The sequence below is a fragment of the Exiguobacterium sp. s59 genome, from assembly GCF_018617475.1.
Lineage (GTDB): Bacteria > Bacillota > Bacilli > Exiguobacteriales > Exiguobacteriaceae > Exiguobacterium > Exiguobacterium aestuarii.
On record NZ_JACSKG010000002.1, the window covers coordinates 398,351 to 513,693 of the forward strand.

Consider the following 115,343-nt stretch of genomic DNA (forward strand, 5'->3'; position numbering starts at 1 on the left):
GTCACGTCATCCGTCGAACTTGACGGCATGTGGCAGACACTCGACGGGGAGCCGGTGACGGGCACGCTCGAACTTGAACCACTCGCGGTCGTCCTCCTCAAACGGGAGGTGGAAGCATGATCGTTCGTCACGATAATCGGTTCGCCCTCATCGGGACGAATCTCACGTACGTGTTTGATGTCGATGCACGCGGTCGTCTCGTCCATCAATATCTCGGTGGACGCCTCCATGAGTCGGACATCAAAGAACTACCGGACGCGCGCGTGTTGCACTCGTCGTTCGAGACACCGGAAGGGGTAGCCGCTTACGAGTTCACCTCGTTCGGCGACCTCGTCTATACGGAACCGACGTTGAAAAGTCATACCGAGACGGAACGGTTGCATGCGTTCGCACTCCGTGATGCACGGATCGATGGCGAGACGCTCGAAATCGATTTGTTCGACTCCATTCAGTCCCTTCACGTGACGCTTCAGTTCACGCTCTATCCAGCGTATGACATCATCGCCCGCCGTATGACCGTCAAAGCAGGCGAGACGGTCACGCTCGAGAGCGCGCAGTCGTTCAGTCTCGGACTGATCGAGCGCGACATGCGACTCCGTCATTTCAGCGGGGCGTGGACGAGCGAGTTCCAGCTTCAAGAAGGGCCGCTCCTTCCTGGCAAGAAGACGATCGAGAGCCGTCGCGGGTTGACGAGTCATCAAAGCAACCCGTGGTTCGCACTCGGCGACAATGCGACAGAGACACATGGGGAAGTCGTCTACGGCTTCCTCGGACATTCTGGCAACTGGGCGATCCATTTCGAGAAAGACCAGTTCGGCTTCACGCAAGTGACGGGCGGGATCAACTCGTTCGATTTCGCGAAGACGCTTCAAGCGGGTGAGTCATTTACGACACCAACAGGCTATATCGGTTATACACAACGCGGGTTCGACGGCATGAGCCAGAACGCCCACGATTTCGAGCGCGACGTCATCATGCCGGAAGCGACACGTGACGTATTGCGCCCGGTCCTCTACAACTCGTGGGAGGCGACCTATTTTGACGTCAGCGAGGACGGACAGAAACGTCTCGTCGATGAGGCGGCCGCCATCGGCTGTGAGTTGTTCGTCGTCGATGACGGCTGGTTCGGTGAGCGCCACTCGGACGCGGCCGGACTCGGGGATTGGCACGTCAACGAGATGAAGTTCCCGAACGGGCTCGACCCGCTCGTCCGCTACGTCGAGGAGAAAGGTCTCCAGTTCGGGCTATGGGTCGAACCGGAGATGGTCAACCCGGACTCCGACCTGTACCGGGCTCATCCGGAATGGATTTACTATACGGACGGACGCCCGTCGACGACGTCGCGAAACCAGTTCGTCTTGAACCTCGCCTTGCCTGAAGTCGAGGCGCACGTGACGAAATGGCTCGACGAGTTGCTCGGACGCCACGACATCCGCTACATCAAGTGGGACATGAACCGTGCCTTCTCCGAGCCGGACAGCCCACATCTACGTGACGCGAAGGAACTGTGGCTCCGTCACGCGGAAGCAGTGTATCGCATCCTCGACACGTTACGGGAAAGACATCCGAATGTCGCGTTCGAATCATGCGCCGGTGGCGGTGGGCGGATCGACCTCGGCGTCCTCTCTCGCGTCGAACAGGTTTGGACGAGCGATAACACGGACGCACTCGACCGTCTCACCATCCAGGAAGGCTTCTCATACGCCTATAACGCCAAGATGATGAGCTGCTGGGTGACGGATGCGCCGAACTGGTTGAACAATCGCTCGTTGCCGCTCGGATATCGGTTCGTCAGTGCCATGCAAGGGACGCTCGGCATCGGCGGCAATCTGCTCGAATGGACGAAAGAAGAATTGGCAGAAGCGAAAGAATGGATCGCGACGTACAAGACGATCCGCCCGCTCGTGCAGCACGGGACGAGCCATCGTCTTGCCTCGCTCAAACGGGACGGCTTCCACGCCGTCGGCTATACGGACGGAGAAGACTATGTCGTCCTCGTCAACGCCGACCGACGTCAATACGGGAAGAACCGCTTGCGCGTGAAGTTGCGTGGACTCGACCCGGAACGGACGTACGAACTAGAAGGGCGCCGCATGAGCGGACGCTATTTGATGGAACAAGGCATAAACCTCACACAACAAACAGACTATGACGCGTATTGCCTGGTCATCCACCCGGCATGAGCGATGGAAGGGATGAAGCCGTATGCTTTCATTTGATATGGAACAGCTGAAACAACAATTCGAGGAGGTGTTCGCCGGATCAGCGGACCGGGTGTTCTTCGCACCGGGTCGCATCAACTTGATTGGCGAGCACACCGACTATAACGGAGGGCACGTCTTCCCATGTGCGATCACGTTCGGGACGTATGGACTCGTGAAGAAGCGGGAGGACGATTTGATTCGTGTCTACTCACGTAACTTTGAGGACGTCGGCATCGTGTCGTTCCCTGTGACGGACGGGACGTATGAGGCGAGCCACGACTGGGCGAACTACGTGAAAGGTGTCGTCACGCTCCTTCGACAAGACGGGCACGATATTCACGGGTTCGACTTCCTCCTCGCGGGCAACATCCCGAACGGGGCAGGTCTCTCGTCATCGGCCTCCCTCGAACTCGTGACGGCGTTCATGTTGAATGAAGTGTACGGTCTCGGTCTCGAACGACTTGACCTCGTCCGACTCGGACAGAAGGTCGAGAACACGTTCATCGGCGTCAACAGCGGTATCATGGATCAGTTCGCCATCGGGATGGGCAAAGCCGGGCAGGCGATGCTCCTCGATTGTGAGACGCTCCATCACGACTACGCACCGATCGCACTCGACGGATACGACATCGTCATCATGAACACGAACAAACGACGCGAACTCGCCGACTCGAAATATAACGAGCGTCGACGTGAATGCGACACGGCGCTCGGCTTGATTCAACCAAAATTCGAAGTGGAGTCGCTCGGACAGCTGTCGATGGAGGCGTTCGAACAAGTCGCTCTCGACTTGCCGGCGACGCTCCGCAAACGGGCACGCCACGCCGTATCGGAGAATGAACGGACGAAACTTGCCTATACCGCTTTACAAGAAGGACGACTCGAGACGTTCGGTCAGTTGATGAACGCATCACACGCGTCGCTTCGGGACGATTATGAAGTGACGGGGCTTGAGCTCGATACGCTCGTCGCGGCTGCGCAAACGTGTGACGGTGTCATCGGTGCCCGCATGACGGGGGCCGGATTCGGTGGCTGTGCCATCGCCATCGTCCGACAAAATGATACGAGCGCGATGATCGAACAGACGTCTGCGAAGTACGAAGAGACGATCGGTTACGCGCCGATATGTTACGTCGCCTCGGTCGGGGACGGCGTCAGAGAACTCGTAGAGGAGGAAGTGAAATGAGTGTACTTGTCGTCGGCGGTGCCGGCTATATCGGATCGCACGCCGTCCGTGCCTTATTGAAAGACGGGGAAGACGTCGTCATCCTCGACAATCTCCAGACGGGACACGTCGAGTCGATCCCGCAAGACGTCCGTTTTTATGAAGGGGACTTACGTGACCGTATGTTCGTGAAAGAGGTATTCGCGAAAGAACGGATCACGGACGTTCTTCATTTCGCCGCGAACTCGCTCGTCGGTGAATCGATGACGGACCCGCTCGCCTACTATGACAACAACGTCTTCGGGACACAGGTGCTTCTCGAGACGATGCGGGACGCAGAGGTGAAACGGATCGTCTTCTCCTCGACGGCTGCGACATATGGCGACCAGACCGTCATGCCGATCGATGAGACGGCGTTGACGAATCCGACGAACACGTACGGGGCGACGAAGCTCGCGATGGAGTCGATGATTCGCTGGTGTGACCAAGCACACGGCATCCGCTCGGTCGCGCTCCGCTACTTTAACGTTGCTGGTGCAATCGCGACCGGTGAGATCGGGGAAGATCATGACCCGGAGACACACCTCATCCCGATTGTCCTTCAAGTGGCGAACGGGCAGCGAGACGCCATCACCGTCTTCGGTGACGACTATGCGACAGAGGACGGCACGTGTATCCGTGACTACATTCACGTCCAAGACCTCGTCGACGCGCATCTTCTGGCACTCCGTTATTTACGGGAAGACGGGGCGAGCGACGTGTTCAACCTCGGGACGGCGAACGGACTATCCGTGCTCGAAATCGTTGAAGCGGCACGCCGCGTGACGAGCCATGACATCCCGGTCCGACTCGGGGAGCGCCGCGCCGGTGACCCGGCGAAGTTGATCGCCTCGTCCGAGAAGGCACGACGGGTCCTCGGCTGGACACCGACCCGCTCAGATGTCGAGACGATTTTGACGGACGCGTGGAACTGGCACGCAAGCCATCCGTTCGGTTATCAGGCGAAAGAGGTGAGACGATGATCGATGTGACGATTGAGGCACTCGTCGAGGCGGCGATTCGTGCAGAGTTGATTGACGAGCAGGACCGAATCTATTCACGGAACCGTGTGCTCGCCACGCTTCATAAACTCGACATGGACGTCTCGACGTCTGTGCCGTCGATGGCAATCCCAGACGCATTAGAAGAGCTGGTCGCGTATGCGATCGAGCAGGAGTTGATCGAACCGATCCTTGAAGAGAAGGACCGCTTCATGGCCGAGGTGATGAACGTCTTCGTCTCGAAACCGTCTGAAGTGACACGTCGTTTCAATGAACTTCGCGCGACGGACGTGACAGCTGCGACGGACTATTTTTATCGCATGAGCCAGGCGTCGAACTACATTCAGACACGACGGATCGCGAACAACATCAAGTATCAGGCACCGACCCGCTACGGCACGCTCGACATCACGATCAACTTGTCTAAACCGGAGAAGGACCCGCGTGAGATCGCACTCGCCCGGACGCAGCCGATCCCGACATCGAACTATCCGAAAGGGTTACTCGCGATCGAGAACGAAGGCTACGGCGGACACTTGAAACACCCGGCGCGTGCGAACCATCGCATCATCCCGCTCACACTCGGCGGACAGTCATGGTCGTTCCAATATTCACCGTACCTCTACTACAACGAGCACTCGATCTTGTTGTCGAACGAGGTGCGCGACATGGTCATCGACCGGGGCGCGTTCGAGCGTCTGCTCGACTTCATCACACAGTTCCCGCACTATTTCGCCGGGTCGAACGCGGACTTGCCGATCGTCGGCGGTTCGATTTTGACGCACGACCATTATCAGGCCGGCCGCTACCGGTTTGCGATGGACGATGCGCGTGTCGTCTCAACGTATCGCTCGGAGCGCTATGACCAGGTCGAGATTGAGACGCTCTACTGGCCGCTCTCGGTCGTCCGTCTCCGTTCCCGTCAAAAAGAGCAACTCGTCATGTTGGCGAATCAGTTGCTAGGGTATTGGCGTGACTATGAGGACGAATCGAGCGAAATCATCCCCTATACGGATGGCGTCCCACATAACACGGTCACTCCGATCGCGAGACGACGGGACGGGCGCTATGAGCTCGACCTCGTCCTTCGCAACAACCGGACGAGCGACGCACATCCGGACGGAATCTTCCATCCACATGCTGACGTGCATCACATCAAGCGTGAGAATATCGGCTTGATCGAGGTGATGGGACTCGCCGTCTTACCGGCACGCCTGAAGACAGAACTCGAACAAGTCGTACGATATGTGGCAGCCGAAGATGTCGAAGTTGAAGCGATGCATCAGGAATGGGCGGACGCGTTACGGAAGAAGGCAGGCGACCCGAAAACCATCGTCGATCAGGCCGTCGTCGACAAGTTCGTGAAAGGACTCGAAGACGCCGGTGTCTTCAAACAGACGGAAACGGGGCAGGAACGGTTTGATGTGTTCGTCCGTTCACTCCTGAGTCATGTCGATAAAGTGGAGTACGGAACACCAAGGTCGGGAATGAGAGAGAAAACGAACTAAAGGTGGTTGTACGAGTGAAACAAGCGACGATTCAAAACACCAACGGCATGAAACTATCCGCCATCGACTATGGCTGTGCGATGACGGAACTGACGGCCCCGGACCGAGACGGTAATCTCGACTCGGTCATCTTGAAATATGGGGACGTCTCTCAATACTTAGAAAACCCGGTCTATCTCGGATCGGTCGTCGGGCGGATTGCCGGACGGATCCGCGATGCGGAAATCGATGGCGTCGCCTTGACCCCAAGCGAGGCGCCCCATCATATCCACGGAGGCGACAAAGGCATCACGGCCCGTTACTGGGAAATGGATGCCGACGAGCAGTGTATCCAGTTCACGTATGTGAGCCCGGACGGAGAGGAAGGCTATCCCGGAAATGTCTTCTTCAAAGTGCTGTATGAACTGACAGATGACAATGAACTGATTGTCACGATGACGGCAGAGACGGACCGACTGACATGGGTCAACCTGAACCATCACAACTACTTCAATCTCGGGGGACGCCCGACCATCCACGACCATGAGCTGACGCTACCAGCTGATTCGGTCGGGGTGCTCGATGCGGAATCACTGCCGACAGGGGAGTTGCGTGACGTGAGCGGTACCCCGTTTGATTTCCGAGACGGGAAAGTAGTCCGGGAGGCGCTCGGGTCAGGAGACGAAGCGATTATAAAAGCCGGCGGACTCGATCATCCGTTCATCTTGAAGGACGGGGAGACGAGGCTACATGATCCGGTGAGCGGACGGACGATGACGGTCGAGACGAATCAACCCGTCATGGTCGTTTATACGGGCAACTTCCTCAGTGAAGAGACGCCGGTGACACTCGACGACCGACAAAAACATAGCGCGATTTGTCTCGAGGCACAGGCGTTCCCGGACGCCCCGAACCATTCAGATATCGCGACCTCGATCGAACTGAAACCGGGTGAGTTGTATCACTCGCGGACAGTGTATCGGTTTGGGGTGGAATGACAAAAAGACCATTGAACTTGCTTATGACAAGTTCGATGGTCTTTCGTGTTAAGTGCGGACAGTATATAAATCTGCTAAGACTTTCGTCACGGTAGTATTGACCGAATGAAATGCCTTGGTGTTAAGGAGTGATGTCATAGCATTTGTGATGATGGTGGCATTCGTCCAATCGGAAACATCGATTGTGTCTGTATAGATCCGAGTAAACTTTTTCCCTTCCTGTTTCCCTGATTTCCAAAACGAGATGTTTTTCGCTTCGAGTGCTTCCAGGAGCGGAAGGCGTTCTGCATAATCAATCGGACCAACCTCGACGTAAAGTTTGAGACGTTTACTACCTTTCCGTTCAAACCAGATAATTAATCCATAATTGAGCCAATAGCGCTTCAATTGATCCATCTGTTCCAAGCCGGTTAGCCAATCGTTCATGACAAAGTGAGGAACACGGGAATGAGCCGAATATGTTGTTATCCCTTGTTCTTTCACAAATTCTAGAAATGCTTGGCGTACGAGGTCACTTCCGGTTTTGAAGATATAGTCGATTGTCTGATACTTTCGATTATAGATCAGATGTAAGTGATGTTTAATCTCATTGTCTAAAGTAGCGAGCGTTTTCACCGCTTGGCGAAGTTCGACTTGTTTTTGTTTCGACGGATTGGCATTGGCGTACAGTAAGTGAATGGCAGATGCATAGTCTTGATAAAGTTGAAGAGCTGTTTCCATCGTCTTTTCATCGTCGACGAGGCGTTCTTCGAGCAGGGCCACATAGTATGATAAGAAATCGTGAATATTATTAGCGATGGTCGCTTTATTCAATGTTAGTTCTTGTTTGATGATGTGGAGTACGTCTTCATATGTCAGCATCCAGTATGCATCGTGCGACGGTGTATCACCTGACAACGTCAAAAAGACAGGGAGAATGTTCCATTCAGGGTAATGTTTCTTGGCGCTCGTTAAATAACGAGCCAACTGACCTGTTGATTCAACTGAATGTACTTTATTTTCAATCAGTAAGACGATGTTCAGCGTTGGGATTTCAATAAGTAAATCGACTGCCCCATGCCCATTAGTAGACCATTCGCGGTAGACGACGATGTCAGATAGTGACGCGTGAGCGAATGACAAGTAAGGAAATGCATCGATTTTATCATCGTTATCGGCTCTCGTCACAAGATTCATGAGTACTTTTCGTAAGAAAAAGCTTCCTAGTCGATGATTTTCGTTCGGATCGAACAGCCAAGCGAGAACATTCGAATGGCGAATCTCGTATTTTGCGACGCGAAGCACTTTGAACGGATTGAACTCATTGAATTGTTGATCGAGCATGTTGAATTCTGGCGTATTTTCAAGTTGTAGGATGTTATCGAGTGAGTAATTCATGTATTCTCCTTAAAAATCAGTTTTCACCACTGAGTTTTTTCCATTCTTGATCAAGATGAGCATCGACCGCTTTCCAGTCGTAAACGTCTTCGCCGAGCACATGCTTCAACTCTTGCATCGAGGCGAACGCGAAGCGGCTCCATGCTACATAGTTCAAGCGTGTCGCAAATAAAATGGGTACGTTGCCACTTCGAATATATGCATCCATCCCGTCGGTCAAACATAAAGCGCCGTGCCCGACGAGTAGCATTTTCCGAAGTGTCGGCTTGTTGCCGACTGGAATCGAGGCGAGCCATCCGTTTTTATGATAGAACAGACTCTTTAATCCCCAAAGTAGACGGATGATGAGCTCATTAAAGATGACGGGTACCGCCATCGCGACACCGTGACGAGCATCGTACCCACTCTCGAACACTTTTGTTGAAAAGTCAGCGAAGGAGAGTGTCTGTCCGTTATGTGAAACTTGTCCGAAATCGGCGAATTGGAACAGTTCGAAAAATGGGAGCGGAATCCCGGCGCCACGACGACCATTATCGTGTCCGCGCACACCACTCGAACCGGATACGTCAGATAAGAGATGACCGAACCAGTTGGCAAACCCGGCAAACAGTTTAGCCAGTAAGTTACCACCTTGTAGCTTTTGCGTACCATCTTCTTTTGGCTCGAGTCGAAGCAGGCGACCATCTGATACGAAGCTTGCCTTCCCTGTGAACTGATCCAAAATCGAGAAGAACAAGCCGATGATGTCCGGTGCGTGGGCGAGCGACTTCAAATGATGGTCTGACGGACGCATATTGAGCGTCGCTTCACCCATCTTCAAATCTTTTGCGTAACGTGCGTCATAGTTCACTTTAAAGCGTCGTTCCAAAAAACCGATAGCACTCGCGATCGAATCGGGTTGCTTGCGGAGGTTTGCCCCGTTCTTCTTGTCTTGTTTCCAGACAAGATTCGCAAATTTGATGACGACGTTGTCGACCTTTTCATCCGACCAACTTCGGAGTTTACTATCGGTCGGAGAGCCGACAAAGAAGCTGTCGATTAGTCCCGCAACAAGACCGCTGAAAGACGCGATCATGTAATCAAAACGGTCGCATTCTGCTTCCTTCAGCAAGAACTCCTCTTTGAACGTTGTCGCCAAATCATGCCGCTGTCTTGCCGTCAAAAGATGGGCGAAGGGGTCGTCGAGTCCCGTCACGTCATGACGGGTCGCGTATGAATCGAGATTCGTTAAATAGAGATTCCATGAAACGTCCGAGACTTGAACTGATTCGAGATCCTCGAATGTCGGGACAGCTAGTGGCGTCAACTGAGGTGTGGCTGCTTGTGGCACCTGACCATTCATCAGTCGCATCATGTCCTCGAATAAGTGGTCGAGCGCTACCGTTTGAGCGTCCTGCGTGTCTTCAAGTTGATTCAAGTGTGAATGGATGTCGCCTAAGCGTTGCTCGGCCTGCGCCGCTTGATGTTGTTGAACGAGTAGAGCTTTTGCCTTATCAATTATTTCTTGATCGGATCGGTTCATTTGTCACCAAAGACGTTCTTCACAAGACGTTTTGCCCCACCTGTGACTTCTGCCAAACCACCACCAGACATCTCGAAGTAGCCAATCGCCTGGAACGATTCATGTAACTGTTCGAACTCTTCTAAAGTGAGAGTCTCTTTCAAGACAAATTCTTCCTCGTCGCTGAATGTCAGATCGTCGATTTGAATTGATTGTGGCGTGTAGCATGAGTAGACGTACTCGCGTAGCTTCTGATACGTTGGTTTCGAAGTCAACTCGTCCAATCGGATTGTGCTCAGTTTTGGAGGCAACTGCGTGATGATTTGTTCTTTTTGAGAGTGGACTTGTTTGTCAGCACTGAATTGGGCACTCTGACTTAGCATTTTCAACATATTTGATAACTCATTTATTTTTGCTGAGTTGGTGTTTCCTTGTTGAATCGCGACAACGAGTCGGTGCGAGATTTCATTAATGTCCTCTAGTAGGTAGTTGAGTGTTTGTTGCGTGTTGCGAATAATAGCTTGCAACATAAATTCGCGCTGTTTGTTATTCTCAATATCTTTCATGCCGGTGATTTTCTTTAATCCTTGATACGTACCGACACCAATGACGACCAATACGCCGATACCTGTGAACATGCTCGAGAAGCCGAGCAGTCCACCCATACCAAGCGAGGCAAGACCAGACGTCAATCCGGCGGCACTCAATCCGACGACCGACCCCGATAAATAAATAGCTGTAAGGGGAACGCCGACAGCAGCAGCTTTCGCCGCCAAGTCTTTCATCGATTTGGCGATTTCTGAGTCGTTTTTACGGAACGTCAAAATATCTTCGTCGCTTTGAATGGCACTTGAAATGAGTTCGATCTCTTCACGCGAAATGGATAGAACTTCCTTCAATTCTTCAAGAAATTTATTTTCAAACCAAGCCGAGAGTGGACGCTTTAATTTGAATAAGTAAAGTAAGTCTTTGAATAATGATTTTTCGACTATGGAGAAATCGATGGTCGTCGACAAATCGCGTAACTCATCAATTAACGTCATCGTCGGAGTGTGCTCGTCCGGGTTACTCAAATAACCTCGAAGCTGTAAACGATAGTCAGAACTGAGGTGGATGCGGGTGACGAGAGACATGAGTTCGCTATATTCTTGCGCATCAATTTGATTGTCGTCGACGAACGTGAAGTTGGCTAAGACCTTCAAATATGTAAGCTTATAAGTTTCCGGTAAGTCGGCGAGTGGCGTCACTTGAGAAACGTTGACGAGCTCATCTTCTTTATCTTTCAAAGCGGCGATGCCGTTCAATAGTTCGACGACGCCTTCGACGTTATACGTCGCGAGTTTATCCGATAGACTATAATCATATTCCTCAGTATGCATGACGATGTGTACTTTTTCTTTGAGCTTGTCGTTTTTATATGTCACTTCACGGTCCAAATCAACGCGCTGCAAATTTTTGTAGTAAACGCAAATCGGTTTTTCGAGCAACGGTTTGAAGTAGAGACGATCACCTAGAAACAGCATGCCTTCTTTACCACTCTTAAAAAGTGTCGAGTCGTACAAGGCAACGACATGTTCCGGGAGCGCATCCTCAGCGTAATTCTTAATAGCTCCATTCAACTTTTTATCAGGTATATTCGGTGCGATATGAGTGCCGTCACCGAGTAAAGTATGTGCGTAATCTTTCAAATATGTATTAATATTCATCAAGTATCACCTTCCATATTATGTTTATAAAGTTATTATATACTTATAGATGATTTAGAGTTGGGAAAATATTTTAATTGGTAAAACATATTGAATTTTTGTATAAATTCATATAATAGATGAACCTGTCATCATGATTTTTCAACCGAAAAAAATCGAACCAATCAACTGAATTGGTTCGATTTACGTATTTATATCGTTTTAACAGGAGGTGTCACATCTGCTCCATTTGTCGCAATCACTTGCTTATACCAATCGAAGCTCTTTTTCTTCGAACGGCTGAGTGTCCCGTTCCCATCGTTATCCTTATCGACATAGATGAAGCCATAGCGTTTTTTCATCTCACCAGTCGACGCACTCACTAAGTCAATCGGACCCCAGCTCGTGTAGCCGATGATGTCGACACCGTCCTTGATGGCCTCGTGCATCTGTTCGATATGCTTTGCCATATAGTCGATGCGATAATCGTCTTCAACATATCCGTTCGCATCCGGTGTGTCGACCGCACCGAGTCCGTTCTCGACAACAAACAATGGTTTTTGGTAACGGTCGTACAATTGGTTCGCCGTGATTCGGAAACCGGTTGGGTCGATCGTCCAGCCCCATTCTGACTTCTCGAGGAACGGGTTCTCAAGCGAGCTGAAAATGTTACCTTCGGTCGATGCGTTAATCTCTGGGTCTGTGCTCGTCGTCCGGCTCGCATAATAGCTGAAGCCGATGTAATCGACCGTGTGCTCTTTCAACAGTTCGAGGTCACCGTCTTCCATTTGAAGTGTGATCCCGTGTTCTTCTAGATAACGTTTCGCATATCCCGGATATTCCCCGCGCGATTGAACGTCGATGAAGAAAAACGATTCCCTGTCTTTGTCCATCGCATCTAACACATCATTCGGGTTACACGAATAGGCATACGTTTGACCGGCGGCAAGCATACAGCCGACCTGTAAATCTGGATTGATGGCATGGGCCGCTTTGACCGCTTTCGCACTTGCGACGAGCTGATGGTGTGCCGCCTGATATTTCACTTGTTCTTTGTCTTCTCCATCCTCGAATACGATTCCCGCACCGATAAATGGTAAGTGTAACAGCATATTAATCTCGTTGAACGTCATCCAATACTTTACTTTTCCGTTGTAGCGAGTGAAGAGGGTTGTCGCATACGTCTCGAAGAAATCGACGACCCGGCGATTGCGCCAGCTTCCATAGTTTTTGATGAGACTGACTGGGACGTCGAAGTGAGCAATCGTCACGACAGGCTCGATACCATGGTTCAATAGTTCATCGAAGACATCATCATAAAACTGTAGTCCTTCCTCGTTCGGTTCTGCATCATCTCCGTTTGGGAAGATACGTGACCACGCGATGGAAAGACGAAGTGCCTTGAATCCCATCTCGGCGAATAACGCAATATCTTCTTTATAACGATGATAAAAATCGATTGCCTCGTGCGATGGGTAGAACTCACCGGGCACCGGCTCTAAAGAAGGTAGCTCTCCGAACATGACGTCAAAGCGTTTCTTCCCCGTCGGCAATAAGTCAACCGTTGTCAGCCCTTTACCACCTTCTAAGTAAGCACCTTCCGCTTGGTTTGCGGCAATCGCGCCACCCCATAAAAATCCTTTTGGAAAACTCATCGAATCCATCCTTTCTATAATAGGGGAGGAAGATTCCTCCCGCTTGATTCATTAAATGCTGAAAATTGGATCGCCCGTCTGAACGTTGTTGGCATTATTCGGTGAAAGTGCTTTTCGATTCGTAACAATTACCGGTGTTGTTAATGCACGACCGGATTGTTCGATTGCCTCGATATCGAATTCGATCAACAGTTGTCCTTTTTCGACAAATTCACCTTGCGTGACGTGTGCCTTGAAATGCTTTCCTTCTAATTGAACGGTATCCATGCCGATATGGATGAGGATTTCAGCCCCTGACTCCGTCGTGATGCCAATGGCATGATGTGTCGGGAAGAGTGCGGACACGGTACCGGAGACCGGGGCGACGAGCTTGCCTTCCGTCGGTTCGATTGCGACGCCTTGACCGAGTGAACCGGATGAGAAGGCGACGTCTGAGATGTCTTTCAAACGGACGACCGTTCCTTTGAGCGGACTGACGATTTGTTCTTGACCGACAGTTGTCGCGGATACTTCTTTGGCGACCGGAGTGACTTCTGGTTGCGGTGTCGTAGCCGCTGCTTTATTGACACCACCGAAGAGGTACGTTAAGACGAATCCGACAATGAAGGCAACGGCTGTTCCAATTAGTGAACCGTAGAAGCCGGTCGTAATACCTTCAGGTGAGATGTTTGATGGATAACCGAAGACACCGAGACCCCCGATAATATAGACTTGTGTACCCATGATTCCCATGATTCCACCACCGACAGCACCACCGATACAGCTCATAATAAATGGTTTTTTAAGCGGAAGCGTCACCCCATAGATAGCCGGTTCGGTGACCCCAAAGATGCCTGAGATAAAGGCCGGGATACTAAGTGTTTTGATTTTCTGGTTCTTAATTTTCAAGAAGACGGCAAGTACGGCTCCGATTTGAGCGAATGATGCTGCAAAGACAAGTGCGAGTACAGGATCGGCTCCGAGTGATGTCAAGTTGTTGATGGCGACCGGAACAAGTCCCCAGTGAAGACCGAAGATGACGAACACTTGCCATAAACCACCGAGGAAGATACCGGCGACGAGCGGGCTCAAATTGTACACGGCGACCGTCGCACTACCGAGCAACATACCAGCCCATGTCGCAATCGGTCCAATCAAGATGAACGTGAGCGGCACGACGATGAGTAACGTAAGTAATGGGACGATGAACATTTTGATGACGTCTGGAATGATGGTCTTCAAGAACTTCTCGAGTTTCGCTGCGAAGAACGCCGAGATGATGATTGGGATGACCGATGTCGAGTACGTCATTAAAATGACCGGAACACCAAGGAACGTGATATGGATCGGAGACTCAAACATCGTTCCGGTAAAGACGGTATAGAGTGGGTCTCCCGCAGTGAGTGTGGACAATGTCGGATAGACGAGCGATGCCCCGATGGCCATACCGATGAACGGGCTTCCTCCGAATTTTTTAATGGCCGTATAGCCAAGGAAAATCGGGAAGAAGTAGAACAGCGAATCACCAATCGCATTCAACAATTGATACGTGCCGGAAGTGCTGTCGAGCCAACCGAGTGCTACAAACAAGGCGTTGAACCCTTTGATCATTCCGGTCGCGGCCAAGACGCCGAGGACAGGAGTGAAAATGCTAGAGATGATATCGATGAATCGACTGAACAAGGACCCTTGTGGTGCACTTCCTTCTTCGATCGGTGATTGATTTTGGAATCCGCCGACTTCGACGACCGCTTTATACACGTCTGGAACGTGGTTGCCGATGACGACTTGATACTGGCCGCCACTCTTCATGACAGTGACGACCCCATCCATATTTTTGATGGCTTCAGTATTGGCTTTTTGTTCATCCTTCAATTTGAAACGCAAACGGGTGATACAGTGGACGACGCTGTTGACGTTTTCTTTGCCGCCAACTTGCTGGATGATGTCACGTGCGAGCTGTTCATACTTCATGTCCGTTCCCTACCTTTTCAATGGATTTTTGGGTTTGCGTCAAATAAAAAACCTGACCCGTGCCAAATGAAGAACGTGAAGTCACGTCATTCATCTGACTCGAGCCAGGTTATGCCCACTAAAGGTAACATTCCTGCGCAGGAGACCGTTCAGTTGTTATTTGATACTTGAAATGTAGCATGAGTGAAATCGGAATGTCAACGCTTACATTATTTGTTTTTTGAAAGGTCTCCTACATAGATGGAGAAGGGTTTTTAAGCAATGCGACGCTCGAGAATGAGGATTCAATTGCGAAGGTAAAGAACCCGGAGATGTTGAGACAGCAAAAGGACCGATCTTTCAATCGGTCCCGTGGTCTTACACAGCATAATCCCCATTGTATTGAACAAGAGAAACATCTCGCACTTCCTCGATGTCATTCAATCGGTTCATAAAGGCCGTGTTGTCGATTTTCAAGCGGACTTCAGCCGTCAGTTCGACGACGTCTTTCCGTACAATTTTCGACTTGAGCGTGTAGTCGAGTTGCTGGAGCTCTCGTCGTACTTCATCGTTCCCGTCCTCATAGTAATGGATGACAAGAAGATAAAGCGTATCCGTATGTTTTTTACGAGCGAGGCTGACGATGACGGCTCCGATGACCGCTGCACCGAACAGGGTCAGGAAGTAGAGCCCGGCACCACTCGAAATACCGGCAGCGATCGCCCAAAACATGAACACGACGTCGAGCGGGTCTTTGATCGCCGTCCGGAAGCGGACGATACTGAGCGCCCCGACCATCCCGAGCGAGAGGACGACGTTCGTCGAAATCGTCATGATGACGAGCGACGTGATCATCGTCATAACGAGGAGGGTCGCGTTGAAGCTCGGGCTATACAGGACGCCGCGATAGGTAATTTTATAGATGAAGTAGATGAAGCTCCCCGCTAGGAAAGCCGTGAGCAGTCCGAGCATGACGTCGATGATTGACAAGTTGCCGAAGCTGAACTCGTTTAAAAAGCTATTTTTGATAATGTCATTAAAGTTTACGGTTGTGTCCATAGGCTCTCACTTTCTAGAATCCGTGATATTGAATGCTCGCCATCCGACAGTGCACATATTTCGAGATGGCAGAACGCTGATGGGTATGAAGTTGTAACACTTGCCGGATATAGTCCGGTAAAAACTCGTCATATTTCACTTCGAGAATCGTCTTCGGATAATCGAGCACTTCTTCAGAGACCGGGTTTGGTTCGAATAGGTCGACACTGTTCGTGACGAAACTCAGTTCTTTGTCAAACGTGACCCGAACGTTGCCGAGGCTACCAACGTATGCCTCGCGTACATAATCGACGATGACCCGAGGGCGCATAATCGTACCCGTGAGATACGAATAAAACTCATGGTAGAGCGGTTCGGTCTTCTCGAGTAAGAAATCATACTCCCAATCTAAAATCTGTTCGTATTCCTCGCGCGTGATGGCGACGGACGACTTGAGGATATATTCGCCTTGGCGGCTCTTCTTCTCAAGTCGAATGACAGTATCCGAATAGTTATACGTGCGGATGCGGAACTTTTTCCGACGGAAGATGCCGCTGTTTTTTTGAATCAGGTCGTGGTCATAGACGTTGTCGAAGTAGAGACTTCGGATCAAGTAGCCGTCACGAGAGACGGAATGCTCATCTTGTTTCAAAATCGTGGCGATACGCTCCCGAAGCGTATGATAGTCTTGCTCATTGATAAAATATTTTAATTCATGTCGGAATCGTTTCATGATGTTTCTCCTGGTATGACGATTTGTTGGACGCCCCAATGAAGCTTGCGGTCATTGTCACGGTAATAGTCGAACGGGATTTGCGTATTGCCCGACGCATCCTTGACGGTGACGCGCCAATAGTAGCGACCTGGTGCGAGAGCCGGCATCGAATAAGAGAATGTCGTCAAGTTCGCTTGTTCTTTGAGTAAGATCGTAAAGTCGGGCGAGGTGCTCAATTCGAAGTGATACGTCAACTCCTCGTTCTGAAGGTCGTATGACGCATCCCAGCGGAACACATCTTGTTTCCCGTCTCGACTGTACTGTAGGAAAATTGGCATCGGATTTTCGAGCGACCGTTCAAAGTCTGTCGCGTATTTCGCCGTGATGTCTTCTAATCTCCGATAATTCGCCTCATAAGAAGACGCCTCGATCTTCAAGAAACGTAAATCCGGTTCGCTCGTCACGAGTGGTGAGACGACGGGATAGAAGCCATCGATCAATTGTTTCGTTCTAGTCGGATTGATCACCTCTTGAAGTTCCGTCATCTTCGCTTGGAGCGACTTGACGTTCTCCGGGTCTTTTAAGTAGCGACGGTGGAGGAGCGTCCCCCAGTAGCGCTGAATCCCTTGTTGCCAACTCGGCATGGCGTCGGTACGTTCCGTGTCCCGACCGAGCGCCTTATCGAAGTCCCACGGCATGAAGTACCACTTCTCCGAGTTGAGCGGGCTATAGAGGTAATAGTTCGTCGACATCGTGTCATAGTTCCCGAACAAGATATTCGTCCCGAGCCATGTCAGGTAGTTGTCTTCATCAAAGTACTTGTCGAACACTTGATCGAACGGTTTCGACAAATCATTCAAGTCGTCGAGCATCGTCAACAGTTCGTCATGATTGTCAGAGCCGTTGATTTTCAACACCGATTCGAACGCTTTTTTGTCATAGTTCGGGTCATCGCTCGGCAAGAGTTTGTCGGGATAACGGAAGAACTCGAAGTTCTCGGCTTTATACAAATGACCATCCGGATTGAGTCCGCGTGCGGCGAGTGCTTCTTCGTTCAATTGTTCGACGTGGGTATAGAGTCCGTAATCTTCGAACGTATCGGCTTTGTCGGGATTGGTCATATCCCGGACGTGTAACTGGACAAAGTTCGTTCGTAGACTGGAGATATCGTCTAACTGTTCATAGTACGCGAACGCGAGTCGGTTCCGGACGCGGGTGCGGTCGTCGGCATGTTTGTTCAAGTTGAGGACGCTTTGACCGTACCAAAGACCTGCGTTATCTTGAAGGCGAATCTTGTAAGATTTTTGCGGTTCGAGACGGCTCGACCGGCCTCGCAGTTGGATCGTCGCATTCACTTCCTGTTCATCGAACAATTGGATGCCGTCCGGTCCTTTCGCATCTCCGGTCTCGAAATGGACATATAGCTTCGGACCGCTCTCGAGGTTGCTGTACTGTTTGTACGACTCGTTCAAGTCATACAACGTCAAGTCATTTTCGGGAACGGTACGTTGGTCGAAGATGGTGACATACACATGCTCGAGCTTGTTCCCGTCATGCTTGTCATAGACACGCTTATCTTCTTTGAATGTCGCATCGAGTGTGGCGACCTCGTTCGTCGTCTCTTCACGTTCCGTCGATGTAGCGCCTGATTCGGGTGCTTTTAATAAGGCTTGTATCCCTAACAAGAGGAAGAAGAGAATGATGAGGCCAATCATCACTCTGGGGTAAGGCAAACGCTTCATACATATAAACTCCTTCTAAGACAGACTTCCAATGCGTCGTAAAAATAGCTCCGTTTTTGTCGTCACTTCTTGATAGACGATTGGCTGCGAGCAGAACGTCGTATAGTCGATATCGTTCAAACTTCGGATGAGTAATCGTGCTCCCCACATGAAGGCGAGGATGGCAGAGAGGAACATGCCGACGCCGTATACATCGAACAACAGGACGAGGGCGAGCGTCACGAGGAAACTCGTGACCGCATAAAATCCTGTCAGCTGGATGGCGGCACGACGCTCGTCGAAGTACAGTAGAATCAAGAAAATCGTGATGACGAGACTCAAGAACCAGCTACCGAGTACGACGATGATAAAGATGTCGATCTGATTTTGCGTCATGCCTAGGAACGGCAATAAACGGACACCGAGGAACAAGAAGATGAACGTGACGAGCATCTGGACTTGGGCCATGAATAAGAGCTCTGAGCCGAGGACACGGAACATCTCACGCTTGGCGGTCTGGATGTCTTGGAACGGATACCCGTTTAAGATCCGACCGTAGTATTTCTTATAAGACGTATAAAACGTCGTCTCGAGCGTCACCATGAACAAGACGAGCGACGGAAGGACGCTCAAGTAGGCGTAGAAGACCGGCGTGTCGTAATACGGCGCCATCAAGTATGTCTCGCCGACGATAATCGCCCGGTCACTGAACCAGGTGGCGAGGTTATGGCCATACAATCCGAAGTAGTAGGCCGTTCCAATCAAGAAAAGGAGCGGATACTTCTCGAGATATACTAAAAAGTAGAAGTAGTTGCGGTTATTCACTTGGAAATAATGATGGATGTCGCGGAACAATCGGATCAAAATGACGAAGAAGCCGAGATTTAGTCCGATGAACACCGACGTCGCCGTCGGATGACCGAGCGGGGACGTCAACAACCAAATGAAGAACGCCGCGACCAACGTCCCGAGGACATAACTCGTGACGATTTTTTTATAGTCTTTTAAGGCAGACACGTACATCGATAAAATCCAGATGACAGATAGCTGCGTGAAATACAGATACGTCACGAGCTTATAGCTGAACGGGAGGGGCGACCCCATATAAAACAACACAGAGATGACCAGACCGATGACGACAATCAGACTGATGAGTCCGTAGAGCGAGGACAAGACGTTTTCTTCTTTTTCTAAGAAGGTCTGGTCCGCCACGAACCGTGAGATCGTAAATAAAAATCCACCCGTCAACAGTTGCGAGAAGATGAACGTGTACTGGACGGCCGCCATGTAGATGTTCACTTCGCTCGCTCCGACATTCAAGTAGAGCAACCATTCACGCGATGCGGTGATCAGCAAAATGGATAAGAACATAGGACCGACCGCCGTGATGGTCGAATAGCCGTACGCACGGAGCTGTCCAAAAAATCCTGATTTGTCATACAGTCGTTTCAATTGAAATCCGATTCCGGCCATGACGTTCTCCTTTCTCATAATAAGTGCGATACGCGTCGATCATCATCGGCAAGGTGTAAAGATTCGTGACGCGTGCCCGTCCATTCTCCCCATACGTCTGGCGTACGTCAGGCTGTTCGATCAATTTGATGATCTCATGCGCCAACAGATGAAAATGCATGACGGGGACGACGCTACCGGCTTTTCCGAAGCGGTCATTCGGGCCTTCGAGCAATTCACGGCAAGCCCCGACATCGGTCGAGACGAACGGGATTTCCATGGCGAGCCCTTCGAGGATGACGAGCGGTTGTCCCTCACTGATGCTCGAGAGGACGAGGATGTCTAAAAAGGATAAGTAGTCTTGGACGTTCGCTGGACCGGTGAAATGAACATGTTTGAGTCCGAGCATGTCGACGAGCTCGAGGCATTCCTCGTAATACTCCTCGTCTTCATCTAACGGTCCGATGAGATAAAATTGGGCTTCCGCGAACTTCTCTTGGACGATGGCGAATGCTTGAAGCATCGTCTTGACGTCTTTGATCGGGACGACCCGAAGGATGGCACCAATGTGTACACCAGGACGTATCGTACGGCTTTCAGGTGAGAAACGAGACACATCGATGCCGTTCGGGACGAGGAACGTCTTCTCCGGAGGACAACCGAGCTCCAGTTGAATCTCTCGGTTCCCTTCGAACAATGTGCTGACGTCATCGGCATAGCCGTAAGCGCAGTAGGAGAGACTATAGAAATAATCAATCCATACGTCTTTAAAGTAACCTTTGATCCAGGAGGCTTTGATGATCTCTTCTTCACGTTCCCGTGTGTAAATTCCGTGCTCCGTTAAGAGTAACGGCTTGCCGTACTGATATTTTGCGAGGGCGCCGAGTACGCCCGCATAGCCGGTCGAGACGCTATGATAGACGTCCGCTTCCGGTACTTTATGGTCAATACAGACGAACAACGGTAACAGCATCGAGCGGAGCGCCCAAAACATATCGGTGAACGGCACTTGGACGAACCGTTTCTCACAAAGCGTGCTGACGATATCGAAGAAATCTTTACTGCCAAGGAAGTTCATGACCGAATCGATGCGGCCGCTCGTAAAGAATTGGAACAACACGTCCCAGTCCGTCTGACGTTCCGACATGAGGGACAGGAAGGCGAGACGTTCCGCGTCCGTCAGATTGTATCGTTTTCCGCTGACGATCTTCTGGTCCACATAATCACCGAGGTGAATCTCATGCAGTTCGACCAAGTTCTCTGGAATGGGATATTTCGGTTTACTTCCTTTCACTTCTTTTGCCGAGATGGAGTAGACGATGAACTCATGCTCGGGCATCTCGGTGATGAGCGACTGAATCCAGCTCGATACACCACCCGTCACGTGAGGATACGCGCCTTCTGAAATCAAGCAAATCTTCATCATTTCGCCTCCAATCGGATTGAGAAGGATAATGCTTCGGTTTTGACGAGATATAGGTCAGGGCCGATTCGTTCGACTTCGCACTGGTCCACATCTTCAATCTCTTGTGAAGATTGAAGGTAAAAGTACGTTTCGCCAGCTGCTTCGTCCAACGTGTAGGTATACACGTTTTCTGACTGACTGACATACACGTGACCTTCAAAAAAGTGATGGTTTTGAGCAACGTCCGATGCTTTCATCGAGCGGAGCCACGGGACGTCGCGACGTTGTTCATCTAAGACAGATTGAAAGGCTGTGACCAACGTCTCGCCTTCTGCTTGTGACGTGATTTCTTGAGGAGAGAGCGTCATCGAAACACTCCCACTTGTCACGAGCTCGTTGAAGAGCGTCCAAGATGTCCAGTCCGGGTCTGAAAAGTCGAGCGGGGTCGATGGCAGTTGTACGACCGCTTCCGTTTTTATTGGAAAACTGCCCGTCCCGATCTCTGTCGTATGATCATCAAACACGCCTTGAGCTGTCTCTCCATCAGTCAGATAAGACGATTTAATGGTGAGACCTGGTAACGCGTAATCAAACTGTGTTTTCGTTGCGCGAATCTCTTCGGAAGAGGAACCTGAGACTGCTATTTCTCCGCCGGATCGTAGTGTCTCTCGTCCATAAAGCGCTAAGTCTTCCGAATATGCAGAGGTTGCCGGTGTCGGATTCAACGAAGGACTCGTCGTGGCGAGGACATAGTTCAACCCGTATTTGGCGCCGAGGCGTTGTACGTCAGCCCAAAGCACGTTCCGGAAGTAGTCACGGTCGGTCATCGACTTTGTCACGATGCGTTCGTTCGAAGCTAAAAATGGGAAACCTTGAAGCGTCGTGACTTCTGCATTCAAAATCGGTCGCAGCACAGGTTCGCCTTGTGCGAGACCGACAAATAGAAGTGCCTGTTGATTGAACTCGGAAAGCATCGTGCCATTGAATACGATGAATCGGCCTTCTCCATAGATTTTTGACCAGAGTAAAGGCAAGTCTTCTGAAGACGTGGCGAGTAAGTTGGCCTCCGGGTCAATCCGTAAGGCGAGTGACGAGTTCAATAGACGTTCTGACTCAAATGACTTTGCGGCATCCTCTTCGAAAAACGGAGAGGTCAACCGAACTCCAGTCGTCTCCACAAATGATCCGATTTCGATGATGCCGATCTGGCGATACATCTCCATCAGTCGATCACTTGGCGACGGGCGTGTGGCAAACAAGACAGTCCCGCCCTTTTCGACATAATCGAGAAGAATATCCCGGTCTTTTAAACGGTCGAGATGTTCTGTCGCGATGATGACCGTCTTCTCATCCGTCAAAGACGTCAGTTGTTCAATGTTCTTGAGGGAGCTTTGTTTACCAATCGAACGAAAACGTTCCTGAAGACGCTCAGCAAGCTGTTTATCATGGGTACTGCTCAATATTAAATAGGAGTCGAGCATCCCATCTGCACGAGAGACGGATTGTGATTGGATTGATGTCGGATTACTCTCTGAGAACAGTGGGAACTTTAAGACAACATCTGAACGAATCAGGATGAAGATGAAGCCGAAAAGCGCGATAAAGCCACCGATTAAATACATCCCTTTTTGAATCTTAAATGTATATTTCATAAAAAATCCCCTATATCCAAAATCGTAATTGTTGGAGTCCCTCTGGTGAGAGACGAATGTCGGATGCACGAAGCGCATCGACCATATGATGCACTTGTTTGACGTTCTTCATCACATAATGAACATGCATCGCCTCGAAGTAGGCTTGTTCACGACGTGGATATTGTCTTAAAAAGAGCTCGCTCGCTGCGAGCGCCTGGTCATACTCTTCTAGAGAAAGTGCAACCCGGATTCGTTCGACATGATAATCGGGATTGATCATCCCTCCCAGTTCAATCAAGGTGGTTAACGCATGTAAGTAGGAATACGTATATTTCACTTGTGTGCGTCGATCTAAAAATTCCATATCGATCATCTGTTTCAGAATATTTAAGTAGTTGATCATGACACTTAAGTCGTTCGGACGTTCTGCTAGCTCTCGCTCCACGTGTCGAAGTTGTTTGGACAACAATGATTTTGCTTGTTGTAGCGCGGTTGCCGCATAATGTGACGTCTCGTTGTCCTCACTCTTGAGCGCTGCTGCGAGAAGCGGGGCTTGTTGAAGAAAGTCATTTTTTAATACGTTCATCAGCGTCTTCCGCTTCACTTGGTTGGAGTTGAGGATGAGCGCATCCTGTAGGGAAATCATATTCGTCTCGTTCAACAAATCTGGTCGTTGAAGCGACACATCTTCATACGTCTCTTTTCGAAGTAACCAATCTGGAAGTTCGGCATCTCTATGCTTCGAGCGTTGCAAATAATAGAGGATTCCCCAACTGAAAAAGGGGAGTGCCAACAACAAGAAGAAGCTTGGCATGACGTCTTCGCGTCGCTTCACGAACAAAAGAAGCAAGGCTAGTAAAGACACGCCATAATGAAACAGCAAAAGATTAATCCACATAGGTGACGTCCTCCACGACTTCGGCACGAATCGCCTTACGTGCGAGACGTTCGATGACGATTTGTGACTCTTCTTTCGTCGCGTTCGACAGGATGGCATACAATCGATCATCTGTTCGGAAGCCTAAATAGTCGGTCGTCCGTAGCGTCGTATCCGTGCTCTGAATGACGGATTCACTGTTGTCTTCTGCGATGAGCAGGAGCGTATACGGGATATTTAATTCCTGTTGTGCCTGTTCTTTTTGAATGAGGATGCGCTCAAAGTACTCTTGTTTCAATGCGTTCGTGTTGCCGACATAGCGATCAGATTGAATCGCATGAATGTACCCGAGCGAGCGATCGAGTGAAGAGTTGATGAGGCGGATCATGACATCAATCAAATTGCGGTAAGACAAGGTCAAATTCTGGAATGGTACTTCGTAACATAGGACAACGGCCACTACTTCGCCTTGACGAATGAGCGGGGCACCGAATAAAGGCTCACCAGGCGTTAGCGATGTATTGAAAACAATATCGGAAGAAGTGACTACTTCATGAATCACCGTCTGTTCTACGATTTCTAACGAGTTACGTGGTGCGAAAGTAGAATCAGCCGATTTTGCCGCGAGTCGGGCGAAAGATGACTGATTGACCATGTAAATCGCAAAATGTTTAGCTTTTAGCGTCTTCTCCAAAACCGAAATCGATCCGACGAACAGCCCTTCTGGTTCCAAACTGTCGAGGGCACGCGTCGCTTCATACACACTTCCGATACTCTCTTCTGAGTGAAGAATCTGTTGCTGTAACTGATTTTTGATGGTGAGCGTTTCTTCGTAGATTTCGCTCAAGAACGTATGCCGTTCGGTCGTTGCGGCCAATTCGTCTTTTAAAAATTGAATTTCAATATTTCGACGTTCCATCACATAGCTGACGACGAGACCAATCAATAAGTACATCGTGAACGTGGCCAAAATCGAGTTGTCGACAAAGAGGGACAGGATATTTCGACCAATCGATGCACTCTCGTAGAGGTGGACCCCGACAGCAAGTAGAGAAGCAATGAGTGCTTGGGACTTACCGAACAACAGTGCTGCCAAGAGGACATAAATGAACCAATAGTCCGGCGTATCCACAATCGGTGTCAGTAAAAGAGACCCGATGAAGAACAGAAGGAACAAGGTGAGGTTCTCTAGCGTTCGTAGGATCGGATGGCTGAGTACGTTCTTAAATCGACGTTCTTTTGAAATTGGGTGGGGCGATGTGGATGACGATTGTTGTGCATAATAACTTTTCGTTATGTGCAGCCCTTCTTCCAAACCGAATCGAGGCACCCAGTCCAAATCTGTCTTCAATTTACGGTTGTCGAGGTTGGGCTGGAGTTTCGGTACATGTTGATTCGCAAGTGGTGGTTGGATCCCTAGGTGCGCGCAGACTGATTCAATCGAAGTCGATTCACCCGAAGATAGGTGATACAGTCCCGATAATTCACTGATTACGCCTCGATATACGGCTTCCACTACATCTCCGATAAAAATGAAATCAGTTTGACTGTCATGCGATAAAGGAAGTCGGAGGTGTTCCGGATCAGTCGTCGACATGAGGTCGTGAATCCATCGACTCTTGAGACTGACGTGTTGCTTCGGTCCATACACGGACGACAAACGGAAAACTAATGTAGAGAGTGTAGAGTGATTGCCCCAGTGCAGGGAGTACTCCTCGCCGTGTCGCTCATTTAACGCAGAAGGAGAGCGTGGAATGGGAGACGCTGTCTCAGGTATGTCTGTTTCGACATCGAATTCAAACCCATCACTTGATGAAAAGGAGACAAACTGTTTGACTCCATATTTTTCAGATAAAGACAACAGGTTGAATAAACCATCTGTCGTTGGATGTGAGTGCTCTTCGGTTGAACTGTTCGCGCAATGGATGACGACATCAAACGCATACGTTTTGAAAAATGTCTCACATTTACGGTCGGCCACGTCTGCCGATAAATGGCGATGTTTGAAGTCGATTGTATCTTTTGAGCCGGATATGAGATTGTCGAGAATATGTATACGATGCCCTTCTTTGAAGAACCGTTCGGCAATCGAACTGCCTAAAAAACCATAGCCTCCTGTAATGAGAATGTTCATGGGCAATCTCCTTCTTGAAATAATTTTATAAAAAAATAAAAATATGTATGAAATATTATAATATAAGGATATTTTAATTTACCTAAATTCGAACGATTTATCCTTTTATTTTGTCGCTTTTGGTCGAAAATTTTATGTTTTATAACAAATGTGACAAAACACGACAAAAGATATATGCGAATAATAAAAAGTCCCAACCGATTGATAGATGACGGTTGGAACTTTTTTCTATAAATATCTTTCTTGGGTGTCACGTTTCCGTGTCACTTTGGCTGGCGTACCGAACGCGATGACTTGGCTCGGTAGGTTGGAAACAACGGTCGCGCCGGCGCCGACAACGGTATCGGACCCGATGTGAATATTATGGATGACTGTCGCGCCCATCCCGATGAAAGAGCGTTCGCCGAGACGAACATTGCCACCAAGGTGAGCACCAGGTGCAACGGATGAAAATGGAGCGAGAAGACAATCATGGTCGACAGAAGACATCGTGTTGACGACGCTGTGTGCTTCGAGTCGCGTGTTCGGATTGACGACACTTCCCGCCATCACGGCGACACCTGGACCAATGGTTACATTTTTGCCGATGATGGCGCTAGGGTGAACGGCGGAGATGAATTCAAAGTCTGGCATTCGTTCTCGTATTCGATGTTCAATCAGTGCGCGTTGATCATTGTCCCCAATTCCGATGATTCCTTTTCGGATAGCCGTGTTTGAACCGATTCTCCCGAGGATTGGATATCCAAGAATGAATTTACCGATTAAATGTGGACTATCGTCATAAATGCCTGCAATTCGATACATTCCTGTCAGTTCCAACATATCAATCAATACTTGCGCGTGACCACCTGCACCAAAAATCACAATCCATTCCATCTGGAAGTCACCCCTTTTGTTTTGCCGAAAAATGTCGAAATGATTTGTCTGTAATGACACTATTGCCGAATCTCTTGATTTCAAACAAAACGGAAAAGAATTGACGAGCATGAATTTGGAATGCCATTTTTGAAGACGTATGTCGTTTCAAAAAGATGCTATTCTTTTCTGTTTCATTGTTTTTGGCGATGGCTAATTTCAAATCGTAGTGATTTTGTTAAAGGGGGTCAGGACGATGTCTTTGGCGTTCATGTACATTACGAATCAACCAGACGTTGCACAGTTAGCTGAACAAAACGGAGTCGATCTCATCTTTGTTGATTTAGAATTGAATGGGAAAGAGGAACGACAGGGACATCTCGACACGGTCATTTCAAGACATTCGATGCACGATGTCAGTCGCATCCGTTCCGTCTTGAAACATGCCGCGCTGCTCGTCCGCATCAATCCGATTCATGCAGGGTCACGTTTCGAAATAAACGAAGCGATTTTTCGTGGTGCGGACATGTTGATGTTGCCATATTATAAAACGGTAGCTGAAGTGGAGACATTTATCGACATGGTCGAGGGGCGCGTCAAAGTTTGTCTTCTCTGTGAGACGAAAGAAGCGGTCGCGTGCATGCCGGACGTATTACGTTTACAAGGAATCGATTCGATTCATATCGGACTGAACGATCTTCATTTGAGTTATGGTCAGGTATTTCTATTTGAACCGCTCACGAATGGACTCGTCGAAACGATTGTCACGCAAATCCGTGAAGCTGGTATTCCGTATGGCTTCGGTGGGATTGCCCGGATTGGGGAGGGGCGAGTGCCTGCCGAGCGAATCATTCCGGAACATGTCCGCCTCGGTTCGTCATGCGTCATTTTGTCTCGGAGTTTCTGTAATATCGGAAATGCGACAAAAGTGTCGTCACGGCAGGCTCAAACGTTCCGAGAAGGGGTATGGAGAATTAGGGCATACGAGCAACAACTCGAAACGATGCCTGTGGAATGGTTTGAACAAAATCGTCTACGGCTCGTCGACGAAGTTCAAGCCATCACATTAGAAATACAACAACAGAAAGGAATGTTGTCATGAACGTATGGGTGACAGGGATGCGTCTATCCCTCGACCAACAAGCACGACTTGAACAGTTAGGCCACAACGTCACCATTCTTGAAAAAGAGTCGGACATTCAAGAACGAGATGTATCTGAAGTGGAGGTGCTCGTCTGCCAAAACGTGTTTGCTGATCGGGCGCTTGAAGATTTTCCACGATTGAAGGTCGTTCAAGCAGTGAGTGCCGGCCTTGACCGTTTACCTGTTCAAGCCTTAAAAGAAAGAGGTATCCGCATCTATAACGCCGGCGATACATATGCCGTGCCGATGGCGGAATGGGTCGTTTGGCAATTGCTCGACTTTATGAAACATGGGGCTGCGTTTCGGGAGAAGCAACAAAACCGACAATGGGAAAAAGAACGGCGGTTACTTGAATTGACGGGCAAGACGGTCACACTACTCGGTGTCGGCAACGTCAGTGAGGCGATCGCCAAACGACTGCGCGCATTTGATATGCATCTGATTGGTGTCGGGCACCGTGAAAAAGACGTGCCGTTTGTCGATCGCTATGTGTTATTGGACGAACTCCATGATGTGTTGAAAGAGAGCGACGTCGTCATTTTGGCGTTACCGCTCAAGGACGAGACGTATCATCTGATCGATCGGGATGCGCTTGCGGCGATGAAAGAAGATGCGATCCTCATCAATGTGGCACGCGGGGCGATCATCGACGAGGATGCACTTGTCGAGACGCTCCAAGAAGGGAAATTCTTCGGCGTCGCGCTCGACGTGTTCGAAACGGAGCCGATTCAACCGAGTCATCCGTTGTATGAGTTTGCGTGGGTGAGTCTCACGCCACACAACTCCTATGTATCGGATCAGGTGAACAACCGACTCTTCCAGAACGTGCTCGCAAATCTACAGAATGAACAACCATCTACCACGTGACGAGGGACAGACCGAAATATTCGGTCTGTTTTTTTGTTGTGCCGCTTCAAAAGAGGCCCTTATGATAATTCACTAAAAAATTATTCGCTACTCATTTCAATTCGTATTTATTCAAAAAATCGAATGGGAACAACGAGTTATAGTAACTCACCGACACCATGACTCTGCACCGAAGAAGGAGTGAACGCACATGCAACGTCCTGACACGCTCGTCAGTATCATCGTGCCTATTTACAACACGAGCGCTTTTTTACGTCAATGTTTAAACAGTCTCGTCAATCAGACGTATCCCCACCTTGAAATCATTTGTATCAATGATGGCAGTACGGATCAAAGTCTCGACATCATGCTGGAATTTGATGATGACCCACGCGTCATTCTGATTGACCAGACGAATCGTGGTTGTTCATTCTGCCGCGACCGGGGTCTTCAAATGGCGACCGGTGAATACATGATGTTCATCGATAGCGATGATTGGTTAGATCTTGATGCGATTCGGCTTCTCGTCACACATGCAGAAGCGGAACGCGCCGATGCCGTCATGGGTACGTACGTCCGTGAGTATGAAGGACGGTCCTTGCCGAAGCGCATCTTTGAGGCAGATTTCTTATCGTACAACGCCGAAGAGACGAGACGTTTCGTCCATCGTCGTTTGTTCGGACTTGTCGGGGAAGAACTGGCACATCCGGAGACGGTCGATGCGCTGAATTCGAATTGTATCACTTTGTACCATCGGGATTTGATTCGTCATCTCTCGTTTCGTAGTCCGTACGGTTCATTTGTCGACCTCTATTTTCAAATTCAGGCACTCGAGCATTGCCAACGCTTTATTTACATCGATTATCCGATCTATCACTACCGTAAGACGAACGGACAGTCTGAGACGAGTGTTTATCAACGTAATCTCGTGAACTCACGACTTGAATTTTTCCACATGCTCATGACGTACATTGAAGAACATGATCTCGGAGAAGATTATACACGTGCCCTCTATAATCGGATCGCACTCAGCATGATCGGCATCGGATTAAACGAATTGAGTTCCAACAAACCGCTGTTCGCACAAGCTGAAGTGTTGCGACAAGTGCTCCAACAAAAAGAATACAAAGAGGCGTATTCCCAGATGGATATGCGTTACTTCGATTTGAAGTGGCGGACGTTCTTCCAATTATGTAAGCACGAACGGACCGTGCCACTCGTCCTGATGCTCCGCAGCGTGAACTATTTGCGGAAACGCGTGTGAGGGGGCGTCGAACATGAAACGAGTCCTCATGGTCGCATCGGTCGTATCGATGATTGAAAGTTTTAACCGTGACAACATCCGGACCCTTCAAAACATGGGATACGAGGTGCACGTCGCCACGAATTTTGAATGGGGCAGTATGTATAGCGAAGAAAAGGTCGAACGCGTCAAACAAAGTTTACGGGAGGAAGGGGTCACCCTCTTTCAAATTGACTTCGAGCGAGACATCAAAAAGATGAACGGGCATGTTCGGGCATTCCAACAATTGAAACGCGTCATGACGACACAGTCGTATGCGTTCATTCATTGTCACTCCCCGATCGGTGGCGTGATTGGTCGCCTCGTCGCAAGACAAACAGATACGCCATGCATGTACACGGCTCACGGGTTCCACTTCTTCAAAGGCAGTCCTTCTCTCAACTGGATGCTCTATTATCCGGTCGAACGGACACTTGCCCGATTGACCGATACCATCGTGACAATCAATCAGGAAGACTTTTCGAGAGCACAGACATTTAAAACGACGCACACGTTCCGCATTCCAGGGATCGGGGTCGACACGAAACGAATCGAACAGGTTCATATCAATCGCCCGTTGAAACGTCAGTCGCTCGGGGTGGACACCGATACCGATTTCGTCTTACTGTCCGTCGGAGAATTGAACGAGAACAAAAATCACGAGACCATCATTCGAGCGATTGCCGAACTCGGTGATCCGAGCATCCGTTACTGGATTGCCGGGACGGGGGACGCGAGACCTCAATTAGAACGAGTCATTCGAGAGACGAACCTCACGAATCAAGTACAGCTCCTAGGTTTCCGGGATGACGTGTTTGAAGTGATGAAAGCGGCAGACTGTTTCGTCTTTCCGTCTAAACGAGAAGGACTCGGGATGGCGGCGCTTGAGGCGATGGCGGCGGGGTTACCGATCATCACCTCGAACGTGCATGGGATCAACGATTATTCGGTCGACGGGGTAACCGGTTTCAAGTGTGCCCCGAATGATATTCAAGGATTCGCACGCGCCATTCGAACGATGCGGCTGGATTTCGAATTATCCCATCAGATGGGGGTGCATAATACACAATCAGCCAAGGCGTTTGATGTCGAGCGTTCCCATGAAGAGATGAAGCAGATTTACGATACATTCAGGAATCGACGTCCTTCCTGATAGTTTATAAAAAGATGGTCATCATTTCTTTTGATTTGTCAGAAGAGCGGGGGTAAGTAGTAAGCACACCAAGATTCTAGACACTAGGAAATGCAGCTGAATAGTTGAAGGAGGGTTCACCCGTGAATAGTCAGACGATGCTCCTATCGGATTTACTCGCTGTCTTTAAAAAGAGTAAACTGTTGATTCTTTTGACGGTCATGATCGTTGGAGGAGCGGCCTATTATGTCAGTCAATATGTGATCGAGCCGACGTATGAAGCATCGACCCAGGTGCTGATCGTACCGAAGCAAGAAGCCGGCTCAAACGTTGTCGACAGTACCCAGGTCTCGTCATCGCTCTCGTTGATTAATACGTATCGTGTCATCATGCGGAGTCCTGCCATCTTAAACGAGGTACAGGAGCAAGTGGCGAACGCCCCGGATGATATTAGCGAAGTGTTGTTGGTCGAGAGTGAGGAAGAATCCCAAGTCATCAATATCGTCGTCGAGTATAGCGACCCGGTCGTCGCCGCGAATATCGCGAACGTCATCACGGAAGTATTCGCCAATGAAATCCCGGATCTCATGAATATCGATAACGTCCGGATTTTATCGGTTGCTGACGTGCCGAGCGATCCCGTTGCACCGAGTACGGTCATGTATACAGGCATCGGTTTGATTGTCGGGTTTGTCATCGGAAGTGTGCTCGCACTCATCCGTTACACGTTCGACAAACGGATCCGTGATGAGAAGGAAGCAGAGAAGCTACTGGCGCTACCGGTCATCGGAAACATTCCTGTGATTGAAAAGCGAGACATGGCCGCGAAGCGGTCGAAACCGGAACCTGTAAAAGAAGACGTCAATCCAGTGGCGAAAGGAGACGAGACAAATGTTCCACCTACCAAAGACACAAGACAAAGTTCGTGAAACGAAACGAAGCTTGATCACCCTCGTGAATCCGCAGTCTCCCATCGCCGAACAATATCGGACGATTCGGACAAACTTACAATTCACCTCGCTTGGAGCCGACTTACAAACGATTGTGGTCACGTCCGCATCACCAGGAGAGGGGAAATCGACGACGGCTTCCAATCTGGCCATCGTGTATGCGCAGCTTGGAAAGCGTGTTTTACTCGTCGATTGTGATATGCGAAAACCGACAGCCCACTTCACTTTCCAACTTCCAGGGCAACTCGGGCTTTCGACCGTGCTCGCCAAACGGACGACGCTCGAGCGATCGATTCAGTCTACTCAAGTGCCTAAACTGTTTATGCTTCCGGCCGGACCGATTCCTCCGAACCCTTCGGAATTACTCGCTTCTCCGATGATGAAACGAGTGCTTGAAGAAATCAAGCAATCGTATGACATGATTATCTTGGATGCGCCACCGATCATGCAGGTGGCGGACAGTCGGATTGTCGCGAGTGAGGCGGACGGTACGATTCTTGTCATCGGCTGTGATAATTCGAACCGAGATTACGTGTTGAAAGCGAAAGAGCAACTTGAACTGTCAGGTGCGAACATCCTCGGTCTTGTGATGAATAAGCGAGACAAAGGAAAAGAACGTCATTATCACTACAAATACGATTGAGCCAGGAGAGGAGGCGAAGGACGATGCGCATCTTACACATTAACGCGATCAATGAGGAAAAGAGCACAGGGCGAATTTGTAAAGAGCTCTCGACCATCGCCGATCAGTCTGGTCATGAGAGTATCGTTGCCTATGCGACGGGACCGGATAGTGAGACAGGCATTCGAATCGGCTCGCCGTTCGATCAAAAGCGTCATGCTTTCTTGTCGAGACTTACCGGCAAGCAAGGGTATGCCTCGAAAGGAGCGACGGAAGACTTCATCAGTCGACTGGAAGCAAATCCACCAGACGTCGTCCATCTGCACAACCTTCACTCCAACTATATTCATTTGGAGACGCTGTTGACATGGTTAGCTAAAACAGACACGCCGACGGTCCTGACGTTGCATGACTGTTGGTTCTATACCGGTAAATGTACGCATTACACAAGTTCAGGATGTGACCGCTGGCAATCTGGGTGTGGAAACTGTCCACGACTCGCCCTCGATAATCCGAGTTGGGGACTCGATCGAACCGCCCGGATGTGGCAAGACAAGAAAACGTGGTTTCAAGCGATTCCTCGACTCGCTGTCATCGGTGTATCGGATTGGATCACGACGGAGGCTAGGTTTTCATTTCTCGGGCAATCTTCGATCATTCGTCGAATCTATAACTGGGTCGACACCGATATTTTCCGTCCACAGGATACGGCGTTGTTGCGTCGGAGACTCGGACTGACGAATCGATTTGTGCTCCTCGGGGTAGCGAGCTCTTGGGATGACTCGAAAGGATTGTTCAAATGGATGGACTTGGCCGAACGGCTACCGGACGTTACCATCCTACTCGTCGGCGCGATACCAGACATCGCATTGCCGAAATCGATTATCCACATCCCGTCAACGAACCGCCCGGAAGAGCTCGCGGAATACTATGCGCTCGCCGATGTCTTTTTGAACTTATCTGAAGAAGAGTCGTTCGGGAAAGTGACGGCAGAAGCGATGGCGTGTGGCACGCCAGCGATTGTCTTAGATGGGACGGCAAATCCAGAGCTAGTCCCGGCCTCGTGCGGATCTGTCGTATCCGGCAGTCATCCGGCACTTCTCGTCGATGCAATCGAGCGAATCAAACGAGATGGAAAAGGATTCTATACGGAAGCGTGTGTCACCCATGCCCATCAGGCGTTTCGGATGGAACATCGCGTCGCAGACTACTTGGACGTCTATCAGGAATTGATCAATCAGAAAGGAAGGGATTCACTATGGCACAGCCACTCGTCTCCATCGTCATCCCCGTCTACAATGGAGCGGACTATTTGAACGAGACGATCGAGAGTGCACTCGCTCAAACGTACGAACCGATTGAAGTGATTGTCGTGAACGATGGGTCGACGGATGGTGGGGCGACGGCAGCCATCGCCAAACAGTTCGGTGATCGCATTCGCTATTTTGAGAAGGAGAACGGTGGCGTATCGACCGCGTTGAACCTTGGGATTGAGAAGATGCGAGGGGAATGGTTCTCGTGGCTCAGTCACGACGATTTATATACCCCTGAGAAAATCGCACATCAAATCAAACTTCTCGACCGAATGGGTTCAACACAAAAGACGATTCTATCTTGTGGGACCGATTTGATCGATGAGGTGGGGCGGCCGATTCAGCGACTTCGGAAACGGACGAAAGGCCATTACACGAGTGACGAGATGTTTGATTATTTAATGTTAGAAGCGTGTCTGAGCGGATGTGCACTGCTCGTCCCGAAACGGGCGTTTGAAGAGGCAGGGATGTTCCCGACGAACTATCGCTATATCCAAGACTGGGTGCTCTGGGTCGATATGGCGCTTGCCGGATACGAATTTCTCGTGACGACGAACCCTTATGTCAAATCGCGCGTTCATCCGAAACAGCAGACGAAACGGATTTCGGACGTAGCCCCGATCGAGTCACGACGCTTCTTCGAACAGTTGTTGCAGCGACTTGAATCACCAACGCATCAGAAGACGGTCTTCCGAGCCATCTATCGCTCGGCCACACCCGATGTACGGGAAGAGTTGATGGCACGTTATGACGGACATCGTCTGTTATCTTACCGTGAGCAGAGGTGGCTACAAGGTAGATCCTATCTGTATCATCGTGCGTTGTCTGTCTATCGCGGTGTCATGGACTTACGTTATCGCTAACGAAAAGGAGGGGCAACATGCTCATCTATTTGATCAACCTCATTCTCCTCATCGCATGGGCGGCGTTGCTCCTTCGCGATGACGGCATTCGAAACGGAAAATTATTGTTTGTGATCATTGCGACCGTTCAATGGATCGTGTTGTCTGGCTTCCGGCATCTGAGTGTCGGGGCGGATACGATGCAGTATAAATGGATGTATGACCAGTCGAAGGTCATGTCGTGGGAGCAGATCGGAAACAACTTCATGAGCGGTTTATTCGAAAGTGGGGACGAGCGAGACCCAGGCTATTTCGTTCTTCAAAAAGCGACCCAGCTCGTGACGGATAATTATCAATGGTACTTGCTCATTGTTGCGATTCTATTCCTTGTGCCGTTCGGGATTTGGATCTATCGCAACTCCACGGAACCATTACTTAGCTTTATCATCTTTTCGACATTATTCTATGCGTTCTTCGCCATTACGGGAATCCGTCAGACGATTGCGACGGCCATCGCTGTCATGATCGGTTATGGGTTCGTGAAGGCGCGTCGGTTTTGGCCATTCCTACTCATCGTCCTTCTCGCAGCGACCATTCATAAATCAGCACTCGTCTTTATACCGTTTTATTTCTTGGCCAACAAGCAATTGACGAGCCGTTATCTTCTCTTCATGGGGGCACTCATCCCGTTCTTATTCGTCTTTAGAGGACAACTCTTTGAACTATTCCGTATCATCAGCGGGTATGACCAATACGATTACTATGCGGGAGCAGGGACGCTCAACTTTTCGTTACTCCTCCTCTTGATCACCATCGTCGCCGTCTGGCGAAAAGACGAGATGATTGCGAACAACCCGAATGCCGTCCATTACATCAACGCGTTGTTGCTCGCACTCTGCTTCTTACCGCTCACATTCATCAATCCATCGATGATGCGAGTCGTTCAATATTTCTCCGTCTTTATCATGCTTCTCATTCCAGAAATCTTACGATCGTTTGACCGAAGGGAGCGCTTGCTCGTCTACTACGTGGCCATCACAGCGCTACTCTTCCTATTCGTCAGGAACGAACCGATTTATCTATTCTTCTGGCAGCAAAAATAAAGGAGGGAAGTCGTAATGGCGACGAAAGTGGAATTCGATGAACAACGCAGCTCACGTCAAATTAAAATCGGTGCCCTCATGTCGTATACCGCCATCGGCTTCAACATTTTAGCAGGGTTGATCTATACGCCGTGGATGATTGCTGAAATCGGACAAGCCAGTTACGGACTTTATATGCTGTCCATCTCGCTCGTCAGCATGTTCGCCCTCGACTTCGGGCTTGAGGCGGCCGTATCGCGCTTCTTAGCCAATTATCACGCGCTCGGTGATGAAGAGGGGGCGTCTCGCTTTTTAGGTGTCGCCTTCAAACTGTTCACGGGAATCGCCATCTTGATCGGTCTCGTGCTCGTCGGTGTATACGTCATGATCGAGACGATTTATGCGAGCTTGTCCGCTAGCGAAATCGACACATTGAAGACGCTCTATATCATGGTCGGTTTTTATATCGTCGTCCTCTTTCCGACAAAACCGTTCAACGGCATCTTGATTGCGAATGAACGGTTCGTCGTCTTGAACTGGTTCAACTTATCTGAAAAAGTGCTCACGGTCGTCTTGATGATTGGTGCGCTCCTCCTCGGATATGGATTATATGCGCTCGTGTTCGTCAACGCGCTCGTCGGACTCTCGATTATCATCGGGAAAGGGCTCTACTTGATGCGACGGACGGATACCGTCGTCGAGTTCCTCTATTCGAGCCGCACGATGTACCGGGATATCTTCTCCTTCTCTTCTTGGACGACGTTGATTGCACTCGCGCAGCGATTCATCCTCAACATCACCCCGACCATTTTAGGTGCGGTCGCGGGGAGTGCTTCCATCGCACTCTTCTCCATCGGGATGGTCATCGAAGGATACGTTTGGACCATCTCATCTGCCATCGGCTCGCTCTTCCTTCCGAAAGTCACACGGATGACGACGAGTAACCGGCACGGGGATTTAGAAAACTTGCTCATCCGGGTCGGGCGGATTCAACTCTATATCGTCGGTTTGATCATCGTCGGCTTCATGACGATGGGACAAGAGTTTATTCGATTGTGGGTCGGCGAATCGTTCCATACGTCTTATTGGGTGGCGCTCTTCTTAATCGCCCCAGGTTTTATCACATTGACCCAAGAGATTGCCTACACGACATTGATTGCGACGAACCAAATTAAATATCGGGCGTTCGCCTCTTTGATTGTCGCACTCGTCAGCGTCATCTTATCTTCTATCTTATCGCCGCATTACGGGGCCATTGGGGCGGCCGTCGCTATTTTAATCGGGAATGTCTTTGGCACCATCTTGTTTATGAACTGGGTCTATCTTCGGGTTCTTCAGCTGAACATGTGGCGATTCTTTAAAGAGTGTCATCTCAAGATTATGCCGACTCTCATCGTCTTGGGTGTGGCAGGATGGATGATTCAGCAAACGTTCCCCGTCAATTCACTGTTTCTCTTCTTATTGAAAGCCGGGGTGCTTGGTGCCGCCTACATCCTCGTCTTGTGGCTCTTCACGTTTCGAGAGGATGAAAAACAACTCATCACCGGGTTATTACGCCGATCATCTTAAGCATCCCAATCAAGGATGCTTTTTCTAATTATGGGAACGCGCCATTAAGCCATCTTTCAAAAAAATGATACACATATCTTTCAGATTCTTGTAGGAGAAGGGTATCACGTTAATATCCACTCATTGCAATAGTTTTCCAATCACCGATAGAAGCCATTTACATCATGAAGGAGAGGATCTGCAATGTTTCAAGATAAGACGTTACTCATCACAGGAGGGACTGGGTCGTTCGGTCATGCGGTCATGCAACGCTTCCTCAAAACGGACATTAAAGAGATTCGTATCTTCTCGCGCGATGAGAAGAAACAAGACGATATGCGTAAGCTTTATCAGGACGATAAGCTCAAATTTTATATCGGTGACGTCCGTGACGTGAACAGCGTCCGTAACGCTATGTACGGAGTCGACTACGTCTTTCACGCAGCGGCATTGAAACAAGTACCGTCTTGTGAGTTCTTCCCGCTCGAGGCGGTCAAGACGAACGTACTTGGCACAGATAACGTCTTAACGGCTGCCGTCGAGCAACACGTGAAAAAAGTGATTTGTCTCTCGACGGACAAAGCCGCCTACCCGATCAATGCGATGGGCATCTCGAAGGCGATGATGGAAAAAGTGTTCGTGGCGAAAGCGAAAGCGGTTCGTCCCGACCAGACGCTCATTTGCGGGACACGCTACGGCAATGTCATGGCATCACGCGGTTCTGTCATCCCACTCTTCGTCGAACAAATCAAACGAGGCGAGCCGTTGACGGTGACGGATCCATTCATGACGCGGTTCTTGATGAGTTTAGAAGACGCCGTCGAACTCGTCGTCTTTGCCTTCAAAAACGCACATGCAGGAGACATCATGGTCCAAAAAGCACCTGCCTCCACGATTGGAACGTTGGCACAGGCGCTCATCGAACTGTTCGGTGTCGACAATCCGATCAAAGTCATCGGGACACGTCACGGGGAGAAACAGTACGAGACACTCTTAACGCGAGAAGAGAATGTGGTCGCTGAAGACATGGGCGGCTTTTACCGGGTACCTGCGGATACGCGAGACTTGAACTATGAAAAATACTTCAGCGAAGGTAGTCAAAAATTGACCGTCGAAGGCGAGTACAATTCGGCGAACACCGAGCAACTGAACGTCGAACAAGTGAAACAACTGCTCATGAAACTTCCTTATATCCAACAAGAGTTGAAAAGCTGGGTGAAAGTCTCATGAAGATTCTCATCACAGGAGCGAACGGGTTCGTCGGAAAAAATTTGAAGGTGACGCTCGAAGCGGCCGGGCATGAAGTATTTGCTCAAACACGTGATACGGAAGAGGAGACGTTCATAAACTTCTGTCGTGATGCCGACTTCATCTATCATCTGGCTGGGGTGAATCGACCGAAAGAGGAGCGCGAGTTTTTCGAGGGAAATGTCGGCTTGACGCGACATCTGCTCGATGTCCTCACACAAGTCGATAACTCGTCACCAATCGTGTACGCCTCTTCCGTTCAAGCCGAGCTCGACAACCCATATGGACAAAGCAAGCGCGAAGCCGAGCAGTTGCTACTAGATGAAGTGACCCGGACAGGACGTCAGGTGATGATCTATCGACTTCCGAACTTGTTCGGGAAATGGAGTCGACCGGATTATAACAGTGTCGTCGCCACATTTTGTGACCGGGTCGCCAAAGGAGAGGCAGTCGAGATTCATGATCCGAATCGCACCGTCACCCTTGCTTATATCGACGACGTCGTGGAAGCTTTCGTGAACGTGTTGGAACAACCGGTCAAGCCTGGCTATCAGATGGTTGACACACATGACCCCATCTCGCTGGAGCGTTTGGCAAACCTTCTCTATACGTTCCGCGAGAGTCGGAAGAATCTAGCCGTCCCTGCGCTCGATGATTGCTTCACGAAGCAGCTCTATAGCACGTATCTCAGCTACTTGCCCGTTGACGCATTCGGATATGACTTACGGAAGCATGAGGATCACCGGGGCTCGTTCACCGAATTCCTTCGGACACCTGACCGCGGTCAAGTTTCCGTCAATGTGGCCAAGCCCGGGATCACGAAAGGGAACCACTGGCATCATACGAAAAACGAAAAGTTTTTAGTGGTCAGCGGGGAAGCGAACATTCACTTTCGAAAACTCGGGGAGGACGTCGTCCATTCGTATTATGTGACGGGTGAGATGATGCGCGTCATTGATATTCCGGTCGGCTATACACACAGTATCGAAAACGTTGGAACGATAGACTTGGTGACGGTCATGTGGGTCAATGAAGCGTTTGATCCGAATCGTCCGGATACTTATTTCATGGAGGTGCAAGATGAAACAGCTCAAAGTGATGACCATCGTCGGGACGCGACCCGAGATCATTCGTCTGTCGGCCGTCCTTCATAAACTTGAACAATCTGAAGCCATCGAGCATATCCTCGTGCATACCGGACAAAACTATGACTACGAATTGAATGAGGTCTTCTTCGAAGACTTTGGACTAAGAAAACCAGACCATTTTTTAAATGCCGCGACCGGTAGTCCGATGGAGACAATCGGCAACATCTTGATTCACATCGATCCGATTTTAGAACAGGAGCGTCCGGATGCAGTCCTCATCCTTGGCGATACGAATTCTTGCTTGACTGCCATCGCCGCCAAACGACGGAAGATTCCAATTTTCCATATGGAGGCGGGCAATCGCTGCTTCGACCAGCGCGTCCCAGAAGAGACGAACCGTAAAATCGTGGATCATACGTCAGATATCAATTTGACGTATAGCGATATTGCCCGGGAATATCTGCTTCGTGAAGGGTTACCGCCAGAACGGGTGATCAAGACTGGGAGTCCGATGTATGAAGTGCTCAACTCAAAGCGCGAGGCCATCGAACAGTCGGACGTGCTCGACCGACTCGGCTTGATGCGGGAGGGCTATTTCCTCGTCTCTGCTCACCGAGAAGAGAATATCAATTCGGACAAGTTGTTTATCGCGCTCGTGGACAGCTTGAATACAGTAGCTGACGTGTACGACCTTCCCGTCATTGTGAGTACACACCCACGCACGATGAAGCGGATCCAAGAGTTGAACATCACGTTCCATCCGCACGTCCGGTTGCTCAAGCCGCTCGGTTTCATCGACTACAATCACTTACAGCTCCATGCGAAGGCGGTCCTCAGTGATAGCGGGACAATCAGTGAAGAGTCTTCGATTCTCGGGTTGCGAGGTCTCAATATCCGCGAGAGTCATGAACGTCCCGAAGCGATGGAGGAAGGGGCGGTCCTTATGGTCGGGCTCGAGAAAGAGCGCATCCTCCAAGGAATCTCTGTCGTCTTGTCACAACCACGCCCACGACTCGTCAGCGACTACAGTATGCCGAACGTCTCGGACAAGGTCGTACGCATCCTCTTGTCTTATACGGACTACGTTCGACGTGAAGTATGGAAAGGTAGCGTCGACCCGAGACAAGTCGTCAAGGAGGGATAAACGATGAAACAGAAGCTCGTCTTTATTAGTAATATCGCGTCTCCGTACCAAGTGAAGCTCTGTTACGCCTTAGAGGAATATTTCGATGCAGAGTTTTGGTTTTATGAACACTTGGATGCGAATCGACCGGACTGGTGGAAAATCCCGCTCGGAGACAAGTGTAAGATCTTAAAATACTCGAAACGGTTCCCGAAACTGAGCTATCTCTCACTCGGATTGATTCCTGAACTCATTCGTTTCAAGCCTGACATCATCTTGCTCGGAGGCTTCATGCCGATGCACGCATTGATCACAAAAGTGGCGAAACGGTTAGGGATCAAAACGGTCGTCATGAGTGAGCCGCTTCGTCCACTTCAAAACGACGATGACCCGTCAGACCGATTGATGAATCGGATCGATAACCCTCGAAAAACACAGCTATTGCATTGGATGTTCAAAGATGCAGATTTATATTTCGGCATGGGAACGGTCGCGGTCGATCAATTCAAACGGGAGCTACGGTTCGACCCGGATAAAGTCGTGCATGCCACCTATGCACAAGATATCGATGCCTATTTCGATCATGGTCTCCGTCATAAAAAAGAAGGGGACACGTTCAAGTTATTATTCGCGAATCGCCTGGTCGAACGGTATCAGCCACTGCTCGTCCTCGAGGCGTATCGCAATTTATCAAAACGATACAACCTAGAGCTTTACTTGAACCACTCGGGTCAACAACTCGAAGCCTGTAAATCATACATTGCGGAACACCATCTCGAGAACGTTCATTTCTTAGATGAGATTCGGGCGTGGGACGAGATGCCAATCGTGTACGAACAAGCCGATATCTTGATTCTCCCGGCGACTTACTCGAACGGGAACGGGACAATCATCGAGGCACGGGCTTCCGGGATGGGGGTCGTCATCAGCAATCAGATCAACAACGTATCGCATCATTCGGTAGATGGAGAGAATTGTTACATGTGTGATGTCACGGTGGAGTCGATCGAAGCGGGAATCGAACAATATTTGGCGCACCCCGAACGCTTGATCGAACACGGCAAACTCTCTCGTGAGCTCGTGAAGTTCCATCGAAATGATGTGACGGCAAAAGGATATTATGACACGTTGCGGGAGAAGCAAATCATTTCGTGAAGGAGTGTTCGTATGAAAGTCGCCATCATGCAGCCGTACTTTTTCCCCTACATCGGCTACTTCCAACTGATGCACGCCGTCGATACATTTGTCATCTTCGACGATGTCCAATTTATTAAAAAAGGATGGATTCATCGGAATCAGATTGTGATAGACGGTGAACCTCACCCATTCACCTTATCGATTCAAAAGATGAGCCAGAACAAGTTGATTTGTGAACACGAACGAGCGCTTGCGGAAGAAACGGTTGTGCGACAAATCAAACAGTTGCATCATGCGTATCAAAAAGCGCCCTATTTCAATGAGGCGATGCCGGTTCTCGAACGCGCGCTTTCGAATCCAGAACGAAACGTCGCGACCTATCTCGCTCAAAGTCTACAAGAAGTGGCGCGCTATCTTCAAATCGATACGTCCTTTCTCTTTACGTCAGATCTTAAAGGGAATCCCGCGCTGAAAGGGCAAGAACGGATTCTTGACTATTGTAAGCAACTTGATGCGACCCATTACATCAATGCCATCAACGGTAGGACACTTTATGATGAAGAATCGTTCCGAAAATCAGGGATGGCGTTATCCTTCTTACAGTCAGACCTCCCGGCTTACAGGCAGGGAACGGATACGTATCTGCCTTACATGTCCATCATCGACTGCATGATGAACTGCTCTGCTCAACACATTCATGAGATGCTTCATCGTTACGAACTTGTCGCCAATCATCAACCGACTTAGGAGGGAGCATATGTTGCACATCGTTGATCTTCAGTCGAGTACACCGCCGCTACCATCGCGTGAGCCCATCATCCCGGTCATTCAGTCGGCACTCCCTCCATTTGAAGAATATGTGGAAGAGATTCGATCGTTATGGGAGTCAAAATGGCTGACGAACAATGGGACGAAGCACCAACAACTCGAACAAGCGTTGAAAGACTATTTGGACGTCGAACAAGTGGCTCTCTTCACGAACGGTCACTTAGCGTTAGAAGCCGCAATCGAGGCGCTCGGATTGACAGGGGAAGTCATCACGACACCATTTACGTTCGCTTCGACGACACACGCATTGATTCGCAAAGGACTGACACCTGTCTTTGGAGACATTCGAGCAGACAACTATACGCTCGATGCTTCAAAAATCGAGCGATTGATTACATCAAAAACATCGGCCATTCTACCGGTGCACGTATATGGAAATGTATGTGATGTCGAAGCCATTGAGGAAATCGCAAAAAAATATAATTTGAAAGTGATTTATGATGCAGCCCATACGTTCGGTGTGACGGTGAACGGACGTGGCATTGGAACGTTCGGAGATGTCTCGATGTTCAGTTTTCATGCAACGAAAGTCTTCCATACGATCGAGGGCGGGGCACTCACATTCAATGACCCAGCTCTCAAACAACGTTTCGAACGACTAAAAAACTTCGGCATCACCGGTCCTGAAACCGTCAAAGAACCAGGTGGGAATGCCAAAATGAATGAATTTCAAGCAGCGATGGGGCTATGTAACCTTCGGCATATCGATGAGGTGATGGCGAAGCGGAAGCGGATTCGAGAATTGTATGACGCCTCTTTGAAAGGAATCCCGGGGATTCGTGTACTCGAATATCAACCAGGCGTCCATCCGAATCATTCCTACTATCCAATCGTTTTCACGGATGCGGTCAATTGTCGAGATGAGCTGGAGGCGGTACTGGCGGCAAAAGGTGTCTTGACGAGAAAGTACTTTTATCCACTCGTCACGGACTATGACTGGATGGAAAATCGATTTGCGAGTCGACGCACACCGGTCGCCCAACAAATCGCGAATCGCGTACTGACGTTGCCACTCTATCCTGATTTGACACCGACCGACGTCACGCGAATTTGTGACATCTTGAGAGAAAGGATGATGACACGATGAAAGGGATCATATTAGCAGGCGGGAACGGTACACGCCTCTATCCGATGACAAAAGCTGTATCCAAACAACTCTTACCGATTTACGACAAGCCGCTTATCTATTATCCGATGTCGGTCTTGATGCTCGCAGGTATCCGAGAAGTGCTCGTCATCTCTACTCTTCAAGACATTGGAGGGTATGAACGCCTCTTCGGTGACGGCCATCAGCTCGGGATTGATGTCTCGTATAAAGTCCAGACGAAACCCGTCGGCTTAGCCGATGCTTTCATGTTAGGAGAAGAGTTCATCGGTGATGATTCGGTCTGCCTCATTTTAGGCGACAACGTCTTCTACGGCCCCGACTTGACGCGATTCTTAAAAGACGCCCAAGCGAAGACGAAAGGCGCGACGGTGTTCGGGTATCCGGTGAAAGATCCTCGGGCGTTCGGTGTTGTCGAGTTTGACGAGAATCATCGCGTCGTGTCCATCGAAGAAAAACCGGCCGTTCCAAAATCGAACTATGCGGTGCCAGGCCTATACTTCTATGACAATCAAGTCGTCGAATTCGCGAAACAAGTCAAACCGTCACCACGGGGAGAACTTGAAATCACATCCATCAACAATATGTATCTCGAGCGGGGCGAGCTGAACGTCGTCTTATTCGGTCGGGGGATGGCATGGCTCGACACAGGGACGCCGGAAGGCATGATCAAAGCTTCGATCTTCGTTCAGACGGTGCAAGAACGACAAGGCTACTATATCGCTTGTCTCGAAGAAATTGCGTGGCGACGTGGTTTTATCACACGTGAACAGCTTCGGGACATCGGCTTGACGCTCAAGATGACCGACTACGGTCAATATTTAATCTCACTCGTAGAGGAAGGGGAACAGACCAATGCATACGATCCTAGTGACTGGCGGAGCCGGGTTCATCGGTTCAAATTTCATAAAACACTATCGGGCAAAACATCCGACGTCCCGCATTCTTAACGTCGACGCGTTGACGTATGCAGGCAACCTCAACAACATCCAGGAGTTTGAGACCGACCCGCTCTACGTCTTTCGAAAAGTGGACATTCGGGACCGTCCCGCGATCGACGAACTGTTCACACTATTTCAAGTGGACGAAGTCGTCCACTTTGCGGCAGAATCGCATGTCGACCGCAGCATCCTCGAGCCCGAGCTGTTTTTATCGACGAACGTACTCGGGACACAAGTGCTGTTAGATGTAGCGATGCGTCACTGGAAACTGCATCCGGATGACAAATACAGTCGGGAGTACCGAGAGGGTGTCTGTTTCGTTCACGTCTCGACAGATGAAGTGTATGGCTCACTCGGCGAGACCGGCTATTTTACGGAAGAATCACCGATTGCACCGAATAGCCCGTATTCAGCATCAAAAGCCAGTTCGGATTTACTTGTACGTTCGTATCATGAAACATACGGACTCCCCGTCAAAACGACACGTTGCAGCAACAACTATGGCCCGTATCAATTCCCGGAAAAACTGATTCCGCTCATGGTGCATCATTGCATGACCGGGAAACTGCTTCCCGTATATGGGGATGGCGGACATATTCGGGATTGGCTACACGTTCAAGACCATTGTGAAGCCATCGATCTCGTTCGGGAGAAAGGTCGCTTCGGAGAGGTGTATAACATCGGTGGAAACAACGAGAAGACGAATCTCGAACTCGTTCGTACGATTTTACAAGTGTTTCAACAATCGGACGACAAGATTCAGTTCGTCACCGACCGACCTGGTCATGACCGACGCTATGCAATCGATGCCTCTAAAATGCGGGAAGAGCTCGGTTGGGAACCTCGCTATCAGTTTGAACAAGGGATGGAAGAGACGATTGAATGGTATCGCACGCATCCAGAATGGGTGGAGGACGTCGTAACGGGTGCCTATCGCGATTACTACGAAAAAATGTACGCTTCTCTATAGAAAGGGGAAGGTTCAATATGTATGAACGGTATTTTAAACGAATGCAAGACATCACCTTAGCATCGCTCGCACTACTCGTATTGAGCCCAATCTTATTCATGTTCGGTGTGATGATTCGAATCAAGCTCGGGGGACCTATTTTCTTTCTCCAGGAACGCCCAGGCAAGGATGGTGTTGTATTCCATTTAATCAAATTTCGGACGATGACAGAGGAACGAGATGAACATGGAGAACTGCTTCCCGATGACAAGCGTTTGACCCCATTCGGTCAGAAGTTACGTTCCCTCAGCATCGATGAGTTACCAAGCCTAATTAACATTATCAAAGGGGACCTATCGATTGTCGGTCCACGGCCACTTCTTGTTGAATATTTACCACGTTACAATCCGCATCAAAAGCGACGACATGAAGTGAAGCCAGGATTGACCGGACTCGCCCAAGTGAATGGGCGTAACCGTTTGTCGTGGGAAGACCGTTTCGATTTAGACGTTCAATACGTTGATCACATCACGTTTGTAGGGGATTGGAACATTATCGTTCAAACTGTGTATAAAGTGTTCAAGCGAGACGGGATCTCCTCTGACACATCTGTGACGATGGAAGCGTTTATGGGAAATGAATCTATACATGATTGAAACACCTTTTTGCAAAAGCAGAAGGTGTTTTTTTGAGGTCAACATACATAAATAGAACATTTATGACATATTGAAAGTTTTAATTGTCTTATAATGGATATAATGTATGTAATATCTTGTTCCCGTCGTCTCTTAACATATGGAGGGGTCTATGGAAAAAAAGTACTTACTGTTCGCGATGCTGTTAATTGGGTTCATCTCGTTGAATCATCCGCTTGTGTATGAAGCAACGAACGATGCGACGTGCGTAGAATGTCAGGAGGAACCAGTACCAATTGAAGAAACGGAGGATCCCGATCCCCCACCGGAAGAGGTGATTCCACCAAATCCGTCGGAGTCATCTCCGCCATCAGAAGAACATCCCCCGCCACTTGACGCTGACGTAGACGAAAAGGAAATCCAAGAACCGGTTGAGATGATTCCGATACCGGATGATTCAGGTGCGACAGTGCCTGAACGAAACGAAGAGGGAGATTTCCCGACCACCCGACCTGTCACCGAATCCAGGGAACCAAATCAGGACATCCCGACTGAAGATATGCCTGCTGTAGACGTTCCTTCTACTCCTCCGTCATCGGACGAAGTGACAGAGGAAGAGGCAGAAACAGCGGAGGAAGTATCCGGGATTATCGGCATATCATTGCTTGATGACCTCACCTTGGACGGTTCATATTCAGACCGCGTGACATTGACAGCCACGGGGAGTGGGGTTCTCAATTTGAACCTGTTAAAAAACCGATACGTCATCTTTAAAATTCCGACTCGTTTGATTCCTTACATCAATCAAGCGAGTTTGACTGGAACCTACGATGTACCGTCTATTAGTGTTATTGGTGCGGAGGTTGGACGTAAAACTGGGACGTTCAATGCGTTGACAGTCGATCCTGAGAGCGGACAAGTCATTGTAAACGTCAATGACTTATTGAATGTCTCGCTACTCACGAGGTCCACGTATAAGTTCACGCTCAGTTTTACACTGTCATCGCTGCCACTAGGACACCCACAGCAATATACGTTCTTTAGCCATATGACGAACGAAATCGTGGACATTGAACTCCTTTCCGACGGGAGCGATTCATGGACACTTACGTTAGATGGTCCTCTGTTTTATTTAACTGTGCCCTCCACGATTGATTTTGGGATTGTGCCCCTCCACGAAGCGAGACGAACGGTGAATCGCCAGACGATGATGACATTGATTGTGTCGCATGAGCGTGCACTCGGTTATCCGTGGCGACTCCTGGCCAACGCCTCACCGTTACAGACGAGTGAAGGAGATGTTCTCGAGAACAGTGTTTATTTTCGGACGACGGATGGACAAATGCTGCCTCTTGAACAAGGGTCACAACTGATCACGTCCGGCGTGATGGATACGGAACCGACGACACTTTCTTATCCTTCTGATGAAGGGATTGTTCTCGATTTACAAACACAAACGCCACGTTCACAACCATATTACTCAACGATTACTTGGACACTCGTCAACGCACCTTAAAAAAGGAGATGACCGATGATGAAATGGAATAAAGTAACGGGTTGGATGATTGGATTATGGGTTGTTGGAAATGTAATGACAGTAAATGCTGCGACGACAGGGACGACAAACGCCATCATTGACTTTGTCGATCTCGAGCCGCCTGAGATTTTAGATCCAGAAAATCCGGATATCGTCTTGGACCCCCAACCGAATGAAGGAGACGGGGACGTGAACGATACAGCTGGTGATCTGACACTCGACTTCGTTCCCCATCTTTATTTCGGGTCAAACGAGATTGAAAATGATCTGGCGGCGCGATATGAAGCGGTGCTTCCTGCCAAAGGTGGTTCACTCACGAAAGGACCATTCCTTCAAGTGACCGATCGCCGCATCATCCCGGGACAATGGACGGTATCTGTCCAAGCTACAGCATTCGAAAGCAATGGAGTAGCGACCTTGACGGGAGCCTATTTGACATTCTCGAACGGCGTCGTGGATAGTCCGGCTACGAACAGTGGATTCGATGGACCAGATTTACGAGGCACCGAAATTCGGGTGGACGCGGGTGGTGGTGCAGTTCCGCTTTTGTCGGCTGATACAGGAGAGGCGCCATTTACATGGATTGCACATTGGATTGGACCAGGAAATATCGGTGTGTTTTTGGATATCCCAATCAATACGAAGCAAGTCGGGGAGCATACGTCCGAACTTACATGGACACTCAGTCCTGATTTGGCACCGTGAGAGGGTCAGGTATGAAAAGATGTTACGGATTACTCTCCATCTTATTCGTTTGTCTATTCGTCAGCTCCACGATGCCAGTAAGCGCGCAAACCGGAGAAGTGGGTTTTTCCGTTGAACGGATCCCACATGTTCAGCAAACGAATGACCGTGTCGGATATTTTGACTTGCTCGTGAAGCAAGATGAAGAAACGACGTTAGACGTGATCATCCACAACCATGCGTCTGAAGATAAAACGTTCGATGTAAAGACTGGGAATGGCTATACGAATGAAAACGGGGTGGTCATGTATGATCAGGAGAATGCGATTTCAGATCATGTATCCTTCACGGACCTTGTCACCGATTATGAACAGAGCGTAACGGTTGCGGCAGGTGAGTCGAAGCGGGTATCTTTCGTGTTGAACAGCGTGAACGGAGACGTGGACGGTGTCATTTTGGGAGGAATCCGTGTTTCAGAAACGACAGAGCGACAAGAAGATGCACAGGTCGGACTTCAAAATCGATATGAATATGTGATCGGCGTCGTCTTACGAACTTCGGTCAAACAAGTCCGGTTTCTTCCAGAATGGCAAGGCGTGAACGTCAATCAAGAGCATCATTATCCGCACATCGCGTTTCAAGTGATGAATGCATCCGGCTCCATCAGTCAAGACTTGGACGTTCAAATGACGATTCGGTCGGATGAGCAAGATGTGACGCTCGATCATGCGATGGAGGCGAAGTTGGTCCCTTACACATCGACGGGTTTTCGATTCCCATTGACGAAGCGATTGGACGCAGGGACATATCAAGTCGCCCTCACAATGACAGAGCGGGACACGGGAGCGACTTGGACTTGGGAAGACGAACTGGTCGTTTCTGAAGAAGAAGCGGAAACGATTCGCGAACGTGTCGAGCAACCGATTGTGGAAGAATCGAGCTTCTTTGGTGGCACGTGGACGATGTCTTTGCTTGCGCTTCTGTTGACGGCAGCATTCTTGTACATCGTCCATTTAAGAAGAAAACTAAAGACACAATAACGTCAAATCCTCGTCGATGGTACGAGGATTTTTATATGCATGCAGGAAAATCACAAGCTGTCTCGAATAGGACAAAAAGAAAAAGCGCCTGACCGAGGTCAAACACTTTTCTTCATTTGCCGTTTTCGGTCGCGTTGTACTTTCCAAACCACTGATACAATGACAATCAGGATTGGAGCGAATACCCATGGTCGAGCTTCTAAGATTGAAACGAGCTCAAAGATGGAGAGCCAACCACTCACCATGATCAAGACAAGTAAAAAGGTTTTCAGTCCCCCCCGGACTGGCAACCAAAAATAAATCAATAACGTCACTAAAAAGAAAGCGATTAAGCCCATACGGTTTGTCCTTTCACCCATCATTTTGACTCATTATAGCAAAGAACATTGAGAGAGTGTTAGAAGCTTCACTTCTTGAGCGTATTTGAGTACGCTTAGGAAAGATGATTGAAGGAGGAACTGATGTGAAATTTGGAATTATAGGCTTAGGATATGTTGGATTGGCGACACTATGCGGATTGGCCAAAGCTGGTCATGAGGTCATCGGGGTCGAGACGCACCAAGGGAAGTTAGGTCTCCTGAAGAGTGGTCACCCTCCATTCCACGAACCGGGCATGGCGGACGTGTTACAAGAGCACGCCGATCAAATCACGTTAACCGACGAAATCGCGGAGGCGGATCATGTCGACTATTTGGTTCTCGCGGTCGGCACACCGAGTAAGCCCGATGGAAGTTGTGACCTCTTTTATATCGAGACAGCTCTTTCTGAATTGAAGACGAAGCACAAGGTCATCATTCGTAGCTCGGTCCCACCTGGCACGACAGATTTGTTGAAAATCATGTATCCTTCTCATACGTTTGCGATCGTACCTGAGTTTTTACAAGAAGGGCGCGCCCTCGCCGATGTGATGAAACCACATCGTGTCGTCATCGGATGTGAGGACCTTGAGGTTTGCGAAGAGTTGGCAGGGATTTATGGCCGACTTGGCGTTCCGCTCATCTGTACGACGCCGATCAATGCCGAGCTCATCAAATACGCCTCGAACGCCTTTTTGGCGACAAAGATTAGCTTCATGAACGACTTGTCTCGTCTAGCTGATGAGGCAGGGGCGGACATCACGACGATTGCGGACGGAATGGGTCTTGACCCACGGATCGGACGTTCGTTCCTCAATGCCGGAATCGGATATGGGGGCTCTTGTTTCCCGAAAGATATGGATGCGCTTCTTCATGTCGCAAAAGAAAACGACGTCAATCTTCGCGTCATCAAGGCGGCAGCGAAAGTGAACGAAACACAAGCGCCGTACGTATTGTCGAAACTCCATCTAGAACCTAAGATGCGTGTCGCCATTCTCGGTTTGGCATTCAAACCAGGAACGGATGATATGCGAGATGCACCGTCGATTCTACTCGCACACCACATGGTCGCCCGAGATGTCGAGGTCATCGGCTATGACCCGATCGCAACATGGGAATACCCACAAGCGGCGTCTGTAGAAGAAGCCTTGAAGGATGCAGATTATGCGATTCTCGTCACGGAATGGGAAGAACTCGTCAACTTGGCACCGGAAGCCTTCTCCGGCATGCGTCAACGTCGGTTGATTGACGCGCGGAATGCGTGGAAGTTCGCACGTGACCCTGGTGACGTCTCGTATGAAGGGATCGGTCGGATGCAACGTCCGTCCAACACCCCGACATCAAACTAAATCTTCTGAGGGACCGCTCTATTCAGCGGTCCTGTTTTTGTGTGGGATGAATCTTTTGCGTGACGGATGACGTAAAGGAAGAAGAGGAGGTGAGGCACATGTGGATTCTTGTATTGGCCGCTGTCATTGTCATCGCACTCGGTTTTGCGGTAGACCGTCTCGGGTGGCACGATTTGATTTCAGGCTACAATACGATGTCGCGTGAGAAGCGGGAGCGGGTGAACATTCAAAAAGTAGCACGTCTTGTGGCTTGGATGTGTTATGGGATTGGTACCATCTTTATCCTCATCGCGCTCATCGAAGGATTTGAATTGGACATTCCGCTCGCTCCGTTCTTTATCGTGATGATTGTCTTCATTGTAGCCATGCTATGGCGTATGCAAAAGTATGACGGCAATATTTATGACGAATCGGGGCGCTTGAGACCGGGTGGTAAAAAACGTCTCATCCCGATTGTCATCGTCTCCGTCGTCTTACTCGTCGGAGTGCCGGCGCTCATGTTTTGGTTCAGTCAACCGACCGACGTGACGGTGACGGACTCAACGATTGTCATTGAAGGGAGCTATAGCCGTGAGATTTCGTTCGATGAACTCGAAGATGTGACATGGACGACGTTACCCGAAATTGCGCGACGGACGAACGGGGCGGAATCGGGATCCCGTCTGACGGGACATTTTCGGACGAAAGCAGGAGAGGATGTCCTTCTCTTTATCGATCGTGATGTCGAGCCGGTCATTCGACTCGATTGGTCGGAAGAACCGATTTATCTGAATCTGTCCTCGGCAGAATCAACGAGGCAGCTATATGAGGACATTCGCTCTCGCTGAAGAAAGGGACACTCAATTAGAGTGTCCCTTTGTGTTAACCCATGATTCAAATGAAACCGCATCGAGTGCAGGTGAGAAGTAGTAGCCTTGACCGAGTTCGACCCCTTCCCGAATCATACGGGACAGGTCGCTCTCGGTCTCAATTCCTTCAGCAAGAGCGGTCAACTGCTGTTCGTTCGCAAAGCGTGAGACGGCACGTAAGAAGGACGTGCTCTCTTTCGCTTTCCCACTCACGTACATTCGGTCGATTTTCACTTCCTGAATCGGTAAGTGCCAAATCGCTTCGAATGAGGCGTATCCCGTTCCGAAGTCATCAATCGAGAGACAATACCCGAGGTCGGCGATATCTTCTAACCGTTCGAGCTCGCTCGCATACGACATGATATCTGATGACTCGGTCAATTCGATTTTCAATCGGTCCGGCAGCCATGGGTACTTCTCAATCGAATCGCGAAGTTTCGTCACGATTGATGGGTCGACGGAGTGGGCCGACAAGTTGAACGACAGAGAGATGTCTTCAAACGAAGTTCCTTGCCAAGCGACGAGTTGTTCAATCGTCTGGTCGAGGATGTTGTGTGACAGCCACAGGATTTGATCAGACCGCTCCGCGATGCGAATGAATTCATTCGGTGGAATGATTCCAATCTCGGGATGTGTCCAACGGGTGAGTACTTCCGCACCGACGATGCGTCCGGTTTTCAGCTCGACTTGCGGCTGATAGGCGACCGTCAAGTCACCTTTTCGAATCGCATCAGGAAGTGCCTGCTCAATCAAGGCAGCGAGCTGCATCTGGGCCAAGATATCTGAGTCATACCAAACGAGTGGCGTACGTGTTTCTTTCGCGTGCTGCAAAGCTTTCATCGCCTCGAATAGGCAATCATTATACGCAGGTTTCGTCTCGGTCGCACCGATTTGGATGTGTACGTTTTGTCGCTTATGGTTGACGATCAATTCGCTTGGGAACAGTTCGATTAGTTCATGTTCATCCTCGGCAGTGAGGCCTTTCACGTATAGCATGAACATATCATCCCGATATCGACCAAAGAGATGATGCGCATATTTGGATAGACGGGTTTCGACAGCGCGGGCGAACTCCGTCATAAGTAGGTCCGCGTACGCCGGATCGTACCAGTCAACGAGATGATGGTAGTCGTGCAATCGAATCAGCAAGAACGTCCCATCAATCTCTTGACGCTCCCACTTCCTGATGAACCCATACTCGTTATAGAGATTGGTCGCTAAATCGAAGCGGACGAGGCGGTCGACTTTTCGTTCCCGTTCGACTCGGTCGGTCTCGTCTTCGACAATCAAATAATACGTCAGTTTTTCTTCCCGTTTGAGCGGGGTCAGCTTAATGTTCAAATAACGTGTGTGTTCACCTTTTAAATGAATGATGAACTGTGCGCTCGTACCTTGGTCGGTCACACCTTCAAGCGCTTGCTCAAACAGGCGTCGCCCCGTCTCGGTGAACAGCTGATTGATTTCATATAAATTTCGGTCCCCGAAAAATTGACGGAACATCTCGTTTCGTTCCATCAGATTATACGAGTCGTCCATCAAGGCGATGGCGAGACCCGTCTCAGAGAATAGCGATGACCAACGTTCGTGATAGCGGACGAGTTCTTGTGAGCGATTTTCGAGCTCATGAACGGTTGAATGAACACTCGCCGCAATCTCACGTAATTCGTCCTCGATGCCACGGAAGTCATGTGTTTTCGGGAACGTCGCTTCAACCGGATCTAAACTTGGGTCAATGGCTAGGGCACGTGCTTTCAGGTGTGCCAAATCGTGAGTGTACCGTTTTCGTGTGTAGTAGAGCAGAAAAATGAGTCCGAGCGATAAGAGAAGCGTCATGACAAAAGATGCCGTGGCAAGGATTTGAAAGTGTTTACTTTCCTCTTGCAACATCGTCTCAGACGTGGAACGAATCGAGCGAAGGGCAGCGTATGCCTCTTCGTAGACGTTTGTCGAATTGACGTAACGGGCTTCAAGTGACGCTTCACTGCTCGCCATATTCGCAAACGATTGACCGCTTTCCGCAACATCGATGACAGCTTTCGTTTGTAACGCTTCATTTTGGTCGATAATCTTTTGAATGATTGTCGCTTCATTGACGATCAAGTTAACAATGCTCGTCAATTGTTCCTCATCAATCGGTTCTTGGAACAGCGTGTCACTACTGCGCAAGAGCATCGACTGCATTCGCATCATCGCGTCCGTCAGCTCATACGTGGCGTTCGGTTGATTGGTTTGTTCGAGCGCCTGATAAAGCCAGCGCCGATTGATTGAACTGATGACATCAGACGGGACCGCTTCGAACTGCTCTGCGTCGAGAATGCCTTCTAATTCATTCGAAAATGTCTGAAGTGTCTCCCGTTCTCGTTCATTCATACCGGCCTCAAAGTCTTTCTGCAGTCGTTCATTGTATTGAAGTGCTCGCTCTTTATAGGGGATAGAAAGGAATGATGTCGTCTGATTCGATTGATCCTCATATCGAGTCGCCGCTTCAAACAAGGTGACATATGCTTCGACGCCAGCCAGGTTTGCTGCCTGATTCAAGTTCGTGATGGTCTCGTCAATCGCTTTTTGTTTTTCATGCCAGTAATAACTCGTCCCGAGTCCAAACATCAAAACACCGATGAGACAAGCGATTGCCAGTACCATCGTGTAGGTACGGTATGGAATTTTAGCAAAGCGGGGTTGACCCATCCGGCACCTCCTTTTTTTCCTTCATCATACTTCCCTTTTCGTTTCACTGGATGAAAATCCTGCAAAACGAAAGAAAAACCCGACTTTCGTCGGGTTTTATGGTGTGACCAAAGTCACGGTCGTTTGTAACCGATCAAGCGTGATTGCCAATACGGTTCTTTACTGATTTGGTTGTAGCCTAAGCCGAACGAGCCGGCATGAATGAATGTGTCGGCATTGATCATGATGCCCATATGCGAAGGTCCTGCGGTGTACGTATTCTCAAAGAAGACGAGATCACCCGCCTGAGGGACGAACGATGTCGGTAACTGTGGACCAAAGTAAGCACCAGCCCAGTAGTTGGCCACGTTTGTGCGTGGGATGCTGACGCCTGACTGATTGAATACATAATAGATGAGACCTGAACAATCAAAACCACCATTTGCCGGGCTAGAAGAGGCCCATACATATGGGGTGCCTACGTATTGTTTGGCCACCTGAATCGTTGCAAGTCGTGTCGCCTGCGCGTTCTGACCTTTGATTTCGGTGACGGCTGATTTTGCGATGAACCCTGAAGCGAGCTTGTAGTGGGTCGTCGTTTCACCGATCACGTTCAACAATTCCCCGCGCAGTGTCGAACCGACCGTACTGCTCGACTCGTTCGCCTGTGCCCGAATCGCCGTTGGGTAATACGTATAGTATGAATTCGCATCATACGAACCTTCCACCCACGTCGGTCCTTCGGTTCCGGTCGAGCCTTTTGAAACCGTCTTGACGTAGGCTGAAGCGACAAACCCGACCGTATTGCCATAGTAGATTTGAAGCCAGCCGTTTGATGCTTGAACGACACGTAATGTCTGTCCGGCCTTGACGCTTCCGATGATCGTCGCGTTCGTTGACGCGCTCGACCGAACGTTCAAGGATGGCGTGTTCACGACATAATTGACTTCTGCATTACCCGCACCCGCATCGCCTTCGTTCGGGGTTGGATTGCTTGGAGTTGTCGTCTTCTGTTTCAAATATCCGGCACTCACATATCCGGATTTCCCGTTATACGTGACGTAATACCAGTCACCTGACTTCTTCGTCGCTTGAACGACCGTACCGTTCGGGATGTTCGTCACGAGTGCATAGCCGATGCCGGCGCCTTGGCGTACGTTCAAGTTCGCCGTTGTGACAAACTTCTGGTTCACCGTATTTTCCGTAGGAGCGCTCGGAGTTGGTGTAGTCGTGACTGGTGTGGACGGTGTCGCTGATCCTGATGTCGTTAAATATGTATGAGCGACATAGCCGGTGCGTGAGCCATATTTGACTTGTGACCAAGAACCTTCTCGTTTTAGCACCGTGACGACCTTCCCTTTTGGAATCGTCAATAAGATACTGGCTTTCGTCGACTTAGAAGCACGGAGGTTCAAATTGACTGCCGTCTTCGCAGTGGTCGCACTCGGTTTCACGCTAGGCGGTGTCGTCGGTGCAGGTGTCGTGGAAGTCGACGTTGAAGTCTTTTTCAAATATCCGTTGTGCACCCACCCCGTTTGACCACCGTAGCTCACTTTTGACCATGAGCCGTTCGTTTGGATTGGCGTGACGACTTTTCCTTTTGGAATCGTCAATAGGATTCGATGGGACGTCCCGGCGCCCGAGCGTAAATTTAACGCGTCTGTCGTCGCCATGCGCGTCGTGCTCGACGTTGAGAGTGACGAACCGCCTGTCGACCCAGAACCGGATACTTGAAGCGTTTGACCGATTCGGATGGAATCAGACGTCAATCCGTTCAACGATTTTAATGCCGAAACGGAAAGGTCGTAGGATCGGCTAATGGACCACAACGTATCACCGGATCGCACCGTGTGTGTACTTGCGGCGGCGGCTTCATCTGTATGAGCCAATACGCTGACCGCTGCGAGAGCCGCGAATGAATAGGTGAGACCTGACTTTGGATTCATAGCGTCACTTCCTTTCAAAAATGAGAGCGAAACATTCAACAAGTGAAACAATACAAGTTCATTGTACGGTGAGATGAAACGAGCAAGCAATGGGACAAATGGTCAATTCGGGTCTCTTTCTTGTAAAGGAGGTCAATAATTTAGAAGTGGGAATAACTACCTATTTTATTCATTCGAAAAAGTAGGAAGCATTGACTTTCTGTTGAATTTTGGAAAACGTGAGACGAAAGGTTTCATGCTATCATAATGTCAAATCAAATGTGGTGAGGTAAATGACTGATGGTCGAGAAGAACTTTTCAAACCAAACATATCGTAAACATCAAGAGAAACTGTTCGAGCTCGTACGCATGCCAATCGTGACGGAAGACACGGTACAAGAGGCAACTCGATATATGTGTGAGATTGTCGCTGACATGTTAGCAGTTGATACGGTGTCGATTTGGCATTTCGATCCATCCTATCGGTCGATTTCATGCCAAGTCGCCTATTCTCATGAATCAGGGACATATTATCCAAGACTGACGGTGCATCGTGAACTCGCCCCGGACTATTTTGATGCGATTCAAACAAATCGGGTACTTGCGTTTGAAGATGTTCGGAACCATCCATGGGTGAAGGAGCTATACACAGAGTATTTTGTAGAAGGACAACGTATCCATTCGATGCTTGATGCCCCAATCTATGCGAATAATCGTGCCAAAGGTGTGATTTGTTGTGAGTCGTTCTTCCCGCGGGAATGGACGTATCCCGAGGAATTGATTGTCAGTACGCTGGCAGACTTTATCTCGATTCTCTATTTTCGACTCGATCGACAGGCGGTTGATACACACATTCGTCGTCTAGCCTACATAGATGAGTTGACGGGTCTTTTAAAAGATACAGGCTTCATCGAAAAGATGGACGAGGAACGTCAGCTTCAGCCGCAACAACTTGGCGCTTTGGTCTATTTGAAGGTCGACGATTTTCGGTCGATCGAAGATGCGATTGGAATCGAAAAATCAGATGAGATTGTCCGAGAAGTGGCCAATCGCCTACGTCGTTATGTCGACGAATCGAATCTGAGTCGCATGTCGCAGTCTGGATTTGCGATTTGGTTACCGTATGGGGATCGGATCAAACTGAATGCCGTCGCGGATGAGTTGTGTGAAGTTCTCGTACGCGATCCGTTCCTTGTTGATGAGTTAGAAGTCATCTTGACGATGAGCGCATTTATCGCCGTCGAACAAAAGGACATCACGACACTCGAGATGGTTCATCGGGCACGCATCGCTGCGAGTGAACGAGCGTTTCAACGGGCTGCGATTGTTTTCTATGAAGAAGAAATGGGGACGAAAGCGGCGAACCGCCTGATTTTGGAGATGAATTTACGAAGTGGGCTCGCCGGGAATGAGTTCATGTTGTATTATCAACCAAAAATCGATGCGACGACCGGAGCGCTCAGAGGGTTCGAAGGCTTGATGCGCTGGAACCATCCCGAACGAGGTCTCGTCCCTCCGCTCGACTTCATCCCGCTCGCCGAATCGACGGGGGTCATCATTGACTTAGAAGAGTGGGTATTCGTCACGGCCTGTCGCCAACTCAAACGATGGCATGACCGGGGAGACCGGTATTCCCTTGCCCTCAACCTATCAGCCCGTCACTTCTTGTCCGAAGGAGTCGTCGAGAAGTTCGCTCAAATTGCCCGTGAAGAGGGGGTCTGTACGAGCTATTTGACGCTGGAGATCACCGAGAGTGTCGGCATGGAAAACCAACAGCATGTCATCGACCGGTTTGTCGCGTTCCGTGAAGAAGGGTTTTCGATTTCGATTGATGACTTCGGGACCGGCTTTTCGGCGTTCGTCTACTTGAAGCACTATCCGATTCATGAGATTAAAATTGATCGTCAGTTCATCCAAGTGACGGAGAATGACCCGACCGGGAACGTCATTGTCGAGTCGATTGTCGACCTCGCGCGAGGACTGAACTTGAAGACCGTCTGTGAAGGGATTGAGACGATTGAGCAGTGGCATGCGTTACGCGAGCTCGGTTGTGATGAGATGCAAGGCTATTACTTCTCTAAACCGTTACCGCTCGAAGAACTGGAGACATGGATTGATCACTATATGACACAAAAAAGGGACGCCTGAGTGCGTCCCTTTTGCTATGCTCTGAAGAAAATTCGGATGGTCGTACCTTGTCCTTGACGACTTTCGACCTCGACCTTCCCGCCATGCGCTTCGATGATGTCGCGCGAGATGGCCATCCCGAGACCGCTCCCACGGGCATCATCTGTGTTCGTACCACGGTAATAGCGTTCGAATATATAAGGCAATTCGGCTTCGGCAATCCCGCTTCCGTCATCTTTGATCGTCACGACATCATCACGGACCTGAACCGTCACGATGACCGATTCATCATTATGAAGAAGGGCGTTATATAAGAAGTTGAGCAGGGCACGCTTCATAAAGTGACGGTCGAGTGAGACAGTCGCTGCTGCTGTCGCCTCGAATTCGATCTGACGCTCGCTGAAACGGGGGTCATTCAATACATCGATGACGAGTTCGCGAACGAACGGCTCGAGACGTGACTCTTCCAACGTGAGCGGGAAGTCGCCATGCTGAAGACGCATCGTCAAGTTGAAGTCATCAAGCAATTCTTTCATATATTTCGCCTGGCGTTCAATCACGTGTACGTATTGGTTACGTTCGGCTACATCTAGCGATTCGTCATCCAATAGTTCGGCGTATCCTTGAATCGAGGCGAGTGGAGTCTTCAAATCGTGCGACACGTTACTCATCCATTCTTTCCGTCGCTCATCGAGTTCCTCGCGTTGTCGTTCGTATGTCGTCAGTGTCTCAGAGACCGCATTCAAGTCGTGGAAGACAGGACGATAAATGCCGACACGCTTCGGTTCGGATGTCGAGAAATCCCGACGTTTCAGCTGTTGGATGCGTTCGGTCAGTCGATAGACGGGGCGGGTCAATCTAGAGCTAAACAAAAGACCAATTAAGGCAGCCACGAGTAAATCGACGACAAGAATCCAAAGGAACGCCTTTGCGATATAGGAGAGGACCGCTTGTTCATCTAGCATAAAGAGTGCCCGGCGTTCGCTGGCGTCCGGGACACCGATGAGGTAGCTATAATCGTCAAACTCTCCGATGAAGTAGAGGCGAAGCTCATCATCCATATATTTATAAATTTGAATCAGCTCGATTGGCGAATAGGCGTCTGGCAACCCACTCGGTGCATCGACCTCACTGACGACTCGTCCCGTCTCATCTAAAAAGCGGATGAACGCCCCATATTGCTCGAGCGCCTCCTGACCTTCAGTTGAGACGACGGGTTCTCCATCCTCAAGCGATAGGTACGTGCTGAAGTTACGGGTGAACGTCTCCCCTGAGTTGCTCTCGACATCATCGATACCCGTTCGGTCGTTGAGTAGCCCGAATAAGATGACGATGTTCAAAAAGACGACGATAGCGACAATCAATAGGATTGACAGTAAATAGCGACCGGTCAGCTTCCATTTCATCATGATCGCTCCTTACACCGTCAACCGATAGCCGAGACCTTTGACCGTCTTGATATAGGTCGGGGCAGACGGGTTCGGCTCGATTTTTTCACGTAAGCGCCGGATGTGGACCATGACCGTGTTGTCCGAACCGAAAAACGATTCTCCCCATACTTGTGTGAAGAGCGTCTCTTTGCTTAGAATCCGATTCGGATTTCGTAAAAAGCAGGCGAGGAGACCGACTTCCTTCGCCGTCAATTCCAATCGCTCGCCGTTCATATACACTTCCGTCTCATCCTCATTCATGAGGAACGGTCCGACGGTCGTCTCTTCCATCGGTGCTTCCATCATCGACACCCGTCGCAGCTGTGCTTTGACGCGGAAGGCCACTTCTTTCGGACTGAACGGCTTCGTGATGTAATCGTCACCGCCGATTGCGAGTCCGAGCAGTTTGTCGACTTCTTCCGATTTAGCAGATAGGAAGAGGATCGGGATATTGGACTGCGCCCGCATCTGTTGGCAGAGCTGATAACCTTCCCCGTCCGGTAGCATGACATCTAAAATCGCCAAATGTGGATGGAACGTCTCAAAGACGTCATACCCGTCCTTTAGTGTATGGGCGGTCCGGATTTGCGTGATTCCTTCCTTTTCGAGCGCCCGTTGCATCAACGTACATAAATCCTGTTCATCATCCACGATGAGAATCCGTGGTTGTTCCATCGTTATCACCTCTTATCAAGCATATCACGTAAGGATTTTGTAAGGTACGCGTGAGTTGAAGTTAAGACAGGGGGCGTAATGTAAGAGTCAGAAAGAGGTGCTGAACATGGAAACATTATTACAAGTGAAATCGATTCAAAAGACATATGGGAAAGGAAATACGACGTTTCGGGCGCTCGATGACGTCTCGTTCACGATCGAACACGGTGAATTCGTCGGAATCATGGGACCATCCGGGGCAGGGAAGTCGACGTTACTGAACGTCCTCGCGACAATCGATACGCCGACGTCAGGTGAGATTCTCGTGGAAGGGGAGGATATCGCGTCGATGAACGAGGAGGCGCTTGCCGATTTCCGGCGCGACCATCTCGGCTTTATCTTCCAGGACTATAATCTGCTCGACTCGTTGACGGTACGGGAAAACATGTTGCTGCCGCTCGCCGTCTCGAAGACGCCCGTTCACGAGACACGAGAGAAAGTCGAACGGTTGGCGAAGCGTTTCGGACTGGAAGGGATCCTCGACCAATATCCGTATCAAATCTCAGGGGGACAAAAACAACGGACGGCCGTCTGTCGTGCCTTGATCTCGGACCCGAAACTCATCTTTGCCGATGAACCGACCGGCGCGCTCGACTCGAAGTCAGCGACGGATTTGTTGGATACACTCGCACGGTTGAACGAGGCCGAGACGACCATCATGATGGTGACGCATGACGCCTTCGCAGCAAGTTTCTGCCGCCGTGTCCTCTACATTCAGGATGGGCGTTTGAATAAGGAACTGATTCGTGGAAATGCCTCACGGGATGCGTTCTACCAAACGATCCTCGAGGAATTGGCGAAAGGCGGTGCCATCGATGACGCTATTTGAGCTCGCGAAGAAGAACGTCGCACGTAATTTGTCGCGATACGCGCTTTACGTCGGGACGACGATCTTCTCCATCGTCATTTACTTCACGTTTGCGACGCTCAAACATAGCCATGAGATCAGTGCACTCGCGGAGACGTCGAAGAAAATCAGTGGACTGATGAGCACGTCGACATTCATCCTCATGTTGTTCGTCGCGCTCTTCATCGCCTATTCGAACGCCTTTTTCTTGAGAGGGCGTAAGCGGGAGGTCGGGCTCTATTCACTACTTGGAGTCCGAAAGAAACAAATCGGGTTGTTGCTCTTGTTTGAAAATATCGTCATCGGAGCGGTGTCGTTGATTGTCGGAATTCTTCTCGGACTCTTTGGGTCGAACGCGCTTCTCCAACTGTTGATGCGTCTCATGAAGAGCGACCTCGACATCGGGTTTGCCTTCTCAGCGTCGGCATTCGTGGAGACGTTCCTCGTGTTTCTTGCCATTTTCCTCTTTACTTCGTTCCAAGGGTATCGAGTCATCTATCGCTTCAAGTTGATCGAGCTGTTTCATGCGGATAAGAGCGGAGAAGGTGTGCCGACGGCGAGAGGATGGGTCGCTCTGATGGGTGTCCTCACAATCGGCGTTGCCTATTGGCTCGCGCTTCAAGACTTGATGACGTCCTCGCTTTGGAGAACGCTCGGGCTCGCCATGCCGCTACTCATCATCGGATTGAGCGTCATCGGTTCGGCGCTCTTGTTCCATAGCGTGTTGATTTTTGCGTTGGCGTGGCTCAAACAACATGAGCGCTGGTCGTGGAAACGACTCAACTTGTTGACGACGTCACAACTTCTCTATCGCATCCGTGGCAATGCCAAGACGCTCACACTGATCAGTATCATCAGTGCGACGGCGATCACGGCCGGTGGTGCCATCTTCAGTGTCTACTATTATGCGGAAGAGAATGTGGCATCCTATACGCCGTACACGTATGCCTGGAAAGGGGAAGCGGTAGATGTGAAAGGGGCGACGTTCGAATCAAACGTGGAACAAAAGACGATTCGAATGGAAGCTCAATATGGGGAGCGAGAACTTGGCGTCATCGATGAGTCGACCTATCGTCGTCTTCTCGAAGGTCTCGGGCAGGAAGAGCCTGCATCGTTCCCGAAGGACAAGGTGTTGTGGGTCGACCCGTTCTATGACGAGCGTTACTCGGAGGATATCGAATCGGTCGAACTTTCAGCAGAGACGTTTGACGTCGCGACACGTGCCGAAACCTCACCGCTCAACGTCATGACGTTCGGTGGAACGTTCCTCGTCGTCGCAGACGACGTATTCCAAACGATGACGGAGCCGAGCGAGACGTATCATGTCGCCCTCACGGAGTCGTTCAAAGATCAGCAAATTCAATCTGAACGTTTGGCGAATCTTGGGCTCGAATCGTTCTCGAGCGCACCAGACGTATACACGGAAACGATGGCGATGAACGGGGCACTCCTTTTCGTCGGAACATTTCTCGGACTCGTCTTCCTCGTCGCGACAGGAAGCGTCATCTACTTCAAGACGATGACGGAAGCTGAGGATGACCGGGCGAAGTACGCCATCTTACAAAAAATCGGGATATCCGACCGGGACGTACGACGGACGGTGCGTCAACAGATCATCGTCGTCTTCCTCGCACCGTTCGCACTCGGGATTTTGCATGCGACGGTCGCTCTCATTGCATTTTCAAACTTGTTAAGTATGAATTTTACGGTGCCCGTTCTCGCATGGATGGGTGTCTATACGGCCATTTATGCGGTCTATTACGGAATCACGGTTCGTCGGTTTATGACGGCCATTCGATAAGGAGAGAAGAAAATGAAGAAATGGATTGGAATGGGAGTACTTGCCATCCTACTCCTTGCAGTTGTGTTGCAAGTGGATTGGAATCGATTTGGGAAAGACACCTTGTTTGTGGAAGTCCAAACACCGAGTGATGTGGAGGAGACGACACTTGAAAATGGGGATGTGATGAAACGGTACGTGTATACGCAACCCGCGTATACGTCAGAAGGGGAGTCGAAAGAAGTCACGTTTACCGCAGGAAAAGAACTTCGAGAAGGTGCGTATTTGCGCTTATACGTTAAGGACGGGGACACCGTCACGTCGTATGACGAAGTCTCCCGCGAGGACGTACCAGATCCGATCACTCAAAATTGGTAACAAATAAAGCCATTCGTCATGAGCATCATGGCGGATGGCTTTTGTCTGCTCAGATGACAGGCGCTTCATAAGCGTTCAATTCGAGTTGTAATATGTACGTTAATTCATGATGCGCCAATTCAGAAAAGTTTGTCTTTTTGACATGTGTTCGTGGACGCAATCCGCATTCCAATGCGATGTCGACAATGGTACGAATCTGATTTTCCGTATAGAATCGCTTCCGGCCGAACGTGAATGGGGTGGCTGGCAATACGCCATCTGTCTCCCATTTGATCAACTGTTGTTGGCTGCGTGGAATGCCGGCCACACTAAAGGCACGGCTCAATTCTTTGAGCGGATAGACAATCAAGTGTTGCTCTTGATACGAGATTGGTTTTCCTTGTTCCGGTCGGTATGTATCCCATTCGGTCGCTGAAAACGTCAGGTCGGCCTGGTCGAAGTCGTGTTGAGCGGAAGGAATAGAAGTAGTACGTGCGAGGTCTAAGCTGTTCATATGATGGATCTCCTTCTTCAAGACTGACTGGTCATTTCAAAATGTCTTCTTACGTATCGTACCCCATTTACAAGATTTTAACTTACAGTTTTTTCAAAGTGGGGAAATGATTCATGGGACTTTTGGCGTAATTTTGAACGATGTCTGTCGAACATTAAGATACCCTAATTGGTATCAAAACTCAAGCGTCGCAGTAAATATTTGAAAAATGAATAAATATTCAGAAAATATGGGACTTTTGTCTTGATTTCAACTTGAAAATAGATTGAGCATATTCATCTCCTCGACGGTTAATAAGGGCGAAGGAGCTGAGACAGATGGCAACTTACGAAGAAGTGGCGACGATGTTTTATTTGGACACTCGTCGACTCGTGGATGGGAAAGAGAAGAAGCAGCTCGTTCGCTACGGACCGCTCGGCGGTCAGATGGATGAGACGTTGATGCGGCAGTTCGGAGATTTACTGACGGCACTCATCGATGTCGAATCCGTCAATTACGTCGTCGCTAAAGAATCAATCGTGTATTAACACGGAGGACTTATGCAGAACCTCACTCGTACCGGCACCGACATTCGGCATGATGAGCAGGTGGCCACATGAGTTGGCCCGAACTCATCTCGAATCTCGGGTTCCCGATCGTCGTTTCGCTCTATTTACTTCATCGAATCGAGACGAAGCTCGATCGGATGATCCAGCTCCTCGAGCGCATGGATGATTCGACCTTATCAGAAACCTAATCCCCCATTGAAAGGAGCCATCCCCCTATGGCTGTCTTAACGGAAAAGAAAGCGACACTCGTCTTGACGACACACCACGACATTGAAACGGCAAAACCAACGAAAAAAGCACAACGGTTCGGTCCAGTCCGTGCCGACCTCACAGCCGATACGGTCAACGCGTTCGGTCGTCTTTTAATCGATTTAGTGATTCAAGAAGACGCAGACCTCGGCATCATCCGCGAATACGATTTAGTCTAACCCATACCCTAAGGAGGACATAACCCATGACTGACACAAAACTTGAAATCTCATTTTTAGACGCATTCCATAAGGTCGTTCGTTTCCGTCTCAATAACGTGAAGCAACCCGTCGACTCACAAAAAATCGAAGCATTGGCTGACTTCATGGTCACCAACGATCCACTCGCGAAAAACGTGATGGAATGGACGGAAATCAAAATGATTGAAGGCACGCAGACGGTATTGAGTGCGAAATAATCTAGCGTCTGGCGACTCTTGCAATTGGAGTCGCCTTTTTTAAGTTTGGTCAATCCTCTTCACTATTTTCAGAAAATTGTCGATAGTATAGAAAACACTGCATGATTGAGAGGGGAATACATAGATGGCATGGAAATCAATCTGGTCTAAGACACTCAGTCGGATCAAACGAAAACCGACATGGACGTTGAAACCGACACTCAAACGAAAACGCGGAGAGAAGCGTGAACGCACGACATCTTTCGGGGCAAACGTTGGCAAGAACTTGACGATTCGTCAAAAATTGTGGGGACTCGTCATCATCTCACTCGTCATGGTCATTGGCGTCGGTGGGTATGCATTACTTTCGATGAACGACGCGAACCGCCAAGCGGACGATATCGTCAACAACTGGAACAAAGGGCTCGACTATGCCCATGAACTCAACACGCTCGCAGCGAACTATCGCACCCTTGAACTCGATCACATCGTGACAGAGGATGCGACGCAAAAAGAAGAATTGATGACGCAGATGAAAGAGATTCGGGATGAAATCAATACGATTGCGCCGAAGTATGAAAAAACAGCGACAGGCGAAATCGATAAAGAGCTCTTCCAAAACTTTTCACGTCAATGGGAAATGTATCAGCGTGTCTCAGACAACATGTTGACGTTCAGCTCGACCGGAAACACAGGCATGGCTCGTTCGTACTACGATGCCCAGTCGCAAGCGACGTATGATAACTTTACACAAAAGTTAGCAGACCTAGTCGACTATAACTCAGAAGGATCGCAACGTGTCGGACAGGACATGGAGCGTGAATTCATGCAGTCACTCATGGCGCTCGTGGCCGTGACGGTCGGAGCCGTGGTTATTCTATTATTTCTCGGACTTAGTTTGTTACGCTCGATTATCCGACCGATGCGGACGCTACAGACACGATTCGATGAACTCGCGACACAAGGTGGCGATTTGACGATGACAATCCCGGTGACGTCGAACGATGAGATCGCCCGAGTCAGTCGCTCGTTCAACACGTTCCTCGGGACACTCCGTGAGATTATGATTGATGTTGACGAGACGGCAAAAGTCGTTCTGTCCTCTTCAAAAGACGTATCTGCCGAAGTGACGCGACTCAGTCACTATATGGAAGAGACGTCCGGGACGGTGGAAGAATTGACAGCTGGTATGGAAGAAACGGCAGCTTCTTCGCAAGAGATGAGCGCCTCAACGACCGAGATGGGTAGCTCGATCGATTCCATCGTCGACTTATCCAACGATAGTGCCGAAACGGCGACACGTGTCGAGACACGAGCTCACGAGATGCGCGAACAGGCTGTCGTCTCGAAGACGGAGGCTGTGACGATTATCGAGAAAAAACAGGTTGAACTCGCGGAAGCGATCAAGGGAGCACAGTCTGTCGAAGAGATTCGCGTCTTGACGACGGCCATTCTCGCCATTGCCGACCAGACGAACTTGCTCGCATTGAACGCATCGATTGAAGCAGCAAGAGCAGGTGAAGCAGGTCGTGGATTTGCGGTCGTCGCTTCTGAAATTCGTAAGCTTGCGGAAAACTCACGTCAGACGGTCAACGAGATTCGTGACGTATCGAACACGGTTATCGATTCGGTCGAGCGCCTCAACACAAGTTCGGCTGACATGCTGACATTCTTGAACACGAAAGTCATGGCCGACTACGATCGTCTCGAAGAGGCCGCGACGCAATATGAACAAGATGCAACGGTGTTCGGGGAGACGGCGAAAACGTTCGAAGGCAATGCACTTCAACTCCGACATATGACCGACAACATTCTCGGCGTCATCCAAGAAGTGGCGACGACCGTGACAGAGGGCGCGGACGGAACGCAGTCGATTTCAGAGAAAGTTCAACTTTCGGTCGAACGCTTCAATGACGTCCAGGCGAAGATGAGTGAGACGGAAAAACGTGCGAGCGAACTATCGAATCGTGTCGCTCAATTTAAACTATAAGTCGTTCTCGGAACCAGGCATACGTCTGGTTCTTTTTTTGCTGTCTTTTCGAAAGGTAGGTCAATGCATTTATGAATTTCAAATTGTTGGTACAAATTAGGGTGTGATGTCCGATATAGAAAAGGCAGTACATAAACAAAAAGAGAAAAAGAGGTGGAAGAGGAGAAGACTCCTCGTAAGTCGTGAAAACAGTATTCAACAAATGGACGTTGTCCAAAAAAATCATGGCGAGCATCGGATTGCTCCTCATCTTGACGTTCGTCGGGATGGGATACAATCTATGGACGCTCGAACGCATGACGAGTCAGTATGAGCAGATGATCTCAAACGATGTCATGAAAATGAAAGCGGCGGACGATTTGGCGCTCGGAATGGTACGTCAAGCATATGGGGTTCGTGGCTATGTCTTGGTTCAGGATGATGAACGCAAACAACAAATCATCCAAGGTGGAGAAGAAAAGAAAACGGCCATCGAATCATTGATTGGATTGGCAGACAATGAAGCTGAACGGAACGAGTTTGAAGCATTGCTGGAATATGCGACCGGATACGATGCGCTCGCGACACAAGCAATCACCGCGATCGATGAGAATGACCAAGAGGCAATCGACCGCTTGACGCTCCGTCTCATGCCGGACGTCACGAAGTCGATCTCGTCGACAGGAGAGACGCTTCAAGCCGAAACGGAGAAAGACATGTTGGCGATGCAAACCAAACTCCAACAGGCGGGCGAGCGTGCTTTCTTGTATTCAATTGTCATCGCCATCGTGAGTGTTGTGTTGATGGTGGGGGCAGGATATGCCATCAGTCGAATGGTGACGGCTCCGTTACGCTTTTTAGCGAAAGAAGTGGCCGTGGTCGCAGAAGGTGATTTGACACGTGCAGACCTCGAAGCACTCACACAAGATGAAATCGGACAATTGATGACTGGCTTCAACCGTATGAAAGAGAACTTACGCGAATTGATCGACCGTGTCACGCAAAACGCACAAGAAATCACGGCGCAGTCAGAAGAACTGTATGCGAGTACAGAAGAGATGGCGTCCCAGACGGAAGAGACGACTCGCCTCATCGATCGGGTTGTGGAAGAGACGGTTGCCCAGGCAAAAGAAGCGAGTGGCTCAGCCCGCGCTGTGGCAGCTGCCGACGAAGGTGTCGGTAAAATCGCCGGTTCAATCGGTTCGATTGATGATGATGTGTCCCAAAGTTTGAAACTCGCCGAAGAAGGCGGAGCGACGATGATGCAGGCGAAAGACGAAGTGCGTGCGCTTGAGCGGGAGACACGTCTCACGGGGGAATCGATTTCGGCCTTGAAACAACAGTCGGATGAGATCGCCCTCATCACAGAAGTCATCCAGTCAATCACCGACCAAACGAACTTGTTGGCGCTGAATGCAGCCATCGAAGCGGCACGTGCCGGCGAACAAGGAAAAGGATTCGCAGTCGTCGCAGAAGAAGTACGTAAACTAGCGGAGCAATCGAAACAGTCGGCGACACAAATCGCTGGGCTAATCGAGTCGATTCAAGCGCAGTCGAATGCCGTCCTTGACCAACATGTCGTCAGTGCGAAGCGTGTCGAGACGAATTCACAGCTGCTTGAACAAGCGACACGTGCGTTCGAACAGATTGTCCGTCAACTTGAGACATCGGTCGATAACACATCACACATCCGCATCGCGTCAAACGAGATTGCGAAGACGACGAAGCAAGTTGCGACATCCTCTCTTCACATGTCACAAGATAGTGAAGCGATGGCCGAAAAGATGCGTTCGGTCGGAGAAACGGCTGACGCACAACTTGCGATGATTCAAGAATTGAACGGCGTCGCCGAGTCACTCGGAAATATGACGAGCGACTTACAGACGTTAATTGGAAGGTTCACGACATGATGTGAAGGAAATCCTGTCTCTTCGGAGTCAGGGTTTTTTCATTCAGATCGAGACGATTCATAAGATAAAAAGTAGGGAAATGAGAACAGAGTAAACGAAAAAAAGGGAGTGGATTACATGAAATATACCGTCATTACAGGAGCAAGTTCAGGAATTGGCTATGAGACAGCGAAGCTGCTCGCTGAAAAAGGGAAGTCACTCGTCCTCGTCGCGAGACGAAAAGATGAGCTCGAATCGTTGCGAGACGAAATCAAGTCGATCTCGTCAGAAAGTGACGTCATCATCAAATCGACGGACCTCTCATACAGTGAGAACGTATATGGTCTATATGAATCACTCGCTGACCTCGATATCGAGACGTGGATCAACAATGCCGGGTTCGGAGACGCAGACCTCATCAAAGATGTCGATTTAGGCAAGATTGAGAATATGATTCGCCTGAACATTGAGGCGCTCACAGTCTTGTCGAGCCTATACGTCCGCGACTACCACGATGTCGAAGGAGCACAGCTCTTGAACGTGTCGTCTGTCGGTGGCTATCGCATCGTGCCGAATTCGGTCACGTATTGTGCGACGAAGTTTTACGTGAGTGCTTATACGGAAGGTCTCGCACAAGAATTGATGAATAGTGGCGCGAAGCTTCGGGCGAAAGTGCTCGCACCAGCGGCGACGGAGACGAGCTTCGCCGACCGGGCACGTGACACGGAAGGATTCAATTATAGTGAGAACGTGGCGAAGTATCATACGGCCCGGGAGATGGCTGAGTTCTTATATGACCTTCTCGAAGGGGATGAAGTCGTCGGGATTGTCGACCCAGAGGACTATTCGTTCAGTTTACGTGGACCGATTAAGCCGTACGCTGGATAACCTAAAAAATCACGCCATCTAGGCGTGATTTTTTTGTGGCATCGGGACGGTGTAGCCGCCTGTGAAACGGTGCGTCAGGCGGCGTGTCCAGTAACGGATCCGGAGGCGCAATACATAAAACTGCGAGGTGTTCGGGAGAATGACGTTGTTGACATAGTCGGCAAACATATGGCGGAACGTCCGGTCTTCACTGCGGTCATATGTGGCACTCCACATCCCGTGGTTCTCGACTTCGAGGAGCATCCAAATCATCTCTTCGGTGAGCGGGTCTTCGTCTTCAAGTGCGACGGAGAGGGAAGCGAAACGTTGACTGCAAATGGCGGCATATAGAGAATGGGCATGTGGGTCATGCGGATTGGCCGTTAAATAGCCGCTCGCCGTTTTCATCAATTCGTCCACCATCTCAATCGGGATGTCATCGTATACTTGGAAAAACTCGAGAAGCATCGGGACGGTATCCGGTCCGAGTCCGGCAAGGCGGACGTAATGCATGACGTGAAGGCCGGCCTCTCCGTAGAATTTCCGCTCGAAGTAATGAATGGCGATGGCACGATGCATGAGCGGAACGTCAGGATAGCGCTCGACGCCACGGAGGAAATGTTGCTCCGCCTCGAACGTGAAACCCGTATCTTCGCTGACGATCCCGTTCAGCATGTGAAGGATGAAATGGTCACCTCGTTCACTTGCTCGATCGAGCCACTCCTTTGCCTTTGCGGTGTTCCCTTCACGAATATACGGGTAGGCGCGCATGGCGGGAAAGAATGGATCTTCTGGGAAAGCCGTCTCGCCACGTGTCGCAAGTGCCGTAATCGCTTCTGTGTTATACGCGTCTGTTAATTCTGCGAGGAGCATCATCTCAAGAAAGGTGCGTTGGAAGTCTGGGCTGTGTAAATCGATGGTGTGTGTCATGTGATCTCCTCCTCACGAATATAGGTGTGGCTTTATTATACTTGTTCTCGAAACGTGGGAGTAGCATCTTTTCAAAAAACGGGAAATAAAGAATAAGGAATGAAAAGGAGGGGATGACATGGCGACGTTCACGGGTTATATCGCAGAAGTGATGGAAAAAAAGATTCGTGTCGCTCCGTCACGAGAGGCAGAACCATTCGACGGCATCGTGTTTCATTTAGAGGAACCATTTCCTGAAGAAACACCGCTTCTCGTCGGTCAATATGTAAGAGTCGAGCACGATGAACGGGTAACGCGATCTCTGCCGCCGCAGACAACGGCGCATCGCATCGATGTGTTATGATGAGGACGAGGTGAACCATATGGGACAACGTAACTTTTTGTGGCTCGGAGCCGTGATTGGATTCAGTGCCCTCGTCGTCTGGTTATTGCAGGACGCGTTGCCGTTTTGGGCGTTATCAATCCTCTTACTCGGACTCGGAGCGGTGCTCGGTAATCTACAACGACGATTTACGCGAGACAAATGACAAGCACACCATCACTCGGATGGTGTGCTTGTGTCGTTTTCTTCAACATTTTCTTCTTCCACCACATCTTCTTCTGTGACCGGATCGTCCTCGACCATAGAGTCCTCTTCACCATCTGGTTCAAGCGTGGTCGGTTCCTCCGGTTCAACTGGCTCCTCAGGCTCGACCGGTTCCTCTGGTTCAGTAGGAACTTCTGGTTCTGTCACCGGAGGGTCATCCTCAATCGGCTCTTCCGTTTCAGGAGGGTCTACCGGGGTTTCGGGTTCAGTAGGTGGTTCTGTTGGTTTTTCAGGTGTCACCTCAGGCGTAGTCGGTTCGGTCTCTTCTTCCACCACCTCTTCCTCGACATTCTCTTCAGCAGGTGCTTCCGGTTCAGTTGCTGGCGGTAGTTCGGGCTGCGTCTCTGGAACGCTTGGAGTTTCCGGAATGACGACTGGTTCTTCTGTCAAATCAGGTCGGATCGGCTCGACCGGTGCGAGTTCGACCGGCGGTGGTGCGGCTACGTCTGAATCGATCAACGTGCGGAGATCTCGTTCGAACAAAGCGGTCGGTAAGGCAATCCCTCGTAAATGAATCGCGACGACCCGACCGGATGCTGAAAGGAGCGGACTGCCATACGCATGACGTGGCAATTCAAAGTTTCGGATGTAGCCGTTCTCTGCGAATGTGACCGTACCATTAATGCGTTCCTTCATGGTCAGTGTCATGAGAGTTTCATCTTCTGCGGCGATGGCTTGCGTCAGCAAGAACGGTGTGCTGTCTGTTTCTTCGATCCGAATGACGGCAATTAAACTCGTACGACCGACGACTGTTCCGGAGACGGCCTGTCCGTCATGGTACATGATGATGTTCGTCAAGCCGGCTACGTTCGAGGCCGCCGTGACGACATCACGGGAACTGACCAAAAATCCGGTCCCGTAACTGACGGTAAAGAGGCTGTCTTGTAACGTATCGAAGTCGACGGTCGTTGCTTCGTCAGCAGAAACCGTATCCTCACCAATCGGTAAGTCGACCTGGTCGGCGAGCGAGTCGGTCGAACGCAACATATCCGTGAAATAGGCGTTTCCAATAAAGGTGGCAAAGGCGATGAGTGCAATGGCGAGCGGGGCGGCGAGAAACCAAATCGTGCGACGTGAGCGGCGGCCACACGTCGGACAGACCGTTTTCGATCGTGTCTTCTTTCCGCAGTGGGGACAAGTCACGGGGGCACCTTCTTTCTAAAAAGTTCGATGTTATGCTTATTCCTTCAATTGGAAAGAGGTAAACAAATATTTTAGGAGGGTGTTTTTATAAAAAATTGTAAGGGACTGTTTTTTTGAAAATGGGGAAAAAATAGGTATACTTCGGACGAAAGGAGGCATGTTATGCAACCCTTCTGGCTCACACCTGCTTTCCGTAATGGGATTTGGGTGTTGCTCGTTCTCACGATTATTTTTATGTTGAAGCAAGTCGAATTTATCTTTTATCCACTTGGAATCTTCTTCGCTACGGTATTGACCCCATTTCTCATTGCGGGCGTTCTGTTCTATCTCACTGTCGGTTTCGTTGATTGGTTAGAGGTGAAGTTAAAACGTCGGTCGTTCGCGATTCTTATCGTTCTCCTTTTGTTGCTGCTCACCATAGTCTTATTTGTCATTACGCTCGGTCCCATCATTACCCGACAACTCTTCGCATTACTCGATGCCTTTCCTCGAGTGGCGGAAGCGAGTTATCGCCAACTTGTCAGTCTCTATAGAAATTTAGAAGGGTATGCCTGGTTCCAGGAATATATCAATCAAAACAAAACCTCGATTGATACGTGGATTCGTCAATTGACGGATACGGTGGGAATGGTCATCGGGAATGTCGCCGGTTCACTCGGTCGTGTCCTTGCGTTTATCATTTCGGGATTATTCACTCTGTTTATCGCTTTGTTTTTATATGTATTTATGCTGATTGATGGTGGGAAACTGGCGAGTGCGATTGTACGCTGGATTCCAGAAGCCTACGAACAAGACGCTCGGCAAATTCTTCGGGATATGCACCAAACAATCAAACGTTACGTTCGGGCCCAGTTGATTGTCTGTACGTTCGTCGGTTTCTTTGCGACGATCGCGCTCTGGTTACTCGATGTCCCGTTCTTCTTACCGCTCGGAATCTTTATTTTTGCTACGAATATTATTCCTTATTTCGGTCCTTTCCTCGGGGCCGCTCCAGCTGTCTTGATCGCGTTCATCGATGAACCGGTCAAAGCGATCTATGTCATCATCGCGATTACCATCATCCAGCAGCTCGATGCCAATGTCATCTCTCCTCTTGTACAAGGAAAGTCGTTACGGGTCCATCCCATCACGATCACCTTGGTCTTACTCGTCGCAGGTCGATTAGCCGGTATTGTCGGTATGTTGCTTGCTGTTCCTTTCTACGCCGTGTTAAAAGTCACATTTCTTAATCTTCAAAAGCTGTATCGGTTGCGTAAATCGTCGAAACACCCAATTGATCGGTCGGTCAAATGATTCTTTTCGATCATTCCGTGGAAAATTTGGTCAATCGCATGATTTTCTATATCACCTTTAGTATGATGAACAAAATGATTAAGCTCAGGGGGAGATTCAATGAAGTTCATCATCTTATTCGGTCCGCAAGCCGTCGGTAAAATGACCGTCGGACAGGCACTCGCCGACCGGACCGGGCTCAAGTTATTCCATAACCATATGACGATCGATCTCGTTGGACCGTTCTTTAATTACGGCACGGCAGAAGGGAAACGACTCGTCCAATTGTTTCGTCAAGAGCTGTTCGAGTCGGTCGCGAAAAGTGATTTGCCTGGTATGATTTTCACGTTCGTCTGGGCGTTCGATATGCAGGAAGATTGGAACTACGTGAAAAACGTGACGGGCTTGTTCGAATCAAATGGGGCGGACATTTACTACGTCGAGCTCGAGGCGGAGATGGAAGAACGGCTCGCGCGCAATACGACGGAGAACCGCCTCACCCATAAACCGTCGAAGCGGGACATCGCCTGGTCCGAGGCGGAACTGAAACAGACAGCGACGATGTATCGCTTGAACTCTCGTCCGGGAGAATTGGACGTCGAGCATTATCTCCGCATCGACAACACCCATTTAAGTCCGGAAGAGACGGCTACACAGATACAACGAGTGTTTGACCTATGAAAAAGCGGGTCCCCGTGAAAGGGAACCCGCTTTTGTCATGCCCACCAATCGGGGCGTTGATAGTCGACCAACACCTGTTTTTCGAGGAGGCGTGGCACAAGATAAGAGGTGATGCTCGGAAGATCATCGTCGATGTCGGCCGGATGGACCATCACTTCGATGGACCCTCCAGGTTCGATGGCATCAAGCGTCGCATGGGAGACACCGTCTGCGTAAAATTGATCACTGAACCGTTCGGTCACCCACAAGTCTCGGCGCGACCCGAGCGTCGTTAAGGCCCGAAACGTCGTGTCATATTCTTCGGCGAGACGAATGATGACGTCATGCAGGACCGGCCAGCCGTGAACGTGGTGATGACTGTCGAGGTGGTCGAGCGGGAGACCTGTCGCGAGAAACGTCTCGATTTGAGCTTTCCACTCGAGATAGACGAGCTCTGGATCAGGTGGTGTTTCCTTCAAGAAACGGCTTGTGTAGCGGAACGTGCCGTCTTCTTTTGTAAGGGGCGCACTCGTGTCGGCGAGCGGTTTGCCCCAGGACAAGACGAGATGGACACCGACGCGAAGCGACGGATGCTGTTTCGCGAGTTGAACGGCTTCCTCGACGGCATACCCGTTCATGATCATCGTCGCCGAATTCACGATTCCATTCAGATGACTCTCCAAGGTGCCGGCGTTCACACCTGTCGTCAATCCGAAATCATCGGCGTTGACCAAGACGAACGTCTTAGGCATTGACGAGACCGAGTGCCTGGTCAAGGACGAGGTCACCTTTCATCATCCCGTACGCCATATTATCGATGACCGCGACCGGTACGTCGACGGACGATTTGATCTTCCCTTCAAGGTAACGAACTTGTGGTCCGATCAAGATGACGTCGACGTTCGTCTGTTCTTTCAAACGAGACTCGGGGATGGCATCAATGGACGCGTCGATTCCGCGGTTCGCAGCTTCTTTCCGCATTTTTTCCACTAAGATTGATGTCGACATACCTGCCGAGCAGACGAGTAAGATGTTCATGTTGTTTCCTCCAATCGATTCAAACGGGTGATCATGTCAATCATTTCGACAGCGAGTTCTTTCACCGTCATCGCCGTCATAAGGTGGTCTTGAGCGTGGACGAGGAGGACGCTCATATCGCTCGTCGTCCCCCGTGCCTCTTCTTGTAACAGTTCCGTCTGTAATTTATGTGCGTCTAGAAAAGCCGCATCGGCCTCTTTTAATTTGGCTGTCGCCTCGTCCGCTTCACCGCGTTTTGCAGCAGCGATGGCTTCGAATGCCGACGAACGGGCATTCCCAGCGTGCAAAATAATCATAAATGAGAGTTCTTGAATCGTTTCGGTTTTCACGAAATCTTTTCTCCTTCCTCAGTTGCAGCTTTGTTTTTGTTGATTTCGGCTGTCATCGCTCTTGCTCCTGCCATGACGAATGGGATATACATCGCAGTCGCAATCGACAAGTTGACGATTTGAAGCAAGACACCACGGACGCTACCGCCAGTGACCAAATATCCGCTGATGATTGGTGGCGTCGTCCAAGGAACGATGGCGACCGTCTTCGGAACCATACCTGTCGAGAGGGCGACATACGAGATAATCGTGAGCGTGACCGGTACTAAAATGAACGGTACGAGCATGATCGGGTTCAAGACGATTGGAAGACCGAAGATGACCGGTTCGTTGATGTTAAAGAGACTGGCTGGTGTCGAGAGTTTTGCCACTTGGTGATATGGGTGATTCCGTTGCTTCCGCACGACGATGAAGATCGCGAGCAAGAGCGCGAATGTCGTACCCGATCCACCCATGAAGACGAATGCATCCAAGAACGGTTTTGTGACTGTATACGGCACATCAAACGCTGACGTTCCCGCTTGGAATGCCGCCAAGTTCTGTTCGATGAGCGGGAGATAGACCGGTTCGATGACCGAACCGATGATGTTCGTCCCGTGAAGCCCAAAGAACCAAAGGATGTGATTTAAGAACGCGATGACAAGGGCAGCTGGGAGTGAATCTCCGAATCCTTGGAGCGGTTGTTGAATCGCCTTGAAGATGACTTCAAAGACACTGAGCTCGACGACGAGCGTCATGAAAAGCTGGAATCCTGCAACGACTGTCAAGATAATCATCGATGGGATGAGCGCTTGGAACGAACGTGTGACCCCACCTGGTACTCCTTCTGGCATCTTGATTGTCAATTTCGTATTGATGAGATAGCGGAACATTTCCGTAACGGCAATCGAGACGATGATGGCGACGAAGAGCCCTTGGGCACCGAGCCATGCAAAGTTAAGACCCCAGTCGGCAGTGACCGGTACGAGCATGATGTATGAGGCGAGCGACAAAATCCCTGCCGCAAGTCCATCAATCCCATACGAACGGGCCAAGTTATACCCGATGGAGAATGCAATCAGCAGTCCGAGTATAGCGAATGAAGCGTTCCAGATGCTTCCGCCAAGTCCTTGCCAATTTCCTTCGCCGAACATGTTGTTCATCGAGCCGACGAAATCGAGCGAGATACTGCCGATGTTGACAGCAGGGAAGTTGTTGATGAGGACAGCGAGCGACCCGACGATGATGAGTGGCATGACGGAGACGAACCCGTCACGGATGGCGACTAAGTGCCTTTGGGACCCGATACGTCCCGCGATTTCAATAAACTTGTTCATGAATAGACCTCCTTCTGAAATTGGGGTAGGTACGCCTCGTGCGCTGTGAACAGCTCCTTGAGAAGCGGGTCGATCCGTTTCTCGTCTTGGATGAGCGGATTCATGAGGCAGGCAAGGTAGGCGTCCTCGTAAGAACCGGATACAGCCGCCTGAATGGCGAGCTGTTCAAACGTTTTTAAGTTCGTGATGAGTCCACGAATCGGGAGCGGTAATGCCCCGATTGAGATCGGACGAGGGCCAGACTTCGTGATGACGGCGTTCACTTCGATGACCGCGTCGTCTGGTAAGTCTCGAATCGTTCCGTTGTTGAGCGTGTTGACCGTCTGGATGTCGCCACGGTCGTTGTGAATCGAGTCCATCAAATTGCAGGCGGCGTCTGAATAGTAGGCGCCTCCGCGTTTTTCAAGCTCTTCCGGTTTGACGGCGAGGTCGACGTCTTTGTATTTCTCGAACAACTGCGCCTCGACTTGTTGGACGACTTCGGCACGGGTGCCGTTTTGTTCGTACGCCTCGAGATCTTTTTTCAACACGTCTTTTGTCTGGAAATAGTACTGGTGATACGGGTTCGGTAACATGCCGAGTGACGATAGGAACGATTCGCTCCATCCGAGACCGACGATGTTCGCTGGCGAGTAATCGTTGCCTGCGTTGAGCGAAGCAAGGACGTCACCTGTCCGATCCACGCCGTCGACCCAGACGTGACGACCGAAGACGAAATGGTTCAATCCGATAAATTCAATCGCGACTCGTTCGACCGGCGTCTCGAGAATCTCTGCGACCGAGTTCCGCATGTTGAACGGGATGTTGCAGACACCGATGACCTTCTTATGAGATGAGTGCTTGAGTACGGCCTCGGTGACGATGCCGGCCGGATTGGTGAAGTTGACGAGCCAGGCGTCCGGACAAATCTCGGCGACTTCATTGGCCAAGTCGATTAAGACGGGGATGGTACGGAATGCTTTGAATAATCCACCTGCGCCGTTCGTCTCTTGTCCGATGAAGCCATGCTTGAGCGGGATGCGTTCATCGAGCGCCCGTGCCTTGAGTCCACCGACCCGAATCTGTGTCGAAACAAAATCTGCGCCGACGAGTGCGGCTCTTCGGTCGAGCGTCCAACTGAGTGTGATCTCGGCGTTGGCCTTCTCGATCATCCGCTGAGCGAGACGACCGACAATCTCTAGTTTCTCCCTCCCTTCTTCGATATCGACGAGCACGATCTCCCGAACGGGGAACGATGCTTGCCGATCAATCAATCCTTCGATGATTTCCGGGGTGTAACTAGACCCACCGCCGATGATGACGACCTTGACTGCCATGGTGTCAACTCCTCCTTTTGAAAGCGATTTCTTTTTGTCGTAACAAATATAACAAATAGTACAACTTTCGGCAATATAAAAAATACAAATAATACAATTAGTTTTTTGTATTTGCAATTGTATGCTTGCTGTATCACAATAAAGGAACCAACCTAACGTAAAGGAGATGGAGGTATGTCGCAATCGACGCTCCAAACCGCAATCAAGGATGAATTGTTGTCCCGCATCAAAAGTGGGCATTATAAAGAAGGGGAGAAATTTCCGACCGAGTACGCGCTTTGCGAGGAGTTCGATGTGAGCCGAACGACGGTGCGTGGCGCCCTCAATCAGTTGACGACGGAAGGATATTTAGTCCGCCAACAAGGTCGCGGCACGTTCGTCGCCGGGAAGAAAGTCCAACAGACGCTATCTTATACACCGAACAACTATGCGGCCCAGCTTGCTGTTCAAGGAAAGCGTGGTCAGGTCGCGTTGATCGACATCTCCGTCATCTCGGCATCCGGTCAAATCGCTTCGGTATTCGAAGCAGAAGACAATGCGCCGATTCAAAAAATTGAGCGGATTCGTCATGCGGACGGGGAACCGACACAGTATGAGGTCTCATTCATCCCGTGGAAGATTGCACCGGGGATCACGAAAGAACAGGCGGAGCATTCGCTTTTCCGAACACTCGCTGAAGTCCACGACGTCCATGTCGCGAAGACGACGGAGGCATTGGAGATTGCCCTTGCTGACGAGAAGGTGAGTACGCTCCTCAACTGCCCACTCGGGTCACCATGTTTCCATATCGAAACCGTGACAGAAGATGAGTCGGGACGAGCGATCGAATATTCACGCTCGTACTTCCGTGGGGATAAGACGAGCTTTGTCATCGAACGGAATTATAACTAACAAAAGCGCTCGACTGTTTCGTATGGAGACAGTCGGGCGCTTTTTGGTTTAACCTGTAACAAAAATAATCATGGTCATTTTAAGTGGAAATGACTATGTTTAAGCATAAATGAACATGTTTAAAAACGATAATCACGTTCATTTTGGTCTAAGATGACTAAGTTTATCAATGAAATGAGTACGAATTTCAAGCATCTTTCAGACGAGGGATTACGAAATATAACTCGAATGCTGCAAGAGATGACATAATTCGAAAGGTGATAAAATATGACCGTAACTACATTTGTTAGTGTTTTAATTTTTGGTCTCTTGCTCTTAGGGTTAGGAATTCGTTCAAAAGATTGAAGAGAATAAATTCAAGTAATGGATGGCGAGTGGAGGAAGCTAAATGAATGAATAGGAAAAATGGATTCCGTTAGAGTCTATTCCAGCACGTGTGTATAAAGAGTCATTAATTGATGATGGTGATTCTTTGCGAATTATAGTAAATGACGAAACAGAGGGGCAGAAATATTCATTTCTGTTTGATGGTCTTTTACTTTCTTATAGAAACTCGGACGAAGGCTCACGAATCAGAATGTTAGAGCATTTAGATAAACATTATGCACATCTTGAGTACGGGATTGGACGTTATTCAAAATGAAAAATTCTAGTTATCTGGAATGGTTTACCCGAGAGTCTCTTAAACGGTATGAAGGTATAGTTGAAGTGGGGCATTATGTTTTTCTAACATCAAATGATGTGATTGAAGTGCTATCGGTTGATGCTCCTACTATAACAAAGATTGTTTAGCATAGATGCTACTTGCAAAGAAGGTGTAAGAAATGGCGATTGTAGAGCGTGCTGGGTTGTATTTTGAACTTTTCCCTCGAAAATATGAAGAAAAGGAAGATGACCCATTTATTTTTTCAACATTATCGTTATCAATCGAATCAAGAGGGAGTTTTCACTTTTACGGTGCGCTACTCATGAAATCGGAGTACGAAGATCTGATTTCACAAATTGCGCTCATGTTAGACGGAGAACTGAACAAATTCATTCTCAATCCCGTCGAACCGATTTTTAGAATGATGATTGAACGTGAAGAGGCAGTTCTTTATAAGTTCATGCTCCGTTTCCAGACGGGGAAACCGCGTGAATTAATCTTTCACATGAATGATTGTGAAATGAATAGATTCAAAGAGGAATTGAAAGAAGAAATGACTCAGATCCTTCCTCCGCCATTTCTTCCGTAGACAAACATATACGTGTGGATGTGTGGGTCACATCCTTTCATTCAAGTGCACTAGTGAACTACTTATCGAAGTACCGATTATTCACACCCCCTCGACAGCCGATTACAAACGGCATTCTTGACCACCTCATCCTCTCTTTTTTGTACACTAGAAGCAGGAGGCGAGAGAAGTATGTCAATTATTGAATTCAAAGATGTGAACCATCAAGACATCCTGCATCATGTGTCCGGGACGTTTCGGGAAGGACGAATCACGACGTTCGTCGGACCGAGCGGCGCCGGCAAGACGACGTGTCTGAAGCATATCAACGGATTGCTGTCACCAGACACAGGCACGATTTTATTCAAAGGGGAAGATATCGCGGAGATGGACATCCTCGAGCTACGAAAAAAAATCGGGATGGCATTTCAAAGCGCCCCAATGATTCAAGGAACGGTATACGACAACTTGAATCTTCCGAAAGCCATCTTCGACGAGACACTCGACCGCGACCGGGCTGCCGAGTTGCTTCATCGCGTCGATTTGAGTGAGGCGCTCCTCGACCAACCCGTCAAATCATTGTCGGGCGGGGAACGAAGTCGGGTCGCCATCGCCCGTACGCTCGTCAATAAACCGGACGTGCTCTTGCTCGATGAAATCACGGCGAGTCTCGATTATCGGACGGTGAAAGAAATCGAGCGACTCATCCGAAAACTGCAACAATCGTATGGCGTGACCGTCATCTGGATCACCCATGACTTAGATCAGGCGCGACGGGTGAGTGACGACATGTGGTTCTTGAAAGACGGGGAACTGCTTGCGTATGGGGACGCATCGTTCATCGATGAATCGGATGATCCTGTCATCCAACAATTCGTCAGGGGGGAAGATTGATGTCATACATTGAACTTGCAACGGCGCTCATATTCGTCGTTATCCCGCTCGCCTTGACGCTCGTCCTACGACTCGGGCTCGAGCGAGATATTATCATCGCGACCGTCCGCTCTATTATTCAACTGTTGATTATCGGCTATATCTTGACGTTCGTCTTTGAGAGTGACAGTCCGATTTTCATGCTGCTGATGATCTTACTCATGATTGTAGCGGCAACACAGAATATCCGACGGAAAGGGGACGGGATTCCAGGCATCATGTGGATCATCGTCTTGACGCTCGTGACAATCGAAGCACTGACGATGGGGCTCATGCTCGGACTTGGCATCATCCCGTTTGAACCGGAAAAGGTCATTCCCATCAGCGGGATGGTCATCGGGAACAGCATGGTGTTGTCGCTCCTCTTCCTGAATAAGTTCAAAGACGAGGTTGAGCGGAGTGACGACGTCATCGAACTCATCCTCTCACTCGGTGGGACACCGAAAGTGGCCATCGACCGTAGCTTGAAGAATGCGATTCGCACGAGCATGATCCCGACCGTCGAGGCACAAAAGACGATGGGGCTCGTCCAGCTACCGGGAATGATGAGCGGTCTCATCATCGGTGGGGCCGATCCTATGGAAGCGGTGCTGTACCAACTCTTGATTCTGTTCTTAATTTTGACGACTGCTTCAATCTCGGCAACGCTCGTTGGTTACTTGGCGTATCCACGCCTGTTCAACGAGAAGATGCAGTATATCGGATTGACCTATCGGAAGGGGAAATGAAGCATGATCACAGGCATTCATCATGTACAGCTCACGATTCCAACTGGAGCGGAACGAGAGGCGAAGGCGTTTTATTGTGACTTTCTCGGTCTACGTGAAATCGAGAAGCCGGAGTCATTGAAAGGACGTGGCGGGTTTTGGCTTCAGGTCGGCGACCGTTCCGTTCATGTCGGCGCAGAGGACGGTGTGGAACGGAACAAGACGAAAGCGCATATCGCATATGCTGTGACGGATTTAGGTCATTGGAAGGTAGCCCTCACAGAAAACGACATTGTATACTCCGAAGGCATCCCGATTCCTGGGTTCGACCGATTCGAGTTCCGGGACCCGTTTGGCAATCGGGTCGAAATGATTCAAGCATTATAACAAAAGGGAGCATCCATCGCGGATGCTCCTTTTTGTTAATATACTTCGAACGTTTGTCCCGTCTGCGCGCCTTCGACGCTCTTCACATAGGCGAGGGCGACTCGTTCGCCCGGCACTGCTGCGTAGCCACGGAAATACGGTCCATACGAATCGAGTGCTTCGACGAGAACATTCGGGCTGACGTTGTTAATACGGATGCCCCGTGGCATCTCAATCGCCGCTCCGGTGACAAAGCCTTTGATGGCACCGTTCGCGAGTGCGGCCGATGTGCCTTCTTTAATGGGATCGTCCATCAAGATTCCGCTTGTCAGTGTGAAACTGCCACCATCGTTCACATAATCGAGCCCGAGAAGGACGAGGTTGACCTGCCCTTTGATTTTGCTGTCGATACTCTTTTGATTATCTGCCGGCGTCATCTCGGAAAGTGGACCGAAATGTGTGCTGCCCGCCGTACTGATGACCGCATCGACGCGACCGACTGTCTCGTACATCTGACGGATGCTGTCTTCAGAAGTGAGGTCGACTTGCACGTCCGCTCCGTTACGCCCAGCCCGGATGATTGTATGTGTTTTCCCCAATTCGTTTGCGACGGCCTGACCGACCGTACCGCTTGCCCCGACGAGCAAAATGTTCATGTGAAAACTACCCCTTTCGTCACGCCTAGATTCCTTTTCAGAGTAGCGGAAGGTGAGGACGTTCGGCAATCAAGTTGCTTCTGAGGGGACGACCGTTCCTTGATGGAAACGCATCTTCCAAAGACCGTCCAGGAGTACCCAAATCGAGCTGCGACGTGTCACACGATTTAGTTTCGGTTGAACGAGACGATACGTCACCAAAACGTGTCCTTCCGTCAACGGATGCATAGTGAATTCGGATAACACCGCCTCAATCGGATCGATTTGGAGTGTCGTTTGATCCCAGTCTTGATACAGGACACGTCCTGAGCTGCCGATTTCAAAAAAATCGTCGGTCAACAGTTCACGTAAGCGCTCCGTCGACTGTCGAACTTCCGTCGTCAGCAACGCTTCTTCCAGTGTTTGAAGATGATATGCCAACTCGTTCATGTGACAACCTCTTTTCGTTGTTGATTCATGACGATGACCCCAAGGACAATCAATAACAAACCGATCCCGTTCAATGCGGAGAGGACCTCTCCATATACGAACACGCCGATCAGACCCGTCGCCACCGTGCCGAGTCCGGCCCAGATGCTATAGGCGATACTGAGCGGGATTGTCTTCAAGACGATGCCCATGAGGGTGAACGAGGCGGCAAAACTGATTAAGAGAATGACGCTTGGCACCAGATTCGTAAATCCGTCCGATAATTTCAACATCGACGTCCCGAGCACCTCGAATCCGATGGAAAAGAAGAGTAAAAGATATGCTTTCATTCCGTTTCACCTCACACTTTCATCAAGACGAGCCCGATGATGACGAGCCCAATCCCAGCAATTTTTTGACGACTGATTGGTTCACGAAAGACGACGAACCCAATCACTGCCGTGAGTGCCGTCCCCACACCGCTCCAAAACGCATAGGCGAAACTGAGCGGAATGGTGAAGAGAGCGAGTGACAACAGATAAAACGCCGTCCCGTAACCGAAGGCGACCCCAAGAATCGGGAGCCGGCTCGTCGAAGTGGCGTTCACTTTTAACATGCTCGACCCGAACAGTTCCGAGGCGATGGCACCGATTAAATAGGTGAATCCCATGTCAGGCACCTCCTTGAATCAACTCATCACATGCCTCTCGGATGAGGGCCGCCGCGCGGTCTTTGAACGATTCGCTATAGCCATACAAAACGGCGAACCAAAAGCCGTCACAGAGGAGACGGAGTTTTAAAATCGCATCTTGGTCGGGTCCGTCGGCTGCGAACCGTTCGTTCCAACCGGTCGAGACGTTGCTCCAAATCGACTCGCTCGTAGCATCTTCCTGTGAGGAGATGAAGACGGCGATGAGGTCCGTGTCCCCATGGTCGACATCATCTAACGTGGCGAGGGCATAGGCGCGAGTGAACGGATAAGGACCCTCCGACAGATGATCCTTGATTCGTGCTTCGAACGTCTCGATGGCGAGCCCGTTCATCTGACGCAACAAGTTCGCCTTGCTGTCGAAATGATAGAGGACACCGGCTTTTGTGATGCCTGCTTTCGTTGCCAAGCGTTCGAGCGACAACTGACTGATCCCGTCCTCTCGAATCATTTGGGCAGCCTTCTGTAGTAACAATTGTTTCTTATTCATCGTGTAGCACCTCACTTTACTTTACTGACCGTTCAGTAAAGTAAGTCTATCAAAATTTGCGAGGGGTTGTCGAGATAGAAGGTTGATGGAATAATCAGGGAAAAGGGGGACATGACATGGGCTCACATTTGATGCATCTCGTCATCGCGAACGAGATGTTGCTAGAGTTGTCGGAAATCGATGAAGTCGCGTTTTTATTAGGAAGTCTCGCACCGGATGCAACGACAGACAAAGAGTCATCCCATTATTACGCAGGACGTCATGATGATTTATCCCGTCGTTTAGACCTTTCCCAATACTGGATTGACAGTAAAGAGGAAGACTTCTCCTTTCGACTCGGCTACTACGCCCATCTCGTCGCGGATGAGATATGGTTGCAAGGGTTCTACAAGAGTTGGTTGAAAGAGGTTATCACCCGGGACCCGTCAAAACAGGCTGCCTACTATGCAGATTTTGATGCCTATAATGCCCGCCTGTCGAGACGACTAGGGGAGTTCGATTTCAAACAATTGAAAGGGCATTCGGATTTCGATGAATTGATTGAAAAAGTCGAGCGCGACGCGGCGATGACAAAAGAGGGGACGTACACAATGTTCTTGCCGCACCAGTTCGATGGCTATGTCGATACGTGTGTTCGCCGCTGTCTTGAGATGGTCAGACGGAAGCGGGCGATGCTCGTATGAACAAGCGATTTGCACCACTATATGCGACGCTCGGACTCTTCATCTTGACGGTTATCACATTCTTCACGCTGAACGGACGGGTGTTTCCGAACCTTGAGTTGATGCCGGTCATCTTGGTATATCTTGCGATTGATGTCTTATTGTTCGCCACGTTGATCTGGGGACTGTTCACGAAAGATCGAATCATAAAAATTTACACGCTTTTAGCGACAATCGGATTGATGATTCCGCTCTCGATTTGGATTTTCCTGTTGCTGTTGGCGAACGGGATTTCGGAGGCATGAGTTGCATGACTGAAACTGAGAAAAAATTACCTTTTGTGGCTCAAGCAGTCCCATTTTTGATTGGTTGTCTGATTTTTGGAACAATTGGATTGGTGATTCTGCTGTTCATGTGGAGACGCTTGGAACGAGATGAACGAATCATCTATTTGATTGCTGCGCTCTTCTTCACGTTACTCGACGTTCTCGACTATTCTACAGATGGCCTACTTTATTATTTGATTTAAGAAAGCGGAAATTTCCACTTTCTTTTTTTTTGTGCTCTTTATAGAAAGAAAAATTTTCCTATCCGAATCTTGTCAATTTGGCATTGCACATCCTTTTTTTGTTTGATATGCTACTTGATGAAAACGACAATGATAATCATTATCACTGATAACGAGAGCGTGATATTAGACATACATAACCAACATGGCTCGTTTTTGGTGGGAGGATCATTGAAACTTACATACAGAGGAGATGGATGAAGTGGGGAAATTTAAACTTTCACTCATGTTGACGTTGCTCGTCTTCGTACTCGCCGCATGTGGCGGAACAAGTGAGACGAAGCAAGAAGAGAACGTCGACGGTGCAACAAAAACAGAGACAGTCGAGATTACAGACGCACACGGCACAATCGAGGTACCGGTCAATCCGGAGAAAGTTGTCGCCCTTGATAACCGTACATTCGAAACATTAGCAGCGTGGGACATTGACTTGGTGGCGGCACCAATCGGACTCCTTCCAGCTGAGTCACCATACACATCAGACAAAGACATCGCAGACGTCGGTATGCACTTTGAACCGAACTTAGAGGCGATTGCGGGAGTGGACCCGGACGTCGTCATCGTCGGTCAACGTTTCGCGGATTACTACGAAGACATCAAAAAGTTGGTACCAGAAGCAGCGGTCATCGACTTAGATATCGAAATCCCAGAAGATTCAGGCACACCGGGTGAGATTTTAGTCAAAGGATTGACAGACACGACACTCACGCTCGGAAAAATCTTTGATAAAAACACAGAAGCCGAAGCCATCGTAGCGGACCTCGATAAGTCAATCGAAGACGCGAAAGCAGCGTATAACGGAGAAGACACAATCATGTCCGTCATCGTATCGGGCGGAGACATCGGTTTCTCAGCACCAGTGACGGGACGCGTGTTCGGACCGATGTACGACATCTTCGGATGGGTACCAGCACTTGAAGTCGAGAAGAAGACAGGCGACCATGAAGGCGATGAAGTATCGGTTGAAGCGATCGCCGAAAGTAACCCGGACTGGTTGTTCGTCCTAGACCGTGATGCACCACTTGGTGACGCAGAAGGTGCGGTGCCGGCAGAGGACGTCATCGACAACGCTCCGGCCCTTCAAAAGACGACGGCTGTGACAGAAGACCAAATCGTTTACGCGCCGAAAGACACGTACTTGAACGAATCGATTCAAACGTATTCGGAATTCTTCAACAGTGTCGCGGAAGCACTCACGAAGTAAGGTTTCGTTATGCAAAAACCGTTGACAGCAAGGGTTGAGACGATGTCTCAGCCCTCCTTTTCTAAATTGTGGACGAAGTCGTTCGTTGTCACCGTCATCATCGTCCTCGGTTTGGCGGTGCTGTCGCTCTTCACAGGTGTATATGACTTATCACGGACAGACGGCTTCGATATGTTTTGGATCACCCGCGTTCCTCGTACGGTCGCGCTCATGCTGACGGGAGCGGCGATGGCGATGGCGGGACTCGTCATGCAGCTCATCACCCAAAACCGACTCGTCGAACCGACGACGACGGGGACTCTTGAATGGGCAGGGCTGGGCTTACTTACCGTATACTTGCTCGTTCCCGCACCGAGTCTCATGATGCGCATGACCGGGGCAATCGTCTTTTCGTTCATCGGAACGATGGTGTTCTTCTGGTTCTTACGTTCGGTCAAACTCCGCTCGTCACTCATCGTCCCGATTATCGGACTCATGCTAGGGGCGGTCATCTCCGCCATCTCGACGTTCCTCGGTCTGTTCTTCCGCGCAAGTCAGGCGATCGAAGGCTGGTTCGTCGGCTCATTCGCTTCGGTACAAATCGGACGTTATGAATATTTATGGGTCATCATCATCGTGACGGTGCTCATCTTTCTACTGGCGAACCGCTTGACGCTCGCCGGGCTCGGGGAAGACATCGCGACGAGTCTCGGTGTGAACTACAACCAATTGATGATGATTGCGACCGGGCTCATCGCCTTGTCGGTCGGCGTCGTGGCGACGGTCATCGGGAATTTACCGTTCCTCGGCCTCATCGTCCCGAACCTTGTCTCGATGTTTCGGGGGGATGACTTACGCAGCAATCTGCCATGGGTCTGTCTTGTCGGGATGGGCGCGATTCTCGTGAGTGACTTAATCTCACGGACGATCATCATGCCGTTCGAACTCCCCGTCTCGCTTATTCTTGGAACGGTCGGTGCGTTCGTCTTCATCATGATTTTATTGCGGCAACGTAAAAAGGGAGGGGTTCGATGAGTACGGTCATTGAACGAGATGGCGTTGAAATGAAAGTCGGCGCATTGACAGAAGAACGTCATGCTTCGGCGTTTCAATCAAAACGAGCGGCGCGGCGCTACTGGCTCTTTTTAAGTACGTTTATTCTCGGGGGACTCTTGTGCGCGCTCGGTCTTCTCCTTTACAACAATCCGGTCTCCATCGACTCGCCGTCATTCGTGCCGGTCGTCGAACGTCGAATCGTCGCCATCGTGACGATGTTGATTGCGGCACTGTGCCAAAGCCTTGCGACGGTCGCGTTTCATTCCGTGACGAACAATCGGATCATCACACCGTCGCTTCTCGGATTCGATGCGCTCTACTCGACAATCCAGACGAGCATGGTGTTCTTCTTCGGAGCGGGGGCGTTGATCGGATTCTCGGGAACTGGCGCCTTCTTGACACAAGTCGGGCTCATGGTGACGATGAGTCTTCTCTTATATGGGTGGCTCTTATCGGGGAAATACGCCAATCTTCAGCTCATGTTGCTCATTGGAATTATCATCGGGACGGGACTGAACTCGGTGTCGTCGTTCATGCGACGCATGCTCGCACCATCAGAGTTCGATATTCTGCAGGCACGACTGTTCGGATCGGTGACGAATGCAGACGTGGCCTATTTTCCGATCGTCATTCCGATTGTCATCATCGCCGGGACACTGTTGTTCCTGTTTTCGAACCGACTCAATATCGTTGCACTCGGTAAGGATGTCGCGACGACATTTGGAGTAAGCCATAGGAGAAGCGTCATCTATACGCTCGTCCTGATTTCACTCCTCATGTCGGTGTCGACGGCGCTCATCGGGCCGCTCACGTTCTTCGGATTTTTAGTCGCGACGCTCAGCTATCAGGTCGCGTCGACGTATGATCATAAATACGTCTTCCCGATGGCGTTCGCCCTAGGGTTCTTCGTCCTGACGAGCGCGTATTTCTTTATGTATCACATATTCCAGACGCCAAGTGTCGTCTCCGTCATCATCGAACTGTTCGGGGGGCTCATCTTCTTGGCCGTCATTCTAAGGAAGAGGTCGCTATGATTCAAATCGAACAAGTCAAAAAATCGTATACAGACGACGTCCACATCGGACCGCTCACGCTCGACATCCCGAAAGCCGGGTTCACTTCACTCATTGGACCGAACGGGGCAGGGAAGTCGACGACGCTCATGATGATTGGACGGTTGCTCAACTTAGACGAGGGACAGATTCAAGTTGCCGGGATGGATGTATCAAGCACGAAGTCGAAAGACTTGGCGAAAATCATCACGATCCTGCGTCAAGAGAACCACTTCGTGACAAGGCTCACGGTCCGGCAACTCGCCGGGTTCGGTCGATTCCCGTATTCAAAAGGGAGATTGACGAAAGAGGACGAGGCCATCATCTCGAAATATATCGACTTCCTCGATTTGACAGCGCTCGAGAATCGCTATCTCGACGAATTGTCAGGTGGGCAGCGTCAACGCGCCTATGTGGCGATGGTACTCTGTCAGGAGACGGAATACGTCCTCCTCGATGAGCCGCTCAATAACTTGGATATTGCCCGTTCGGTGCAGATGATGGAGTATTTGCGCCACGTCGCGGACGAGTTTGGTCGGACGATTGTCACGGTACTTCACGACATCAACTTCGCGGCGAAATACTCGGATCGAATTTGTGCGATGAAAAATGGACAGATTGCCGCATTCGGGACGGTCGAAGAGATCATGGACGCAAAGATTTTATCGGATATTTTTGAGACGAAACTCGAAATCATCGAAGGGCCGTATGGGCCGATTGCGGTGTACTGAGCCATTGGAATTGAGTCGCTGTACAACGGTGACTTTAAACCGCAGTACTATCAATACTTCGGTTACATAAAACTAAGGAGAATTCATATGAAAATTGATTGGACACCCATCACAAAAGTCGTAAACGAAGCACCCGATACATACACGTTCCATCTCGCGTTACCTCCTGAGTTCACGTGGCAAGAAGGGGCGCATACACATCTCGCGCTCGAAGGATTCAACGCCGAGGACAAGCCGAACCGAAGTCTTGTCCGCCATATGTCCATCTCGACATTGCCGCACGAAGGGGCAATCGGAATCACGACCCGCATCAAGTCCGAATGTTCGACGTTCAAATCCATCCTTCGCGACATGGTGCCGGGGGACAAGGTCGCCTTGTTCAAGACATACTCGAACGTCCCGCTCGAGCGGAGCGGGAAGAACGTCTATCTGTTATCTGCTGGGGTCGGTCTCGCGACATTCCGTCCGATCGTCCTCGACTATTTGGCGAACGGGGAAGGCGTCCCGCATCTCCATTCATTGAACGTCGATTCGTCGAAGGCGTATTTGTTCAGTGACGTCTTCGAATCGAAAGAGACCTTCACGTCCGAGTTCGTCCCGAGTCGGAAAGATTACTATGAACGAGTTGAAGCGTTGGCTGCCGATCAAGATGGATTATTCTATGTCGTTGGCAGTGACGAACTGTTGCGCGAGACGATTCATGTGCTGCGGACGAACGGAGTGGCGTGTGACAACATCAAAATCGATAAGCACGATTTTCAACGTGAAGACTTTTTAGGCTGACACTCAAACCGGGGACATGCGCCCCGGTTTTTTCGTGCACAGCTGGACGAATCGTTCAAAGATGCCACGTCCGTCCGGTGTCCCAATCGACTCGGGATGGAACTGGATGCCATACGTCGGATGGGTCGGATGTTCGAGTGCCATGATGACACCGTCTGTCGTCTCTGCCGTGACAATCAGTTCTGTCTCTTGTACAACGAGCGAGTGATAGCGCATGACATCCATCGACAAGCCTTCGAATAAGACACTCGGTGACGTATTGATGCGCGACACTTTCCCGTGCATGACCTCGTTCGCCCGACCGACGACACCGCCGAACGCCTCGGCGATGACTTGATGACCGAGACAGACCCCGAGAATCGGGACGTATCCGGACAATTGTCGAACGACCGCAAGGGAGACACCGGCATCTTTTGGACCACCGGGACCTGGAGAAAGGATGATCCCACTCGGGTTCATACGACGGATTTCTTCTATAGTATGTTCATCATTCCGAATGACGCAGACGTCACTGAATCGGGCGACGTCTTGATAGACGTTATACGTGAACGAATCATAGTTGTCGATGAGGAGAATCATGCGAACACCTCCAAAAGGGATTTGGCTTTATGCAACGTTTCTTCATACTCTGATACAGGATCCGAATCATAGACGATGCCCGCACCTGCTTGGACGTGCGCCGTGTCACCTTGGATGACCATCGTCCGGATGGCGAGCGCAAAGTCGAATCCGCCCCGGACGTCGAGATAACCGACCGCCCCGGCGTACACTTCGCGCTTCACCGTCTCGAGCTCGTCAATGAGTTGCATCGCCCGAATCTTCGGGGCACCCGAGACGGTACCGGCCGGAAGACAGGCGCGGAGCGCATCGATCGGTGTCACGTCTTCCCGCAGTTCACCTTCGACTTCTGAGACGAGATGCATCACATTTTTGAACCGTTCGAGCTCGATGTGTTTCGGGATCGTGACCGTGCCGACTTTGGCGACGCGACCGATGTCGTTCCGTCCGAGATCGAGAAGCATCCGGTGCTCGGCGAGTTCCTTCTCGTCCTGAAGAAGCGACTCCGCGTGACGCATATCTTCTTCGACCGTCTTTCCTCGTGGACGTGTGCCGGCGATGGGGTTCGTCGTCACGATGCCGTTCTCGACCCGGACGAGACTCTCGGGTGAGGCACCGAGGACGATCGCTTCCCCGAGGTCGATATAGAACAAGTACGGGCTCGGGTTTTGTTTTCGGAGCGTCCGGTAAAAGTGGAACGGGTCACCGGTAAACGTCGCATCGATGCGTTGCGACAAGACGAGTTGGAACACTTCACCTGCAAGAATCGCCTCTTTCGCCTGGAGGACACGGTCGATGAACTCATCTTTTGTCGTTAAAAGCTGTTCGCTCGTCCGGACGACCGGTTCGAGGGCGTGTGTCTCTGGTGTCTCGAGTTGTTCACGGATGGACTCGAGTCGCTCGGTCGCATCCGTCTCACTCGTATCGATCAAGACGACCTGTTCTTCGAGATGGTCGTATAAGACGACCGTCTCATAGCGCTGGAAGAGGGCGTCCGGTAAATCGCGTGTTTCGGTCGGCGTGTTCGGAATCGGTTCATATACTCGGAGTAAATCATATCCGATATAGCCGACGGCACCCCCGATGAACGGATACGGTGCAGTGAAGTCGTCACGCGTGATGCGTTCAGACAGGGCGTGGAGCGGATCGTCCGCATAGACGGTGCCGGTTGAATCTGTCACATTGTTTCCATCGACCCGAATTGTCTCGACCGGATTCGCTGCGATGATGGAGTAGCGGCCGTGCTTTCCTTCCGCCCGACTCTCGAGCAGGATTTTGCGTTCACCTTGCAGTCGGTGAAAGATTGCCACCGGTGTCAATTCGTCGCCATTGATGATCAGTTGTTGCATCGAAATCTCCTCCTTAAACTAAAAAAATCTCCCCGTCCCACATGCCCGATTGGACATGAAGGACGAGGAGATTCCCCGTGTTGCCACCTTCGTTGAAAGACGCCTTGTCTTCCCACTCATCGCGAACCATCATTCGCTGTCCCCGATAACGGGAGGACCCGTCAGAGCCTACATGTCGGTCTGAACGCTCAAAAGCCCATTCACGCAAGGCACGACACCGGTTCGCATCGACCACCGGCTTTCTGGAGACGTCCCTTCGCGCTACTCTTCTTTCTCATCGCGAGTTCGTATGAATGTTATCGTTACTTTAACGGGATGAAGCTTTCTTGTCAAGACTCAAAACGCGACAGACATTTGAAAATAGATAAATTATGCTATGATGGATGGTGAAAGGAAGGTGCACCGATGGAGACACTCAACATGAAACAACTTTCTGACGACCGCGCGACGAAACAAGTCGCGGGTGACCTCGACGCGATGCGTGATTTGATGCATGACTCGTTTCGGTATGTCGACTCGAGCGGACGTCAGTTTGATAAAGAGACGTTCCTCGACCAATACGTCGACCCGACTGCGATTCAATGGATTGCCCAAGAAACGGTGACGTTCGATGAAACCGTGACGACGGACCTCGCAATCGTGAAAGTCTTGCTTGAAGAACGGTTTATTCTAGGAACGAATGCATACGAAGGACGCTTTTGGGCGCTCCACTTGTATATAAAAGAAGGCGATGACTGGCTATGGCAAGGCGGTCAAGCGACGATGATCAACGAATAATATGGAGACACTTCTTGAAAAAAGAGGTGTCTTTTTTTGAGCAGATTTACTTGTCGAAACATTGTCGAAACATTTTTGTTACATTTTTGAAACATTAACCGATATATTCCGTAGAACGATTTGGAGCATATACTCCAAGATCAAATGAAAGAGGGGAAACTATGAAAACGAGATTCAAGCAGTTCGTGGCGATGATGACGATCCTCGTCCTCGTCCTATCATTCCTCCCGCCGGTGTCAGCCGACAAAGGGGAAGGCATGAAGGAGGCCACCTTACTCAATCCGGGAGAGGCGGTCGAGTTCACGACCGGAATCGAACCGGTCAACACGTATTGGTTCAAGATGGAGCGCGTCGCGTCAGCGATGACACATATGGAAGTCACGTTCGAATCTTCCAAACTCGCGAACATCAGCATCTATCCGAGCGCCGAGATGGCGGCAAAGGATGAAACGTTCGATCGCTATCGCGCGAGTGCGACGAAAGAAGAGGGAGAACAGACGGCCAAGATTCCGTTCCCATTCGCTTGGGAAGGTCCATACTACATCAAGGTCGAGTATATGCCGATGGACCTCGGTGACGGGATGATGGATATTCCGACAGAGGACATGCCAGTCGGTGAAGAACCGGCAGAAGGGGAAGAACCGACAGAAGGAGAACCAGGGGAAGGGGAAGAGCCACCAGCACCTGATCTCTCAATGTTCGCTTCAGACATCAAGCTCGTCGTCAATCCGGTTAAACTTCCGGTGAAATACGAAGAAGTCGGTGGTGACATGTGTGCCGTCGAATCAATCGTACAACCGGCACCGGAGCGTGATTCGATGCTCAAACTCATCCGTCGTGTGCAGTCAGAAGTACTCGGAAAATCACAAGAAGGTCGGGACTTATCGGCCCTCTATTACCGTGCTTCGCCTTACATCGTCAAAGCGATCACATTTGACGGAGAAAAACGAAAAGTGGCACTGACAGATTTGAAGACACTCCGTCCACTGTTGACGGCGCTTGTCGACAAAAAAGACTATACGCTGAAGACGCAAGATGCAGCGGCAATCAAACGTCTCCATGCACTTGTTGATGGAAGCGTTCCGACGGCGCTCCAAAGTGAGATTGGTGAAATCGCGACAGCGCTCGAAATGGACTCGCTCGCAGGAACACCCGTATCCGATCTCTTTGGGAAAATCGGCATGACGATTCAAACGGACGGTCAAGACGCACCACGTTATATCGTCAAATATAAATCGTCACCGAGTAAGTCCCTTGGCAAAATGAATGCGATGAATAACGTTTCGGCTGAGCGAATCGCAATCGGTTCGCCATCGGATTACTTTGCGCTCGTCGATGTAGAGGAAGCTTCTACGAAGATGCAGGCACAAGCGAAGTCGACGCTCGAATCAGATCGGAACGTGGAATACATCGAACCGGTCCAGACGTACAAATCGTTTGCTTCGGACGTGAGTCTCGATTACCAATGGGCCATCAATTCGAAGTCGATTCTCAAACCGTTTCAGGATGCGGGAATCGGTCTTGATCGCTATGAATCGTTACGATTACCGGGACGTGCCGTGAAAGTGGCCGTTCTCGATACAGGAGTCGACCATCGTCTGCTCGATTTACAAGGGAAGGTCGATATCGCCAACGCGAAGAACTTTGTCGACCCGAACGGTGAAGGCGACGCGATTGATGACCATGGGCACGGTACGCATGTCGCTGGTGTCATCGGTGCCAGTCGAGACAACGGTGTCTCGATGCGTGGGATTGTTCCGAACGTCTCAATCTTACCTGTGAAAGTTCTCGATGCGGGTGGTTATGGGGATACGGATCAAATCGCACTTGGAATCAAATATGCGGTCGACGCTGGGGCGAAAGTCATCAACATGAGCCTCGGTGGAAATGAGAGCCGTACACTCGGATATATGCTGAAGTATGCACATGACCGTGGTGTCATCATCGTGGCGGCGACTGGGAATGACGGACAGTCACGTGTGTCTTATCCGGCATCTTCGAAATACACGATTTCAGTCGGGGCAACGAACTCGTTCGGGATCGTCTCGGATTACTCGAACTATGGGATTGATGTCGATGTCGTCGCACCAGGTTCTAAAGTGGCGAGTCTTGTTCCAGACGGAAACGTCGTTTATATGGACGGGACGAGCATGGCGACACCACACGTCGCGGCTGCTGTCGCTCTCTTGAAATCACAGCATCCGAACATGACGGTCGAAGGGGCGCGTTCGATTCTTCGCCGTACGGCACAACCTCTCGCATTCTCGGGTGGCGACGCACCACGTGACCCACGAATGGAAGATGGGTTACAATATGTGCTCGATGAATTAGATCGTCCACTTCTTCCGTATTATGATGTCGTGAGCGGATACGGGAAAGTAGACGTCTATCGCGCCGAGTCGATGCTTCAACTCGCACCGAAACCGAATCGGATCTATGACAATGCGCCAGTTTTCTCGGCTAAAGTCAAATCTGGGACGCGCGTCACGCTCTATAACGGGACGAAGCGTATCGGTTCTGGCATTTCAAAAAATGGTGCAGTCACGATGTCGATCGCACCTCAACAAGAAGGGGCTGTACTGACGGCTCTCTACACAAATGGTAAATTCAGTACGAACGAGCGCCTCCTTGTCATGAAAGGACTCCGTCCGAAAACGGCACAAGTGAACGCCGTGCGTCCGAAGGCAAAACAAGTGACAGGTAAAGCTCAGGCTGGGATGACGGTCGTCATTCGCGACCAGAAGAAACAAGTCATCGGAAAGTCAAAAGTGACGTTGAATGGCACGTATGTCGTGAAGACACGAGTGTTGAAGAAGGGTGAACGCCTTATGGTTCATGTCGAGGACGTGACGAAGAAGGTCAGTCCGGTCACAACGATCACGGTTCGATAAGAATAGGAAATTACTGAAAAATCATATGCGATTCTTCAATATGTAATCGAGTATGCATACAGCGCGACACAATGGGATTCCTTTTAGATAAGGAGTCCTTTTGTGTTTTTAAAAAATATGATTAAAAATAGAAAATTATGTACCTATTTTTAAAATAATCCATTAAAATAAAGATGTTGTCTGAAGAAAACATTATTTAGGAGGAACATCTTTTCATGAAACAACCAAAGTACTTATCTTTATTCTTAGCGGGGACACTCGTTCTCGGCGGTTTCGCTCCAACATTCGTTTCAGCAGAGACGAATGAAACAGTCGTCGACACGATGGCACCTGAAGCACCAGTCGTAGAAACACCACTTCACACGTCGACTTCTTTAAAAATCACAGGAGAAGTCGGAACGAAAGCGGAGATTCTCGTCGCGAACAAAACATATGAGCGTGTCGTGCGTTCAACTGGAGAAGCAATCTTCACGATGTCACCGCAGCCTGTCGGTCGCGTGATCACAGTCCGTCTCGTCGATGCGAGCGGAAATGTAAGTGAAGAAACACGTGTCGTGGTCGCAGAAAATCCAGAGCAGCGTCCGGAAGCACCGGTCATCAACACGGTCGATAACTCGGCACGTGCGATCGTTGTTACAGGAACACCTGGAGTGGGCGTAACGGTGACAGTCGGAGGAAGCACGTTCAACGGATCATTTGATGCGAACGGTCAATACCGTCGCGTGATTGCGCTTCAAAAAGTAGGAACGCCTTTATCAGCACAAGCGAAAGCGAAGAGTGGGGCACTCAGTGAACTCGTTCAAACAACGGTCGTTGCTGACAAAGTGGCACCTGCAAAAGCTCGTTTGACACAAGCCGTGACGACAACATCGAACGGAATCGCAGGAACAGCGGAACCGCTCGCGACAGTTGTCGTAACGATTGACGGAAAAGCATACTCAGCACCGGTCATGTCGACTGGGAAGTTCGTTCTTCCGATTCCAAAACAACCACTCGGTAAGAAGATGACTCTCGCGGTACGTGATGGTGCTGGTAACTACAGCGCTTCTGAAACGTTGACGGTTCAACACGCACTCTTCAACAACTTCTATCGTGTGACGGAAGAAGAGTTCCGTGCAGTCTTCCATAAAGAAGTATTCACATGGGACGGATCGACACGTTACAACGAGACATTTGCACCGTTCTTCATTGACCGCCCGTCGAAATCGAATATGTTGTTCTTATTGAGCAACTACACAGAAGACGGAGATGTGGTTGGATTCAACAAACTTCGCATCCGTGTAGGGAATGCGACGTACACAGAAGCAATCGATGAATGGGATGTCGATTACTATGAGTACGAAGACGGCTCGGTAGAAGAATCGTACTGGTTTATCCCGAGCGCGAAGATGATTGCTTTCATCAAACAGCATGTTCGTCCAGAGAATCGAATTGTCATCACGATTGAAGGATACGACTATGATGTGGAGTGGGCGTTGATCGCGGGCGAGAAGCGTGCCTTCATCCAGTCGCTTCAATACGTAGGGTATTAATTAAGAAGAAATATGTTATTAGCCGTAGGTGAGTCATTCACCTGCGGCTTTTTTGTATAGGTCTAATGGAGGAGTAATGACGAGAAGGGATTCCCTCGAAATGGTTTTAAAAGTTTGGTCAATGTAAAATTTAGGATTAAATAAAGTCAAAAAATGCTCAAATCAAAAAATAGACATGGAAATTATACATAAATCCATATTATTCATTTAAATATACAAATAATGTATATAAATGAATTTATGAATGATAAACGGCTTGAATTCGCCCTTTTTCGACGCATTTCGACATTTATAAAATAGGTAAATTCGATATTGAATAATCTTCAATAACGAGAAATTCAAAATCATTCCCATTTTTGCGAAAAAAAACGCTTGTGCTAGCTGGAAGCGTTATGTATATTATGGATGTAAGGTTTTCCAAGTTCATACTTGGTAAATTGTTCAAGGGTCACCTCTTGAAAGAATACCTACCCGTTTCGGTGAAGCTCAAGACCTAAACGATCAAGTTGCATAAGTCATTCGTATGAGCGGCGTATACATATGGGATCTTTAGCGGGGGGAGCGTCGACGTAGACGAGTAGAGACAAACACGTAACATAACCAAAGGGAGGATTTACACAAGATGGCTAAGAAATCATTCAAGCTAGTCAAAGCGTCAGCAGCTCTTGCTGTGACGGCAGCAGCCCTTACACCAGTAATGGCAGCAGAAGCATCAACTTCAACAGTTGAACTCAAAGCAGAGGTTGTACTCGGTGGGAAGTTCAAAGAAGCACTCGCACTCAACACACCAGCTGGCGTTGAGATCAAATGGGGTAAATACCTCGTTACTGCAATCAACAAATGGCAAACAGTTAAAGGCCAAGGTTCTGATGGAAAGACTTACATCAAGAAACTTTACGCTCGTAACTACCCACTCTACATCCTTGACCAAGATCTTGGCGAAGTAGAAGCTGGTTCTGAACTCGAGAAGCCATCAATCCGCGTTATGTACCGCGACGGAAAAGTTTACACACAAGCTCCTGAGCGCTTCACAATGAGCTCAACGTACAACACGAAAGATGAAGGCGAGCAAAAAGTTCTCATCTCTTACAACCACAACGGGAACCGCATCACTTCATTCTTGACTTACACAGTTGTTGCTTCTGAAGTTGCATTCTCTAACGTTTCATCTTCAGTAGATCAAGCTAACGAAACATTGTCAGTAATGGCAGATGTTGCAAATGCGAAAGAAGACACAATGGCAGACGTTCTCGTTTACCCATTCAAAGATGCTTCTAAAGCAATCACTGTTAAAGCTGAAATTAAAGACGGCAAATTGACTGCTAAAACTTCTGCTCTTCCAGCAGGTACTCACTCATTCATCGTTAAGTCTGGTGAAGTGATGACTGAAGAAATGGCATTCACTGTAGATGCTGTAGACTTCACGGTTAAGCCAGTTAAAGCTAACCAACTTGAAGTTAAATTCAACAAAAACATTACAGCTGCAGATGCTGCTGACTTCAAACTTGATAACGGTCGTTATGTTACTAAAGTTGAAGTTGACGCGGACGACAAGTCTAAAGTTTGGTTGACTGTCAACGAAGATCTTTACAACGGTGAAGAGTACAAGCTCACTGCTAAAAACTTCTCAATTCCTTCAGGTGAAGTATCAGCTGAAATTGCAAAAGAGTTCAAGTTCGAAGTAGAAGCAGCAGCTTCAATCACACTTACAAAAACAAACTTCCTTGACGGCGAAGACATCCGTGACTTCCTCGTTGTAAAAGATAAGAACGGCTTGCTCTTATCGAACGCAGGTGTTGTACTTTCAGCTACTTCATCAGCATTGAACACTACGACAGGTGAGTTTGCTTTCTCTGGTACACCTTCAGAAAACACACTCTTCGTTGAAGCGAAAGTCGTTTCGAACGGCGAAACAGTTGCAACTTCTGGTGCAATCAAAGTAACTGTATCTGACGATCAAGAAGTATCGGCTATCGATGGCATCCATATTGCTGACGCTGCTACTGAACCATCAGCTTACAAACAAGCTAAGAAAGATGGGAAACTTGATACAGACTTGAAACTTGCTGAATCAGGTCAAATCTTGAACGTATATGTTAAAGATGTTACTGGTGAGATTCAACGTTTAGCTGTTGATTCGTTCACAAACTTAACTCCTGCTGTCGCTACAGTTTCTAAAGATGTAAACGGAAACTTGGTAATCCAAGCATTCTCAACAGGTACTGCAAAAGTTAAAGTGAAAAACGGCAACTTTGAGACTACTGTAGAATTTGCGGTTGTTGCTAACTCTAAGATTGCAGACGCAAAACTTTCAACTACATCACTCGGATTTGATTCTGGTAACGTTGCTGGAGTTGATACTCCACAAGATGTAACAGTTGACTTCCTCGATCAGTACAAAGAAGATTTCGATGCTACAATCGAATCTGATGGAGATGTTCGTGTAGCTGGTTCAAAAGTTGGTACGTTGAAAGTGAAGTCTAGCAACACGCAAGTTGCTACTGTTGAAATCGGTGCAGGCGGAGCTGTTGAAGTTTCTGAAGGGGCGAAGAACGGTTCTGCAACAGTTACAATTTCATTCGAAGACAACTCAGGTAAAGTCGTCTTCACGAAGTCTGTAGCAGTTAAAGTTTCTGAGTTCGACGCAACTGTGGCATCTTACGATCTCGTTGTAACTTCTGCGAACAAATCACTCGATGCTGACGTTGATGTTGAAGGCGTAACTGCTGATGCAGATGACGAAGTAATGTTCGAACTTCGTGGACTTGATAAATATGGTAACGTAATTGAAGTTGTTGAAGGTGCGACATATGACTTCACTTATTCTTCAACTTCACACGCTCCTTACTTCGTAGAAGCTACAAACACATTAGAGTTTGCTGAAGGCGCTGCTCAAACTTTTGCTGCTTCAGGCAAAGTAACAATCAAAGCAACTGTTGGCGGTGTTCAAGTTGATACAGTTTCTGTAGACTACACAAACACTGATGCAGTAGCGAAGAAAGCAATGGTTGATGCTTCTATGCGTACATTCGACCTCTCATCTGTAGATGGTCTTTCAATCGAACAACTTCTCTTCGGTAAAACAAACGCATCTGGTACGAAGAAGTTCATCATCCAACCTGCTGTTTCTGTACAAGATCAGTTCGGTAAAGCAATCGCTTATGACCTTGATGAAACAATCGGAACACTCGCTAACGGCGTAGTTCTCTCTGCTGACGAATACGTTGTAACAAACAAAGTCGGCGTTGTCGTTGATGCAAACGGAGTGGTTACACTTGCTGAAGGACGTACTTCTGGTACATTCACAGTGGTTGTTCCACAAGTTGAATCTAACGTTAACGGAGATCTTCTCTCAGCTCCTGTAGCATTCGACGTAAAAGTTGTTGAATAATTGTTGACCCTCCCTTAGGGTTAAATAGAGCAATGTCTTCGGACGGAGCCATCTTGTAAACCGGTAGTGCCTCGGCACTATCGGTTTTTTACTTTTATCCTAAAAAACAATTCCCCTTTTCTATAAAACAAATTATACTTTTATTGTAATTAAATTAATCTTTTACCATTTTTTAAGAAAAGAGGAAATGTACGTGAAACAATTGTTGTGGGCACTTCTACTTGCCGTTTTTCTTCCTATATTCAGTTTGCCTGATTCGGTGGAAGCAGGTGAGCCGCTTCCGAAACATCTACGGATCCCCAATAGTCCTTATGTGATTACGATGGATGGGAAGGACCTTTACCATGCCGGAACGGGAGAACGCACCCCGTTATCGAGAGAATTGTTTTTACACTGGTCTTACGATCAACGTGCCGTGATGAGCGTGGACAATCAACATATCGTCTTTACATCGGGGTGTAGCTCGTGTTCGATGCATCGCTATATCATCGATTTGGACGGTCAGATTACGGTTGATCTAGTACCAGACAACTATCGCATCGTCGGAGCTGACGTTGCGCACGATCGACTCCTGTGGGCGACTTGGTCAGAAGTGATCATGACGAACCTTGAAGGGGATATCCTTTGGAAGCGTTCCGACCTTGGGACTGCCGTCACGTTATCTACCGATGGTCAGACGGTCATTGCCGCACAGCATGACCTGTTGAAGATTGACCACGTGAATGCAGCGACAGGTGAAACGGAATCGACTCAATCCTTTGATGTGAAGGTCCAGGGCCGCGATAAGGAAGCGCTCGCCTTTGATGGCGCCATCGCTTATCCGGATCAAGGTTACGTCTATCTTGAGGCAACCCGACAGCTTGTCGCGCTTCCAGGGCGGTCTTACATACAATATGCCGAAGAAGATGGGTTCTTACACTGGTATTCGGAAGGCACGTATGGGGTCCTCGATCTTGCATCTGGAGAATTGAAGACGTATCACCCGATTGTCTATCCGGAACTGTTCCCTGGTGTTTTAGTGTTCCCGGATCGAACAATCCCACTTTCTTCATATAAACAGATGCCAACCCACTTTGAATTCGAAGTCGATAAGAGTGCGAATGAAGAAGGAGATCCATTCCTTTATGTCGGTCGTTCCTATCCACTGATATTCAAATCGACGAATCTGGACGGGGTGGTCGAAACCATTCCGTTTGAGCAATTAAAAGCGAATGAAGCGAATGAAATCACTTCACCTCAAGTATTTACACATCTAGCAGGTGTCAGATACGACCTCACCTATATGGGGGAACATCTCAAAGGTTGGCTCTCTGGCTCCAAGGCAGACTACGTTTCGATTCGTAAGTTCGGAATTGCGGGTGAAATCCTCGGATATGCATCGTCTCATGCAAGGGTGACGGTTCGAGTTCATCAAGACGGGAAAGAGCCGATTCAATACTCGACATTCGCTTCAAGCTCTGGAGAATTCCGGGTGGCGACGGGACGATTAGCAGGAGGGACAACATTTACGGTAACGAGCAGTGGAGGGGGTGGGGTGGTTTATCGACAACCGTTCGTCGTCCCGACTCCGAATCTAGAGCCGAATACGATTGAAGTGGTAGGAGACTCCGCCGAAACGGGGGTCATCTTTAAAACGGTACCGTATGGAAAAATTGACATCACCGTTGAAGAACACTTCCATTCGTGGTACGACACGATTCAAGCAGACGCCTCAGGTATTGCGCACGTGACGGGAACGGTCGATCCGCTCACAAAAGGCGTCAAAGTGACGTACGAACCAGCTTTCACGGAAAAGGTAGGGAAGGAACTCGTCGTCTTTGAGCGGGCCAAACCAACCTTCACGTTCCAAGTGACACCACAGGCAGGGGATGTGGAACTATCGTATGCGTCGACAGCCAAACGCATCACATACAAGACGTTCGTCAACGACGTGCTCATCGGGGACGGTCGTACGCTTGCGTTACCGAAGGCACTTCAAGATGGTGACGTCATTCGTACCGTTGCCACGACAGGAGATCGCTCGACGACTATGGAGCATCGTATCGTTGAGGTCGGACCGACGATTCTTCAAGTGACAGATGTCGCGATGACGGCGACACATACGGTCGTGAGCGTTCGTCGTGACGTGAAGGCAGACCTTCAGTTCTATATCAACGGTAAACGTACGACTGCGACGCCGGTCTCCTCGACGCGATTCACGGTTCCGGCACGACCTGGGGACATCGTCCTCGTTCGTCTCCTCCGTGGAGGTCAAAAGCTAGATACGCGTCTTGCGTTACCGAAAGTCACGTTCAGCAACATCCGCCTCCATGATGAGCAAAAGACATGGGTCGGTATGGTGCTTCCGAATAGCGCCGTCACGTTGCAAAACGGCTCGACACGAATCGCGAGCGGGAAGAGTTCTTCGACAGGACGTGTCGTCATGAACTTGTCGCCTCAACCGATCAAGTCAAAAGTCACACTCGTCAGTAAGCGAGGCGTGTATCGTTTCGTTCAGACGGTCTACGTGAAGGCTGGGCTTACGCCGAAGTTCACGGTGACGACGCCGACGAGCTCGTCACGTTCTGTCACGGTGAACGCCAACATCGATTATGGTAAAGTGACAATCTATCGCGGGTCGACACTCCTCGCATCGAAGACGGTGACGTCAACATCGACATCTGTCTCGATGGCAGCTCAAAAATCAGGCACACGTTTGACGGTCCGGATGACGACGCCAAAAGGTCGTTCACAGACGATTTACGTCACGGTACGCTAACATTCAGCGTCTATTCCATTCGATTGGGATAGACGCTTTTTATATGGGTTTCATGATTGGTTATTGTGAGTTGTTGTTACGTAATAAGATTTAAAAAATCGCTTTTCTTCTTTTTGAAAAAAATCCCTTTTAATCATGGTATGATGGTAAAAAAAGATAAATGAGGTATTGGATGAATACATATGTAAAAGGTGTGCTCTTATCCACGGCGCTACTTCTCACGACAACTTCTGTTGGGGCAGAAGAGGTGGCACGTCCGTTCTTTACAGAAGTATCAAAAGAAACGACCGTGTATCGATTGTTGCCGGATAAGACGATGAAGCCGATCGGTAAACTGCTACCGAATGAACAATATGCGGTCGTCGGTGTGTCTGGTGGCTATTATCAAGTCGAGGTGAACGGGCGACGCACGTACGTCAAAAAGCAAGAGATCCCGTTAAAGGCTCAACTTCTGACGAAAGCCGTCGTCTCTGACGGACAATACGAACGATTGCTTCATAACTATACGGCACGTGTCGAAAGACGTGAGGTCCCGTATTACTATGGATTTCTGACAAAAGCGCAAGCTGTCAGTCAAGCGGACTCGGCTATGAACGGGGTGTGGCGCATCGGGGCAACCCCGGGCAAACAAGTCGTGGAAGACATTCACACGTTCAACTGGGAAGAGGACATCACCGTTGGCGACTCGACATCGTTCATGTTCCAAATGCAATACTGGATGGTATTGAACCAACTGACAATGGCGTACCATTATACGAAAGACACGAACTATTTGGCTTACGGAAAAGCGTTCGTTGACAGTTGGGTCAAGCAGTATCCGACCGATTCATATCGTCGGTACCCGAACGCCTATCACCAACAAGGGACGGCGATTCGTACGTTCCATCTCATCAACTTTTGGAATCAATACAAGAAGTCTCCTTTAAATAACGACGCAGCATTCAGCGCACGTGTGCTTCAGACGATTGAAGGGCACGGTGAAATCCTGGCGGACGCGAAATTTTATCGGGAACGTCACAATCATGGGATTTTCCAAGACATGGCGTTGACGGATATCGCTCAGACGTTCCCTGAGCTCGAACAATCAAGTGTTTGGAATGAGCTTGCGACGACGCGGTTGACGACACAGTTGGACCACTCCTTAAGTCCTGACAACGTTCATTTGGAGCATTCGCCGGGTTATCAGGTGTATACGTACGAGATGCTGTATCGCTTCAACCGCTGGATCGAAGCGAACGGCTTCACGACATCTCCTCGCCTAGAGGCAGTTGAACGGATGCCGGAGACGCTCGTCCATCTGATGAAACCGAACCGGACGCTTCCGCTCTTCGGGGACACGACGGGGGAACCGCGGACGACGTCGATGATCTCGACATTGCGTGACTATCCTGAACTGCTTTATGCGGTTACAGGAGGAGCGGAAGGAGTACGACCGACAGAACGCGTGAAGCAACTCGACACGCAATACGCGGTGTTGCGCGAACATTGGGGAGAGAATGAGCCCTTCGCCGATGCGGTCTCACTTATGATGACGGCAGGGTTTCATAATACGGCCCATAAACATCAAGATGATCTCAGCATCGACCTGTACGGATTTGGACGTGACTTCATCGTCGAGACTGGACGATTCGGTTATACGAACCGACCGGAGCGAGATACGGCCGTCCGTGTCGAAGCGCATAATACGGTGAACATGGGATCTCGTCAGCTCACGCTCCATTCGAGCACGATCGGGAAAAGTGGGATCACCTCGGTCGAGGAAGTCGATGGATTACAACGGGCGAACGGATTCAGTGACTTGATGGGGCAAGGGATTCATCACACGCGGAGCGTCGCACACGATTTAGACGGCACCGTGCTCGTCGCGGATACGATTCAAAGTGACGCCCGCGTCCCGTTCACGCAACGGTTCCATCTCGGAGTCGGTCTTGAACCGGTCGAAGAACGTGAAGGTGAGATGCTTTTCCGTGATATGGAAGGGCGAACGCTCCAGATGATTCAACTGCCGATCGCTTCGACGGGTACGGTGCGAATCGAACCGAGTTTTGTCGCCTATCGTGATTTCGAATGGAAGCCACGTCACCAAGTCGTTTCGACAAAAACTGGGAAAGGCACCTCGTTCGTCACCTTGTTCCACCTTTCGAAGACAGGGACGCGCGTCACGTTCTCGAACGTGATGGAGACGGAGACGGCTTACGTCGTGAATTACTCCTTGTCGAACGGGCAATCTCGCACCTTTGAAATGCCGAAAGGTGTGAGTGAGGAAATAAGTGAGACGCTATAAGGAAATAAGGAGGAGATGCCAATTGGTATCTTCTTTTTCAATTCCGACAAGAAATAACGAAATATTTACAGAAAAGTAATTGTGTTATTTTGTGAGATTGCGTATCTTTAAAGATGAAGTCTATACAGGTTTTGTAATCGCTTCCATTGGCTTGATGTCAGACATCTGTCAGTAGAGATCAAAATCGAGGGTGTGACTTCGGAACGGTCGACTCATACATATTTAAAGGAGGAATATCTGCATGTTGAACTCAAAAACACGCAAGTTCTATCAAGGAATGCTCGCAGCAACGCTCACGGCATCGGTGATCGCCCCGGCGGTCGTGACAGAAGCGGCTCCTGCCAAAAAGACAATCAAGTTGAAGGCGGCGTTCGTCACAGACGGGGATCTTGACGCAGCGCTCGACAAAACGTATCAAGGTAACAAAATCTATTGGTACAAATCGACAGTCGACATGGACAAACTCGGTACATATCAAGTTGCTAAAGGATACATTAAATGGAAGAACCAGTACTTCGAGAAAAAAGTACGCGTCGTTAACTATCCGAAAGCAATCATTCCTCCAAAAGGGGACTGGACGTTCAAACATGGCGAGCAGTTGACTGGCCAGTTGAACACGCTTCAAATCCAATTCGTCGACCGTGTCCTCCGTCAACCGGTGAAATGGACGAACCTTTCGACAGACAAGATTGGTGAGTTCGTCGCGACCGCTTCTTACACGCACAAAGGCCGCACCGTGACACTCGACGTTCCTTATAAAGTAGAAGGATACGACCTCTCAATTATGCATACGAACGATACGCATGCGGCGCTCAAGTACGCTCCGAACCGTGCGACAGCTGTCAAACAAGTTCGTGCTGAAAAACCAGATAGCTTGTTGATCGATGCGGGAGACGTCTTCTCTGGTTCGCTTTACTTCAACGAGTTCAAAGGACAAGCTGACCTCAAGTTGATGAACTACATGAAGTACGACTTGATGGTACCTGGTAACCACGAGTTCGACCTCGGAACAGAAGAAGGGCATAAAGAGTTGTCACAATTCGTACGTTATGCGAACTTCCCGTTCGTCAGCTCGAACGTCGATTATTCTGGCGACCAGTACATGAAGAACTTGTACCGCGATGAAACGACAGAGAAGGCTTACAACGGTCGTCTCTATGAGGGCGTCATCAAAGTGGTTGACGGTAAGAAAGTCGGATTCTTCGGTTTGACGACAGAAGAAACGGCCGACATCGCTAGCCCAGGTCCAATCAAGTTCCAAAACTATATCGATGAGGCGAAGAAAGCGGTCAAGGCTTTCGAAGACATGGGCGTCCATCAAATCGTCGCGGTCTCGCACCTTGGTTACAACGACAACCCGACAGTCGACAACGACTTGCTTCTCGCTGAAAACGTTGACGGGATCGATGTCATCATCGGCGGTCACACGCATTCACGTTTGAACGCACCTGTCGTCATTTCGGAAAATAAAACAGAGCCGACGCTCATCGTCCAAGCCTTCCAGTACAGTGAGTTCCTCGGTACGCTTGACGTCGAGTTCGACAAAGACGGGAAAATCGTTTCGCATGCTGGTAAGTTAATCGACGTGAAAGTACTTGAGCCAGACGCTCGTGCGGTCTCACTTCTTGCACCATTTAAAGAAGATGTCGACAAGATCAGTAACGACCCGATCGGCGTCACGTTGACAGCGGCACTTGAAAACCCACGTGACGAAGGTGACATCTCAGCACCAAGTGTACGTAAACAAGAGACGGCTCTTGGTAACTTGATCGCAGACGGCATGCTCGCGAAAGCGAAAGACTACGATGCAGACGTTATCGCGGCAGTTCAAAACTCAGGCGGTATTCGTTCAAGCATCGATGCAGGCCCTGTCACGACAGGTGAAGTCATCACGGTCCTTCCGTTCGGTAACACACTTGCTGTCATGAACCTCAAAGGTTCTGAGTTGCTCGCGGCACTCGAGCGCAGCGTGAGCGTTTACCCACGTGAGAGCGGCGGCTTCCTCCAAGTATCAGGATTGAAAGTCGAGTTCGACAGCTCGAAGCCAGCGAACGAGCGTATCGTGAAAGTGACATACAACAACGGAACGACGGATGTTGCAATCGATCCGAACGGTATGTACAAAGTTGCGACGAACTACTACACAGCAACGGGCGGCGACAACTATGTCGAGTTCGAAGCAGCATTCAAAGATGCACGTGTGACGGATCTTGGTCTTAGCGACTGGGAAAACCTCCGCGACCACATGCTCGACCTTGGTGAGATCACACCAACGGTTGAAGGTCGTATCGTCGATGTAGCAGAATAAGAATTTTTAAGCGGGGCATCCTTATCGGGTGCCCTGTTTTTGTGAAGAATTAAATTGAAACACATGATTTTTCGTTTGACTCGAAAGGACGAATTCATTCGCCTTCATCCTCAACAACTCTCGACATCCACAACATATGTCCTCTTTGTATTCGATTTGTCATTCAGTTGATTTTGCCTTTTGAATTGAGCGTTTGCTATAATCAATGGGTGTCGAAACGTGATGTTTCAAATAACAGGGCATCGGCTAAAGAGAAAACGATGCCATAATGAATTTGGAGGAACCCCCATGAGTTGGAAACGAAAAGTGAAACGCGGTGTCTACCTAGGCATGCAGCGCGGCAAACGCATCGGTCGTCGGTTGATGAAAGGGACTCAGACGCAAGTCCAGACGAGACAGTTCGTTGAGGTCGTCCCATCTTGGTACGCACGTACATCTGCAAACTACGAACTCGATGGTGCAGCGCTCGTTTCAACGATGGCTGAGAAGCAATTTTTGACGTATGGCGAACGTGCCTCGTCGTTCCGTGGCGTCCCTGGCCCGGATTCGTTCCAGCTCAACCCGTCGATTCGTGAATTTGACGCGAGCTTGAACGTAGAAAAGAGTGGTGACATCGAAGTCACGCTACTCGTGATGTTGTATAACGACGAAGAACGAACGCGTGTCGTCCGTGTAAGTGACGGTGTTCGCACGACGGTCGCCCTTCGTGAAAATGAGACGAAGACACGCTTCGTCATTCAAACACAAGGTAAGGGTCGCGCCCTCATCCAATCACTCCTCGTTGATGGCCAACCGCTATGGAACGTGGAAGGGATGGGTAGTGCCGTTGCCGATGCTGACTTTGACGCGATGATCGAGCTGGATGCCTCGACGCTTGAATTGATTTCTCCTGTCGGACGTATTGTCGACTTTTCAGACGAGGCCATCATCGTGACAGGACAAGGTAGCCAGTACGAGCACTACGGCGTGCAAGAAGCGGCTCTTCCACACGTGGATACGAAGCGCGGTATCGACTTCTCGCTTGCCGATATGGACGACTATGTCTATCGCTTCTATTTAAAAGGAGATGCGTCTCAAACGGCGAAAGCGACATTGTTTGTGGCGACGTATGCACACGGTGAGCGCGATCAACTGATTGAAGTGCCACTCGGCTTCAGTAACGTCTTGAGCCTGACGCCTAGCCACGAGTCGGTCCGTTACTTCATTCGCTTCTACGGCGATGGGGCAATCTCAGACCTTAAGCTTGGTGTCATCCGTGAGAACAGTGTCCGTCGTACGGAACAGTTCGATTTAGATCCGACATATTGGACGATTCCGACACCGGAGTCGATTAAATTGAAACAAGATCCGAACGGTCTTCGTCTTGTCTTAGACATCGAGCCGGACGTGCGCCGTTACGTTTCTTATATGGAGACGAATAATCGCTTCACGGTTCTCCCGAAAGAGAACCCGTATACGGTCCGGCCGAACCATCGCTATCGCGTCACAGTCGATGGCGAGCTCGGTGCGAACACAGGCGTCGTCCTTTATATCATTTCGTACTCACTGACAGAACGATTGTCGATGCAGCAAGTTCAGCTCGGTAGCGAGAAGATTTTCGAGTTCGGAAAAGATGTCCGCTACCTCCGTTTCGCCCTTCGTGTGGATGGACAAGGTGAGACACTCGTCACAGGCATCCGTGTCAGTGAAGAGATCATCACCGACCGCACGCAAGTGCCGGAATGGGTGGACCCGCGTGAGGCGCGTCTGTTTGAGACGACACCACGTGAGTTGCATGAGATGAAAGTCGCGGCCATCTTCGATGAGTTCACGACGGCATCGTATCGTCCAGAGTGTGAGTTGATCACCTTCTCACCAGATGATTGGCCAGCCGTCTTAGCTGACCGTCAGCCTGACTTCCTCATGGTCGAGTCCGCATGGAAAGGGAACGACAAGACGTGGGAGAAGAAGATCGTTAAGTATGGGACAAACACGTGGGAAGACCTTGATGCACTTCTGGACTGGTGCCGTCTGAACAACGTCCCGACCGTCTTCTGGAACAAAGAGGACCCGATTCACTACGATCGCTTCATCGAGACGGCGAAACGCTTCGACTTCGTCTATACGACGGATGCGAACATCCTCGAGAACTATAAGCGTGACTGTGGGCATGACCGTGTCGGCGCATTGCCGTTTGCGGCACAGCCGAAAGAGCATAACCCGATCCGCCTTCCGGGAACGCGCGAACCGTACGCTTGTTTTGCGGGCTCTTATTATGCCAACCGTCACGAGTCGCGTCGGATCGATATGGACCGCTTGTTCGCAGCTGCTGACAAGTATGGTCTCGTCATCTACGACCGCAACTACGAGATGAACCAGCGCGGTGAGACGGACCAACTTCAGTTCCCTGAACAGTTCCGTCAATCGATTCGCGGTAGCTTGAAATATAATCAAATCGCAAAAGCATATAAAGGCTTTAAAGTCATGCTGAACGTCAACTCGGTCAACGATTCACCGACGATGTTCTCACGCCGTGTCTTTGAAGGACTCGCGTGTGCGACACCGGTCGTCAGTACGCGTTCGGTCGGTGTTAAACAGATGCTCGGCGATTATGTCTTCCTCGATGAGGGTGATGAGATGCTCGAAGAGACATTCCGTAAACTGCTCACTGACGATGCGTTCTATGAGGACGTGGCGATGGGGGGCATGCGTCACGTGCTCAAGAACCACACGTACACGCAACGTCTCGCACAAGTCGTCAGCACGATCGGTCTCCCATATCGTGTCGACCATCCGAAAGTCGCGCTCGTCGCATTCGTCCGTTCGACAGAAGAGATGAACCGTGTCGTCGACACGTTCCGTGCACAGGACTACGAGCACAAACATCTCGTCGTCTTCCTTGACAAGTTCGAAGGGCATTTAGACGTATACGAGGCATACAACACCGAGGATATCTCGACATTCATGCTCAGCTACTTGCCGCAGTACAACGCCTTGTCTGAGATCATGGACGGGTTTGATTGGATGGCTTACATCCAGACGGCGGATTACTATGGTCCTTCTTACATCTCTGACTACATGTTGGCGACGCGCTATGCGGAAGCGAACATTTTGACGAAAGAGGACTATTTCACTTGGAACGATACGCTCGAAAAGGTCGATTCGGATGGCACGTATCGCTATGTGTTCGACGCGACGCCTTCACGTTCAATCATGAAGCCGGACGTTCTCCGCTTCTATAGTGTCCGTGAAGCGCTTGACGTCCTCGCGACAGATGCGACATTGAAAGAATTGGCTCAATCCGGTGAACGAATCTTTAGTACAGACCCGTATCAATATGTAAAAGCAGGGAGCGAGATGCCAACAGCAGTCGCTCAGGAGGTACAATTATGACAACACCACTTCGCGTCCTCGTTTATGGGGATGTCAACTTAAACTTGATTGACGGGTCGGCCATCTGGCTGACTTCCGTCGTCTCGATGTTGAAGCAGGACCCATCGATTCACGTCGATGTCCTCCTCAAACGCTCGATCACCAAGCCAGAAGTCACGGCAGGCATCAAAGAGTTGCCGAACGTTCGCTTCATCGACTTGTTCGGAGCGAACTCACCGAAGAAAGGGACGCCTTACCACGAACGTGGCGTCCTTCAAGCGGATGAGGCAGCACAAGTGATCGATGAGTTGATGACAAAAGACGGCTATGACTTGGCGTTCGTCCGTGGATTCCAGTTGGCGTACGATCTGTCTCAATATGAACAGACGATGGCGAAGACGTGGACATATATCACGGATTTCACGCACGACCATACACAAGCGTCGGAAGAAGAACTCGCACGCCTTCGTCAGATTGCGTCACGCTCGGCCCGTATGCTTTGTCAAACCGAGGCGATGAAGACGTACTTCGAGTCGTTCTTGCCGACGGACCGCCCGTTCTTGATTCTGAATCCGATGATTCCGAACGGGAAAGGGACGCAGCCGACGTTCACGAAACCGAACGACCGCCTCGTCTATACAGGGAAGTTCGCACCGCTTTGGTACACGACCGAGATTTTGGACGCGTTCGCGAAGTTACGTGAGACGTATCCGGCCGAGCTTCATATCGCGGGCGACAAGTTCAACCAAGACCCGAACAACCCGAACTTCAAACAAGAGACGTTAGCGCGTCTGAAGTCGGAGGAAGGGATTCATTGGCTCAAAGGGATTCCGCGAGCGGACGTCGAGACGCTCATCGACCGTAGTGCGATCGGTGTATCGTGGCGTCATCCAGAGCTTGACGCGAGTCTTGAGCTTTCAACGAAATTGCTCGAATACGGTTCGCTCGGTAAACCGGTCCTCTTGAACCGTAACCCGATGCACGAACTCATTCTCGGGGAAGACTATCCGCTCTTCGTCAACTCGGAAGAAGCATTTATCGAGAAGGCGCGCCTCGCACTTACGGACGAAGAGGTGTACGCTGACGCGGCGAAGCGTCTCTATGAGATGTCGCAGTATTATACGTTCAGCAACACGTATGCACGTCTTCGTGACGAGCTTTGGTCGATGAAAAAGATCAACCTACTCTTCGCCGGTCATGACTTCAAGTTCTTGCGCCTGTTCATGGACTACTTCCAGAACAACCCGCGCTTCAACGTCTTGATTGACCAATGGGAAGGACATAAGATTCATGACGTGAATCACAGTAAGGCATGTCTCGAGCAAGCAGACATCATCTTCTGTGAATGGGGTCTCGGGAACGCCGTCTGGTACTCGCATCATAAGAAGCCACACCAGACGATGATCGTTCGCATCCACCGTCAAGAGAAAGAGACACCGTTCCCACGTGAATACAACCTTCATAACATCGACCGCATCATCTTGGTGTCGCCATATATGCTTGAGGAGATGTATCGTCTCTTCCGCATCCCGCGTCACAAAATGACGATGATTTATAACGCCGTCGACGGGAAGCGTCTCGTCCAACCGAAAGAAACGGAAGACTTGACGTTCCATTTAGGGATGATCGGGGTCAACCCGAAACTGAAGCGTCTCGACCTTGCGCTCGATATGCTCGAAACGTTGTTACAAGATGACCCACGATACAAACTCTTTATCAAAGGCCATCATCCAAACGATATCTACTGGATCAACAAACGAGAAGACGAGCGTGCCTACTACGACCGCTTGCTCGAACGATTGGAGCAACCGATCTTCAAAGAGAGCGTCCGCTTCGATGGACACGGAGATGACGTTCCAGAATGGTTGACGAAAATCGGCTTCGTGCTGTCGACGAGTGACTTGGAAAGCTTCCACTTGGCACCGGCTGAAGCGATGACGTCTGGTACGTATCCGATCATCCGTCATTGGACGGGAAGTGAGACGATCTATCCGGACGATGTGTTGATGGAAAACGTGTTAGAAGGCGTCGACATCATCCGTTCGTTCAAAGGGGACTCAGCGCGTCTTTTGGAAGCGACAGAAGTCTATAAAGCGTATGCGCATCACCATTTCGCGATTGAAACGCTCGCTCCGAAATTAGAGGAGCTCTTACTAACAGAACTGAATGCCGTCCATTCATAATCAGCAAGCCCGCCATCGCGGGTTTGCTTCTTTTGAAAACAAAGAGAAGGGGAGCATCCCATGAGTTATTTTTTGTATGAAGCCACTACCCGACACGTCGAGTTGACAGAGCGTGAGGGGGTGACCCATGTGTTGTCGAAAGAACCGCTCGATGCACGCATTGGCTGGTTTGACGCAAC

The 115,343-nt window shown here is 49.7% G+C and carries 102 protein-coding genes and 1 other annotated feature (2 of these 103 running past the window's edge); of the genes, 68 read left to right on the plus strand and 34 right to left on the minus strand.

The genetic code is table 11. The features are described from left to right. The 6 genes in view from KNO91_RS05370 to KNO91_RS05395 are tightly spaced (at most 22 nt apart) and all read left to right on the plus strand, a layout consistent with a single transcriptional unit that may run on beyond the window. Positions 1–120, plus strand: partial view of a beta-galactosidase gene (locus tag KNO91_RS05370; protein ID WP_214816711.1) — the end only. Its footprint begins 1,869 nt before the window's first position; 120 of the gene's 1,989 nt are visible here — the last part of the coding sequence; its start codon lies off the left edge, out of view; the stop codon is at positions 118–120. Continuing rightward, positions 117–2,183, plus strand: coding sequence for an alpha-galactosidase (locus KNO91_RS05375; RefSeq protein ID WP_214816713.1), 2,067 nt, complete (start codon positions 117–119; stop codon positions 2,181–2,183). The genes KNO91_RS05370 and KNO91_RS05375 overlap by 4 nt, the downstream gene beginning before the upstream one ends. Positions 2,184–2,205: 22 nt before the next feature. Then, positions 2,206–3,390, plus strand: coding sequence for a galactokinase (locus KNO91_RS05380; protein ID WP_214816715.1), 1,185 nt, complete (start codon positions 2,206–2,208; stop codon positions 3,388–3,390). After that, positions 3,387–4,391: a UDP-glucose 4-epimerase GalE gene (gene galE, locus KNO91_RS05385; RefSeq protein WP_214816717.1), complete on the plus strand. Its 1,005-nt coding sequence runs from the start codon at positions 3,387–3,389 to the stop codon at positions 4,389–4,391. Before KNO91_RS05380 ends, galE begins: the two co-directional genes overlap by 4 nt. After that, a complete protein-coding gene (locus KNO91_RS05390; protein WP_214816978.1) occupies positions 4,388–5,917 on the plus strand; it encodes a UDP-glucose--hexose-1-phosphate uridylyltransferase in 1,530 nt (509 codons plus the stop codon). The genes galE and KNO91_RS05390 overlap by 4 nt, the downstream gene beginning before the upstream one ends. A gap of 14 nt (positions 5,918–5,931) precedes the next feature. Continuing rightward, a complete protein-coding gene (locus tag KNO91_RS05395) occupies positions 5,932–6,894 on the plus strand; it encodes an aldose epimerase family protein (RefSeq protein WP_214816721.1) in 963 nt (320 codons plus the stop codon). A gap of 48 nt (positions 6,895–6,942) precedes the next feature. Here KNO91_RS05395 and KNO91_RS05400 read toward each other — a convergent pair whose 3' ends face one another. The 14 genes from KNO91_RS05400 to KNO91_RS05465 form a co-directional block, all read right to left on the minus strand. Further along, positions 6,943–8,271, minus strand: coding sequence for a PDDEXK-like family protein (locus tag KNO91_RS05400; RefSeq protein ID WP_214816724.1), 1,329 nt, complete (start codon positions 8,269–8,271; stop codon positions 6,943–6,945). A 16-nt stretch (positions 8,272–8,287) separates the two neighbouring features. Beyond that, positions 8,288–9,793 (minus strand): hypothetical protein, encoded by a 1,506-nt coding sequence (locus KNO91_RS05405; protein ID WP_214816727.1) that lies wholly within the window; start codon positions 9,791–9,793, stop codon positions 8,288–8,290. Beyond that, a complete protein-coding gene (locus tag KNO91_RS05410; protein WP_214816730.1) occupies positions 9,790–11,478 on the minus strand; it encodes a hypothetical protein in 1,689 nt (562 codons plus the stop codon). Before KNO91_RS05410 ends, KNO91_RS05405 begins: the two co-directional genes overlap by 4 nt. 191 nt (positions 11,479–11,669) lie before the next feature. Beyond that, a complete protein-coding gene (locus KNO91_RS05415; protein ID WP_251126548.1) occupies positions 11,670–13,121 on the minus strand; it encodes a 6-phospho-beta-glucosidase in 1,452 nt (483 codons plus the stop codon). A 42-nt stretch (positions 13,122–13,163) separates the two neighbouring features. Next, entirely contained in the window at positions 13,164–15,065 is a 1,902-nt protein-coding gene (locus tag KNO91_RS05420; RefSeq protein WP_214816734.1) for a beta-glucoside-specific PTS transporter subunit IIABC, read from the minus strand. A gap of 357 nt (positions 15,066–15,422) precedes the next feature. Beyond that, positions 15,423–16,103 (minus strand): DUF4956 domain-containing protein, encoded by a 681-nt coding sequence (locus KNO91_RS05425; protein ID WP_214816736.1) that lies wholly within the window; start codon positions 16,101–16,103, stop codon positions 15,423–15,425. A 13-nt stretch (positions 16,104–16,116) separates the two neighbouring features. Further along, a complete protein-coding gene (locus tag KNO91_RS05430) occupies positions 16,117–16,815 on the minus strand; it encodes a polyphosphate polymerase domain-containing protein (protein ID WP_214784430.1) in 699 nt (232 codons plus the stop codon). After that, the gene (locus KNO91_RS05435; protein WP_214816738.1) at positions 16,812–18,512 is read right to left on the minus strand and encodes a CotH kinase family protein; all 1,701 of its coding nucleotides are present in this window, start codon (positions 18,510–18,512) and stop codon (positions 16,812–16,814) included. Before KNO91_RS05435 ends, KNO91_RS05430 begins: the two co-directional genes overlap by 4 nt. Positions 18,513–18,554: 42 nt before the next feature. Further along, positions 18,555–20,009: an exopolysaccharide Pel transporter PelG gene (gene pelG / locus KNO91_RS05440; RefSeq protein WP_214816740.1), complete on the minus strand. Its 1,455-nt coding sequence runs from the start codon at positions 20,007–20,009 to the stop codon at positions 18,555–18,557. Continuing rightward, positions 19,954–21,393 carry a GT4 family glycosyltransferase PelF gene (gene pelF, locus KNO91_RS05445; RefSeq protein WP_214816743.1) on the minus strand — a complete coding sequence of 480 codons (1,440 nt, stop codon included), beginning with the start codon at positions 21,391–21,393 and terminating at the stop codon, positions 19,954–19,956. Before pelF ends, pelG begins: the two co-directional genes overlap by 56 nt. Then, positions 21,393–23,027: a DUF2194 domain-containing protein gene (locus tag KNO91_RS05450; protein ID WP_214816746.1), complete on the minus strand. Its 1,635-nt coding sequence runs from the start codon at positions 23,025–23,027 to the stop codon at positions 21,393–21,395. The genes pelF and KNO91_RS05450 overlap by 1 nt, the downstream gene beginning before the upstream one ends. Before the next feature lie 10 nt (positions 23,028–23,037). Then, positions 23,038–23,907, minus strand: coding sequence for a hypothetical protein (locus tag KNO91_RS05455; RefSeq protein WP_214816749.1), 870 nt, complete (start codon positions 23,905–23,907; stop codon positions 23,038–23,040). Further along, positions 23,897–26,020: an NAD-dependent epimerase/dehydratase family protein gene (locus KNO91_RS05460; protein ID WP_214816752.1), complete on the minus strand. Its 2,124-nt coding sequence runs from the start codon at positions 26,018–26,020 to the stop codon at positions 23,897–23,899. Before KNO91_RS05460 ends, KNO91_RS05455 begins: the two co-directional genes overlap by 11 nt. A 228-nt stretch (positions 26,021–26,248) precedes the next feature. Further along, positions 26,249–26,896: an acetyltransferase gene (locus tag KNO91_RS05465; RefSeq protein ID WP_214816755.1), complete on the minus strand. Its 648-nt coding sequence runs from the start codon at positions 26,894–26,896 to the stop codon at positions 26,249–26,251. 235 nt (positions 26,897–27,131) lie between these two features. On the opposite strand from KNO91_RS05465, the gene KNO91_RS05470 reads away from it, so the two are divergent. The 22 genes from KNO91_RS05470 to KNO91_RS05575 all read left to right on the plus strand — a co-directional run bounded on the left by KNO91_RS05470 (position 27,132) and on the right by KNO91_RS05575 (position 49,950). After that, on the plus strand, positions 27,132–27,977 hold the full coding sequence (locus KNO91_RS05470; RefSeq protein WP_214816758.1) for an aldolase/citrate lyase family protein: 846 nt from the start codon (positions 27,132–27,134) through the stop codon (positions 27,975–27,977). Further along, positions 27,974–28,885, plus strand: coding sequence for an NAD(P)-dependent oxidoreductase (locus KNO91_RS05475; RefSeq protein ID WP_214784404.1), 912 nt, complete (start codon positions 27,974–27,976; stop codon positions 28,883–28,885). Before KNO91_RS05470 ends, KNO91_RS05475 begins: the two co-directional genes overlap by 4 nt. Before the next feature lie 190 nt (positions 28,886–29,075). Further along, complete coding sequence (locus KNO91_RS05480) at positions 29,076–30,128, plus strand: glycosyltransferase family 2 protein (protein WP_214816761.1); 1,053 nt, start codon at positions 29,076–29,078, stop codon at positions 30,126–30,128. Positions 30,129–30,141: 13 nt separating this feature from the next. Then, positions 30,142–31,299, plus strand: a complete 1,158-nt coding sequence (locus tag KNO91_RS05485) for a glycosyltransferase family 4 protein (RefSeq protein ID WP_214816765.1) — start codon at positions 30,142–30,144, stop codon at positions 31,297–31,299. 122 nt (positions 31,300–31,421) lie between these two features. After that, positions 31,422–32,207, plus strand: coding sequence for a YveK family protein (locus tag KNO91_RS05490; protein WP_214816768.1), 786 nt, complete (start codon positions 31,422–31,424; stop codon positions 32,205–32,207). Then, the gene (locus KNO91_RS05495) at positions 32,170–32,871 is read left to right on the plus strand and encodes a CpsD/CapB family tyrosine-protein kinase (RefSeq protein WP_214816771.1); all 702 of its coding nucleotides are present in this window, start codon (positions 32,170–32,172) and stop codon (positions 32,869–32,871) included. Before KNO91_RS05490 ends, KNO91_RS05495 begins: the two co-directional genes overlap by 38 nt. Before the next feature lie 23 nt (positions 32,872–32,894). Next, on the plus strand, positions 32,895–34,166 hold the full coding sequence (locus KNO91_RS05500; RefSeq protein ID WP_214816773.1) for a glycosyltransferase: 1,272 nt from the start codon (positions 32,895–32,897) through the stop codon (positions 34,164–34,166). Further along, a complete protein-coding gene (locus tag KNO91_RS05505) occupies positions 34,109–35,026 on the plus strand; it encodes a glycosyltransferase family 2 protein (RefSeq protein WP_214816776.1) in 918 nt (305 codons plus the stop codon). Before KNO91_RS05500 ends, KNO91_RS05505 begins: the two co-directional genes overlap by 58 nt. A gap of 17 nt (positions 35,027–35,043) precedes the next feature. After that, positions 35,044–36,108, plus strand: coding sequence for an EpsG family protein (locus KNO91_RS05510; RefSeq protein WP_214816778.1), 1,065 nt, complete (start codon positions 35,044–35,046; stop codon positions 36,106–36,108). 15 nt (positions 36,109–36,123) lie between these two features. Next, on the plus strand, positions 36,124–37,656 hold the full coding sequence (locus tag KNO91_RS05515; RefSeq protein ID WP_214816780.1) for an oligosaccharide flippase family protein: 1,533 nt from the start codon (positions 36,124–36,126) through the stop codon (positions 37,654–37,656). A 183-nt stretch (positions 37,657–37,839) separates the two neighbouring features. After that, positions 37,840–38,865, plus strand: coding sequence for a polysaccharide biosynthesis protein (locus KNO91_RS05520; RefSeq protein WP_214784377.1), 1,026 nt, complete (start codon positions 37,840–37,842; stop codon positions 38,863–38,865). After that, positions 38,862–40,037 carry a polysaccharide biosynthesis C-terminal domain-containing protein gene (locus KNO91_RS05525; RefSeq protein ID WP_214816783.1) on the plus strand — a complete coding sequence of 392 codons (1,176 nt, stop codon included), beginning with the start codon at positions 38,862–38,864 and terminating at the stop codon, positions 40,035–40,037. Before KNO91_RS05520 ends, KNO91_RS05525 begins: the two co-directional genes overlap by 4 nt. Further along, entirely contained in the window at positions 39,964–41,115 is a 1,152-nt protein-coding gene (gene wecB, locus KNO91_RS05530) for a non-hydrolyzing UDP-N-acetylglucosamine 2-epimerase (protein WP_214816785.1), read from the plus strand. The genes KNO91_RS05525 and wecB overlap by 74 nt, the downstream gene beginning before the upstream one ends. A 3-nt stretch (positions 41,116–41,118) precedes the next feature. Next, positions 41,119–42,249 (plus strand): glycosyltransferase family 4 protein, encoded by a 1,131-nt coding sequence (locus KNO91_RS05535; protein ID WP_214816787.1) that lies wholly within the window; start codon positions 41,119–41,121, stop codon positions 42,247–42,249. A gap of 12 nt (positions 42,250–42,261) precedes the next feature. After that, positions 42,262–42,978 carry a WbqC family protein gene (locus KNO91_RS05540; protein ID WP_214816789.1) on the plus strand — a complete coding sequence of 239 codons (717 nt, stop codon included), beginning with the start codon at positions 42,262–42,264 and terminating at the stop codon, positions 42,976–42,978. Between the two features lie 10 nt (positions 42,979–42,988). Further along, positions 42,989–44,146 (plus strand): DegT/DnrJ/EryC1/StrS family aminotransferase, encoded by a 1,158-nt coding sequence (locus KNO91_RS05545; protein WP_214816792.1) that lies wholly within the window; start codon positions 42,989–42,991, stop codon positions 44,144–44,146. Next, positions 44,143–45,114 (plus strand): glucose-1-phosphate thymidylyltransferase RfbA, encoded by a 972-nt coding sequence (gene rfbA / locus KNO91_RS05550; RefSeq protein ID WP_214816795.1) that lies wholly within the window; start codon positions 44,143–44,145, stop codon positions 45,112–45,114. The genes KNO91_RS05545 and rfbA overlap by 4 nt, the downstream gene beginning before the upstream one ends. Further along, on the plus strand, positions 45,020–46,075 hold the full coding sequence (gene rfbB, locus KNO91_RS05555) for a dTDP-glucose 4,6-dehydratase (protein WP_214816798.1): 1,056 nt from the start codon (positions 45,020–45,022) through the stop codon (positions 46,073–46,075). The genes rfbA and rfbB overlap by 95 nt, the downstream gene beginning before the upstream one ends. Next, on the plus strand, positions 46,072–46,710 hold the full coding sequence (locus KNO91_RS05560) for a sugar transferase (protein ID WP_371816643.1): 639 nt from the start codon (positions 46,072–46,074) through the stop codon (positions 46,708–46,710). Before rfbB ends, KNO91_RS05560 begins: the two co-directional genes overlap by 4 nt. A gap of 151 nt (positions 46,711–46,861) precedes the next feature. Next, positions 46,862–48,205 carry a hypothetical protein gene (locus KNO91_RS05565; protein WP_214816804.1) on the plus strand — a complete coding sequence of 448 codons (1,344 nt, stop codon included), beginning with the start codon at positions 46,862–46,864 and terminating at the stop codon, positions 48,203–48,205. 18 nt (positions 48,206–48,223) lie between these two features. Next, a complete protein-coding gene (locus tag KNO91_RS05570) occupies positions 48,224–48,931 on the plus strand; it encodes a WxL domain-containing protein (protein ID WP_214816807.1) in 708 nt (235 codons plus the stop codon). 11 nt (positions 48,932–48,942) lie between these two features. After that, positions 48,943–49,950: a DUF916 domain-containing protein gene (locus KNO91_RS05575; RefSeq protein ID WP_214816810.1), complete on the plus strand. Its 1,008-nt coding sequence runs from the start codon at positions 48,943–48,945 to the stop codon at positions 49,948–49,950. Between the two features lie 98 nt (positions 49,951–50,048). Here KNO91_RS05575 and KNO91_RS05580 read toward each other — a convergent pair whose 3' ends face one another. Beyond that, positions 50,049–50,309, minus strand: a complete 261-nt coding sequence (locus KNO91_RS05580; RefSeq protein ID WP_214816813.1) for a hypothetical protein — start codon at positions 50,307–50,309, stop codon at positions 50,049–50,051. Between the two features lie 104 nt (positions 50,310–50,413). Between KNO91_RS05580 and KNO91_RS05585 the strand changes: the two genes are divergently transcribed. Together KNO91_RS05585 and KNO91_RS05590 are read left to right on the plus strand one after the other, a co-directional pair. After that, positions 50,414–51,655 carry a UDP-glucose dehydrogenase family protein gene (locus KNO91_RS05585; RefSeq protein WP_214816815.1) on the plus strand — a complete coding sequence of 414 codons (1,242 nt, stop codon included), beginning with the start codon at positions 50,414–50,416 and terminating at the stop codon, positions 51,653–51,655. 98 nt (positions 51,656–51,753) lie between these two features. After that, positions 51,754–52,482, plus strand: a complete 729-nt coding sequence (locus KNO91_RS05590; RefSeq protein ID WP_214816816.1) for a DUF3784 domain-containing protein — start codon at positions 51,754–51,756, stop codon at positions 52,480–52,482. 12 nt (positions 52,483–52,494) lie between these two features. On the opposite strand, the gene KNO91_RS05595 is transcribed toward KNO91_RS05590, so the two are convergent. Together KNO91_RS05595 and KNO91_RS05600 are read right to left on the minus strand one after the other, a co-directional pair. After that, a complete protein-coding gene (locus tag KNO91_RS05595; protein ID WP_214816818.1) occupies positions 52,495–55,191 on the minus strand; it encodes an EAL domain-containing protein in 2,697 nt (898 codons plus the stop codon). A 113-nt stretch (positions 55,192–55,304) separates the two neighbouring features. Continuing rightward, positions 55,305–57,116: an SH3 domain-containing protein gene (locus KNO91_RS05600; RefSeq protein ID WP_214816820.1), complete on the minus strand. Its 1,812-nt coding sequence runs from the start codon at positions 57,114–57,116 to the stop codon at positions 55,305–55,307. A 279-nt stretch (positions 57,117–57,395) separates the two neighbouring features. Here KNO91_RS05600 and KNO91_RS05605 point away from each other — a divergent pair, with 279 nt between their 5' ends. Next, positions 57,396–59,243, plus strand: a complete 1,848-nt coding sequence (locus tag KNO91_RS05605) for a sensor domain-containing phosphodiesterase (RefSeq protein ID WP_214816822.1) — start codon at positions 57,396–57,398, stop codon at positions 59,241–59,243. 14 nt (positions 59,244–59,257) lie between these two features. Here the strand turns inward: KNO91_RS05605 and KNO91_RS05610 are convergent, their stop codons facing one another. Then, positions 59,258–60,628, minus strand: coding sequence for a sensor histidine kinase (locus KNO91_RS05610; RefSeq protein ID WP_371816638.1), 1,371 nt, complete (start codon positions 60,626–60,628; stop codon positions 59,258–59,260). A 12-nt stretch (positions 60,629–60,640) separates the two neighbouring features. After that, positions 60,641–61,327, minus strand: a complete 687-nt coding sequence (locus KNO91_RS05615; RefSeq protein WP_214816827.1) for a response regulator transcription factor — start codon at positions 61,325–61,327, stop codon at positions 60,641–60,643. A gap of 106 nt (positions 61,328–61,433) precedes the next feature. Between KNO91_RS05615 and KNO91_RS05620 the strand changes: the two genes are divergently transcribed. From KNO91_RS05620 to KNO91_RS05630, 3 genes are read left to right on the plus strand one after another with little or no spacing between them, the layout of a single operon-like run. Continuing rightward, entirely contained in the window at positions 61,434–62,195 is a 762-nt protein-coding gene (locus KNO91_RS05620; RefSeq protein WP_214816830.1) for an ABC transporter ATP-binding protein, read from the plus strand. Continuing rightward, on the plus strand, positions 62,182–64,014 hold the full coding sequence (locus tag KNO91_RS05625; protein ID WP_214816833.1) for an ABC transporter permease: 1,833 nt from the start codon (positions 62,182–62,184) through the stop codon (positions 64,012–64,014). The genes KNO91_RS05620 and KNO91_RS05625 overlap by 14 nt, the downstream gene beginning before the upstream one ends. 12 nt (positions 64,015–64,026) lie before the next feature. Further along, on the plus strand, positions 64,027–64,371 hold the full coding sequence (locus KNO91_RS05630) for a YxeA family protein (RefSeq protein WP_214816836.1): 345 nt from the start codon (positions 64,027–64,029) through the stop codon (positions 64,369–64,371). A gap of 49 nt (positions 64,372–64,420) precedes the next feature. On the opposite strand, the gene KNO91_RS05635 is transcribed toward KNO91_RS05630, so the two are convergent. Beyond that, positions 64,421–64,864 (minus strand): MerR family transcriptional regulator, encoded by a 444-nt coding sequence (locus tag KNO91_RS05635; protein WP_214816838.1) that lies wholly within the window; start codon positions 64,862–64,864, stop codon positions 64,421–64,423. A 317-nt stretch (positions 64,865–65,181) separates the two neighbouring features. On the opposite strand from KNO91_RS05635, the gene KNO91_RS05640 reads away from it, so the two are divergent. The 7 genes from KNO91_RS05640 (at position 65,182) to KNO91_RS05670 (ending at position 70,804) form a co-directional block, all read left to right on the plus strand. Then, positions 65,182–65,391 carry a hypothetical protein gene (locus KNO91_RS05640; protein ID WP_214744297.1) on the plus strand — a complete coding sequence of 70 codons (210 nt, stop codon included), beginning with the start codon at positions 65,182–65,184 and terminating at the stop codon, positions 65,389–65,391. Positions 65,392–65,459: 68 nt separating this feature from the next. Continuing rightward, the gene (locus KNO91_RS05645; RefSeq protein ID WP_214694127.1) at positions 65,460–65,600 is read left to right on the plus strand and encodes a YvrJ family protein; all 141 of its coding nucleotides are present in this window, start codon (positions 65,460–65,462) and stop codon (positions 65,598–65,600) included. A gap of 27 nt (positions 65,601–65,627) precedes the next feature. Further along, complete coding sequence (locus tag KNO91_RS05650; RefSeq protein ID WP_074036277.1) at positions 65,628–65,840, plus strand: hypothetical protein; 213 nt, start codon at positions 65,628–65,630, stop codon at positions 65,838–65,840. Positions 65,841–65,866: 26 nt separating this feature from the next. Further along, positions 65,867–66,079, plus strand: coding sequence for a DUF2922 family protein (locus KNO91_RS05655; protein ID WP_214816841.1), 213 nt, complete (start codon positions 65,867–65,869; stop codon positions 66,077–66,079). A gap of 124 nt (positions 66,080–66,203) precedes the next feature. After that, the gene (locus tag KNO91_RS05660; protein ID WP_214816844.1) at positions 66,204–68,048 is read left to right on the plus strand and encodes a methyl-accepting chemotaxis protein; all 1,845 of its coding nucleotides are present in this window, start codon (positions 66,204–66,206) and stop codon (positions 68,046–68,048) included. Positions 68,049–68,230: 182 nt separating this feature from the next. After that, positions 68,231–69,937, plus strand: coding sequence for a methyl-accepting chemotaxis protein (locus tag KNO91_RS05665; protein WP_371816639.1), 1,707 nt, complete (start codon positions 68,231–68,233; stop codon positions 69,935–69,937). A gap of 117 nt (positions 69,938–70,054) precedes the next feature. Further along, positions 70,055–70,804: an SDR family NAD(P)-dependent oxidoreductase gene (locus tag KNO91_RS05670; protein ID WP_214816847.1), complete on the plus strand. Its 750-nt coding sequence runs from the start codon at positions 70,055–70,057 to the stop codon at positions 70,802–70,804. 18 nt (positions 70,805–70,822) lie between these two features. On the opposite strand, the gene KNO91_RS05675 is transcribed toward KNO91_RS05670, so the two are convergent. After that, positions 70,823–71,713, minus strand: a complete 891-nt coding sequence (locus KNO91_RS05675; protein WP_214816850.1) for a tetratricopeptide repeat protein — start codon at positions 71,711–71,713, stop codon at positions 70,823–70,825. 118 nt (positions 71,714–71,831) lie between these two features. On the opposite strand from KNO91_RS05675, the gene KNO91_RS05680 reads away from it, so the two are divergent. Together KNO91_RS05680 and KNO91_RS05685 are read left to right on the plus strand one after the other, a co-directional pair. Continuing rightward, positions 71,832–72,056: a YobA family protein gene (locus KNO91_RS05680; RefSeq protein ID WP_214816853.1), complete on the plus strand. Its 225-nt coding sequence runs from the start codon at positions 71,832–71,834 to the stop codon at positions 72,054–72,056. 19 nt (positions 72,057–72,075) lie between these two features. Continuing rightward, a complete protein-coding gene (locus KNO91_RS05685; protein ID WP_214816856.1) occupies positions 72,076–72,240 on the plus strand; it encodes a hypothetical protein in 165 nt (54 codons plus the stop codon). Positions 72,241–72,251: 11 nt separating this feature from the next. Here the strand turns inward: KNO91_RS05685 and KNO91_RS05690 are convergent, their stop codons facing one another. Next, on the minus strand, positions 72,252–73,442 hold the full coding sequence (locus KNO91_RS05690) for a S1 family serine peptidase (protein ID WP_214816858.1): 1,191 nt from the start codon (positions 73,440–73,442) through the stop codon (positions 72,252–72,254). Between the two features lie 162 nt (positions 73,443–73,604). Between KNO91_RS05690 and KNO91_RS05695 the strand changes: the two genes are divergently transcribed. Together KNO91_RS05695 and KNO91_RS05700 are read left to right on the plus strand one after the other, a co-directional pair. Beyond that, complete coding sequence (locus KNO91_RS05695; protein ID WP_214816861.1) at positions 73,605–74,735, plus strand: AI-2E family transporter; 1,131 nt, start codon at positions 73,605–73,607, stop codon at positions 74,733–74,735. A gap of 99 nt (positions 74,736–74,834) precedes the next feature. Continuing rightward, the gene (locus tag KNO91_RS05700; RefSeq protein ID WP_214816864.1) at positions 74,835–75,395 is read left to right on the plus strand and encodes an AAA family ATPase; all 561 of its coding nucleotides are present in this window, start codon (positions 74,835–74,837) and stop codon (positions 75,393–75,395) included. A 35-nt stretch (positions 75,396–75,430) separates the two neighbouring features. Here KNO91_RS05700 and KNO91_RS05705 read toward each other — a convergent pair whose 3' ends face one another. Genes KNO91_RS05705 through KNO91_RS05725 form a run of 5 tightly spaced genes read right to left on the minus strand, consistent with a single transcriptional unit; the run spans position 75,431 to position 79,373 of the window. Further along, on the minus strand, positions 75,431–76,126 hold the full coding sequence (locus KNO91_RS05705; protein WP_214816866.1) for a carbohydrate deacetylase: 696 nt from the start codon (positions 76,124–76,126) through the stop codon (positions 75,431–75,433). Next, the gene (locus tag KNO91_RS05710) at positions 76,119–76,412 is read right to left on the minus strand and encodes a PTS sugar transporter subunit IIB (RefSeq protein WP_214694114.1); all 294 of its coding nucleotides are present in this window, start codon (positions 76,410–76,412) and stop codon (positions 76,119–76,121) included. Before KNO91_RS05710 ends, KNO91_RS05705 begins: the two co-directional genes overlap by 8 nt. Beyond that, positions 76,409–76,741 carry a PTS sugar transporter subunit IIA gene (locus KNO91_RS05715; RefSeq protein ID WP_026825238.1) on the minus strand — a complete coding sequence of 111 codons (333 nt, stop codon included), beginning with the start codon at positions 76,739–76,741 and terminating at the stop codon, positions 76,409–76,411. The genes KNO91_RS05710 and KNO91_RS05715 overlap by 4 nt, the downstream gene beginning before the upstream one ends. Next, positions 76,738–78,057, minus strand: a complete 1,320-nt coding sequence (locus tag KNO91_RS05720; protein WP_214816869.1) for a PTS sugar transporter subunit IIC — start codon at positions 78,055–78,057, stop codon at positions 76,738–76,740. Before KNO91_RS05720 ends, KNO91_RS05715 begins: the two co-directional genes overlap by 4 nt. Beyond that, positions 78,054–79,373, minus strand: a complete 1,320-nt coding sequence (locus KNO91_RS05725) for a 6-phospho-beta-glucosidase (protein ID WP_214816871.1) — start codon at positions 79,371–79,373, stop codon at positions 78,054–78,056. Before KNO91_RS05725 ends, KNO91_RS05720 begins: the two co-directional genes overlap by 4 nt. A gap of 174 nt (positions 79,374–79,547) precedes the next feature. On the opposite strand from KNO91_RS05725, the gene KNO91_RS05730 reads away from it, so the two are divergent. The 5 genes from KNO91_RS05730 to KNO91_RS05750 all read left to right on the plus strand — a co-directional run bounded on the left by KNO91_RS05730 (position 79,548) and on the right by KNO91_RS05750 (position 83,505). Beyond that, the gene (locus KNO91_RS05730) at positions 79,548–80,264 is read left to right on the plus strand and encodes a GntR family transcriptional regulator (protein ID WP_214694104.1); all 717 of its coding nucleotides are present in this window, start codon (positions 79,548–79,550) and stop codon (positions 80,262–80,264) included. Between the two features lie 824 nt (positions 80,265–81,088). After that, positions 81,089–81,499, plus strand: a complete 411-nt coding sequence (locus KNO91_RS05735) for a WapI family immunity protein (protein ID WP_214816873.1) — start codon at positions 81,089–81,091, stop codon at positions 81,497–81,499. A gap of 171 nt (positions 81,500–81,670) precedes the next feature. Further along, positions 81,671–82,372: an ABC transporter ATP-binding protein gene (locus KNO91_RS05740; protein WP_214816875.1), complete on the plus strand. Its 702-nt coding sequence runs from the start codon at positions 81,671–81,673 to the stop codon at positions 82,370–82,372. After that, positions 82,372–83,139: an ABC transporter permease gene (locus tag KNO91_RS05745; RefSeq protein WP_074035973.1), complete on the plus strand. Its 768-nt coding sequence runs from the start codon at positions 82,372–82,374 to the stop codon at positions 83,137–83,139. The genes KNO91_RS05740 and KNO91_RS05745 overlap by 1 nt, the downstream gene beginning before the upstream one ends. A gap of 3 nt (positions 83,140–83,142) precedes the next feature. Then, positions 83,143–83,505 (plus strand): VOC family protein, encoded by a 363-nt coding sequence (locus KNO91_RS05750; RefSeq protein ID WP_214816877.1) that lies wholly within the window; start codon positions 83,143–83,145, stop codon positions 83,503–83,505. A gap of 35 nt (positions 83,506–83,540) precedes the next feature. On the opposite strand, the gene KNO91_RS05755 is transcribed toward KNO91_RS05750, so the two are convergent. From KNO91_RS05755 to KNO91_RS05775, 5 genes are all read right to left on the minus strand, one after another. Continuing rightward, positions 83,541–84,140: a short chain dehydrogenase gene (locus KNO91_RS05755; RefSeq protein ID WP_214816879.1), complete on the minus strand. Its 600-nt coding sequence runs from the start codon at positions 84,138–84,140 to the stop codon at positions 83,541–83,543. Between the two features lie 69 nt (positions 84,141–84,209). Then, on the minus strand, positions 84,210–84,569 hold the full coding sequence (locus KNO91_RS05760) for a nuclear transport factor 2 family protein (protein ID WP_214816881.1): 360 nt from the start codon (positions 84,567–84,569) through the stop codon (positions 84,210–84,212). After that, positions 84,566–84,898: a DMT family transporter gene (locus KNO91_RS05765; protein ID WP_214816884.1), complete on the minus strand. Its 333-nt coding sequence runs from the start codon at positions 84,896–84,898 to the stop codon at positions 84,566–84,568. Before KNO91_RS05765 ends, KNO91_RS05760 begins: the two co-directional genes overlap by 4 nt. 11 nt (positions 84,899–84,909) lie before the next feature. Then, entirely contained in the window at positions 84,910–85,218 is a 309-nt protein-coding gene (locus KNO91_RS05770) for a DMT family transporter (RefSeq protein WP_214816887.1), read from the minus strand. Position 85,219: 1 nt separating this feature from the next. Then, a complete protein-coding gene (locus tag KNO91_RS05775) occupies positions 85,220–85,747 on the minus strand; it encodes a TetR/AcrR family transcriptional regulator (protein WP_214816889.1) in 528 nt (175 codons plus the stop codon). Between the two features lie 116 nt (positions 85,748–85,863). On the opposite strand from KNO91_RS05775, the gene KNO91_RS05780 reads away from it, so the two are divergent. From KNO91_RS05780 to KNO91_RS05815, 8 genes are all read left to right on the plus strand, one after another. Beyond that, positions 85,864–86,430, plus strand: a complete 567-nt coding sequence (locus KNO91_RS05780) for a zinc dependent phospholipase C family protein (RefSeq protein ID WP_214816891.1) — start codon at positions 85,864–85,866, stop codon at positions 86,428–86,430. Further along, entirely contained in the window at positions 86,427–86,714 is a 288-nt protein-coding gene (locus KNO91_RS05785) for a hypothetical protein (RefSeq protein WP_214816893.1), read from the plus strand. Before KNO91_RS05780 ends, KNO91_RS05785 begins: the two co-directional genes overlap by 4 nt. 5 nt (positions 86,715–86,719) lie before the next feature. Beyond that, positions 86,720–86,938 carry a hypothetical protein gene (locus tag KNO91_RS05790; protein WP_214816895.1) on the plus strand — a complete coding sequence of 73 codons (219 nt, stop codon included), beginning with the start codon at positions 86,720–86,722 and terminating at the stop codon, positions 86,936–86,938. Between the two features lie 232 nt (positions 86,939–87,170). Beyond that, positions 87,171–88,181 carry a siderophore ABC transporter substrate-binding protein gene (locus KNO91_RS05795; RefSeq protein ID WP_214816897.1) on the plus strand — a complete coding sequence of 337 codons (1,011 nt, stop codon included), beginning with the start codon at positions 87,171–87,173 and terminating at the stop codon, positions 88,179–88,181. 9 nt (positions 88,182–88,190) lie between these two features. After that, positions 88,191–89,195, plus strand: coding sequence for an ABC transporter permease (locus tag KNO91_RS05800; protein ID WP_214784237.1), 1,005 nt, complete (start codon positions 88,191–88,193; stop codon positions 89,193–89,195). Then, positions 89,192–90,250 (plus strand): iron chelate uptake ABC transporter family permease subunit, encoded by a 1,059-nt coding sequence (locus KNO91_RS05805; RefSeq protein ID WP_214816899.1) that lies wholly within the window; start codon positions 89,192–89,194, stop codon positions 90,248–90,250. The genes KNO91_RS05800 and KNO91_RS05805 overlap by 4 nt, the downstream gene beginning before the upstream one ends. Further along, the gene (locus KNO91_RS05810) at positions 90,247–90,999 is read left to right on the plus strand and encodes an iron ABC transporter ATP-binding protein (RefSeq protein ID WP_214816900.1); all 753 of its coding nucleotides are present in this window, start codon (positions 90,247–90,249) and stop codon (positions 90,997–90,999) included. Before KNO91_RS05805 ends, KNO91_RS05810 begins: the two co-directional genes overlap by 4 nt. Positions 91,000–91,086: 87 nt before the next feature. After that, positions 91,087–91,782 carry a dihydropteridine reductase gene (locus tag KNO91_RS05815; protein ID WP_214816903.1) on the plus strand — a complete coding sequence of 232 codons (696 nt, stop codon included), beginning with the start codon at positions 91,087–91,089 and terminating at the stop codon, positions 91,780–91,782. A gap of 3 nt (positions 91,783–91,785) precedes the next feature. Here the strand turns inward: KNO91_RS05815 and KNO91_RS05820 are convergent, their stop codons facing one another. Further along, positions 91,786–92,361 (minus strand): anthranilate synthase component II, encoded by a 576-nt coding sequence (locus KNO91_RS05820; RefSeq protein WP_214816907.1) that lies wholly within the window; start codon positions 92,359–92,361, stop codon positions 91,786–91,788. Continuing rightward, the gene (gene trpE / locus KNO91_RS05825) at positions 92,358–93,689 is read right to left on the minus strand and encodes an anthranilate synthase component I (RefSeq protein ID WP_214816910.1); all 1,332 of its coding nucleotides are present in this window, start codon (positions 93,687–93,689) and stop codon (positions 92,358–92,360) included. The genes KNO91_RS05820 and trpE overlap by 4 nt, the downstream gene beginning before the upstream one ends. Positions 93,690–93,744: 55 nt before the next feature. Then, positions 93,745–93,976, minus strand: a binding site (T-box leader). Between the two features lie 118 nt (positions 93,977–94,094). Here trpE and KNO91_RS05830 point away from each other — a divergent pair. The 10 genes from KNO91_RS05830 to KNO91_RS05875 all read left to right on the plus strand — a co-directional run. Beyond that, a complete protein-coding gene (locus KNO91_RS05830) occupies positions 94,095–94,466 on the plus strand; it encodes a nuclear transport factor 2 family protein (RefSeq protein ID WP_251126070.1) in 372 nt (123 codons plus the stop codon). Between the two features lie 161 nt (positions 94,467–94,627). Continuing rightward, entirely contained in the window at positions 94,628–97,357 is a 2,730-nt protein-coding gene (locus KNO91_RS05835; protein ID WP_214816913.1) for a S8 family peptidase, read from the plus strand. Between the two features lie 215 nt (positions 97,358–97,572). Next, positions 97,573–98,889 (plus strand): Ig-like domain-containing protein, encoded by a 1,317-nt coding sequence (locus KNO91_RS05840; RefSeq protein ID WP_214816916.1) that lies wholly within the window; start codon positions 97,573–97,575, stop codon positions 98,887–98,889. A gap of 622 nt (positions 98,890–99,511) precedes the next feature. Continuing rightward, the gene (locus tag KNO91_RS05845; protein ID WP_214816918.1) at positions 99,512–102,280 is read left to right on the plus strand and encodes a hypothetical protein; all 2,769 of its coding nucleotides are present in this window, start codon (positions 99,512–99,514) and stop codon (positions 102,278–102,280) included. A gap of 193 nt (positions 102,281–102,473) precedes the next feature. Beyond that, on the plus strand, positions 102,474–105,038 hold the full coding sequence (locus KNO91_RS05850; protein ID WP_214816920.1) for a TolB-like translocation protein: 2,565 nt from the start codon (positions 102,474–102,476) through the stop codon (positions 105,036–105,038). 172 nt (positions 105,039–105,210) lie between these two features. Continuing rightward, positions 105,211–107,322, plus strand: a complete 2,112-nt coding sequence (locus KNO91_RS05855; protein ID WP_214816922.1) for a heparinase II/III family protein — start codon at positions 105,211–105,213, stop codon at positions 107,320–107,322. Between the two features lie 241 nt (positions 107,323–107,563). Then, positions 107,564–109,630, plus strand: coding sequence for a bifunctional metallophosphatase/5'-nucleotidase (locus tag KNO91_RS05860; RefSeq protein WP_214816924.1), 2,067 nt, complete (start codon positions 107,564–107,566; stop codon positions 109,628–109,630). Between the two features lie 288 nt (positions 109,631–109,918). Continuing rightward, positions 109,919–113,002 (plus strand): CgeB family protein, encoded by a 3,084-nt coding sequence (locus KNO91_RS05865; protein WP_214761562.1) that lies wholly within the window; start codon positions 109,919–109,921, stop codon positions 113,000–113,002. Beyond that, positions 112,999–115,164: a glycosyltransferase gene (locus tag KNO91_RS05870; RefSeq protein WP_214816926.1), complete on the plus strand. Its 2,166-nt coding sequence runs from the start codon at positions 112,999–113,001 to the stop codon at positions 115,162–115,164. Before KNO91_RS05865 ends, KNO91_RS05870 begins: the two co-directional genes overlap by 4 nt. Positions 115,165–115,224: 60 nt before the next feature. Then, positions 115,225–115,343 carry the start of a hypothetical protein gene (locus KNO91_RS05875; protein WP_214816928.1) on the plus strand. It continues 1,843 nt past the right edge of the window, so only the first 119 of its 1,962 coding nucleotides appear in the window; it begins with the start codon at positions 115,225–115,227; its stop codon lies beyond the right edge, outside the window.

Coding starts and splice junctions, on each gene's coding strand:
- KNO91_RS05375 (WP_214816713.1), top strand. CDS start 117: ATGATCGTTCGTCACGATAATCGGTTCGCCCTCATCGGGACGAATCTC.
- KNO91_RS05380 (WP_214816715.1), top strand. CDS start 2,206: ATGCTTTCATTTGATATGGAACAGCTGAAACAACAATTCGAGGAGGTG.
- galE (WP_214816717.1), top strand. CDS start 3,387: ATGAGTGTACTTGTCGTCGGCGGTGCCGGCTATATCGGATCGCACGCC.
- KNO91_RS05390 (WP_214816978.1), top strand. CDS start 4,388: ATGATCGATGTGACGATTGAGGCACTCGTCGAGGCGGCGATTCGTGCA.
- KNO91_RS05400 (WP_214816724.1), bottom strand. CDS start 8,271: ATGAATTACTCACTCGATAACATCCTACAACTTGAAAATACGCCAGAA.
- KNO91_RS05405 (WP_214816727.1), bottom strand. CDS start 9,793: ATGAACCGATCCGATCAAGAAATAATTGATAAGGCAAAAGCTCTACTC.
- KNO91_RS05410 (WP_214816730.1), bottom strand. CDS start 11,478: ATGAATATTAATACATATTTGAAAGATTACGCACATACTTTACTCGGT.
- KNO91_RS05415 (WP_251126548.1), bottom strand. CDS start 13,121: ATGGATTCGATGAGTTTTCCAAAAGGATTTTTATGGGGTGGCGCGATT.
- KNO91_RS05420 (WP_214816734.1), bottom strand. CDS start 15,065: ATGAAGTATGAACAGCTCGCACGTGACATCATCCAGCAAGTTGGCGGC.
- KNO91_RS05425 (WP_214816736.1), bottom strand. CDS start 16,103: ATGGACACAACCGTAAACTTTAATGACATTATCAAAAATAGCTTTTTA.
- KNO91_RS05430 (WP_214784430.1), bottom strand. CDS start 16,815: ATGAAACGATTCCGACATGAATTAAAATATTTTATCAATGAGCAAGAC.
- KNO91_RS05435 (WP_214816738.1), bottom strand. CDS start 18,512: ATGATTGGCCTCATCATTCTCTTCTTCCTCTTGTTAGGGATACAAGCC.
- pelG (WP_214816740.1), bottom strand. CDS start 20,009: ATGAGAAAGGAGAACGTCATGGCCGGAATCGGATTTCAATTGAAACGA.
- pelF (WP_214816743.1), bottom strand. CDS start 21,393: ATGAAGATTTGCTTGATTTCAGAAGGCGCGTATCCTCACGTGACGGGT.
- KNO91_RS05450 (WP_214816746.1), bottom strand. CDS start 23,027: ATGAAATATACATTTAAGATTCAAAAAGGGATGTATTTAATCGGTGGC.
- KNO91_RS05455 (WP_214816749.1), bottom strand. CDS start 23,907: ATGTGGATTAATCTTTTGCTGTTTCATTATGGCGTGTCTTTACTAGCC.
- KNO91_RS05460 (WP_214816752.1), bottom strand. CDS start 26,020: ATGAACATTCTCATTACAGGAGGCTATGGTTTTTTAGGCAGTTCGATT.
- KNO91_RS05465 (WP_214816755.1), bottom strand. CDS start 26,896: ATGGAATGGATTGTGATTTTTGGTGCAGGTGGTCACGCGCAAGTATTG.
- KNO91_RS05470 (WP_214816758.1), top strand. CDS start 27,132: ATGTCTTTGGCGTTCATGTACATTACGAATCAACCAGACGTTGCACAG.
- KNO91_RS05475 (WP_214784404.1), top strand. CDS start 27,974: ATGAACGTATGGGTGACAGGGATGCGTCTATCCCTCGACCAACAAGCA.
- KNO91_RS05480 (WP_214816761.1), top strand. CDS start 29,076: ATGCAACGTCCTGACACGCTCGTCAGTATCATCGTGCCTATTTACAAC.
- KNO91_RS05485 (WP_214816765.1), top strand. CDS start 30,142: ATGAAACGAGTCCTCATGGTCGCATCGGTCGTATCGATGATTGAAAGT.
- KNO91_RS05495 (WP_214816771.1), top strand. CDS start 32,170: ATGTTCCACCTACCAAAGACACAAGACAAAGTTCGTGAAACGAAACGA.
- KNO91_RS05500 (WP_214816773.1), top strand. CDS start 32,895: ATGCGCATCTTACACATTAACGCGATCAATGAGGAAAAGAGCACAGGG.
- KNO91_RS05505 (WP_214816776.1), top strand. CDS start 34,109: ATGGCACAGCCACTCGTCTCCATCGTCATCCCCGTCTACAATGGAGCG.
- KNO91_RS05510 (WP_214816778.1), top strand. CDS start 35,044: ATGCTCATCTATTTGATCAACCTCATTCTCCTCATCGCATGGGCGGCG.
- KNO91_RS05515 (WP_214816780.1), top strand. CDS start 36,124: ATGGCGACGAAAGTGGAATTCGATGAACAACGCAGCTCACGTCAAATT.
- KNO91_RS05520 (WP_214784377.1), top strand. CDS start 37,840: ATGTTTCAAGATAAGACGTTACTCATCACAGGAGGGACTGGGTCGTTC.
- KNO91_RS05525 (WP_214816783.1), top strand. CDS start 38,862: ATGAAGATTCTCATCACAGGAGCGAACGGGTTCGTCGGAAAAAATTTG.
- wecB (WP_214816785.1), top strand. CDS start 39,964: ATGAAACAGCTCAAAGTGATGACCATCGTCGGGACGCGACCCGAGATC.
- KNO91_RS05535 (WP_214816787.1), top strand. CDS start 41,119: ATGAAACAGAAGCTCGTCTTTATTAGTAATATCGCGTCTCCGTACCAA.
- KNO91_RS05540 (WP_214816789.1), top strand. CDS start 42,262: ATGAAAGTCGCCATCATGCAGCCGTACTTTTTCCCCTACATCGGCTAC.
- KNO91_RS05545 (WP_214816792.1), top strand. CDS start 42,989: ATGTTGCACATCGTTGATCTTCAGTCGAGTACACCGCCGCTACCATCG.
- rfbA (WP_214816795.1), top strand. CDS start 44,143: ATGAAAGGGATCATATTAGCAGGCGGGAACGGTACACGCCTCTATCCG.
- rfbB (WP_214816798.1), top strand. CDS start 45,020: ATGCATACGATCCTAGTGACTGGCGGAGCCGGGTTCATCGGTTCAAAT.
- KNO91_RS05565 (WP_214816804.1), top strand. CDS start 46,862: ATGGAAAAAAAGTACTTACTGTTCGCGATGCTGTTAATTGGGTTCATC.
- KNO91_RS05570 (WP_214816807.1), top strand. CDS start 48,224: ATGAAATGGAATAAAGTAACGGGTTGGATGATTGGATTATGGGTTGTT.
- KNO91_RS05575 (WP_214816810.1), top strand. CDS start 48,943: ATGAAAAGATGTTACGGATTACTCTCCATCTTATTCGTTTGTCTATTC.
- KNO91_RS05580 (WP_214816813.1), bottom strand. CDS start 50,309: ATGGGTGAAAGGACAAACCGTATGGGCTTAATCGCTTTCTTTTTAGTG.
- KNO91_RS05590 (WP_214816816.1), top strand. CDS start 51,754: ATGTGGATTCTTGTATTGGCCGCTGTCATTGTCATCGCACTCGGTTTT.
- KNO91_RS05595 (WP_214816818.1), bottom strand. CDS start 55,191: ATGGGTCAACCCCGCTTTGCTAAAATTCCATACCGTACCTACACGATG.
- KNO91_RS05600 (WP_214816820.1), bottom strand. CDS start 57,116: ATGAATCCAAAGTCAGGTCTCACCTATTCATTCGCGGCTCTCGCAGCG.
- KNO91_RS05605 (WP_214816822.1), top strand. CDS start 57,396: ATGGTCGAGAAGAACTTTTCAAACCAAACATATCGTAAACATCAAGAG.
- KNO91_RS05610 (WP_371816638.1), bottom strand. CDS start 60,628: ATGAAATGGAAGCTGACCGGTCGCTATTTACTGTCAATCCTATTGATT.
- KNO91_RS05615 (WP_214816827.1), bottom strand. CDS start 61,327: ATGGAACAACCACGGATTCTCATCGTGGATGATGAACAGGATTTATGT.
- KNO91_RS05620 (WP_214816830.1), top strand. CDS start 61,434: ATGGAAACATTATTACAAGTGAAATCGATTCAAAAGACATATGGGAAA.
- KNO91_RS05625 (WP_214816833.1), top strand. CDS start 62,182: ATGACGCTATTTGAGCTCGCGAAGAAGAACGTCGCACGTAATTTGTCG.
- KNO91_RS05630 (WP_214816836.1), top strand. CDS start 64,027: ATGAAGAAATGGATTGGAATGGGAGTACTTGCCATCCTACTCCTTGCA.
- KNO91_RS05635 (WP_214816838.1), bottom strand. CDS start 64,864: ATGAACAGCTTAGACCTCGCACGTACTACTTCTATTCCTTCCGCTCAA.
- KNO91_RS05640 (WP_214744297.1), top strand. CDS start 65,182: ATGGCAACTTACGAAGAAGTGGCGACGATGTTTTATTTGGACACTCGT.
- KNO91_RS05645 (WP_214694127.1), top strand. CDS start 65,460: ATGAGTTGGCCCGAACTCATCTCGAATCTCGGGTTCCCGATCGTCGTT.
- KNO91_RS05650 (WP_074036277.1), top strand. CDS start 65,628: ATGGCTGTCTTAACGGAAAAGAAAGCGACACTCGTCTTGACGACACAC.
- KNO91_RS05655 (WP_214816841.1), top strand. CDS start 65,867: ATGACTGACACAAAACTTGAAATCTCATTTTTAGACGCATTCCATAAG.
- KNO91_RS05660 (WP_214816844.1), top strand. CDS start 66,204: ATGGCATGGAAATCAATCTGGTCTAAGACACTCAGTCGGATCAAACGA.
- KNO91_RS05670 (WP_214816847.1), top strand. CDS start 70,055: ATGAAATATACCGTCATTACAGGAGCAAGTTCAGGAATTGGCTATGAG.
- KNO91_RS05675 (WP_214816850.1), bottom strand. CDS start 71,713: ATGACACACACCATCGATTTACACAGCCCAGACTTCCAACGCACCTTT.
- KNO91_RS05680 (WP_214816853.1), top strand. CDS start 71,832: ATGGCGACGTTCACGGGTTATATCGCAGAAGTGATGGAAAAAAAGATT.
- KNO91_RS05685 (WP_214816856.1), top strand. CDS start 72,076: ATGGGACAACGTAACTTTTTGTGGCTCGGAGCCGTGATTGGATTCAGT.
- KNO91_RS05695 (WP_214816861.1), top strand. CDS start 73,605: ATGCAACCCTTCTGGCTCACACCTGCTTTCCGTAATGGGATTTGGGTG.
- KNO91_RS05700 (WP_214816864.1), top strand. CDS start 74,835: ATGAAGTTCATCATCTTATTCGGTCCGCAAGCCGTCGGTAAAATGACC.
- KNO91_RS05705 (WP_214816866.1), bottom strand. CDS start 76,126: ATGCCTAAGACGTTCGTCTTGGTCAACGCCGATGATTTCGGATTGACG.
- KNO91_RS05710 (WP_214694114.1), bottom strand. CDS start 76,412: ATGAACATCTTACTCGTCTGCTCGGCAGGTATGTCGACATCAATCTTA.
- KNO91_RS05720 (WP_214816869.1), bottom strand. CDS start 78,057: ATGAACAAGTTTATTGAAATCGCGGGACGTATCGGGTCCCAAAGGCAC.
- KNO91_RS05725 (WP_214816871.1), bottom strand. CDS start 79,373: ATGGCAGTCAAGGTCGTCATCATCGGCGGTGGGTCTAGTTACACCCCG.
- KNO91_RS05730 (WP_214694104.1), top strand. CDS start 79,548: ATGTCGCAATCGACGCTCCAAACCGCAATCAAGGATGAATTGTTGTCC.
- KNO91_RS05735 (WP_214816873.1), top strand. CDS start 81,089: ATGGCGATTGTAGAGCGTGCTGGGTTGTATTTTGAACTTTTCCCTCGA.
- KNO91_RS05740 (WP_214816875.1), top strand. CDS start 81,671: ATGTCAATTATTGAATTCAAAGATGTGAACCATCAAGACATCCTGCAT.
- KNO91_RS05745 (WP_074035973.1), top strand. CDS start 82,372: ATGTCATACATTGAACTTGCAACGGCGCTCATATTCGTCGTTATCCCG.
- KNO91_RS05750 (WP_214816877.1), top strand. CDS start 83,143: ATGATCACAGGCATTCATCATGTACAGCTCACGATTCCAACTGGAGCG.
- KNO91_RS05755 (WP_214816879.1), bottom strand. CDS start 84,140: ATGAACATTTTGCTCGTCGGGGCAAGCGGTACGGTCGGTCAGGCCGTC.
- KNO91_RS05760 (WP_214816881.1), bottom strand. CDS start 84,569: ATGAACGAGTTGGCATATCATCTTCAAACACTGGAAGAAGCGTTGCTG.
- KNO91_RS05765 (WP_214816884.1), bottom strand. CDS start 84,898: ATGAAAGCATATCTTTTACTCTTCTTTTCCATCGGATTCGAGGTGCTC.
- KNO91_RS05770 (WP_214816887.1), bottom strand. CDS start 85,218: ATGGGATTCACCTATTTAATCGGTGCCATCGCCTCGGAACTGTTCGGG.
- KNO91_RS05775 (WP_214816889.1), bottom strand. CDS start 85,747: ATGAATAAGAAACAATTGTTACTACAGAAGGCTGCCCAAATGATTCGA.
- KNO91_RS05780 (WP_214816891.1), top strand. CDS start 85,864: ATGGGCTCACATTTGATGCATCTCGTCATCGCGAACGAGATGTTGCTA.
- KNO91_RS05785 (WP_214816893.1), top strand. CDS start 86,427: ATGAACAAGCGATTTGCACCACTATATGCGACGCTCGGACTCTTCATC.
- KNO91_RS05790 (WP_214816895.1), top strand. CDS start 86,720: ATGACTGAAACTGAGAAAAAATTACCTTTTGTGGCTCAAGCAGTCCCA.
- KNO91_RS05795 (WP_214816897.1), top strand. CDS start 87,171: ATGGATGAAGTGGGGAAATTTAAACTTTCACTCATGTTGACGTTGCTC.
- KNO91_RS05800 (WP_214784237.1), top strand. CDS start 88,191: ATGCAAAAACCGTTGACAGCAAGGGTTGAGACGATGTCTCAGCCCTCC.
- KNO91_RS05805 (WP_214816899.1), top strand. CDS start 89,192: ATGAGTACGGTCATTGAACGAGATGGCGTTGAAATGAAAGTCGGCGCA.
- KNO91_RS05810 (WP_214816900.1), top strand. CDS start 90,247: ATGATTCAAATCGAACAAGTCAAAAAATCGTATACAGACGACGTCCAC.
- KNO91_RS05815 (WP_214816903.1), top strand. CDS start 91,087: ATGAAAATTGATTGGACACCCATCACAAAAGTCGTAAACGAAGCACCC.
- KNO91_RS05820 (WP_214816907.1), bottom strand. CDS start 92,361: ATGATTCTCCTCATCGACAACTATGATTCGTTCACGTATAACGTCTAT.
- trpE (WP_214816910.1), bottom strand. CDS start 93,689: ATGCAACAACTGATCATCAATGGCGACGAATTGACACCGGTGGCAATC.
- KNO91_RS05830 (WP_251126070.1), top strand. CDS start 94,095: ATGGAGACACTCAACATGAAACAACTTTCTGACGACCGCGCGACGAAA.
- KNO91_RS05835 (WP_214816913.1), top strand. CDS start 94,628: ATGAAAACGAGATTCAAGCAGTTCGTGGCGATGATGACGATCCTCGTC.
- KNO91_RS05840 (WP_214816916.1), top strand. CDS start 97,573: ATGAAACAACCAAAGTACTTATCTTTATTCTTAGCGGGGACACTCGTT.
- KNO91_RS05845 (WP_214816918.1), top strand. CDS start 99,512: ATGGCTAAGAAATCATTCAAGCTAGTCAAAGCGTCAGCAGCTCTTGCT.
- KNO91_RS05855 (WP_214816922.1), top strand. CDS start 105,211: ATGAATACATATGTAAAAGGTGTGCTCTTATCCACGGCGCTACTTCTC.
- KNO91_RS05860 (WP_214816924.1), top strand. CDS start 107,564: ATGTTGAACTCAAAAACACGCAAGTTCTATCAAGGAATGCTCGCAGCA.
- KNO91_RS05865 (WP_214761562.1), top strand. CDS start 109,919: ATGAGTTGGAAACGAAAAGTGAAACGCGGTGTCTACCTAGGCATGCAG.
- KNO91_RS05870 (WP_214816926.1), top strand. CDS start 112,999: ATGACAACACCACTTCGCGTCCTCGTTTATGGGGATGTCAACTTAAAC.